This is a genomic window from Janthinobacterium sp. PAMC25594 (assembly GCF_019443505.1).
Taxonomy (GTDB): Bacteria; Pseudomonadota; Gammaproteobacteria; order Burkholderiales; family Burkholderiaceae_D; genus Janthinobacterium.
The window spans coordinates 229,171-342,762 of the sequence record NZ_CP080377.1 but is presented as its reverse complement, the minus strand read 5'-3'; the positions used below and the strand labels follow the sequence as shown (position 1 = coordinate 342,762).

The following is a 113,592-nucleotide window of genomic DNA, read 5'->3' as shown; positions in this document are numbered from 1 at the left end:
TTGCGCGCTTGCGCCTGTGCGCGGCGGCGCTCGACAAAGAAACGCTTGAGGAAGGCGCCGCACTCGTCGGCCAGCACGCCGCCAACGATCGCCGTCTGGTGATTCAGCGCCGGCTGCTCGAACAGATTCAGCACGGAACCGCAGGCGCCCGTCTTCGGATCGCCCGCGCCATACACCACGCGCGCCAGCCGTGCATGCAGCATGGCGCCCGAGCACATCACGCACGGCTCCAGGGTCACATATAGTTCGCAGCCGGGCAGCCGATAGTTGCCCAGCTTCTCGGCGGCGGCGCGCAAGGCCATCACTTCCGCGTGGGCCGTGGGGTCATGGCGGCCGATGGGCTGGTTATAGCCCACGGCGATGACTTCGCCATCCTTGACGACGACAGCGCCCACGGGCACTTCGCCCAGGTCCCACGCGTACTGGGCCTGTTCCAGGGCCAGCTGCATGTAGCGCGCGTCCTGCGCGCCAGCGTGCGTTTCAGTCATCGGTCACTTCTGCCCAGCAATTCGGCGTTTCATGCAGCACCAGTTTATGCAGGTGCAAGCCGGTGCCGAAATGGTCGGTAAATGCCGCCTTCAGGATCTCGAAGGCGATGCGCGCCAGGTTTTCCACCGTCGGGATGCGGTCGATGACGACGGTTTTATGGTCGGGCAGGCTGGCCAGGAAGTCGCGCACGGCCGTGTCTTTTTCATACACGAGGAAGGCGTGGTCCCACACGTCGACCAGGTGCTGCTTGGCCAGGGTTTTCACGTCGGAAAAGTCCATGATCATGCCGTTGTCGGAATTGCCTTCCGCTTCGATGACCTTGCCGACCAGCGTGATTTCCACCGTGTAGCGGTGGCCGTGCAGGTTGCGGCACTGGCTTTTGTGATCGGGAATGCGGTGGCCCGCGTCGAATTCGAGCTTGCGTGTGATAGTCAGCATATTGTTTTGTTAAGGTATTTGCAGGAGTTTATGGGTTTGCAGGCTCAGCTTCCACTTCGGGTTGCTTTTGCACGTCTCGATGGCCAGCTGCAGGTTGTACGCGGCCAGGGGGCCGTCCATCGCCTGCACGAAGAAGTTCTCGAAGTCCAGTTGTTCGTAGGCGGCCAGGTCTTGCTGGAACTGGGGAATGACCACCTTGATTTCATTGCCTTTGTGTACGACCAGCGTCGAACCCATCTTCGGGCTGACGCAGATCCAGTCCACACCGGGCGGCACGGGCAAGGTGCCGTTGGTTTCGATGGCGATGGTAAAGCCCACCGCGTGCATGGCGTCGATCAGGGCCGTGTCCAGTTGCAGCAGCGGTTCGCCGCCCGTAAACACCACGTATTTGCTCGGTGCGTAGCTGGCCGGCCACAGGCTGTCGATCAGCGCGGCCAGTTCCTGCGGCGTCTTGAACTTGCCGCCCCGTTCGCCATCGGTGCCGACGAAATCCGTGTCGCAGAACTGGCACACGGCCGTGGCGCGGTCGCTTTCGCGGCCCGTCCACAGATTGCAGCCGGAAAAGCGGCAAAACACGGCCGGACGGCCCGCGTGCGCACCTTCGCCCTGCAGGGTATAAAAAATCTCTTTGATGCTATAAGTCACTGTATTTCCTAAGAGCTGGCTGGCGTCCTCGCGCAGGGCGACCGCCGCGATGCCCGCGCACAGCGCCGGAACCGCAAATGCCGATTGACAACCCTCTATTATATGTCGCCGCGACACTTCCCGTGCAAATGCCGTGCCCGCCACCTGGCGCCAAGGTGTCAACGGGCAAGAAAGCCACAGCGGCAGGCATAACTGCGTAGCTTTTGCGTTTAGACAATATAAATAACCCAAAGTTAATATATTTTCTGTAAGAACATTGCTTGTTGGAAAACATTTAGGGAGCAAGGACATGCTGCAACGCTGGATACGCCTGCCGTATCGCCTGAGCATTCTGGCCTGCCTGACGGCCGGCGCACTCGCATCCCTGTATGCCGGCCATGCCGCCGGGTCACTGGCGCAAGCCAGCCTGCCCTGGCCCCTGATGGCGGCCTGCGCCCTCGTGCCAGGCGCGCTGGCGCTGCTGCTGTGGCGCCAGCACCGGCTGCTCCAGCGCCAGCGGGCGCAGGAGCAGCTGCGCGCCGACGCCGAGCAGACGCGCCTGGCCAGCGGGCAACGCAAGGCGCGCGAACAGGAACGCCTGCGCATCGGGCGCGACATCCACGACGACCTGGGCCAGCATTTGCTGACCCTGAAAATCGACCTGTCCATGCTGCAGGCCAGCACGCAGGGCGCGACGCCCCAGCTGGCGCGGCAACTGGCCGTGATGGCGCGCAATGTCGACCTCAGCATCGCGGCGCTGCGCCGCGTCATCCACGACCTGCGCCCGCCCGCCCTCGATGCCGGCCTGCAAGCGGCGTGCGATGGCTTGCTGGCGGACTTCCAGCGCAGCACGGGCATCGATTGCAGCTGCGATTACCGGCTCGACGCCGCCGCCGGCAGCGCGCACGGCCCCCTGCTATACCACGCGCTGCAGGAAGCGCTGGCCAATATCGCCCGCCATGCGCGTGCCACGCATGTCCAGCTGTGCCTGCAACAGGCGGGCGACATCCTCGCCTGCCGCATCAGCGACGACGGCGTCGGACTGACCGGTTCGCCGCCGCGCCTCGGTTGCGGCCTGTCCGGCATGCATGAGCGCGTGGCCGCCGCCGGCGGCAGCCTGCACATCGCCAGCCACAGCGGCGCCGGCACCACCTTGCACCTGTCGCTGCCCCTGCCAGACTGCCGCCATGAAGAAGCGATGGTCCATCGCTGAAAATATTGCTCTATATCAACACCATCGCTACTCCACGCTGCATCATGGCCAAGGAGCCAGCTCCCCCCATTCACGCCCAGGAAGGATGCATTCATGCCGGATAGTCACGCACATGCCAGCGCATCGCCGTATGGCGAAGCCCAGAGTTTCGCCGTCAAGATGATGGAATTGCTGGTGGTGCCCACCTTTGTCCTCGATGTGCATGGGCGGGTGATGATCTGGAACCGCGCCTGCGAGCAGCTGACGGGCGTGCCGGCCAGCGAAGTACTGGGCACGTGCGAGCCGGGCCGCTGTTTTTACAATGACGAGCGCCCCACTCTGGCCGACCTGCTGCTGGCCGGACGCGGCGGCGACATGCGCGCACTGCACGCACAGCAGCAATACCGCAACAGCACCGGCAACAATCTGTGTGCGGAAAATTGGTGCGACATGCCGCGCACGGGACGGCGCCGCTACCTGGCCGTCGATGCCAGCCCCATCTACGGCAATGGCGACGAACTGATCGCCGTGGTCGAAACCCTGCGCGACATGACCGATGAAAAGCGCGCGCAGGTGGAACTGGAACGCCTGGCCACGCGCGACGGCCTGACGGGCCTGGCAAACCGACGCTGCTTCGACGACACCATCCTGGCCGAGTGGCAGCGCGCCCAGCGGCAGGGCCAGCCCCTGTCGCTGCTGATGGTCGATGTCGACAATTTCAAGGAGTACAACGACAGCCACGGCCACCAGGGCGGCGACCTGTGCCTGCGCAAGGTGGCCGGCGCCGTGGCCAGCGAAATGCGCACGAACGACCTGGTGGCCCGCTATGGCGGCGAGGAATTTGCCGTCATCCTGCCGAACCAGTCGCTCAAGGGCGCGGCCATCGTGGCCGAACGCATCCGCCAGCGCGTGGAGCGGCTGCAACTGCCGCGCAAGCGCTCCGGCGGTGCCTGCGTCACTGTCAGCATCGGCGCCGCCACGGCCCTGCCCGGCCCCGGCACGGAACTGGGACAATTGATCCACACGGCCGACTGCGCCCTGTACCGCGCCAAGCACCTGGGCCGCAACCGCATCAGCCTGCCAGAAACCACGCTGACGTAAGCGGCAAGTGCCAGCATCAGGAGACACGACCAAATTTGGTGTATATTTAGTCCTGTCACAGTTTTACGCATTCGGAGCCGCCATGAACCTCAAGGAACGCATCAAGCCGATCTCCTACCTCAAGGCCAATACGACCGAGATCGTCAACAGCTTTGACGCGGGCCAGGACGAGCCCATCATCATCACGCAAAATGGCGAAGCGAAGATGGTCGTGCTGTCCATGCACGCCTACCAGGAAGGCAAGCGGCAGGCGCAGCAGATGCAGGAACAGCACGCGTTCATGAAACTGATCGCCATGGGCAACCAGGACATCGCGCGCGGCGACGTGGTGTCCGAAGAAGACTTCCTGTCCAGCCTCGACCAGGCTTGAGATGACGCGCATCGTCGTGCTGAACAGCGCAGCAGCCGATTTCAGGGAATTGCGCAGCGACTTCCAGGCGCGCCATGCGGCGGCGGCCTGCGAGCAGTTCACTGCGGACTTTCGGCAACTTTTGGCCGATCTCAAGACCTTTCCCGACAGCGGCGCACCCATCGAAGAAGCCCGCGACCTCGGCCTGGACGTGCGGCAGCGCCTGTGCCACGACATCCGCGTCGTGTACCAGCATGAGCGCGCACACGGCATCGTGTATATCCGCATGTTCCTGCCGACCCGGCGCGACTTCCTCAGCCATCTGACGGCACGCATCCTGCGGCCCGACTTTTAATCTCGCCCCTATGCACGGCGGCACGAATATTCTATGCTGCGGCGTTGCACTTTCATAACGTCCAAAAAGAAGGAGCCCCCGTGTCAAGAATCATGCCCGCTTTATTACCCGCTTTCGCCCTGGCCCTGTCGGCCATGGCCGCGTCGAACCTGGGCGCCGCGCCCGTCCAACCGGCCGCCGCCCACAGCGCCACCGCCGTCAAGGCGGATTTGCTGCCGTTCAAGGCCACGGAAAAGACCCTGGCCAATGGATTAAAGATCATCATCGTGCCGACCGGCTTCCCCAACCTGGTTTCCTTGCAGATTCCCGTGCAGACGGGCTCGCGCAATGAAGTCGAGCCGGGCAAGTCCGGCTTTGCCCACTTCTTCGAACACATGATGTTCCGCGGCACCAAGGCTTATCCGCCTGAGAAATACCAGGAAGTCATCACCCGCGCCGGCGCGCGCCAGAACGCCTACACGAGCGACGACCTGACCAATTACCACACGACGTTCGCCAAGCAAGACCTGGAAACCGTGCTGAAGGTGGAAGCGGACCGCTTCCAGCACCTCGACTACGCGGAAGACGCGTTCAAGACGGAATCGCGGGCCGTGCTGGGCGAATACAACAAGAACAGCGCCAATCCCGTCTCGAAACTGTTCGAAGTGATGCGCGACAGCGCCTATACGACGCATACCTACAAGCACACGACGATGGGCTTTATCCAGGACATCGAAGACATGCCGAACCAGTACGCGTATTCGAAGCTCTTCTTCGACCGCTGGTACCGTCCCGAGCGCACCACCATCATCATCGCCGGCGACGTGGAGCCGCAGCAAGCCATCGCGCTGGTGGAAAAATACTGGAGCGCCTGGCAGCGCGGCAAACAGCAGGCGGCCGTACCCGTGGAACCCGCGCCGCATGGCCCCGTCTACAAGCACGTGACCTGGCCCACGCCGACCCTGCCATGGGTGGCCGTCGGTTTCCACGCGCCCGCGTTTTCCGTGAAGGACAAGGACCAGGCGGCGCTGGCGACCTTGCTGTCGCTGTCGTTCGGCCGCACCTCGCCCCTGTATAAACGCCTGGTGCAAAACGAGCAAAAGGTCGACCAGCTGTTCGAGATGACGCCGGACCGCGTCGACCCGACCCTGGCCGTGCTGGGCGCGCGCGTGAAAAACATCGATGACGCCGTCTACGTGCGCGATGCCATATTGACCACCGTGGCGCGACTGCGCGACACGCCAGTGAGCGAAAAAGACCTGGCGGACGCCAAGTCGGCCGAAAAATACGGCTTGATCCGCTCGCTCGACAACACGGAGCAGATCGCCGGCACCCTGGCGTCCTTCGTGCATTTCGACCGTTCCTACGCCACCATCAACCAGTACTACCGCCTGATCGATACGCTCACGCCGGCCGACCTGCAGGCGGCCGCGCGCAAATACCTGACGGACGACGGCCTGGTGGTGACCACCCTGTCAAATCAGCCGATGGCCGCCGCCATCGCCACCACGCCGAAGCTGGCCAGCCTGCTGCCGGCCGCCTCGAACGCGAAATTCGACGTGCTGGTGCAAAAATCGGCGCTGCCGCAAATCCGCTACAAGCTGCTGTTTACGGCCGGTTCCGCGCAAGACCCGCAGGGCAAGGAAGGCCTGGCCGCGCTGACGGCCGCCATGGTGGCGTCCGGCGGGTCGTCCGAACGCAAGATCGACGAAGTCAACCAGGCCCTGTTCCCGCTGGCCGGCAGTTTCAGCCAGCAGACGGACAAGGAAATGACGACGTTTACGGGCTCCATCCACAGGGATAACTGGACCCAGTTCAACGCCATCGCCCTGCCGCTGCTGCTGTCGCCCGGTTTCCGCGAAGACGACTTCCGCCGCCTGAAGGATGCGCAAAAGAACGCGCTGCTGCTGGACCTGAAGGACAATAACGAAGAGGAATTCGCCAAGGAACGGCTGCAAACGAATGTGTATGCGGGCACGCCATATGGCCACCCGGTGCTGGGCACGCTCGCCGGCATCGACGCCATCACCCTGGACGACGTGAAACAGTTCTGGAAGAGCGCGTATGCGCAAGGCGCCGTCAAGGTGGGCATTTCCGGCGACGTGTCCGACGCCATGACGGCCTCGCTGACGCAGGCACTGGCAAGCTTGCCGGCCGGCCCAGGCTTGCCGGCCACCGTGAAACCCGCAGGCCGCAAGGCGCAAGGGCTGGAAGTGGAAATCATCGAGAAAAACACGCGCGCCACGGCGATTTCCTTCGGCCTGCCTCTGGAGGTGACGCGCACGCACCCGGACTTCCCCGCCCTGTGGCTGGCGAAGACGTGGTTGGGCGAACACCGCGCCTCGAACTCCTACCTGTACCAGCGCATCCGTGAACTGCGCGGCATGAACTATGGCGATTACGCGTACATCGAAGCGTTCCCGCGCGGCATGTACCAGTTCTTCCCGAACCCGAACCTGGGCCGCAAGGCGCAGCTGTTCGAGATCTGGATCCGCCCCGTGGCGCCGGAAAACGCCCACTTCGCCCTGCGCGTGGCCCTGACGGAACTGGGCAAGCTCGTCGACAACGGCCTGACGCAGGACGATTTCGCCACCACGCGCGACTACCTGATGAAGAACGTCTTCGTCATGACCTCGACGCAAGACCAGCAACTCGGTTACGCGCTCGATTCGCAATGGTATGGCACGCCCGAGTTCACCAAGCTGATGCGTGATGGCTTGTCGAAACTGACGGTACAAGATGTCAACCGCGCCATCAAACAGCATCTGTCGGCAAAGAACCTGTCCGTGGTGATCGTCGCCAAGGATGCGGCCGGCTTGAAGGAAAAGCTCGTCAGCGATGCGTTTTCCCCCATCAAGTACGACGGCAACAAGCCGCAGGCCTTGCTCGATGAAGACAAGGTCATCGGCGCGATGCAGCTGCACATCAAACCAGCAGCCGTCACCGTGACGCCGGCCGCGCAGGCATTCGCGAAGTAAGAGCTAGTGCTGGATCAACCTCATCTGACGAAGCATCTCGGATGAGGTTGCCTCCGAGGATGACCTGGCATGAACATCTCAACGACCTTACGGTGAAGGATCTGAATGCCACGCTGCCACATTGACCATATCGCCATCACGGCGCCAACGCTGGAAGCGGGTGCGGAGCTGGTGCGGCTGGCGCTGGGGGTGGAACCTCAAGCTGGCGGAGCGCATGCCCGCATGGGGACGCACAACCTTCTGTTGCGACTTGGCGATGCTGTCTATCTGGAGGTGATCGCGCCCGCCCCCAGGGCGCCGCTACCGTCGAGGCCCCGCTGGTTCGCGCTCGACACCCTGGCCGCCGATGCGGCGCCGGCACTCGCCACCTGGATAGCCCGCACCACCGATATCCAGGCGAGCGTTGCGGCTTGTTCGGAGCCGCTTGGAAATATCGAAGCCATGAGCAGGGGTGCCCTGAATTGGCTGATCACCATTCCCGATGATGGCGCGTTGCCCTTGAACGGCGTCGCCCCGGCACTCATCGAGTGGCAGGCGGAGGCGCACCCCGCGGCCAGGCTGCAGGATCATGGGCTGTCCCTCATCAAGCTAGAACTGTTTCATCCCGAACCCGAACGCATTGCTCGCTTGCTGCTCTCGCTGGGCCTGGATAGCCAGCTGACGGTGCACCTATCGACAGGGGAACGCGGCGCCGGCCTGGTGGCCCACATCGATACGCCGCAGGGGCCGCGCCAATTGTAAGCGCGGGGGACGATCAACCGCCCCCGCGCTTGCCAACTCACTCGAAGGGATTGGCCACCGACGTCACCTCGGGCGGCGGCAACTGGTCCGGCAATTGCTGCTTTTCCAGCTGGGCCACCACGTCGGCCAGCAGCTTTTGCAGCTGTTTCGCCAGCGCCAGGCCCGGCTTGTCCAGGGTCAGGTCGATGTCGCCGCTGAGGCTGATGCGGTCGACCCGGTTTTCGATGCTCAGATTGCCGATTTCCAGCACATCGCTTTCATTGGCATACGGGACGAATTTTTTTGCGCACATGGGATTTCCTTTTCGACGGTCTGGTTATTTCTTGGATTTGCTATTGATCTTGGGCAAACTCAGCATGCGCAGCTTCTGCTGCCGCGTCAGCGACGGTAACAGATCGATGCCTATATTGTCTTCCAGCTGTGCAATGCTCAGCACTTCATACGCCTTGGTATCGACGTTTTCGATGAAGTAGGCGGCGCCGGCGCGCTGGCGCGGGCTGTACACGGCCTTGTACAGGTGGCTGGGCACGATGACTCTGCCCACCTTGCGCAGGTTGCCGCCAATGAAGGCCGGCCCCGTGATCACGTACAAATCGCCCTCCTTCTTCGCCATCTTGCGCACGGCGCCCTCGATGCCGGCCCATACATAGCGGTTGTTGCGCGCATCCTGCGGCACCATGTTCGCCAGGGTAAAGCTGTCGCGCTGGCTCTGGCGGTCCGGCATGTCGCCGTTCGGCGCCATGTGGCCACGGTCGAAGCCGCTGCGCGCATAGTCGGCCAATTCCGCGCGCTGGGCGGCGGGCAGCTTGCGTTCAGCGTGGAAGGAGTTTTCGCGCGACAAGTCCTGCGCCGCTTCCAGATTATTCACCGTCAAGTGCTCGGCCGACCACAGGGGCGTGCGGGTGATCCCCGAATGCATCACGCCAAACACGTTGTAGCACAGCTCTTTGGTCGCCACGTCCAGCTTGGGGTTGGTGATTTCCGGCTTGCGGCCATCGACGTAATGGGCGGGACAGGCATCGGCATGCGCCAGGTTCGCGGCAAAGGCGCAAGCCAGCAAGCCGCACGCCAGGGTCAGCCTGGCGATCGATCGTTGAATCATATTTCCCTCTGAAATCTTTGCAGGCCAGCATTCTAGCGGACGCGCGCTCCCGCCACAAACCTGGCGTGCGCACCTGTGCGCGACGGCGAACTGGCGTGCAGGCAGCCCTGCACAGAGCTGGCGCAAATAAAGGCCAGGCGGTCGCGCACAGCCATTCATATCTGCTAAGATTGCCTTGATTCGTTCGCATCGACCATTCAAGATCTGGAGAGCATATGATCAAAAAAACCCTGCTGCTGATCGTTGTCATCGTCGCCGCCATCCTCGGCTATGCCACCACCAAGCCCGACACCTTCAGTGTCCAGCGCGAAATCACCATCAAGGCCCCGCCCGAAAAAATCGCCGCCCTGATCACGGACTTCCATTACTGGACCGCCTGGTCGCCGTGGGAAAAGCTCGATCCCGCCATGCGCCGCACCTTTGCGGGCCCGGCCAATGGCCTGGGCGCGCAATATGCGTGGCAAGGCAATGACAAGGTGGGCGCCGGCCGCATGGAAATCACGGAAGCGGCCCAGCCCGAGCGCACCGTCATCAAGCTGGACTTCCTGAAACCGTTCGAAAGCCATAACACCACCACATTTACCATGACACCCGAGGGTGACGGCACCAAGGTAAACTGGACCATGACGGGTCCCAGCCCTTACGTCAGCAAAGTGATGACAGTGTTTGTCAGCATGGACCGGATGATCGGCAAGGATTTTGAAAAGGGCTTGAACAACCTGAAGGCGGCGTCGGAACGCTAAGCCTGCCGGCGGCAAGCAGAAACAGGGCCCGCGCGGCCCTGTTTTATTTTGCGCTGCCCCTTGCGGGCAAGCCTGCTCAGAACTGCTCGATCCAGGCCGCCAGGTGGTCGGGCGTGAGCGCCGGTTCAGCCTGCACCACCTTGCCCTGCAAGCCGTGCTCCGTCTTGCTCAGCTGCAGGGACCAGCCGCGCCGCGCCAGCCACAGCAGGCTGGCCAGCCAGAATGCGTGGATGGACGAGACGGGCGTGGTGGTCGGCGTTTCCAGGAATTCCGTCAGCAGGCGGCCATCGAGGAACAGGGCCGTGCCGCCCTGGTTTTGCAGCGCCGCGCCAAACACGGGCAACAGCATGTCGATCGCCTGCTCCACGCCACGTCCCGGATGCTCGCGCTCGAGCGTGTCGAGCTGCTGGCGCACGGCGGCGGCAAAGGCGGTGCCGCGGAAGGCTTCCGAACTGACCAGGTCGGCATAATCCATCAGCAGCCAGTCCGGCTCGGGCGGCGTGACGCCGGCCGTCAGGGCCGCCGACAGATACGCTTCCACGGGCAGCTGCTGTTCCGGACCGGCCAGGCTGGCGCACAAGGCGTACAGGGTGCCGATGCGGTTGGCGACGGCTTGCCGCTGCCGCACCATCAGCTTTTCGCGCAGCAGCTGGGCGTGTTCATTGCGCAGCCGCGCCAGTTCCAACGCCTGCTTGAGTTCCATGCGCAGCGCCGCGATATCCCACGGCTTCTGGATGTAGCGGTGGATCTGCCCCTGGTTGACGGCTTCCACCGTGTGCTCCAGTTCGGAATACGCGGTGGTCAAAATGCGCACGATGTGCGGATGGCGGTCCCAGCAATACGAAAGCAGCTCGTTGCCGTAGGCACCCGGCATGCGCTGGTCCGACACCAGCACGGCGATGCGGTCGGCCTGCTCGTCGAGGATGCGCTTGCCCTCCTCGACCGAGGTGGCCGTCAGCACGTCGGCCAGCGGCGCGATGGCGCGCTGGAAATATTTGAGGGCGTTGGCCTCGTCATCGACATAGAGTATCGTCGGCAAGCCTTGCGCCGGCTCAAGCTGAGCCGGTAAACGCAGATTGGCGTCAATCATGCTCGTTCCTTATATGTACTGGAAAATTCAGGGTGACCGTGGTGGCACTGCCAAATTCGGTGGCGATATCGAGGTTGCCGCCGAACGATTGCATCATGCGGTGGCAAAACACCATGCCCCAGCCCTTGCCTTCGTCACCGCTGGCACTCACGGGGTCGAGCAACAACTGGGCCACAATCTCGGGGGCGATGCCGGCGCCATTATCGCGCACCGTGATGCGGCCCGCATCGATGCGGATGCCGATCGCCGGATGATCTTGCTCACCGGCCGAGCGCAAGGCGTTCGCCAGCACGGACGATACAATCAGCGCAACGCAGTTGGGCGACTCGGCAATGGAGAAATCCTCGCCCACTTCGACCGAGATGGCGGCGCGCTGGGGCGTGCTCAAGGGGTAACTGTCGAGCAAGGCGGCCAGCAGCTGGCGCGCGCTGCCGGCGCTGCGTCCGCCCTGCATGCCCGGCCCGGCGCTGGCCAGGCGCACCGTGTCGACAAAGCTGGCCAGCACGGACAAACAATAGCGCGCATTGTCGTGCATCAAGGCGGCCGCTTCGCCGATCTCGGCCTGCGGTGCGGAATCCGCCTGCGCGCGCCGCGCGATGCCGCGCGCAAAATTGGCGATGGCCGCCAGCGGCGTGTTCAATTCGTGCGCCAGGAAGGCCAGCGACTCCTCCATCGCCACCAGACCCTGGCGGCGCGCGGCGCGCTCGCGTCCCGTCTGCACGGCCAGCTGCAGCGCCGTTTGCATGGCGGCCAGGTCGAGCGGCTTTTCCAGCAGGCGGAACAGCGAGCCGCCGTTGATCAGCTCCAGCAGCACGTCCTTGTCCGCATAGGCGGTGACCAGCATGCAGACGATGTGCGGATAGCGCTGCGCCACTTCCTGCAGCAGCTCGCTGCCCAGGCGGTCCGGCATGCGGTAATCGGTGACGAGCACGTCAATCTGGGCGGCCTCGTCTTTCAGCAAGGCCAGCGCCGCATCGACGCTGTGCGCCGTCAGCACGCGGTAGCGCGCACCGACGGCGCGCTCGAAATACTTGCAGGCGAGCGCTTCGTCGTCCACGTACAGCACGCTGGCGCGGCTATCGTTGTCCATTAACGGCCCTCCCAGTCGGAGCGCTGCAAGTCGAAATTCATGCTGGCCCATACACCCAGCTCGCTTTCGGCGGAGAGGGTGCCGCCGTGGCGCTCGATCACGCCATAGCTGATGCTCAGGCCCAGGCCCAGCCCCTGCCCCACTTCGCGCGTGGTGAAGAACGGTTCGAACACGCGCGCCAGGTTTTCCGGGGCGATGCCGGGGCCGTTGTCGCGCACGCTGATGCGCAGGCGGTTCTCGTCCCAGTGGGCCGTGATGCGGATCTCGAACGGCGGCGCATTGCCCTTGCGCATGGACAGCACGGCATTGCCCAGCAAGTTGATCAGCACGCCCACGATGGCCGCCTCGTCGCCGCGCACCAGAGTGTCGACCGGCAAGTCGTGGCTGATGCTGACATTCTTCGTTTCGTGCCCCACCAGGCGAATGGCCGCGTCGAGCGCGCTGCGGAACTGGAAGTGCCCCGTTTCCAGCTGGTTGCCGCTCTTGCGGTAGGCAAAGGTTTTTAAATCGGACACGATGTGCTGCACGCGCAGCATGCCCTGCTTGGCGTCGGCCAGACATTCGCTCACCAGCGCGCTTTGCCTGGCGGCCGGGTCTTCGATGGCCACCTCGATGGCCATCATGCAGAAATTCACGGGATTGTTGACTTCATGCAGCATGCCGGCGGCCAGGGTGCCGATGGCGGCCATTTTCTCCTGCTGCAGCATCTGCCCCTTGATATCGGCCAGGCTTTTATTCGTTTCTTCCAGCTGCGTGTTCTTTTGCGCCACTTCCGCCTTCAGCTGGAACAGCATGAAGCGGGCGCGCTCATTGAAATAGGTAAACACGGCGCTGATGCTGGCCGACATGATGAGGAACAGGCAGTTGACGACAAACGTGGCCGGCAAGTCGAAGCCGCCCGCATGCCAGGCGCAGGCGGCCACGTACAGCAGGCAGGAAATGGCGCCGAAAACCATGTTTTGCCACAGGCCGAAGGCCAGCACGATGCCCGAGGAATAAATGGCCAGGGTCATGCCCACGTAATAGATCGAGGTGGCGCCTTCCGTGACGGCGATCATCCAGGCGATCATGATCTGCGGCAGGATCAGCCACACAAAAGTCAGTCCCTGGATGCGGTCTTGCGCCCAGCGCGTGCGCATGGCCAGCACGACGCAAAAGATCAGCACGGACACGACGATGCGCGCGCTGGTAAATGCCGACTGTTTATCAGGATACAGGGCCGAATCGAGGCCCATGCCCAGCAGGATCAGCACGATGCCCGTGTAAGCCCCGCCGCGGCTGAATTCCAGGCGGAAGTCGCGCAAAACGGCCGTGTAGCCGGCGTGCAGGCCTGGGGTATCCATCAAGGAATGCTCACTTCCGCGAACACATTCACGCCCGTGACGTCGACATAGATTTTCGGCGCCGTCGCATGTTCGGGCAGCAAGGCCGACAAGCCCGCTTCATTGCGATAGATCAAATGCCACTCCAGCAAATGCTCCATGCCAAACTTGCCCGGATTGTCGGCGTGCACATTCGTCACCAGCAGGCGCCCGCCCGGCCCCACGCGCGAGGCGAAGTGCAGCAGCAGGCGCGCACACACCTTGTCGGACAGGTAGTCGAACAGGCCGGCGCAATACACGGCGTCGAAACTGCCTGGCAAGCCCGTGGCACCCGAGCCGTGGCGGCGCTTGAGCAGGTTGTGCACGGAGTCGTGCACATAATCGATTTCCACCACTCTTCCCGTGCGCTGCATGATGGTGGTCAGGCGCGCGCGCGTCCAGTCCAGGGTCTCGCCGCTGAAGTCGACCAGTTCGAAGGCCAGCCATTGCGCATCGGAGCACGTTTCCAGGAAACGCTGCACCTCGATGGCGGGGCCGCAGCCCACGTTGAGCACTTTATACACGCGCCCTGCCGCGCGCGCCTCGGCCGCCTTGTGCGCCAAAAATTCCGTCAGGATATCTATGCGGTTGCGATGCGCCGTCGCCACGGCGGCCTGCAAGAATGCCGCATTGACGATCTGGAAATACGTGCTCGGGCCCTGGCGCGGGTCGTCGAGCAGTTGGTTGACCATCTGGTAATCGCCCGCGTAGCCGAGCGGTTTGGTAAACGTGCGGAAGACGAACGGCGCGCGCAGGATCAGCGGGTGCAAGGCCGCCTGGGCGAACGCGCGGTGGGCCGGCGCCCGTTCTTCCTCGACGAGGGAAGCTTCCACCTCGAGCTGGCGCAAGTACAGCTGGGTTTGCTCCATCAGCGGCAAGGCCAGCTCGTCGAAGATGTCGGCGCGCAGGCGGCCGTTTTCCTTCGGCAGCGAATCGGACAAGTCGACCTGCTCGACCCAGCGCGCCACTTCCGACAAAAAGGCGCGCATTTCGTTGACGACGATCTGGTAATCGCGGCGGATGCGGAAGCGCTCGCCCCAGCCCGCGACAAAGGCGCTGGACTCTTTCGCCACGGCGCCCTTGACCACCACCACGTCGCTGAGCTCGCGCCACTCGTCGATCAGGGTGACGGAAACGATGGCGGTCAGGCCCGTGTTGACGCTGCTGATGACGACGGCCTTGCCGACATAGGCGTTCTTCGTTCCCATGCGCACCGTCAGGTCGTTGAGCACCTCGCTGACCTGCACAATCGAGTAGGGATTGTAGATTTCCATGACCAGCGAATTGCGCTGCAAGTTGAAAATCGTGCCACGCACCGCCTCACCCTGGGTGTTACGGAAACTGACGACTGGATCGATCTGCGATTGTGAATACACGATTGAGCATTATCAAGTTGCCCGGCTGCCGGCGCACCACGTTGGGCGCGCCAGTTTCCAGGCTGGGTTAAGGCACGGCACACCGGTCGTCGCTGCCATACCGGAGCGCCTCAAAGCGCGTCTGTTCGCTCTCTGATCGAGTGTACTATGGATGTGGCAGAACGGGCAATTGTTCCCTCTGGAACGACCCATCATGGCGCTGGCGCGCAACGCCGCCATTCAACCAGCCACGAACAACGCCAGCGCATGACGCAACAGCTGCGGCGTTTGCCCCGTCCAGCGCTTGAACGAGCGGCGAAAGTTGGTGGCATCATGAAAGCCGAGGTAGGCGGCCACGGCGTCGTTGTCGTAGTCATGCGCCTGGAACAGGTAGATGGCCTTGTGCGCGCGCACCTGGTCCAGCTCGGCCTGAAAATGCGTGCCATGGCGCGCCAGGTGGCGTTTCAGGGTGGCCGCACTGACACCGAATTCCTGCGCCGTGCGTTCCAGCGTGGGCGCGCAGCGGATGTTCGCCAGCAGATAGTCGTACAGCGCTCCGAGCAGGCTCGCAGCCGGCACGGGCGCCAGCGCCGCCGCCCGCAAGGCCAGCGCGGCCGCCGTGGCATTGCCGCGCGGCCAGGGTTTATCGAGCCAGCTGGAATCGATGAGCATGGCGTCGACCTGGCAATCGAAGCGCAGCGCCTGGCCCAGGTGCACTTCATGCTGCTCCACGTGACGGGGCCGCGCGCGGTTGAAGCAGAAGCGCCACGGCAGCGCTTCGCCGGCCAGCCAGCGGCACATGGCCGCCAGCGCCGTCATGTGCATTTCCACCAGAAACGGCAGCTGGCTCGGTGCGCCGAACGCATCTGTCCAGTACAGCACATGCAGCTCGCCCGCCTCGCGCAAGCGCGGTTGCAGCAGCGGACACAGCAAGGTATGAAAAGCGCACAGGATGGTCAAGGCCTGGCGCAGATTCTGCGCCTGCAGCAAGGCATGGCTGGCCGCGCCGTAATGGCCGGGCAGCATTTGCTGGCCCAGCATGAAGCTGGTGTCGGCACTGTCGAGGCCGCGCGCCACATTGGCCAGCAATTGCAGGTATTGCGCGGCGCTGACCTGGCTTTCCGCACATGGCAGCGCACCGCCGTCGAGGCCCGTGCCCTTGAGCAGCGGCGCCACAGCCAGCTCGCGGCTGCGCGCGTAATCGAGCACCAGCGCCGGCTGGTGATGGGCCGCGATGCTGGGATCGCCTTGCTGGTTCAGCGGCATCAGGCAGGCGCGGCGGAACTGATCCCGGCACCGGAGCGCGGCGTTTCCACGGCACGGCTCAGCTCGGCCAACACCACTTCCGGCACGCCATCGGTGAGCGAGCACGCATGTCGCAGGCTCAAGCGGATTTCACGGTTGTCGTTGGCGTGGTGGCGCATCTGCCCCACCATGGCGCACAGGTGGCGCGCCTTCACGGCAGCATCCTCGCGCGACACGCCCGGCATCAGCACGGCAAAGCGGTCGCCCGCATAGCGGCACAGCAAATCGTCATTGCGCAAGTTCAGCAGCAGCATATGACCCACGGCTTGCAGCACGCGGTCGCCTTCGCGGTGGCCGTATTCGCGGTTAATCAGATGAAAGCTGTCGATGTCGAGCAAGACCAGCGCGCAATCGAGGCCGGGCCGGCGTTCCTGCTCCAGGCGCATCTGCGTGCGCAGGTAGCTGGCGTCGGCCAGCTGCGTGATGCGGTCGAAGGCGCGGTGGTCGCGGAACAGGCGTTCGCGCTTTTGCAGGTGCTCGTTCAGGCGGAACTGTTCCTGGCGCCAGTAATACATGCCGATCGTCAGCACCAGCATGCCAAACGGAATCAGGGCTTCCAGCCAGTTGTCCCACACGGCGCTCTTATCGACGGCAAAGAATTCATCCAGGCAATCGGCCCAGGACCCCAGCATGATGGCGCACAGGCCGCCGGCGATCAGGCTCGTCACCCGTCCCCGTGGACGGCTGCTGAGGGTGAACAAAAACCAGATGCCCGCCATGACGGCCGTGCCGCCTTCGCAGACGATATCCATCCACTTCCAGATGGCAAACGGTTTAAGGTGCCCAAGTGTGGCGTACAGGAAAAAGAACAGAGGCAATGCCAGCGCGGCGGCAATCAGACTGTTACGGTGCAACGGCAGCATGTGGGGGACCTTTAAAAGTGGTGCTGCCGCCACGATAGCGCCCGCCCATGACGGCACGATGACATACGCCACGCCCGTGCGGCAGGTGCAAACGGCTCAACATGCGCAACGCAACTGATGCAAATCCGGCAAGCCATTGCCCGTGCGCCCTGCGCCGGCAGGTCATTTCAGCTCACCACGCTTCATTTCCGGCCGGAAAGCGTTCACCCGCCGTTGTTTTCAGGGTGGCAAGCCCGCCCCTGTCACGCAACCGTCATATTTGCTGCCTAGAATCCGCCCGGTTCCTTCCTCCCTAACCGAGCTCTTCATGAAAACCATGCACACTTCGCCCCCCTCTCCGCTGCGCCTGACGGCCCTGGCCCTCGGCATCATGGCCGTCTTCAGCGGTCCAAGCCATGCGCAAGCGCAAGATGCGGATGGCTTGCCGGCCGCCACCGTCGTCGTCAGCGGCCAGCGCGCCAGCCTGCGCAACGCCATCGCCGCACAGGAGAAAGCCGACAACATCATCAGCGTCATCAGCAGCGACGATATCGGCGGCTTGCCGGACAAAAACGCGGCCGAGGCGCTGGCCCGCTTGCCGGGCGTGTCCGTGCAGCGCGACCAGGGCGAAGGCCGCTACATCACGGTGCGCGGCCTGGGGCCGGACTTGAATGCGGTGACCATCAACGGCGCGCTGGTGCCGTCGCCGGAAGCGGGCCGCCGCGCCGTGGCGCTCGATATCCTGCCTGCCGGCCTGATCCGCACTCTGGAAGTCTCGAAAACCTTACTCCCTGAAATGGACGCCAATTCGCTGGGCGCCACCATCGAAGTCAAATCGCTGTCCGCCTTCGACTTGCCGGGCAAGCTGCTGTCGGCCAACGTGGGTGCCAGCCATGATGAAAAGACGGGCAGGACCAGCCCCAGCGGCGGCGCCCTGTGGGCCCAGCGCTTCCTCGACGGCAAGCTGGGCGTGGCCGCCGGCCTGAGCGCGGAAAAACGTTCGTTCGGCTCCGATGACGTGGAAACGGGCGGTTCATGGAGCAAGGGCCGCCTGTCCAGCCTGGAATTGCGCGACTACCTGCCCGTGCGCAAGCGCGGCGCCCTGGCCGTCAACCTCGATTACCGCCCGGAAGCGGGCAACAGCTGGTTCCTGCGCTCGTTCGTCAGCGAATTTTCCGACGATGAAGTGCGCGACCGCCTGACCATCAGCAATATCACGGGCGGCAGCCTGGCCGAAGGCCAGACGGCCGGCGCGCGCGCCGAGCGCCGCATCCGCCAGCGCAAGTACACGCAGCAAGTGCGCTCGCTCGTGCTGGGCACGCAGCAAAAATCGGGCGACTGGACCTTGGACGTGAAAGGCGGCATGAGCCGCGCCACGGAAGACAAGCCCGAGTCCTTGAACGACGGCCGTTTCCGCGGCGTCAGCAACTTTAACGGCATCAGTTTCAATGACACTCAAGAACCTGTCTTGAGCGGCCCCGCCTCGCTGTACGATCCGGCCAGCTATGCGCTCAACGCCATCACCCTGCAAAAGCGCTATTCGAAGGACAATGAACACCACGCGCGCATCGACCTGGCGCGCAAGTTCGACATCGCCACCCTGAAATTCGGCGCGAAGATCAGCCGCCGCGAAAAGACCAATGACACGGATCAATGGGCGTATAACAGCAGCAAGGCCACCAGCGGCAATTACTGGGGCGCCGGCTCGACCTCGATGAGCGCCTTCGTGCAAGGCCACAATCTCGACTACGACCTGGGCAACATCGGCGTGGCGCTGGACCCGGCCCTGATACGCGCCAGGGTCGCGGGCCTGGACCGCGCCAAGGCGCGCCTGGCCACCGAGTCCATCATCAACGATTACCGCATGCATGAAGACATCAACGCCATGTATGTGCAAAACAGCTACGACTTCGACGCCTGGCACATCCTCGGCGGCGTGCGCGCCGAACGCACCAGCTTTGAGGCGGACGGCTCGCAGGTGGACAGCACCGGGGTTGCCAAGGCATTGACGCGCGAACGCTCGTACACCAACTGGCTGCCGAACCTGCAAACCCGTTATGACCTGGATCAAAAGACCAGCGTGCGGGCCGCCTGGACGCAAGCCGTGGTGCGCGCCAACTTCAGCCAGCTGGCGCCGGGCATCAGCCTGGCCAGCAACACGGAAGCCGTGATCGGCAATCCGGACTTGAAGCCCTTGAAAGCAAACAACCTGGACCTCGGCATCGAAAGAGTGCTGGGCAACGACGGTGTGATGTCCGCTTACGGCTTCTACAAGGACATCAAGAATTTTACCTACACGACGAACCTGGCCGGCACGGGACAATGGACGGGCTACACGACGGCCGCCTCGTATGCGAATGGCGACGCGGCCAAGGTGAAAGGCATCGAACTGGCCTACATGCAGCCGCTGCGCATGCTGCCGGCGCCATTCAATAAGTTCCTCGTGGGCGTCAACGGCACCCTGAGCACCTCGAGCGCGCAAATCGGCCGCTACGACAAGGCGAGCAAGCAGCAGCTCACCCGCGATATCCGCCTGCCGGGTCAGTCGAACCAGGTGATGAACTTGATGCTCGGTTATGAAACAGGGCCTGTGAGCGCCCGCCTGGCCCTCAACTACAAGTCGCCTTATCTGCTGGAAATGGGCAACGACATCCTCGATCCAAGCCAGGACCATATCGTCGCCAGCCAGAAACAGCTCGATTTCTCGCTGTCCTACCAGATCAACAAGCAATTCCAGGTGGTCTTTGAAGCGGCGAACCTGAACAACGAGAAATACTATGTCTACCAAGGCACGAAGCAATACAACGTGCAAAACGAACAATACGGCCGCACTTTCAAAGTGAGCCTGAAAGCCAGCGCCTTCTGATGATTATCAATAACATGAAAAAAACCGTACTCTGTAGCGCTTTGCTGGCTTGCCTCGGCGGCATCGCACAAGCCGCGCCCGCCAACGCTTTACCCTCCTTTACGCAGGAGGCGGAAGAACTGGCCCGCCTGCCCGGCGGCGGCTGGTTGACTTTGGATAAACACGGCTTGCGTTTGTTCAATGCGGCCGGCCAGGAACAGGACCGCATCGCCATGCGCGCCAAGCAGCTCGACACGCGCATCGATGGCGGCAAGGTGCTGGCCGTGTTCCTGGAAGCGGACACGCAGCGCCCGCTGCCCGTCACCGTCGACGTGCAAGCCGGCAAGCTGGTGAAACTGGCGCCGTTTCCCGTGCCGACGTTTTCCGTGGAAGCATCGTGTTTGTACCGCGACGCCCAGCAGCTAGCTCATCTGTTCTTGATCGGCAAGGATGGCCAGGCGGAACAGTGGGTCATGCAGGGCGAACAGCGCAGCCTGGTGCGCAAACTCGCTTTGCCGCCCCATGCGAAACATTGCCGTGTCGACGATGGCGCCCGGCGCCTGCTGGTGAGCGAGTCCAACATGGGCGTGTGGGCGTATGACGCCGATTCGGAAGGCATGGGCAAGCGCGAAGTGGTGGCCCTGCGCAAGCCGTACGGCCAGCTGGACGGCGGCGCCGGCGCCTTGGCCGTGCTGCCCGGCGGCGTGGCCGTGCTCAACGGCAAGGCGGACAAGCTGCACCTGGTCACCCATCAAGGCGGACAGTGGACGGCGCAGCCGGCCCAGGCCATCGCCTTGAACGTGCGCAAGGGCGACAGCCAGCTGGCGCTGGACAAGGAGTCGCTACTGCTGCGCGGCAAGAACGGTTGGCAGGCGCGGCCCTTGAAATGGGCGGGCAAGGCGGAAACCCAGCCAGCGTTGGCCATCATCGCCCCGCAAGCGCAAACGGAACCGATGGCGCGCCAGGGCGACGCGGCTGACGACCCGGCCATCTGGCTGGCCAGCGATCCTGCCAATGCGCGCATCCTGGGCACCAACAAGAAACAGGGGCTATTGGTCTACGACCTGCAAGGCAAGCAGACGCAGCTGCTGGAAGTGGGCCGCCTGAACAACGTCGACGTGCGGCAGAACATCCAGTTGGGCGGCAGCAAGGTCGACCTGGCCGTGGCCACCCAGCGCGACGACAACAGCATGATGCTATTTACCATCAATGCCAGCGGCGAGGTGGCGGAAGCGGGCCGTTTTCCGACCGGACTGAAAAGCATCTACGGCATGTGTCTGTACCAGCCGGCCAGCGGCGGCGTGCAAGCATTCATCAACGACAAGGACGGCACCTTCCAGCAGTACAAGATAGAAATGAGCGGCAACAAGTTCAGCGCGACTCTGTTGCGCAGCTTCAAAGTCGCCACGCAACCGGAAGGCTGCGTGGCCGATGACGCCAACGCCCGCCTGTTCCTGGGCGAGGAAACGCGCGGCATCTGGACCACCTCGGCCGACGCCGCCAAGCCCGATGCCCTCACCATGGTCTTGCCCGTCGGCCAGCACCTGACAGCCGACGTGGAAGGCATGGCCATCTACCGCAAGGCCGGCAGCGCGCCCAACACAGGCTACCTGATCGTCTCCAGCCAGGGTGACAGCAGCTACGTGGTGCTCGACGCGCAAGCGCCATATAAAGTACGCGGCCGCTTCAAGGTGGGATTCAACTTGCCCGCCGGCATAGACGGCACCTCGGAAACGGATGGCCTCGACGTCACCTCCTCCAACCTGGGCGGCGCGTATGCGCAAGGCATGCTGGTGATCCAGGACGGCTACAAGCGCCTGCCCGATGGGCCGCAGAACTTCAAGTATGTGGCGTGGGGGGATGTGGCGAAGGCGTTGGGATTGAATTAGCGATCACAAATCCAGTGCGTGCGAAATAGCTGCGACCGAAATGACTGGCTTCAGCGGTTTGCACGCATTGGTATCAACAAAAAACCAAAAACTGTTTGCTCCAAGGCGCAGGTCTAAACTGTGGCAACAACTCTTGCCCTTCCGCCGCCATTCCTATTGATTCGAAAATCCTCATCACAGCCATGAGCAAGTTAAGCTTATGCAAACGCGGCTCCTTTTCATATCAATGAGTTTAATGAACGGACTTCCTAATCATCAAGGAACTTATTCGTAAATCTTATCTGCGATTTTTTAATGTAACTTGCCTTGCCCCTGAATTTTTTTCACAATCATTTTAAGGTTGTGTTGCGCACCAGCGTGCCCTTGCTCTGCTGCCTTTGATAGGTATTCAGCAGCAATGCTGTAGTCTTTTGGCACGCCATTTCCTTGTATGTACATCAAAGCAAGATTAGCTTGAGCATCAGCATATCCTTGCGCTGCTGCCTTCTCATACCAGAATAGAGCCTGCGCGTCGTCTTTTGATGTGCCTAGCTGTCCATATAAAACTCCAAGGTTGTATTGGCATAGCACGTTCCCCTTCTGTGCCAGTATCAGAAACGAAGCCATAGCCCTCGAAGGGTCTTGCAGCACACCCTGACCTTTCAAGTACATCTGCCCAACATTATAGATTGCAACTTCATGCCCTTGTTGAGCGGCTTTGTTTGCCCAAAACGCGGCTTCCCCGTCGTATAGTTCCTCACCAATTCCGTCAAGATACATTAAGGCAAGATGGTGCTGGGCTTCCGCCAGACCTAGTTCTGCTGACTTCTTCGTCCATAGTAATGCTTTTGCATCATCTTGAGGAACACCCCGACCTTCGAAATATCTCATCCCAAGATGACTTTGAGCTTCCGGCATGTCTTGCTCTGCCGCTCGTGTCAGCCATTGAACTGCTTGCGCATCATCTTTTGGCGTTCCATTCCCGAACTCGTGCATTAATCCAACGTCATACTGTGCATTTGCAAGCCCTTGATACGCAGCTTTGGATATCCAGCCAAAGGCACTCTTGTAATTTTTCTCAACACCGTAGCCTTCGCGGTACATTAACCCTAAGTTGTACTGTGGGATTGCCAACTCTTGTTCAGCTGATTTTCTATACCACGCTGCCGCCAAAGCGAGGTCTACAGGCACTCCCTTACCTAAGTGATACCGCAGGCCAAGCTCGTTTTGGGCATATGGGTCGCCTGCTGTTGCTGCTGTTGTGAGCCGTTCAAATTCCATGTTTTCACTATTCCTATATTTAAATCTGCTAAATCAAATTCTTATTTATACGTGAGTTACTCGACCGCTCGACCAGCTATTTCAAAAGATATCCATCTTAGAGGGTGTAGACAAAATCAACAACGAAGTTGTGGCATGCTATCTCGATGTGGGAGGAGCATGCAATGGCAACGACACATCCACTCGACGGCACTGAACCGTCAAGCAGCGTTGGTGGCAGACCGCCAGCGCTGAAGCCTGAGCATATCGCCATTTTGCACGATATCGTGATGGAACGCGCCCAGGCCAGCTTGCAGGAAATCGCCGATGAACTGCATCACCGCTGTGGTCTACGCGTGTGCACAGCAACCATTCGTCGCGCGCTACGCACGCTAGGCTTCGTACGGCTCAAGCCGGTACGCCGGACGTGCGCAGTGCGAGCCGAGGGAGCCAAGCGGTATGGCTACACGGCAGCCCACAGGCGCGAGGCCATCTCGCCGTATAGCACGAACCTGACAGATGTTGAATGGCAGCTGGTTGCTGATTTGTTCAAGCGTATGCTGGGACAGCGAGGCACACCCGTGCGCTACAGTCGCCGCGATCTCGTCAATGCATGTTCTTACGTGCTGCGCACCGGCTGCGCATGGCGGCTGCTACCGGAGACGTTCCCACCCTGGCAGGCGGTCTACAAGGCGTTTTCGCGCTGGGTTGGCGCAGGTGTATTCGAACAAATGCTTAGAGGCAAAAATTGCCGAAAGCGTCTGGCACTACAACTGATGAACATCGCACCCATTTAATATTGCTTCGTTACTTGACAGGAAGGCTCATGCGGTGGACTATCGATGCTATAGGCAAAGGAACTTTCGGCGCTAAAGGAATAGAACCCATAGTATCAACTCAGAGAAATAAATTCCTTGAATTGATAATAAATAATAAAATTCACCACTATATAATGTTAAAATTAATAAATAAGCATTTATTAATTTCTGAAATCAACTCAATAAGTCATTGCCGACATATGAAAATATTCCTATCATTAAACGATAACTTAAATATTTCTTCCGATAAAAGCGGCATCATTGCACTATTGCATCCCGACAGCGATAAGTGGAATGATTTTGATTTGAAGCTATATGCAAAACTCACAATATTTCAGTCTGGAATAAAGGTTTGGTCAAAACCTCTGCGAATGCTTGTTGAGATGGAACCGCGTACTGAAGACTGGTTTAAGAAGAAATTGTCGAATCACTCCAATAGTTACTTATCGTTAGATGATATTGGATTTCTCTTTATAACTGCACAGCTATCCAAAGATAATTACTTTTCTTTAGGGAAAGTTTTCGGAATAGATGCGGCGACTGAAATTCTTCGCTCATTACATGATTTGCCGACTCTGCGAACACAGGCTAAAGATTTACCAGACCTTAGCTTAACGTCGACCAAAGAATATTTTATGGGTTTCGTTAGAAAACGTGATGCCTATCTTATTTCAGAAAGTAATTCGAATCGTCTTTTAATTGGAGCTAGAGAAGATGATGTTTTAAGAGAGGTTCGAGCGTTCTGGTCAAGTTATGAAAGTTTGAGATTTGTAGAAAATCCAACATTAATTTTCGATTGCTCTGAAAGTGCGCTTGGAAAAAACAGGATTGCCGTTTTAATCGGAATAAATGGCATTGGAAAGACCAGCGTACTAGTGGAGTCGGCAAAAATAGTTACGAATACACAAGACCATATATCACTAAATAAAATTACAGAAGGCGTTTGCAACCTGCAAGATGTTGGATTTGAACTTGTCGTATTTGCCACCTCAACAACTCCGCCGTCAAACCTACCTCAAGGCGTAAAGTGTATTAAGATTGGAGCGGGAGGCAATCATCGATTATCCCGAACAGAGGCGGTAGCGAAAATTGGAAGAAATTCAGATGGATTATCATTAGCGTTCTTGCGCAAAATTCTTATAGAGGCAATCGAGAATTTTGATATAGAAGTACCCGTTAAACATGGTGGATATACTCTTTTAAGAACTTTTGGAGGAGAACGAGATCGACTAGATTTTTGCGCAAACGTGGACACTGCCAGAGGCCTACGCTTTGTAGATTCGAATGGCGTTGAGCGCGGCCTTAGCTCTGGAGAAGAATGCCTAATAGATATTGCCTTAAATGTATCAGCACAGGTGATGCCAAATACTTTACTATTATTGGATGAACTTGAAAATAGTATGCATCCAAAATTTATATCGACTGGAATATCTATTTTGCGAGCGATATTAATATCACAAAATTCCTTTTGCATTATGGCGTCACATTCAGCATTGGTTGTTCGAGAAGTTGAGGCTATTTCTGTTCATATATTCCAAAGACAAAATGAAGATACGAAAATACTGAGACCAATGCTTCAAACATTTGGTGAAAGCGTTGGCTTAATAAATGACATAATATTCGATGACCATACAGTAAAAAAATCGTTTGAAACGGTAATTAGCGACGCAGTGGACAACTCAAGTGATGTTGAAAAATTTGATCGGGAAGTGAGAAACTTGCTTGGAGTAGATGGACTTAGTTATTACCGAAAAATCAAAGAAGCAAGCAAATAATATGAATAATATTAAACAAGAGGTTGAGCGAGAACTGATCATGTTGCGAGATTTTTTTCGTGCGTATAAGACCGATGAACGCAAGGAAATTCTCAGCCGTTTTCTCGAGGTAAGACGGCACTATTACAACTATCATAAATTTATCAATAGAAATCACAAAGAATTACGACCATCAAGACATCTTTTACGCAACAAAAAAACTTTTGAAAATGCATATAGGTCTGGTACGGTTTTTCAAGTCAAGTTCGACGATTTGAGATATTCAATAACTCTAGCATGCTTAATTTGCGGCATTCCGAGAAATGGTCAACTTGATCATTTCTTGCCAACTAGTAATTTCCCTCAGTTCGCAGTTTTCCTCCATAATTTAGTCCCAGTATGCGGTGAATGCAATTCATCAAAAGGTAACATTGAAGGACACCTACACCCAGTGTTTAGCAAATGGATGAAAACTAATTTCCTGCAGTTAGAGATAGTCAATTTTTTTGACGGAAAGCCTACATTCACACTCCGTGCCAATAAAAGATTAGACTTTCCATCAAGAAAACGGTTTGGCCAATTTGCTACTGTGGCAGAAATCCGCAGAAAAATTCTAAGATTTTGCGAAAAGTTCTGGTATGAATACACAGAGAAAGAATTAACGACCGGTATCATATTTCAATCGCCTGGCAATTTCAACCTAGTCATGACAATAGAAAATTTGATGCAGCAACTGAAAGAAAAATCAGTTTTTGAATTTAACAACAACGGAACTCATTCAGCTGCGGGAATGTTATATAATGCGTTGGCGAATTGCCCCGATTTACTTGATTACGTGGTAAAACGACGTTTAGCAGCGACATTAGCTTCCAACGCCACAGTTGCCTTTAAGATTTATGGATTTAATATTTAGTATTTCTTACTAGATCGGGCATTATAAATACCGCATGTATTTCAGTTTGGATAGGAGAGGCGTCAGGTGCTACTATAATACAAGAATACGATATTGCGGACTACCTATATGTCCAGTCCCGTTTGATCATAAACGCACTTAACGAATAGTTCCGGCTTCTTTTGCTGCCATTCTTTTAGCGCCTGGATGGATGTTTTAGCACCGATGACCCGTTGTGGAATGTGGTGGTTGTAAAGCTTTAAATAGTTGAGCAAGGTCATCTCCAGATCGGCCCGACTATCGAATCGGGTCTGCTGCAATAGTTCGCTGATACGGCCGTTGAATCGTTCACCATGCCATTCGTTTGCGGATGCCGGGGCGGTGCCAGGCGGTGTTCAATACTCATTGCGGCGCAGACTTTATTGAAGGGGTGCTGGCCACTGGGCTTCCTGTCTTTTGTTGTGAAGCCGTCGGTGAATTGCGAGCCGTTGTCGGTCAGCAGTTTAATGATCCTGATTGGCGAGGCCAGCTTGAGCCAGCTCAAAAAGTCGACACTGCTTTTATCGCTCATATCACCGTAGATGTGCAGGAACAACCAGCGCGTGGCGCGGTCAATTGCCACGAACAGATAGCGGCGCGAGGTTTCGTCTGGCATCTGCGGCAAGTATTTGATGTCGACGTGAACAAAGCCGGGTTCGTAGTCCTTGAAGGTCTGCTTGGCCAAGATCGTTTCTCCCTCAGCCTTGGGAATGACATCTTCCAGCCGGGCCATGCCTTCGCGTTTGAGCAAACCGGCAATGCCCGGGTGGAGACGTCGGGATTGTTGTATTGCCGGGTAATGTACAGCAGGTCATCAATCGGCAGATAGAGCGACTGGCGCAGTGACAGCACGATGGCCTCTTGCGTCGCGCTCAGCGTGGTATGCAGCGTATGGGCCCGGTGCGAACGGTCTTGTACTTCGTCCCGCTTGAGCCACTTGGCGGCCGTGGCACGGTGATATTGAAAACCTTGGCGGCCTCGCGGTCGGACAGGCCGGAGTCCTTGATTTCCTGCCGGATTTTCGGAGTGGTGCGGACTTGGGGGTGAATGCTTGTGCTCATGGGCTGAAGTTTATGCGATGTGCTGCAACCGGTGGGCCGATCTCGGTGGCAAACCGCCGATCAACTCGTCAAGCGCAGCTCTGGCCCGGAACAGGGGCATGCTGCGACGAGGAATATAATCGCACGAAACTAAACACCTATGTAACCAGTTGTCTGCACGTCAATAAAATTAACGGAGGGTCGCATTAGAACGGAGGGGTCGCATTAGTTCTGAAGTCTTTGAGCTCTTAAGGTGGGCCAGAATTTAAGTTCAGCAGAGATAGCCACGTTTTCATTTACCCGATCTGACCGTTAAATTGCTTTTAATTGCAGATCTGCCAGCGACTGGCGGCCTGTTGCGTATTAAAATGGCGCCCCATGACCTCCCCCGCCTCGACTTCCCCCCTCCCCGACAGCATTTTGCTCCCGTCCCTGGCGGTCCTGGGAGGGCAGATTTCCGTCAATCTGGGGGCGGCGATTGCGAAGAATCTGTTTCCTGTCATCGGCGTCGAGGGGATTACGGCGTACCGGGTGGGTTTTTCGGCGCTGATCCTGCTGGCCATCTTCCGGCCCTGGCGTTTCCGGCTGACGCGCAAGGATGTGCTGAACTTGCTGGTCTACGGTTCCGTGCTGGGATTGATGAACTTGCTGATTTACCGGGCGTTTGCGCTGATACCGATCGGTATTGCCGTGGCCATCGAGGTGACGGGGCCGCTGGCCGTGGCCATGCTGTCGTCGCGCCGGCCCCGCGATTTATTCGCCGTCGCCTGCGCCGTGTTCGGCTTGTATTTATTGCTGCCGCTGCAGGGTAGCCCGGGCAGCCTGGACCCGATCGGCGTGGCGTATGCGCTGGGGGCGGCACTGTGCTGGGCGCTGTATATCATCTTCGGCAAGCGCGCCTCGACCTTGCAGGGCGGGCAAGCCGTGGCCTGGGGCATGACGGTGGCGGCCATGGTGACGGTGCCCATCGGCGTCGCGTATTCGGGCACCGCCCTGCTGGCGCCATCGATTGCGCTGATGGGCCTGGCAATCGCCATGCTGTCCAGCGCTCTGCCGTACTCGCTGGAAATCTTTGCCTTGCGCCGTTTGCCGCAAGGGGTGTTCGGCATGTTCAGCAGCGCGGCGCCCGCCGTCAGCGCGCTGGCCGCCATGGCGGTGCTGGGAGAACTGCTGAGCCTGACCCAGTGGCTGGCCATCGCCTGCATCGTGTTTGCGTCGGCCATGGCGGCGCTGGGCGCACAGGGCGGCAAGCGCTAGCGGTAGCGGTACTGCGTCCATCCTGCATCGCTGCCTGCGCCGCTTCCTCGCATCCATGTCCGTGCTGGCGGGCAGGTTTTGATGTGCGCCTGTAAAATGCGTCATCGCTTGCCACCCATTGCCACACATCGCATGCCCGCCTCACCAATGACATCCACCTTTCGCTCGCTCTTCTCTCTTGCCTCCGCGGGTTTGCTGCTGACGCACGCTGCCATCACGCACGCAGCCGCCGTTCCCGCCCCCCTCATGGGCAATGCCGAAGCGGGCAAGGCCGCGTTTCGCAAGTGCGCCTCTTGCCATCAGGTAGGGCCATCGGCGCGCGGCGGCTTCGGCCCCAAGCTGACGGGCGTGATTGGCCGCAAAGCCGCTGCCACCACCGATTACAAGTATTCGGCGGCCATGAAAAACGCGAACATCGTCTGGACCGAGCAAAACCTGGCCGGTTTCCTCAAGGCGCCCAGCGATTTCATTCCCGGCAATAACATGCGCTTTTGGGGCATCGGCAATGCCCAGCAAGTGGCCGATTTGCTGGCTTATCTGCGCACGCAGTAAGCACCTGCATTAGCACAGGCAGCAAAGCATGCATTACCAACGCATGCACCGATGCTTGCGCCGTCCGGCAAGGCGACCACGCACAGGCCTGATCGCCCCCACCTGCACGTACATGCCAGCAGGCACCGCTCCATCAAAACCCTGACAACTGCCAGCGATGGGCGAGTCTGGCGCTGACGCGCCTGGGGCGCCCCCTAGGGCTTGGCCGGCAGCTTGCGCACGCACAGGTAAATGGAATACACCGCCGCCAGCCCCACCAGCACATACACGCCGCGCGACGCCGTCGTCATGGCACCGAGGATGCGGGCCACGATGTCGATGTCGAACAAGCCCACCAGCGCCCAGTTCAAGCCGCCCACGATCAGCAGGATCATGGAGATCCAGTCGACCACGTTCAGGCGCTTTGCCGTCATTTCCTCGTTTGCCGCCCCGTCCGATCCTGCCTGGATATTCGCCATCTCAACCTCCCTTGGATAATAAAAATGACCCGCCGCCGGGTCTGTGCAAGGAACAGTGTAGGCGCGGCACCGGCACGCGCCAGTCGGACGATGCCGGGGATGGGAGTAGGAAGACTCTGTAATAAGACGGGTGATTTTATCTGGCAACAATTTCGACAATGGTTGCCCGTTGTTGCTAAACAAGCAGTGACAAATTCCAATATGGAAATATTTATAGATTACTTAGTATTGCACTGCTACACTCATTTCACCCCAGCAACATCAGGGGCAACAGCGCCACGCCGTGCCGTCCGCATGGGGTGCGGCCACCATGAGACAACAGCTGAGGGGACATGAATATTTCAAACATACGCATCGGTGTACGCCTGACAACGGGTTTTTTGCTGGCATCGCTGTTGCTGGCCGTGGTCGTCGGCATCAGCACGTGGCAGCTGGCCACGGTAAGCGGGGAAATCGACAGCAGCGTGAACCAGCGCTATGCGCGCATCGAGCAATTGCAGGCCACGCGCAATCGCACGCAGGAGCAGCCCGCCCTGCGCGACATCGACCAGCAGATCGCCACGCAATCGGCGCAGATGCGCGCGGCGGCCGAGGCCGCCATGGCCCGCGCGCACGATACGAGCGTGCTGATCATCGCGCTGGGCCTGATCGGCGGTGTGTTGAGCCTGGTCACGGCCTGGTTCATCAGCAGCGGCATCGTGCGGCCCCTGCGGCACGCCGTCAAGGTGGCGCGCAAGGTGGCTGGCGGCGACCTGAGCGGCAATATCCGCGTCGAATCCGGCGATGAGGTGGGCCAGTTGCTGCAGGCGCTGAAAGACATGAATGCCAGTTTGATCCATATCGTGGGCGACGTGCGCGGCGGCACGCAGGACATCGCGGGCGCGTCAGGCGAGATTGCCGCTGGCAACCTGGACTTGTCGCAGCGCACGCAGGCGCAAGCCAGTTCGCTGGAGCAGACAGCCGCCTCGATGGAAGAGCTGACTGGCACCGTCAAGCAAAATGCGGACAATGCGCGGCAAGCCAACCAGCTGGCGCAATCGGCCGCCGACGTGGCCGGCAAAGGGGGCAAGGTGGTGGCAGAAGTGGTTGATACCATGAGCTCGATCAATGCTTCGTCGAAAAAGATCGTCGATATCATCGGCGTGATCGACGCCATCGCCTTCCAGACGAACATCCTGGCCTTGAATGCGGCCGTGGAAGCGGCGCGCGCAGGCGAACAGGGACGCGGCTTTGCCGTCGTGGCCGCCGAAGTACGCACCCTGGCCCAGCGTTCGGCCGGCGCGGCGCGGGAAATCAAGCAACTGATCGGCGACTCCGTCGAGCGGGTCGACGCGGGCGCGCGCCTGGTCGATACGGCGGGCGCCACCATGCGCGAAATCGTGGCCAGCGTGCACCGCGTAACGGACATCATGGGCGAAATCAGCATGGCCAGCGGCGAACAATTGTCCGGCATCGAGCAAGTCAATGCCGCCATCGTGCAGATGGAGCATGTGACGCAACAAAACGCCGCGCTGGTGGAACAGGCGTCGACGGCGGCGGCCAGCATGCAACAGCGCGCCCAGCAGCTATCAGGCACGGTGGGCATCTTCACCTTGGGCAACGAGACAGCGTCCAGGCACGCGGCGCCGGCCATCAGCCTTGTCGCGGTGCAAGACACGACGCATGACAAGGGCACACCTGCCCTGTCACGCTCACGCGCCCCTGCTGTTAGAGCGCGCCTGAAAGCCTGAGTTCCCCGCTATAGCTGCTTGTACATGAGGGTGGTGGCGTCCAGCCGGTCGCCGGCCGGCGCCAGCGCATAGGCGGGGATGCTGCCCGCCACCACGTAACCGAGCGACAAATACAGCGGTTCGGCATGGTCGCCGCTGCGCGTGTCCAGAGTCAGCAGGCTGCGCGGCAAGAGGCGCGCCTGCTCTTCCAGCGCCAGCATCAGCTGGCGCGCGAGGCCGAGGCGGCGATAAGCGGGCGCGACCAGCAGCTTGCGCACTTCGGCCCGGTGCGCCTGGTTGGGGTTGGTATCCCAGTCCAGCTGCACGGCGCCGGCCACCTTGCCTTCCACCTCGGCCACCAGCAGCAGGCGCACGCCACGCGTCAAGGCCGGCAAGACATTCTCCGTCCAGAACGCCTGGCTGGCCGCCACGTCGAACGGCAAGATGAAACCGATGCTGGCGCCGTCGTGCACGCAGTCTTGCAACAAGGCGCCCAGTTCCGGCAGGCGTTCGAGAATATCGGCGGAACTGAAACTACGCAGCGATGCGGGCATGATGACCTCAGACGAGAAAGAGAAAATAGCGGGCGCCACTGTCCGGCGGCGTCGCAAACGCGCTGGCGCCATGCAACTGGTAGCGCAGGCAATCGCCGGCCATTAAATCGTGCGAGCGGCCGTCGACCGTCACGTTCAGCTTGCCGTCCTGCAGCAACAGATGATGTTCCATGCCGGGCCGGGGCGAGGCCGCGTAGGCGATCGTCACACCCGCGCCCAGTTCGCATTCGAGCGCTTCGCCAGCCAAGGCGCACGATGGGGGCGAGACGGAACGGCGGATAAAGCCGGTCTCCGGGTCCGTCCACACACCCTGCTGAGCCCGCCGCAGCAAGGGCGGAAAATCGTCCTCGACCATGCGCAGCAGGCGCGACATGGCCAGGCCATACGCGGCGCACAGCTTGCCCAACACATTGGTAGTCGGGCTGACTTCGCCATTTTCCAGGCGCGACAGGGTGGCGCGGCTGACCTGGCTCAGGTTCGCCAACTGGTCCAGCGACCAGCCCCGCTCCACGCGCAACTGTTTCAGGCGCGCGGCCAGACGTTGTTCCGTATCGTTCTCGGTGAGTATCAAATTTTCCATATAAGAGAATTTATCCCATATATGGAAAAACATCAAGCCATGCGCGAGGCGTGACGGCACAGTTCCAAAAATCCCGTCAAACGGGGCGAGAGGATCTTCTTGGACTGGCGGATCAGATAAAAGTTGCGCTCCAGCGGTGGCAGCATGGTGTCCAGTTCCACCAGTTGCCCGCTGGCCAGCAGATCGGCCACCACCACCCGCGACAGGCAGGCGATGCCGAGACCGGCCGCGGCGCCATATTTGATCGCTTCCGAATTGCTGAATTCGCCCGCGGCGCGCAGATAGTGCAGATACGGCACCAGTGCCTGCTCCACCGCTTCGCGCGTACCCGAGCCCGCTTCGCGCAGCAGCCAGCCCGCCTGGTTCAGCTCCGCAAAGCTGAGCAAATGGTGCAGCTGCGCCAGCGGATGCGTGGGCGCGGCCACGATCAGCATCTGGTCCGTCAGCCACGGCTCCACCAGCAAGCCCGCTTCGTGGCACGGCCCCTCGATCAGGCCGATATCGACACGAAACTCCGCCACGGCGGCCGCGATGTCGGCCGTGTTGGCAATCGTCACCTGCGGGATGCTGCGCCCGTACTGCTGCGCCGCCTGGGCCAGGATCTGCGGCAGCAGATAGATGCCTATCGTTGTGCTGGCACCGATCTGCAGGCTGACGGGCACGGACGGGTCGGCGCCCGCGAACTGGCGCTCGATGCTGGCGGCCGCGTCGCGCATCTGCCGCGCCTGCGGCAACAGCAGGCGGCCATTGTCATTGAGCAGCAATCGCTTGCCCACGCGGTCAAACAGTTGTGCACCGAGCAAGGTTTCCAGTTCATTCAGGGCCGCGCTGGTGGCCGATTGCGACAGTGCAATCTGTTCGCCGGCCGCGCTGGTGCTGCCCGTGTCCGCCACGGCGAGGAAAATCTGCAGTTGCCGCAAGGTCAAAGCCATCTCATTTACCCATTATTCAGGTTAAACATACAAAAACAATCCGTTTTACCATTTAATCACCTAACTGTACAGTCATGCCATACGCATAAAAACATGGAGTACGGCATGTCTTCCTTATCCACCACAACTACAACAAGTTTCAGCGACCGCTACGGCCGCTTGCTGCCGGGCCTGATGCTGAGCGGCGCAATCGCCTGGAGCGCCATCGCGCTGGGCAAGCTGGAATGGATGCAAAGCCACGGCATGAGCGCGCTGACCCTGGCCATCATGCTGGGCATTGTGCTGGGCAACAGCGTGTATGGCCGCCTGGCGCCCGCCTGCGGCGCGGGCGTGGCCTTTTCCAAGCAGACATTATTACGACTCGGCATCATCCTCTACGGCTTCCGTCTGACGTTCCAGGATATCGGGCAAGTGGGCCTGGCCGGCATCGCCATCGACGCGCTGGTGCTGACCTCCACGTTTGGCCTGGCCATGTTCCTCGGCACCAAGGTGTTCAAGCTGGAACGCAACAGCGCCATTCTGATCGGCGCGGGCAGCTCGATTTGCGGGGCGGCGGCCGTGATGGCGACCGAGCCCGTCGTCAAGGGGCGCAGCGAAGACGTTACCGTGGCCGTCTCCACCGTCGTCGTGTTCGGCACCATCGCCATCTTTCTGTATCCGCTGCTGTACCAGTTGAATCAAGGCTGGCAGGTGCTGGGCGCCACGCCCACGGCGTTTGGCGTGTACATCGGCTCGACCGTGCACGAAGTGGCGCAAGTGGTGGCGGCAGGCAAGTCGATCGGGCAGGAAGCGGCGAACGCGGCCGTGATCGCCAAGATGGTGCGCGTGATGATGCTGGCACCGTTTCTCGTCATCCTGTCGGCGGTGCTGGCGCGCGGCACGGCCAAGGCCGGTGGCCACGACAAAGCGGCCAAGCTGGCCATTCCCTGGTTCGCCTTCATTTTTATCGGCGTGGTCGCCTTCAATTCGCTGGGCCTGTTGCCAGCGGCCACGGTAGCCACCATCACCGATATCGACACGGCGCTGCTGGCCATGGCCATGGCGGCCCTGGGCTTGACGACGCATATGTCGGCCATCCGCCGCGCCGGCATCAAGCCCCTGCTGCTGGCCGGTCTGCTGTTCTGCTGGCTGATCGCCGGTGGCGCGGCCATCAACCACGTGGTCGCCAGCCTGTTTGCCTGAAGCCGAACCTGATTCAGGCCGGGGCCGCTGACGCGGGAGTCGAAAACTTCGTACAATAAGCGTGTTTTGACTCTCAATCCGGCTTCGGCCCCACCCAGGAACACCCATGCACCTCTCGAACTGGCTGCTTTTCTGCAGCGTCGCCCTGCTCGTCACGTTTTCTCCCGGCCCGGCCGTCCTGCTGGCCATCTCGAATGCCATCGCCGTCGGCCCGCGCCGCGCGATGATCAGCAGCATGGGCAATGGTTTTGGCTTGTTCATCATTTCCGGCGTGGCCATGGCCGGCATGGGCGTCGTGCTGGCCACCTCGGCCACGGCCTTCATGCTGCTGAAACTGGCTGGCGCCCTGTACCTGGTGTACCTGGGCATCAAGCAATGGCGCAGCAAGACCAGCATCGTGGCCGATGCGCCCGTGGCGCTTGGCGCGGCGAATCCAAATTCGTTCTGGAAACTCTTCCGCCAGGGCTTGACGGTCGCGCTGACCAATCCCAAGGCCATCCTGTTCTTCTCGGCCCTGTTCCCGCAATTCATCACGCCGGGCGAACCGGTGGCCATCCAGTTCACCGTGCTGACGACTTCGTTTGTGGCCTGCGCCATGCTGGCCCACTTGTTCTACGCCAACCTGGCGCGCCTGCTGAAAACCCAGCTGGCGACGCCAGGCCGCGCCAAGCTGTTCAACCGCATTTCGGGCGGCGCCTTCGTGCTGCTGGGCCTGAGCCTGCTGCGCCTGCGCGCCAAGACGGCGTAAGGTCACCCCACTGATAAAAACGCCTCGATGCTGGCCGCCAGGGCCAGTGGCGCTTCATTCATCGGATAGTGTCCCGCATTGCCCAGCACCTCCAGCCGGGCTTGCGGGTACCACGCCAGATAGGTGCGGCGCATCAAGTCCGCATTAAAACGGGGGTCGTGCTCGCCCACCAGCGCCAGCAAGGGCAGCTTCGACGCCGCGCCGATCACTTCGCCGCTGAAATCCGTCCCGCTCCACGCGAGAAAATAGGCGGCGAACGCGGCCTGATCCGCACTTTCCCACGAATACCGCGCCTTCCAGTCCAGCCAGGTAGAGGACAAGCGCCCGCCCGTGCTGCGGGCTATGATGGCGCGCCGCGCCTGCACATCGCCGCTGGCATCGAGAAACAGTTGCTGGGCCGCTCCATCGAACGCCACGCCGCAGCTTGGCACGGGCGCCACGGCCACCAGTTTGCGCAAACGCAAGGGCGCCAGCAAGGCCAGCCGTTCCAGCGCCATGCCGCCCATCGAGTGACCGACCACGCTGAAGGTGGCGAAACCGAGCGCATCGGCCAGCGCCAACGCGTCGCGAGCGACTTCATCCATCGAATACTGTCCCGCCGCGCCGCGCATGCCGCCATAGCCGCGATTATCCATGAAGACATAGCTGAAAGCGGCGCCATCGAGGGCCACTTCCATCGGCGCAAATGCGTGCGCGTCGCCAAACCAGCCGTGCAGGACGATGACGGCATGGGGGCCATGACCCACGCGATGATAGCTATTGTGCATATACTCTCCTGAAAAAGAGTGCATGGTAGGCGCCCAGCAGGCGGCCCGCCTTCGATGTCAGGTCAAATACTGTAGAGTACGGGCCATGGATGATTTTTATACGGAAGTGCCACGCGAACTGATCGCCACGGTGCGCGACCATGCCCCCGGCACAATGTTCCCCAGCCACAGCCATGCGCGCGGGCAATTCGCCTATGCGGCGCGCGGCGTCATCAGCGTGCATACGCCGCAAGGCAACTGGCTGGTGCCGCCGCAACGCGCTTGCTGGGTACCGGCCGGACTCGTCCACGGCATGCGCATGCATGGCGCCGTGAGCATGCACAACGTGTTTATCGCCCCGGACGCCATCGCCAGGATGGGCTTGCCACCCGATTGCCAGGTGCTCGATGCCACGCCGCTGCTGCGCCAGTTGCTGGCCGAGGCCGTGACCGTGGAGGCCCTGTATGCGGAACAGTCGCGCGCCGGGCGATTGATGGCCTTGCTGCTCGATGAAATCGCCGCCATGGCGCCCCTGCCCCTGAACGCGCCCCTGCCGCAGGATGCCAGGCTGGCGCGGCTGTGCATGGAATTGCTCGAACATCCCAGCCTGGACAACAGCCTGGACACGATGGCGGCGCAGGCGGGCATGAGCCGGCGCACCTTTACGCGGCAATTCCGCGCCCAGACGGGCCTGGCCTTTGCCCAATGGCGCCAGCAAGCGTGCCTGCTGGCCGCCATCACGCGGCTGGCCCAGGGGCAAGCCGTCACCCGCGTCGCGCTCGACCTCGGTTATGCCAGTCCCAGCGCCTTCACGGCCGCCTTCCGCCGCGTGCTGGGCCGGGCGCCCAGCGACTATTTAAACTAGGAAATCATCGTGGCAATGCGCCGCGACAGCGCCTGCGCCAGTTTCTGCACATGGTAGCCATCGACAAAGCCGTGATGCGCCTGCGCGGAAAACGGTACCCGCATGCGGCCGTCCGGCTGCGCGGGGCCGAACTTGCCCCAAGTAAAGGTCGGGATGTCCGCGTCGCGGTGGCGGTAAATCGGGTGCTCGATGGCCGCCAGCTCCAGCCATGGCAGGCAGGTGATGTAGATATTGTTGCGCTGCTCGCGCTCGCTCTCTCCCTCGCCCGTGTTGATCAGCGCAGAGCTCGCTTCGGCGAGGCGCTTCGCTTCCAGGCTGCGTGCGATGAACAGGTCAAGCTGGTCCGTCATCGTGAAACGCGTGTAATTGAGGTTCTCGTCGCCGTTGATGACGGTGTAGGAGGCGGGAAAATCGTCGATCCTGATTACCTCGCCCTGGCAGATGCGGTACATGAAGTTGTCGATTTCCTTGACCGTATTGAGCAGGCAAAACAGGAAAAAGTGGAACACGGGGATGTTCCGTTCCTTGCACCAGGGCCGGAAGTCCGGCACATCGAGCTGGAAATTGATGTTGACGAGGGGATTCTCAAACGCGCGGAACAAGTCGTAGCGGTCGCGCCGCTTTGCAAAATTTTTCATGCGGCGAGTGTAGACGATGGGGGGACTGACGGGCAAGAGGCGAACCGGGCTTGGCGACACATGAGGCCGCGCATTCCCGCTTCATGCCCTTGACTTGGCCTTATCGCGCTCTGCAGGCATCAGCGGCGGCAGGGAGTAATACAGATTGCACTCCTCATCGATAACGCCGCCATCCATCTTGTAGATAGCCCAGGCGAGGATGTTTGCCACGCAGGCCGTTCCCGGATCATTGCCATCGCATACTTCATTCAAGCGTGAAAGGCAGCAATCGAGATGCCGGCGAAAACCATCGCGCCCGCCAAAATACGGATAAAATTCCTCCGTGTCGATACCCAGACCCGATACGCCATACGTACCAGCGATACCCGGGGCAATATCATAAACTTCGGAAATATCCTTCCCTTCCAATTTGGCGATATTCACGACGATTTCACAAATTAGATCCTTGGAACCATTCGTGATCCACAGATCCATGCTGCCATCGATAATAATAGGTGCACCCATCAATTATTTCCTTTTAATTCTAAATATAACGGCAGACAGGGGGCTGCGACCAGATGCCGAAGATCCCTGTCTCAGCCGGCTTTACTCCGCTGCACTTTCCACGCCAGCGGCAAGGTCAGCAGCAGTACGGCTGCCAGCACCGTCAGGGCCGTGGGCACGCTGGTATGGTCGCCCAGCGCACCGAACAGCACGGGCGCCAGCGCCCCGCCGCCGATGGTGCCCGTGTAGAACAGGGCGAACGCGTGCTCGCGCTTGCCCGGCTCCGCCAGCTCCGGCACGACGCCGTACAGCACGGACGAAGTGCCGTTCAGCGCCAGCCCCAGCAAGGGCAGCATGGCCATGACGCCGGCCAGCGGCAGCCACAGGGCGGCGACGATCAGCACGGAAGTCATCGATTCCGTCAGCCACACGGTCTTCATCATGCCGATGCGCGCGCCCAGGTAACCGCACAGCAGCTTGCCGAAGGCGCCGCCCACGAACAGCAGGGACAAGGCCACGCCGATGCCGGCCGTGCCCGCTCCCTTGCTTTTCAGCAAAAATGGCAGGAAGGTGAGAAAACCCATGCGCACGGCGCTGTCCAGGGTACCGGTGGCCAGCAGCGCACGGAAGCCCCCTTTCGAGCCGCTGCCAGTGATGGTCTTGCCCGCCTTTTTCGCCCCGGCCTGCGGTTCGCCGGGCTTGGGCAGCAGCCACCACAGCAAACCGGCTGCCGCCAGGCCCAGCAGCCCCAGCAGGGAAACGCCGGTTTGCCAGCTGCACACGAGCAGCAGCAAACCCATCAGGGCAGGAATCAGGGTCTTGCCGATATCGCCGGCGAAATTGTATTGCGACAGCGCCTCCTTCACGCCGCCGCCCGCCTCGTGCGTGTCGGTGACGATGGACGAGGCCAGCGGATGCTGCGTGCTGGCGCCCAGGCCGCCCAGCAGCAAGGCGACCAGCAGCACGGCCAGGCCGCCCGCCTGCCCCGCGACCAAGTAGGCGATGCCGGCCAGCGCCGTGCCGCACACCAGCAGGCGTTCGCGTCCCCAGCGCCTGGCCATGCGGCTGGCCAGCAGCTGGAATCCGGCCATCATGCCCGAGTAGGATCCGCGCAGCAGGCCCACCATGGCGTAGCTGATGGCAAACTGCGCCTGCCAGATGGGCAGCAGCACATAGATGACGTCCGTCAAGCCGTCATGCACGGCATGCGCGCTGCAGGCGGCGAACAGCGAGCGGCGGCGGATCGATTTGTCGGAGGGGTTTGCTTCGGTGGACAGCGCGGCGGCGGACGGTTCGGTCATGACTGTGCATGCAGGAAATCAGGAGGCGATCAGCTTACTACAAATTGCAAATAGCATCTTGCTCGCCTTGCGTCCCCTTACAGGGGCGCCTGCTTGCGCTGCCGCATCAGGCCAAGCAGGGCAAGACCGGCCACCAGCATGGCGTAGCTGGACGGTTCCGGCACTGCCGGTATGTCGATGCTGCGAACAGCGGTACCGTCCACGATATCGAAACCGCCGCCTATGCCGCTGCAGCCCTTGCCGCCGATGCGCGCGCCGTCGCCCGTCGACACATACGAGGTGGCGGAAAAAACCCCGCCGCAAGCACTACCCACGCCCGTCACGCTGGTGCCCGCGCCCACGCTGACGTAATTCTTTGCCAGGACGGTGCCGATGAACTCCCCGCTGGCACCCAGGCTCGTGTAGCCGCCACTGTTCCAGATGACGCTGTTGCTGGCATCGGCATTGATCAGGACAATTTTCATGGCCGCGCCCGTGACCAGGTAATCGTCGATATTGAACACCCAGGATTGATTGGAGCGGTTCTGTCCGTCCAGGGTCAGCGTGATGCCGGCCGTGGTGGACAAATTGGCCGCCGAAAACACGCCCGGATACAGCGTGGTGTCGAGCGTCATGGTCGTGCCCAGGGCGGTCCCCCGCCCCATGTTCTTCAATGCGGCCTGCGCGGCGCCGATCTGCTGCGCATCGCTCTGCACGTTTGTCGGCAGCGCGGAAAGCGTGCCTGCACCATGGGTGGTGCTGCTGGCGGACAAGGTGACCGCGCCCAACGCCGCCACCTTGCCGGCCACGCTGGCATTGGCGCCGACGGTGGCGGCGCCGCCGCTGAGCATATTGCCGCTCACGACGGCATCGGCGCCGATGGTGGACGCGCCCAGGGACAGCAGATTGCCGCTGAGCCGCGACGCGGCGCCCATGGTGGCGACATCGCCCGAGACGATATCGCCCGTGACGGTCGAGTTGGCGCCGGTGGTCGCATAGGTGAGCGCGAACACGGAGGAGTCGGCTAGCGACTGGCCAAACAGGGGCACGCCTTCGGCGCGGACTTGCGCGGCAGTGCAGGCCAGCGCGACGAGCAGCGCCAGTGTCGATGGAGGCAATTTCATGGGTTTCTTTTTGCGCAACTTGCGCATGAATGGAGTTACGTGCAATGGAGTTGCGTGCATATCCCGGGCCATCATGGCCAATTTGAGAATGCATGGTCGTTTCGCGACATGCGGCAGGCAGCAGAGGTGAAACACCTGAAACGATATCGTCGAATGCAGCAAGCCAGTACGACTGCGAGTAAGGGCCGGTAGGCGGGGAAGTACCGCAGGGGATGGGCGGCGGGCGGTCAGCTGTTCCGATGGGCGGGTCACGGTGACAACATGACGCATCGGAACTGGTAAATTGCTTAGTCAAACTAGTACAGCGGCTATCGGCGATTAGCCAGTCAATTATTACTATGATGCAATTTGTATTATTTTCTGTCTCATTTTCCCCTGCCACAACCTTATCCCCTGTTTTGGCGCGCCATAAATATAGCGCCACTGGCGCAGGGCCGTGGTATAACTGCCATGTACACCTTGTACATTTCATCAGGGGCCAGCGCGACCATGACGTCCTCCAGCGACACCCCGGGCCAGGCCGGGAAAAAGGCAGGCTGCAGCCAGTGCCGGGACGCCGGACCACTCGGCTTCGATTTCACTTTTGCCTATCAACCGATCGTCGACCTGTCCACGCGCTCGATCTTTGGCCATGAAGCACTGGTGCGTGGTCCCAACGGCGAGTCGGCTTACTCGGTCTTGTCGCAAGTCAATGACGAAAACCGCTATGTGTTCGACCAGGCCTGCCGCGTGCGCGCCATCGAAGGCGCGGCCCGACTGGGCATCGAGGAATATCTGTCCATCAATTTTCTGCCGAATGCCGTGTACCGCCCCGAAGCGTGCATCCAGGCCACCTTAGCGGCGGCGCGCGAGCACAACTTCCCCATCCGCCGCATTATCTTCGAGGTGACCGAGGGCGAAGAAGTGCGCGACCGGCCCCACCTCGTCAACATTTTTCATGAGTACCGGCGCTTCGGCTTCCAGACGGCCATCGACGATTTCGGCGCCGGCTACGCGGGACTGACCCTGCTGGCGGAATATCAGCCGCACATCATCAAGATCGACATGGAACTGGTGCGCGGCATCGAGGCCAGCGCCCCCAGGCAAGCGATCGTCAAGGGCATCATCGCCATTTGCAAGGAACTCAACATTAAAGTCCTGGCCGAGGGCATCGAAACGGCCGCCGAACGCGATTGCCTGAAGGGGATGGGCATCGACCTGATGCAGGGATATCTATTTTGCAAGCCCGCATTGATGGCCATCGGCGTGATCGATCCGGCAGCGTGGTGACCGGCAGTCGCCACGCCCCGATCTGCTCCGGCCTTACTTGCCCATCGCATCCTTTTTCATCTCGTCCTTCTTCATTTCATCCTTCTTCATGCCGTCTTTCGCCATGGCATCTTTTGCCATGCCATCCTTGGCCATGTGATCCTTCTTCATGTGCTTCTTGGCCATCGGCTTGTGCATGCCGTCCTTGTCCATCGCATCCTTGTGCATGGCGTCGGCCGAGGCGTCCTTGGCCATGGCGTCTTTCTTCATGGCATCCTGAGCGAAAGCGGCGCCCGACATGAGGATGGCGGAAGCGAGGATGGCGGTGATCGTGGTTTTCATGATATGTCCTTGTCTCTGGGTTAAATGGGCAAGTGCCCGGCACTGCAAAATACTGCTGCTTGGTTTTGCTACTGGTGCTGCTAAAAGTGTTCAAGAACCGCCGAACCAGTTGTAGCCCTGATTCTCCCAATACCCTCCCGGATACGTGTTCGTGACAAAAATGGCCTGGATGTGCTTGGGGTTCTTGTAACCGAGCTTGGTCGGCATGCGCAGTTTCATCGGGTAGCCATATTTCGGTGGCAATTCCTGGCCGTCGTAGGTCAAGGCCATGATGGTTTGCGGATGCAGGGCCGTGGCCATGTCGATGCTCGTGAAATAATCGTCGGCGCACTGGAAGCCGATGTATCTGGCTGTCGTGTCGGCGCCAACCCGCTTCAGGAAGTGGGAAAACGGCACGCCGCCCCACTTGCCGATGGCGCTCCAGCCTTCCACGCAGATATGGCGCGTCACCTGCGTTTCTTGCGGCAGGGCGCGCAGCTGCGGCAGGGTCCACGGCTTCTTGTCGGCGATCAAGCCGCTCAATTCCAGGCGCCAGGCGTCGCCGTCGACCTGTTCCACTTCATCCTCGCCGTAATAGGCGTTGAAGGGAAACGGCCGCGTGATCATGGAGTCGGGATAAGTCGGCGCCAGTTTGTTCGGGTCAAACAGCCAGCCCTGCACCCGGTCGTTGAAGCGCGACACGGCCGTCAGCACCTTCTCGATGCTGGACGGGTCGCTGGCGTTGCAGCCCGTCAGCAAGGACAGGCCGCCCAGGGTCAGGCTGCGCTGCAGGAACATCCGGCGCGACGGCTGTTTGATCTGGCGCAAGGCGTCGGCCAGCATGGCCTGGCCCTGCGCTTGCACGAGGATGGTTTTTTTCATGATGGTCTCCTTTAACGTCCGCGCAGCATGGCGACCAGGGTGCGCGGCACCAGCGCCACCATCAGCAGGTGCACGCCGACAAAACCCGTCAGCAGCGCCATGGCGATGAAGTGGACCCTGCGCGCGCTCTCGTAGCCGCCCAGCAGTTCGCGCAAGATGGGAAACTGCACGGATTTCCACAGCACCAGACCGGACAGCACCAGCACGATGCAGTCCAGCATGACGAACAGGTAGGCGGCGCGCTGCACCATGTTGTAGCGGCGCGGGTCCGCATGGGCCAGCTTGCCCTGCAGCGCGGCGATGAAATCGGCCAGCAGCAGGCGTGGCGAGAGGGGAAAGAACTGGCGCCGCAGCCGTCCCGAGACGATATTGATCAGCAGATACAACAGGCCATTGCCCACCAGCAGCCACATGGCGGCGAAATGCCATTGCAGGGCGCCGCCCAGCCAGCCGCCCAGGGTCAGCGCGCGCGGCAACTCGAAGGGGAAGAATGGCGCCGCGTTGTAGATGCGCCAGCCGCTGGCGGCCAGCACCACCACTGCCACGGCGTTGAGCCAGTGCGTCAGACGCAGCCAGGCGGGGTGGATCACGCTCATTTTCCCGTTCATCACATCACTCCCTTCGCGCACGATGCCGTGCTGACGGCTTGCAGGATGACGCTGCTGTCGGCCCGCTGCACGAAGGCGACGATTTGCAAATTTTCCGGGCGCCAACTGGCGGGCAAGTGCACTTCGCGGCGCAGCCGCGCGTGGCCTTGCGCCAGCGCAACCGGCCCCAGCCACAGACGCACGGCCGCGTCGTGCTGCAGGGTGGCGCCCCGGTTTTCGCCGCGCAGCACGGTCGAGACGATGGCGCTTTCGCTGATGGCCACATACAGCTGGCCGCCGGTGCGCGCGTCCGGCGCGCTGGCATCGGCTTCAATCACTAATTTTCCGCCCGGCGCCGGCGTGGCGGACAGGCCGATGGCGACGGGCGCGGTGGTCGCGTTGATGCGGCCTATGGCGGCCGGCAACTGCGTATCCCAGCCGCGCAACTCCGTGCCACCCACGAAAAACTGCGGCGTATAAGCCACGTGGCGCGGCTGGTGGCGCAGCAGTTCGGCCTGGCGCGCGTCGAATTGCGGTTGCGCCAGCGGGTCCGCCCAGCCGATCTGGTCCCAGTAGGTGACGTGCAGGGCCAGCGGCACGACCAGGCTGGCCGCCCCCGCTTCCTTGCGCAAGGCGTTCAGGCGCTGGTCGGCGGGTGGGCAGCTGGAGCAGCCTTCGCTGCTGTACAGTTCCACCAGCGCCGCCGTCTGCGGACCGCTCTGCACGGCGCAGCGCTGGCCGGCCGCCAGCTGCGCCATGGCAGGAGCCGCCACAGCCGTGCTCAGCATGGGTAAAAGCAGTGTTGCAAAGCGGTGCTTGATGTTCATGGTCTTTCACCGGTATATTAAATTAAGAAACGTGCTTGCCTGTCAATTCGCCGCACCATGGGGATTGGTTACACCCGCCAGCAAATAATTCGATATTTATTTTTTTCAACGCCTGTCACCAAAGGCCTGCATGCAACGAATACCTGTAAGCGAGCAGTTGCACGGCACGGAATTGCGGCTGCATGGCTTGATGCTGCGCGGGCTCGATGGCGATGCGGCGGCGTATCGCAGTTTCTTGCAGGCAAGCAGCAGCCATTTGCGCGCGTTTTTCCGGCGCCGCCTGCAGCGCTGGCCGGACGAGGTGGAGGACCTGGTGCAGGAATGTTTATTAGCCATCCACAACCAGCGCCTGACGTATGACACGGGCGTGCCGCTGACGTCGTGGATCCATGCGATCGCGCGCTACAAGATGATCGACTGGCTGCGCCGGCACGGGCGGCGCGAGGCGCAGCACCAGCCGTATGACGAAGAAGATAGCGCGCAGGAACTGTTTTCCAGCGCCGATGCCGAGGCGGCCGAGGCCAGCCGCGACCTGGGCAAGCTGCTGGCCACCTTGCCGGCGCAGCAGCGCGACGCCATCGTGCATACCAAGCTCGACGGCTGGTCCGTGCGCGACACGGCCGCGGCCATGGCCATTTCGGAAGCCAGCGTCAAAGTGGCCGTGCATCGCGGTTTGAAGGCACTGGCTGCAAACTTGAGGATAAGCGCAACATGAAAACCGACGATCTGATCGCCATGCTGGCCAGCGGCCCCGACGTGGCCGCCGCGCCGCCGCCCGGCACCCGCTGGCGCGCCGCTGGCACTTTGGGTGCCGGCCTGCTGGCCAGCGTGGCCTTGATGGCCATGCTGCTGGGCGTGCGGCCCAAGCTGGACCAGCTGGCCCTGCTGCCTGATTTCTGGATCAAGGTGGGCTTTGTCGTGTGCCTGTGCCTGGCGGCCTGGCATGTCAGCCGCCGCCTGTGCGTGCCGGGCGCCAGCACGCGCGCCCTGCCCCTGCTGCTCGCCCTGCCCCTGCTGCTGATGTGGACCCTGGGCGCCATCATCGTGCAGGAAGCGCCACCCGAGCAGCGCGCCGAACTGTTCTGGGGCGCCACCTGGCGCAGCTGCCCCTTGCTGATCGCCATGCTCTCGCTGCCCATCCTGGCCGCCGTGCTGCGCCTGATGCGCCAGCTGGCGCCCACGCGCCTGCGCCTGGCGGGTGCCGCCGCCGGTTTTGCCGCCGGCGCCATGGCGGCCCTCGTGTATTGCCTGCATTGCCCGGAGCTGGCGGCCAGCTTCGTGGGTTTCTGGTACGTGCTGGGCATGCTGGCGCCGACCGCCATCGGCGCGGCCATCGGGCCAAAGGTGCTGGCCTGGTAAAACCCGGTCCGCCCTGGTCAAAGACCTGAATCCGTTTTCTCCCGTCGTGCGTATAAGTCAGGCAGCCTGCTGTTCCCTTGGACTTGCCTGTCAACGCCAACAAAATCGGGAGAATCGAAATGTCTTTATCACTGTCAAAAACCACCCTGGGCGCCGCCCTCCTGGGTAACCTGTTCTTCACCCTGGCCATCGCGCCAGCGGCCTACGCTTCCAGCCACCGCGAAGCGCCGTTCATCACGCAAAACCCCAAAGTCGACGGCACCGACTTTTATATGTTCCGCAGCTATGAGGCGGGCCGCGGCGCCTACACCACGCTGGTGGCCGACTATATTCCCCTGCAAGACGCCTACGGCGGACCCAACTACTTCGCCATGGACCCGAACGCCTTGTACGAAATCCACATCGACAATAATGGCGACGGCAAGGAAGACCTCACCTTCCAGTTCCGCTTTACCAACACCATCAAGGATGGCCAGTTCACCGTGGGCGGCAAGAAAGTCTCGATTCCGCTCGTCATCAATGGCGGCGCCATCGATTCCGTCAACCCGCCGGGCCTGAACGTGCGCGAAACCTACAGCGTGACGGTGGTGCGTGGCGACCGCCGCACGGGCACGCGCAGCGCCGTGACCAACGCCACGGGCGGCGGCACGACCTTCGACAAGCCCGTCGACTACATCGGCACCAAGTCCATCCCCAACTACGCCGCGTATGCCGCGCAGCACGTCTACACGGTCAACATCCCCGGCTGCGCCACGCCGGCGCGCATGTTCGTCGGCCAGCGCAAGGACCCGTTCGTGGTGAACCTGGGCGAAACCTTCGACTTGATCAACATCAAGGCGCCCGCCACGGAGTTTGCCGCGAATGCGGAATCGGCTGCCAGGGATGACCTGGCACGCAAAAACGTCACGGCCATCGAAATGGAAGTGCCGACCGCCTGCCTGACGGCCGGCAACGACCCCGTCATCGGCGGCTGGACCACGGCCAGCCTGCGCCAGGGACGTCTGCTGAACCCGGCACCGGGCAGCACCGCGGCGTCGAAGGAAGGCGGCGCGTGGGTGCAAGTGTCGCGCCTGGGCATGCCGCTGGTGAATGAACTGGTCATCGGCCTGAAGGACAAGGACCGCTTCAACGCCAGCAAGCCGTCCGGCGACGCGCAGTTTGCCGACTACGTCACCAACCCGACGGCGCCGGCGCTGGTGGAAGTACTGTTCGGCTCGGCAGGCGCCAAGGCGCCCACCAACTTCCCCCGCAACGACCTGGTGGCTACCTTCCTCACGGGCATCAAGGGCGTGAACCAGCCAGTGACGGTCGTCGCCTCTGAAATGCTGCGCCTGAATACCTCCATCGCCCCCACCGCCGTGGGATCGCAAAAGCGCCTGGGCGTGATCGATGGCGATAACGCGGGCTTTCCGAACGGCCGCCGCCCCGGCGACGATGTGGTCGACGTGGTGCTGCGCGTGGCCATGGGCAAGCTGTGCACCTTGAACATCGGCTGCGCCCCGGCCGACGCGCCCGCTGGCGCCCTGCACTTCACGGACGGCGCCTTCCTCGATGAAACCTACTTCACGGCGGGTTTCCCTTACCTGAAAACCCCCGTGGCCGGTTCGCCACAGCAGTAACCAGGAGAACGCGATGAAAAAGCTCTATCTGATCGGCGCCCTGGCGCTCGCGGCCCTGCTGGCCGGCTGCGGTGGCGGCAGCCACGACGGCGATAACGGCAACGGCGGCACCACGCCGCCCCCCGTGGTCTTGCTCGATGCGTTTTATGTGGCCGTCAGCAACGTCATTCTGACCACCAGCGATGACAAGGATGGCGTGGCCATCGACGCCATCATGGCGACGTCGCCGGAAGACACGGAACCGGTGCCGCTTTAAGGCCCTTGCGGGCGCCGGGGAGTCCGCTCTCCGGCGCCCACATCAATGACTGTTGATGGCATCCATGATGAAAACACTGATCCCCCTGCTGTGCGCCTGCCTGCCCCTGCTGGCCCTGGCCGCCCCCTACACGCCGAAAGACGGCGGCGCCGTCATCGAACAGCTGCCGCGCCGCGCCGACGCCACGCAGAGCGAGCTGCGCGGCCTGCGCCAGCAATTGAATGCCGCGCCGCAAGACCTGGCGCTGGCAACCGGCCTGGCGCAGCGCTACATCGCCCTGGCGCGCAGCGAAACGGACCCGCGCTACCTGGGCTACGCGCAGGCGGCCTTGGCGCCTTGGTGGCGGCAGGCGGCGCCGCCCCTGCCCGTGCGCCTGCTGCGCGCCACCATATTGCAAAGCACCCACCAGTTCGGTCCAGCCCTGCAAGACCTCGATGCCGTCATCGCGCAGCAGCCGCACAACGCCCAGGCCTGGCTGACGCGCGCCACCGTGCTCACCGTACAGGGCGATTACCCGCAAGCCACGGCGGCCTGCGCCCGGCTGTCGGCGCTCACCACGCAGCTGGTCACCGTCACCTGTATTGCGAATATCGCCAGCGTCACGGGCCGCGCCGCCGCCAGCGAGCGTTTGCTGGACCTGACTTTGCAAAGGAGTGCCGGCACGGCGCCCGAGCTGGAAAGCTGGGCCGCCACCCTGCTGGCGGAAATGGCCACGCGGCGCGGCGAGAGCACGCTGGCCGAAGCGCGCTACAAGACGGCGCTGGCGCGGCAGCCGCGCGACAGCTACCTGCTGGGCGCCTACTCGGATTTCCTGCTCGACCGGCAGCGCCCGCAGGACGTCGTCAAGTTATTGCAAGACCAGCAGCGCATCGACGCCCTGCTGCTGCGCTACGCGCTGGCGCTACAATCGCTGCCCGACCGGCAGACGGCCTTCCAGGCGGCCAAAGCGGAACTGTCGGCCCGTTTTACCGCCGCCATGCAGCGCGGCGACACCGTGCACCAGCGCGAACAAGCGCGTTTCGCCCTGTTCTTGCAACAGGATGCGCCGGCGGCCCTGCGACTGGCGCAGCAGAACTGGGCCATCCAGAAGGAAGTGCCCGACATGCGCATCGTGCTCGAAGCGGCCCTGGCCGCCCGCAATGACGGGGCCGCGCAAGCGGTGCTGGCCTGGATCGCTGCGAATGGCGTGGAAGACGCGGCCCTGCAGCGGCTGGCCAGGCAGCTGGGGCCGCAGGGTGGGCAAAAAGTCGGTTTTATCAAGAAAGCGGGGGTACTGTGATGTGTGCTGTAAAGCGCTGCCTGTTCATCCTGCTGCTGTGCGCCTGGCTGGCCCCCGCGCAAGCCCACAAACCCAGCGACAGTTATCTGAGCTTGACAATTCACGGCCAGCGGATCGAAGGCCAATGGGATATCGCCCTGCGCGACCTCGATTTCGCCATCGGCCTCGATGGCAATGGCGACGGCGCGCTGACCTGGGATGAAATCCGCGCGCGCCACGCGGCCATTGCCGCCTACGCGCTGCGGCGCCTGCAGGTGGCCGGCGACCAGGGCACCTGCCCCTTGCAAGCCGTCGAACAGCTGATCGACCATCACACGGACGGCGCCTACAGCGTGCTGCGCTTCCAGGCCACTTGCCCGGGCGGCACGCTGGCGAATTTACACATCGGCTACACCCTGTTCGCCGACCTCGACCCGCAGCACAAGGGGCTGCTCAAGATTAACAGCGACGGCACCACGCAAACGGCCATCTTCGACCCGGACAGCCCGCGCCAGACCATCTCCCTGGCCGCGCCCGAGCGCCTGGCGCAGTTCGGCGCCTACGTCAAACACGGCATCTGGCATATCTGGATCGGCTACGACCATATCCTGTTTTTGCTGTCGCTGCTGCTGCCGGCCGTGCTGCTGCCCGGCTTGCGCGAGCAGCAGCAGGGTCTGAAGGCGGCCTTCCTTGACGTGCTGAAAGTCGTCACGGCGTTCACGCTCGCCCATTCCATCACCCTGAGCCTGGCCAGCCTGTCCGTGGTGTCGCTGCCCTCGCGCTGGGTGGAGTCGGCCATCGCCGCCTCCGTGATCCTGGCCGCGCTGAACAACCTGCTGCCCCTGTTCCGGGGCAAGCGCCCCGTGGCCGCCTTCGCCTTCGGCCTGATCCACGGTTTCGGCTTTGCCAGCGTGCTGCGCGACCTGGGCTTGCCGCAAGGTTCATTGCTGGCCAGCCTGCTGGGCTTCAACGTCGGCGTGGAAATCGGCCAGCTGGCCATCGTCGCCGCCTTTTTACCCGTCGCCTGGCTGCTGCGCAAGACCTGGCTGTACCGGCAGGTGCTGACCGTGGGATCGCTGGCGATTGCCGTGGTGGCGTGCGTGTGGCTGGTGGAACGGATAGCCGACATCAAGCTGATCAGCACGTGATCGCGCCCGATTCATTAGCGCAGCTAATAAGACCATGCCGATTACAATGGCTTATAAACGGGTGGATGGTGCCTTAGAGTAGCTCCTGTCAGTTACCGAAGGAGCTAGTCATGCACCACGTCACCGTGAACAACGACATCAGCATGCCCGTCGCCGGCTACGGCGTCTTCCAGATCCGCGATCCGGCCGAATGCGAACGCAGCGTGATCGACGCCATCGGCACCGGCTACCGCCTGATCGACACGGCGGCATCCTATTTGAACGAGGCGGCCGTCGGCCAGGGCATCAAGCATGGCGGCGTGGCGCGTGAACAGCTGTTCGTCACCAGCAAGCTGTGGGTGCAGGACACGGGCTACGAGCGCACGCGCGACGCCATCGAGCAATCGCTGCGGCGCTTGCGGCTCGACTATCTGGAGCTGTTACTCATCCAGCAGCCATTCGGCGACGTGCACGGTTCCTGGCACGCCATGCAGGATGCGTATCGCAGCGGCAAGCTGCGCGCCATCGGCGTGAGCAATTTCCAGCCCGACCGGCTGATGGACATCATCGCCTTCAACGACATCGCCCGCCGTCAACCAGATCGAAGTGAACCCTTTCCACCAGCAGGCGGACAGCGTGGCCTTCATGCTCGAGCACGGCGTGCAGCCGCAAGCGTGGGCGCCGTTTGCCGAAGGCCGCAACCAGTTGTTCACGAATGAGTTGCTACTGGGCATCGCTGCCAGACACGGCAAGTCCGTGGGCCAAATCGTCCTGCGCTGGCTGACGCAGCGGGGCGTGGCCGTACTGGCCAAGACCGTGCGCTGCGAACGCATGGCGGAAAACCTGGCCATCTTTGACTTTGAAAGGTTTGATCCATGACAAACGAACACGATACAGCCACGGGCCGCCCCGGTTTCCTGCTGGCGGCGGGCAGCCTGGCAGCCACGCCATTGATCAGTTTGGCGCAGAACCAGGCCGTCGCACCGGCTCCAGCAACGCTGCCGGGCCGCCGCAAGCTGGGCACCCTGGCCGTATCCAGCCTGGGCCTGGGCGTGCAAAACATGAACCGCAGCTTCCAGACGACGATACCCAGCCGTCCCGAAATGCGGCCTACGAACGGGGCGTCACCTTGTTTGACGCGGCCGAGGCCTACGGCACGCACGAGGTGGAACGCATCCTCGGTGAAGGCGTGGCGCCGTTCCGCAACGACATCGTCATGGCCACCAAGTTCGGCTGGAACATCGACCAACAGACGGGCGAGCGCCGCCCCGGCACCAACAGCCGCCCCGATCACATCAAGCTGGTCGTCGACGGCATGCTGAAGCGCCTGCGCACGGACCGCGTGGACCAGCAAGTGCCCATCGAAGACGTGGCCGGCGCCGTGCAGGACCTCATGCGCGAAGGCAAAGTGCTGCACTGGGGCCTGTCCGAGATGGGTTTGAACACCGTGCGGCACGCCCATGCGGCCCTGCCCGTTTCCGCAGTGCAAAGCGAATATTCGATGCTGTGGCGCGGGCCGGAAGACGGCGTGCTGGCCGTGTGCGAAGAGCTGGGCATCGGCTTCGTGCCGTGGAGCCCGCTGGGCGTGGGCTTCCTGGCGGGCTCCATCGACGCGAAAACCCGTTTTGCCGACGGCGACATCCGCCAGGTCGAATCGCGCTTTGCACCGGAAAACCTGCCGCACAACCTGGCGCTGGTGACATTGGCAAAAAACTGGGCGGCGCGCAAGCAGGCGACACCGGCCCGTATCGCCCTGGCCTGGCTGCTGGCCCAGCGGCCATGGATCGTGCCCATTCCCGGCACCACGCAGATGGCGCACCTGGAAGACAACCTGGGCGCGGCTGGCGTGCGTTTTACCCCGGCGGAACTGGCCAAGCTGAATCAGTCCGTGGCGGCCATCCGTGTACAAGGAACAAGACTGCCTGATGCCGTGCTGGCGCATTCTCGGCTGGAGGCGACGGTGAAGCGTTAAACGGCAATACGCCAGCGTGGAAGCAGTCGTTTTTCCGCTATCCATCATGTACAAGCCGTCAAAGAGTGGCAAATCACTGCTACACTGAACACATGCTCAAACGATCTACGCTACTGCTGCTACTGTCAATCGCTTGCTTGGCGGCATGCTCCGAAACCTTGGATGACATCAGCAATGACCGCACGTACAGCAAATACATCGGCTTGCGTTACGAGGTGAGCGATAAACTTGATGCTTATGGCATCAGGAATCATTCCAAGGCCCCGATCAAATACATCACGCTGATGCCACCTCCCGGCATTGGCGGCTTGCAAGTCGCATTTTCCAATGCGATTAGGCCAGGCACCATCATTACAATCAGCAAGGTTTACAAGACAAACCGCCTGTTCGTATCGGACAAAACTTTGTTGGTATCGGTCGGCGACGCTCAACTGCCGGAAAACACACCGATCAGAATCGATCTTTTTCGGGGAAATGAGGGACACGGCAAGCTGCTGCTCAATCCCAAGGTGTACCGCCAACTTCCCTAGCTGTGACGACGTCGGCTGACATCTGCAATGTCAAAGCGGTACTCAGGGAAAACCGATAAACACTTGCGGCACGGCCTGCGTCAGCCACACGCCATTATCCGACACATAAAACACGTGGCCCTGCGCCTGCATGGCGGCCGCAGCCACCGTCAGCACGACGGGCTTGCCGTGGCGCGCGCCCACGGCCACGGCCGTTTCACGGCTGGCAGACAGGTGTACGTGGTTGCGCGCGCCCGGCAGCAGGCCGGCCGCGCGGATCGCCTCGACGAAGCGGCTGGCCGTGCCGTGGTACAGCATGGCGGGCGGCGTGGCCGGCGGCAAAGCGATATCGACAGTGGCCAGCGAGTGCCCCTGGTTGGCGCGGATGCGCAAGCCGTCGTCGCTGATGGCGTAGCGCGTCTTGCTGTCGCGCGCCACCACGTCATCCAATTGTTCACGGGAAAGGCGGCGCCCATGCCGGGCTGCCAGCGCCAGCAGCTGGCCGATATCGGCCCAGCCCTGGGCATCGAGAGCGAGGCCGATTTTTTCCGGAGAGTGGCGCAGGATAAGGGAAAGGAATTTACTGGTTTGTACTAGGTGATCGGTCATGCCCCAGTTTACCGTTGTCAGAACGCATAAGACAAGGTCAAACGCGCGGAACGCGGTTCCACCGGATGAAAATGCCGGTCGCTCACCCCGTCCGCCCCCTCGCCTGGCAAGCGCGACGCATAGTAGTAATCGATATCGCTGGCGCGTTTATTGAACAGGTTGAACACGTCGAGCGACAGCCGCGTCCTGCGGTTGAGCTGGTACGCGAGGCGCGCATATGCCAGCGTGGTCGAGGCGGAGCGCACGCTATTGTCCTCGATCAAGGACCGAGGGCCGAAATAGCGCAGCTGCAAGGCGCCCGACCACGGGCCCCGATCCGTCACCGTCACGCCGAACGAGGCTACCTTGTCAATCGAGCCGGGAATGAAGTTGCCGGCCGGATCATTTTGCGTGTAGCGCGAGCGCGAGGCGGCCAGGTCCAGGTCGAACAGCAGCCACGGCGCGGCAACATAATGGTTGTTCCATTCGATGCCATGGCGGCGGCTGGCGCGGCTGGGCTGCGTTTCGCCCGCGTCGCCGACGAACAGCAGTTCGGACGCGACGTCGAGCCGCCACAGGGCCAGCGAGCTTTGCAGGCCTGGCAGCCATTCCGTGCGCGCGCCCAGTTCCATGCCCCTGGTCGGCACCAGGGGCGTGACGGGAGCCGAAGGCGTGCCATCGGGCAAGCGCGTCTGCGTCGTGCCGCGCGCATCGTTGCTATGGAAACCCTTGCCGTAGTTCACGAAAAACTCCGTCTGACTCCACGGACCGAGGATCAAGGACAGTTTCGGCGACACCACGTGGTCCTGTGCCTTACCGCTGTTGCCGTCGATACTACTTTCCACATTGAAACGGTAGGCGTCGTAGCGCAGGCCCGCCACGGAACGCAGCCACGGCAGCCATTGCGTCGTGTTTTCGCCGTACAGGCCGACGCTGGCCTCGCGCACCCGGTCCTCGCGCACCGTGCTTTGCCGCACTCTGTCCACGGTGTTGTACAGGCCCACGGGCGACAGCCGGTCATAACGGGCCTGCACGCCGAGCTTGTTGCGCAGGGAAAGACCGAACAGCTGCGTATTCCAGCTTTCGCTGGCGTTGACACCGGCCACCGTGCGCCGCTCGCTTTGCTGGAACTGGTCGCCCGTGGCCGGCTTGGCCAGGAAATAGGTGAAATCGCTGTTGAGTTCCAGCTGCGAGCCGATCACGTACGCATCGAACTCGAACAAACGGTTTTCCGTACGCTGGCGCATCGCATACGACAGGCTGGCGCGCGACGTATCGCCGCCGTCGCTGGGCGCCAGACTGCCGAAACGGCCGATCTGGCCGGACTCCACGGCGCGCAGCGGTACCTGGTCGGTGGCGTTCCAGCTGTTCTGGTAGGCCATGGCCGTCACGCTGTATCCATTGTCCGTCGTGCCCTGGCTGTAGCGCAGCACGCCGCTGACCTTGCGCACGCGCTCCGGCACGTCCCACGGGCCGTTGTTGCGGTTCACTTCCAGGCCGTACAGCAAGGTGCCCTGCCCGGCAGCGACCGAATCGGCCACGACGGCGCGCACATAGCCGTGCTGGCCGACAGACACGCTGGCCTGGCCTTGCGGCAATCTGTCGGCCAGGCGGATGCGCGCCGCGCCCGCCGAGGCGAAATCGCCTTCGCCGGCGAAATACGGCCCCTTCTTGTAGTCGATGCGCTGCACCAGTTCGGGAATGAGGAAATTGAGGTCGGCATAGCCTTGCCCGTGCGCGTGCGTGCGCATGTTGACGGGCATGCCGTCCACATAGGTGGCGAAATCCGTGCCATGGTCGAGGTTAAAGCCGCGCAAGAAATACTGGTTGGCCTTGCCGTCGCCGCTGTGCTGGGTGACGATCAGCCCCGGCACGAATTCCAGCAACTCGCCCGTGCGCAAGGCGGGCCGGTTGACAATCAGCTCGTTGGTGATGACGCCCTGGCTGGCCGCGTCCGAAGTGCCGACGGCATTGTCATAATGGCCCGTCACGCGCACGGTGCGCGACGCATCCGTGGACGATGCGGCCTCCGGCGCAGCCGCCTTGCCGGCGCCGGCCAGCAGCAACAAGGCACAAGCTGCCATCTGTTTGCGTTTTATCAATGGCATGGCGTCTCCCCTTTTTATGATGTCAGTACAGGCTCCTACGGGATATATACGCGGCAGGCTGGCTGCCTGGATTCAGTTTTTTTTCAAGGAGCGTCCGTGGACCTGAGCGACAGCGCTGGCAAGGCGAGCAAAACCGTCACGGCGGCCGTGCGCAAGCGCGACGTGCTGCCGTATATCCTGCTGTTCATCCTGCTGGCCGGGATTCTTGCCGTGCTGGCGGGCGCCCTGCTGCCGCCGTACTATCATGCCGTACCGGCCCTGCTGTGGAGCCTGGGCTTTTGCGTCAGCGGCATGCTGCTGGGCTTTCTGTTCGGCATACCGCGCAGCCTGCCATCGGGCACCGTCAACGCCGCGCCGCCCGACGAGCGTGCCAATGGCAAGGGCCGCCCCACGGACGAACCGCCCGCAGCCGGAGCCGAGGCGGCGGCCGGCAACCCCAGCAATACATTGTTCCTGGGCACGCCGACGCCCATGGAAATCAATTCCAACCTGGTGGAAGTGTCGGACTGGCTGACGAAAATCATCGTGGGCGTGGGTTTGATCGAGCTCAAAAGCCTGCCCGGCAGCGCGCGCAGCATGGCCGCCTTCATCGCACCCAGCCTGGCCACGGACACGCCCACGGCGATGGCGATGGTGGGCGGCATCATGCTGTTCTTTTCCGTGCATGGTTTCCTGATCGGCTACCTGCTCACGCGCATTTACCTGTCCATCATGATCAAGCGCGCCGACAGCCTCGTCAAAAATGAGTCGGTGCGCCTGGAAAGCGGCAAGGAAATCGAAGTGACGGAGCTGAGCCGTCTGCAACAAAAGTCGCTCGACGACATGCAGGAAGCCATCACGCAGCTGTTGCTTGCCCATCCGCCCGATGGCGGCGCCGCCGCCACGACCCTGGCCGGCGTGCCGACGGCGCAAAAGCCGTCCAGCCTGGTGCTGTGGCTGGACGACCATCCGCGCAACAATACTTTGCTGGTGGAACAGCTGGAACGGGAAAACATCAAGGTGGACCAGGCCGTGTCGACGCGCCAGGCGCTGACCATGCTGCAACAGAAACACTACGCGCTGTTCATCACGGACATGGCCAGGGTGGAAAACGGCCGCAGGATCAAGGATGCGGGCGTGCGCACGGTGCGCGAGGTTCGGCAAGTGCAGCCGGAGCTGCCCATCATCGTGTATTGCAGCAAGGATACGATCGCCAGCTACAGCACGGAAGCGCAGGCGGCCGGTGCCCGCGTCATTACCACCTCGGGCACCAGCCTGCTGGCCAACGTCAACAAGCTCATACAAGAGCAACGCGGAAATGAGGCTCAGCCGCCGTCGCAGGCGTAGCTGCCCACGTAATGGAGCGAACTGCGCTGCGGGTGCGCCAGCTGATTCGGCGCAAACACGCACACGCAAGTATCGGCCAGCAATTTCTTCCCATCCGCGTCCGCGCACGCCAGCGCCAGCCAGCTGTCGCCATACGACACGCCGTCGAGCAACTGCGCCAGCGGCGCGGGCGACGGCAACAGCGCACTCTCGACGCAAGCTGGCTCGTACTGCGTGAGGCCCGTTTCCAGGAAGAATGGCGACGGCAGTTCATCGCCATCTTCCGTGTACGTGGGCGCCAGATAGGCCTGCAGCGCTTCCCAACTGGCGAAGCGGCCGCTGCAGGTGAAGACGTGGACCATGGGCACGCTGTCGGACACGCTTACAGTTTCTCCATCTTTTGCCGCACGGCCGGCGCCGTCGAGGCCGTCGGCGCCAGTTCCAGATAGGTTTTGTACGCGGCCTTGGCCTTGGCGGCATCGCCGGCCTTGGCATACGCGTCGCCCAGATTCAGGTAGGCGATGGCGCGCGACGGGTCCATCCTGACCGTGTTTTCAAACCAGCGGGCCGCTTCGCGGTATTTTTCCTGCTTGTAGAAGACAAAGCCCAGGTTGTTGGCCGCCAGCGCGAAGTCGGGACGCAATTTCAGCGCTTCCGTAAATTGCGCTTCCGCCGCCGCATACTGTTTCTCCTTGTACAGCTGCAAGCCGCGGTCGTTGGCGCGCTGCGCCAGCTGGCGCGTGGAGGTCGGTACGGCGCCTGGCGTGACGATCTTCTGTTCGCCGCCCTGCAAATCCTTCACCGTCACGCTGGCCGTCGCCGGCTTGGCGTCGAGCTTGCTGTTCAGGGCGATGGCTTCCGTCGACAGCTGCGTCGTGTTCGGGCTGAGGAATTCCGTCTCGCCCGGCAATTCGAAGACGAAATCGCCCCCTTCCGATCCCGGCAAGCTGCCGAACGCGGGCGTCTGGTTCGAGACGCTGGACACGGCCGGCGCCACGTAGGCGGCCAGTTCCGTGGCCGTGATCAGGCCGTCGCCGTTCAGGTCGCCCTTGCCCGCCAGGCCTTGCAGCAGGGTCCACGTAAACACGGAGTGGCCGTTCGGTCCGCCGTCGGCCACCAGCTGGTCGCCGCCGCCGGCCGTCAGCATTTGCCGGCCGATCCGCTTGGCATTGTCGCGCAGGAAAGAGCTGGAACCGGCGCCGCGGGTCAGGCCCAGGCCGCTGTAGCAGGCATCCATGACGAAGAACGCGTGCTTGGCCGTCAGACTTTCCGCGATATTCTGGATTTCCGTCATCGGAATCGCATCCGTGGCAAATTGCGCCGGATCGGAATCGACGGGCACGATGTAGCCGAGGTCGCGCCCGGAGCTGAGCTTGCGCGTGGCACCGTGACCGGCGAAGAAGACGAAGATGCGGTCATTCTTTTGCACGCCGCCGTGGGCCAGCTTGTCGTGGAAGGCGGCCAGGATATTGTTACGCGTCGCTTCGCCATTCTTCAGGGTCACGACGCGCTCGGGCGCAAACGCGAATTTTTCGATCAGCGTTTCGCGGATGCCTTGCGCATCGCGCACCGCATATTGCAGTTTCGGCCACTTGGCGTAGTCGTCGATGCCGATCACCACGGCCCAGGAATTGGCGTAGCCCGTGGTGACGGGCACTTTTTCCGGCGCGGGCGCCGTGCTTTTTGCCACCTGGAAGCTGGTGCCATCCCAGCCTGCGAATTGATAGCCTTCGGCGATCAGCTTATCCAGCACGGCCGGCAAGGCTTTCACCGTGCGCTCGTGGATGTCGTGGAACAGGACGATGCCGCGCCCCGCCTTGTCGACGGAGGCCAGCACGCGGTTCGTGATCGAGCTGGGCACAGGGTCGGCCCAGTCCAGCGAATCGATATTCCACATCACGGATTTCAAATGCGCATCGGCCAGCGCGGCCATGCCTTCGCTGTTGCGCGCGCCATACGGAAAGCGGAACAACGCGGCCCGCTCGGGGCTGATGGCTTTGAGTAAAGTGTCGGTGCCAAGGATTTCGCCTTTCAGCTTGTCGCCCGTCTGTTTCGACAATTGTGCGTGGCTGAAACTGTGGTTGCCCACGGCATAGCCTTCCTTCATCAGCTTGCGGCTCACTTCCGCGCCCGCACCCAGCTTGGCGTGGCCTTCCGCATCGAGCGAACCCAGGTTGCGGCCCACGTTGAAGAACACGGCCGGCACGCCATACTGTTTCAGGATGGCACTGATCTCTTCCGTGTAGCGGCGGTGCGGGCCGTCGTCGAAGGTCAGCACGATGGTTTTCTTCGGCAAGCCCAGGCCGAAGATTTCCGCCTCGTCCTTCTTCGGCGCCGGCTTGGCCTCTGGTACGGAACCGGCCGGAGGAACAGCATACGGCACGACGATGCCGTTTTCCTTCAGAATCTGTTCGCGGCTGTACAGCTTTTTCAGCTGCGCCACGTAATCGTCCCAGCGCTCGCGCTTGAGTTCGATGGAACGCTGGCCCAGGTTACCGAAGATTTGCCGGATTTCTTTCTCGTAATTGCGCTCGATCTCGCCCAGCGCATCGAGGTCTTCGGAAATGCGCTTGTGCAGCTTGATCGCAGGCAGGGACGAATCCTTGGCCACGTCGGCCAGCATGCTTTGCAGCAGTTCGCGGAAAGCCAGGCGGTCCGCGTCGTACAGGCCGGGGTCCGATTCGATATACGTGAGCAGGCTGTCGAGCGCCTCGAAGCGGCCCGGATTCGTGGGTGCCGTCAATTGATCGAGCGCAAGATCGAGCTTGGCGATGCGTTCCTGGTTTTCATGGAACAGGGCCTGCCCCACCTTACGGGCTTCGTCGCGCGCGCCTTCGGGCAAGCTTTGCTCGTCGGCCAGCAGCACGATGATCTTGCGGAAATTGCCCAGCAAATCGCGGAACTGGCTGGCCACGGCGGCCGTATCGACAGCGGATTGGGGCGCGGCGGCCGGGCTGCCCGAAGCCGGGGCGCCCGGCGTGGCGGTGGCGGCCGGACGAGTGTAAGTGTAAATGCCGGCCCCAGCGGCGAGAGCCACGACGACGGTGGCGGCGATCTTGATCGGCTTGGAAGTCACAGGCTTATTTTTCCCTTCAACTACGGAGTAAGGCGGCGCACGTGCGCCGACAGTTTCTTATTCCGTAATTGTAGAGCACGCCTGGCAATATGGGCCGTACGATTATTGCCAGGCAGCCAAGGGATCACAGCGGGTTCGGATCGAAATGCTTGCGCAAGCCTTGCCAGCACTCGAAATAGTCGCTCTGCAGCAAGCCACCGTCCAGCGCGAACGGCGTGGGCTTGAGGATGGTGCGCGTCTCGAACATGAAGGCCATGGTGTCGGCCACCTTCGCGGGCGCGGACGTGTCGCTGTGCGATGCCTTCTCGAACGTTTGCGCATCGGGGCCGTGGCCGGACATGCAGTTGTGCAGGCTGGCGCCGCCCGGCACGAAGCCGGCCGCCTTGGCGTCGTACACGCCGTGGATCAGCCCCATGAATTCGCTGGCCACGTTGCGGTGGAACCACGGCGGCCGGAACGTGTGCTCGGCGGCCAGCCAGCGCGGCGGGAAGATGGCGAAGTCGATGGCGCCGAACAGGGGATTTTCGCTCGGTGCCTGCAGCACCAGGAAGATCGACGGGTCGGGATGGTCGTAGCTGATCGAGCCGATGACATTGAAGCGGCGCAAGTCGTATTTATACGGCGCGTAATTGCCATGCCAGGCCACCACGTCCAGCGGTGAATGGTCGAGCGTCGTGCGCCACAGGTGGCCGCCGAACTTGGCCAGCAGTTCGCACTCGCCGTCGATATCCTCGTAGGCCGCGTGCGGCGTGAGGAAGTCGCGGCTGTTGGCCAGGCCATTCGAGCCGATGGGCCCCATGTCGGGCAAACGGAACGCCGTGCCGAAGTTTTCGCACACATAGCCGCGCGCCGCGCCATCGGGCAAGGTCACGCGGAAGCGCACGCCGCGCGGGATCACGGCGATCTCCTGCGGTTCCAGCTCGATCAAGCCCAGTTCCGTGGCGATCGCCAGCCGGCCTTCCTGCGGCACGACCAGCAATTCGCCGTCGGCCGAGTAAAAGAAGCGCTGCATGGAGCGGTTGGCCGCATACACGTGGATGGCGCAGCCGCTCATCGCTTCGGCGCTGCCGTTACCTGCCATCGTTTGCCAGCCGTCGATGAAGTCGACCGGCGTACTGCTGTCGGGCAGCGGCAGCGGGTCCCAGCGCAACTGGTTCGGCGGCGTGGGGGGCATGGCGTGAAAATCGCTGACGATGCGGGTATTTTGCAGCAAGGTAAACGGCGGATGCTGGCTGGCGGGACGGATGCGGTACAGCCACGAGCGCCGGTTCTGCGCGCGCGGCGCCGTGAAGGCCGTGCCAGATAGTTGTTCCGAATACAGGCCCAGGGGCGCTTGCTGCGGCGAATTCTGCCCCTGCGGCAAGGCGCCGGCGATGGCTTCCGTGGCAAATTCGTTGCCGAAGCCGCTTTGGTAGCCGGCGCCCGTCATGCGTTCTCCGCCAGGCCGTCTGCCGCGTCGCGCAGCAAGCCCTGCACCACGTCGGCCTGGCCGATGGCGCCCATGGCCAGCAAGGCGAAGCGGGCCAGGAACAGCGGCGAGCGCTGTTCCCCCAAGCCGCCCATGGTGTGGCACAGCTCCGTATATAGATTATCGAGTTCGATGTCGGTCATGTTGTCTCCTTAATAACTTTTAATGACCCGCTGCGCAAAGTACTGGGGGCAGACCCGCCGGGTCTGACCCCGGCTTTTGCCAGCGCTTCAAGCACCTGCCCCACCCTCACCTCGCGCCAGCGCCCCAGCACGTGCCCATCCGGGCGCACGAGGTAAAACGTGCCGGGCTGCGCGTCAAACAGCGAGAATACCTGCGCCGTGTGGTCCCTGGCGCACTCTTGTGCCCCGCTGCGGCTGATCGCCACGGTGCTCAACGGCAAGCTGTCGCCCAGCGCCAGCAGTCCGGCAGGCACGCAGCCATCTTCGCTGAAATACAGGCCCGTGAAATGGCCGTCGTCGCGCTTCACCAGATCGGTAATATACCCCGCTTTTTGCCCGCCGTTGTGCGGCAGCGCCAGCGGGCATTCGGGCAAGACCGTGCCCGGCGCGGGGCCGGCGGAAAACCCGTCCGTGTCCGGCGCATTCAGGGGCGACTGCGCATACGCGATGGCGCTGGTCTGGCGCGGGTTGATCAGCGAGCGCACGTGCGCATGCTTGCCCGCCAGCCCCAGCACGGCCGTGCGCATCAGCTCGAAGGCGAACGTGGGCGGCGCCATGAATTCCGTGCTTTTGGTGCCGTGGCGCAGGTTTTCACGGGCGGCGTACACGCGCTCGTCCGAATAGCTGTCCAGCAAGGCCTGCGGTGCCTGGCCCTTGACCACATACGCGAGTTTCCAGGCCAGATTGTCCGCGTCGTCGATGCCGGAATTGGCGCCGCGCACGCCGAAGATGGGCACCAGGTGGGCCGCATCGCCCGCGAACAGCACGGCGCCGTGCCGGTATTTTTCCAGTGTCAAGGCGTTGGCCTTGTAGATGGTGATCCACACGGGATGCCATGGCGCTGTTTCTCCCATCATGGCCAGCAGGCTGTCCACGCGGGGCGCCACGTTTTCCAGCAGCACGGCCGCCTGCGCATCCTCGTCGTCGCGCAATTGATAGTCGATGCGCCAGATATCGTCGGGCTGCTTGTGCACCAGCACGGTCGAGCCGGGATTCGATGGCGGGTCGAAATACGCGAGGCGCTCCGTGGGGCGCTCGCTTTTCAGGTGGATATCGACGATCACATAGCGCCCTTCATAGCTGGTGCCTTGCAATTTGAGGCCCAGCGCCTCGCGCACGGCGCTGCGCCCGCCATCGGCCGCCACCAGCCAGTCCGTGTCGATCTGGTAGGTTGCATCGGGCGTGGCCACGGTGACCGTGGCGCCGTCGGCGCGCTGCTGCACGCCGGTCACCCGCGTTTGCCAGCGGATATCGATCAGCTCGCTCTGGCATTCGGCCGCATCGAGCAGGAATTGCTCGATATGGTATTGCGCCAGGTTGACCATCGGTGGCAATTTCTGCTGCGCGTCTTGCGGCATCGTAAAGTGCAGCACTTCCTCGGCGCGGTAAAAGCTGCGGCCGCCCGCCCACGGCAAGCCTTTGCTGATAAAGCCGTCGAGCGCACCCAGGCGGTCGATGATTTCCAGGCTGCGCCGCGAGATGCAGATGGCGCGACTGCCCGTGCAGACGCCGTCGTCCGCCTCGATCAGCACCGAGCGCACGCCGTGGCGCGCCAGGCCCAGGGCCGTGGCCAGCCCCACGGGGCCGCCGCCGACGATCAGCACGGGGACGTGCTCGATGCCCGCACCGGCCGGTTTTCCGGGCGGATACACCTTCGGCACATGGGGATAAGGATGGAATGTATCGCTCATGATGGGTTCCTCTTCAAGAATGTGTTTTACCGCCGCGCGCGATGGGCAGGGTCAGCACGATGGCCGCACCCGCCACCAGCAGCACGCTGGCGTACAGCAAGCCCGTGGCAAAGCTGTGCGTGAAATCCTTCAGCCAGCCCACCACGACGGGGTTCAGGGCCGAGCCGATATTGCCCGTGGCATTGATGACGGCGATGCCGATGGCGCGCGCGCCCAGGCTCAGGGCCCGGTCCGGCGTGGTCCAGAAGACGGACATGGCGGTATACGCGCCCGTCGAGGCCATGCACACGCCCAGCAACTGCAGGACGGGATTGCCAGAATAGGCCGTGAAGAGCCAGCCAGCGGCCGACAGCAGCATGGGCCAGACGATATGCCAGCGGCGCTCCTGCAGCCGGTCCGAGCGACGGCCCCACAGGACCATGCCGATCACGGTGCACACTTGCGGAATAGCCGCCAGCAGACCGATTTGCGTATTGCTGGCGCCGCTATTGAAACTTTTCACGATCAAGGGCGTCCACACGGCCACCATCGCCAGGGTGTTGACCAGGCAAAAATAGGCGAGACCGAATTTCAGCACGGTGGGCGAGCACATTTCCGCCAGCACCGAGACTTTTTGCCGGGGCGCATCAGGCTTGTGCTCGGCCGCCAGCATGCGCGCCAGCACCTGCTGTTCCAGCTTGCCCAGCCAGTTCGCCTTGGCGGGCGAATCGTCGAGGTAGCCGTACACGGCCAGGCCCAGCAGCACGGAAGGCATGCCTTCGAGCAAGAACAGCCATTGCCAGCCCTTCAAACCCCAGTGGCCGTCCAGCCCCAGGATCAGGCCGGACAGGGCCGAACCGATGGCGGCCGTGACGGGCATGGCGATCATGAACAGGGCATTGGCGCGTGCCCGGTAGGCGCTGGGAAACCAGTAGGTCAGGTACAGCAGCATGCCGGGCAGGAAGCCCGCCTCCGTCACGCCCACTAAAAAGCGCAACGCATACAGGCTGGCCGGGCCGCTGGCGAACAGGGTCGCCGTCGAGGCCAGGCCCCAGGCGATCATCATGCTGCCTATCCATTTACGGGCGCCGATGCGCGCCAGCACGATGTTGCTGGGGATGCTGCAGGCGATGTAGGCGATGTAAAACAGCGTGGTGGCAAAGCCGAACTGGGTACCGGACAGGCCCAGGTCTTGCATCATGGTCAGGCCGGCGAAGCCGATGTTGATGCGGTCAAGAAAGGAAAACACGAACAGCAGAAACAAAAATCCCAGCAAATGGCGCGATACCTTGCGCATCACCTGCTGTTCCAGTTGATGGGCGGCCGCGTCGAGAACGGGTGCCGGGGTAGCGGGGGTGGCCGCATTGGCGATGGTCATGCTTGTCTCCATAAGGTGTCACTCTCCCCTTGTTGATTTTGTTGGGTGAGAGTTGCCGGATGCTCCGGCTTGCAACACAGTATGCAGACGACTACGCCGATGGCTGTCCCCATTTTGGGGACAGCCATCGGCCAAAAGAACTAGCCGCGTTTCTTGATAGGCACGTTATCGACCTTCTGGTTGCCATAGCTGAAGGAACCGTGGCCGCTCCAGTTATTGTCCGTCACAAAGGTCGCTTCAAACTTGGCCAGGTAGCTGCCGATGGCCGGTGGCGGCACGGACACCAGGTATTCGCCGCTCAGACTGAAGACGCGTGTGGCATTGCCCAGGCCCAGGCCATGCACGGGACCGCTGACGGGACGGATCACCACGCGGCCATGCGGTGGCGCGATCGACTGCGTGATCAGGGCTTCGCCGCTGACGCTGCCGTCGTCGGGATTGTAAAACAGGGCCAGATTCAGGATCGGTGCGCCGGGCAGGCCGAGATTGCCGGCGATCAGATAGACGTGTTCTACTGCATTCAATTCAGTTGAGGACACAATGGACTCCTTTGGGGAATGATTCCTGAGCCATGAAAAGGGAGATCGCGCGCGGCGACAGGCACTGGCTATCAGCCTTGCTGATGGCGGTTCAGCGCATCAACACTCTGCCGCCAGCATAGCCCTTAATTTCGTATCAATATGCTCACATTATTGCCTTGAATTCCAGCAATTTTATGCTGTGCCCGGTATGGCGGATTTGCTAGCACTCAAGCCGCTTGCGGCCCTAGACATAGCGCAAACAATTGACGCTGGCTGGCAATACCCAGGCGTTTATACGCGCGCTTTTGATACGTGATGACACTCGATGGCTGCACACCCATGGTCTCCGCTATTTCGACGGCAGTCAGCCCTTCCAGCACGCCGCGCAGCACGTCGAGTTCGCGCTTGCTCAATTGCGGTCCATGCTGGCACAGCCGGGCCAGCATCATGGGCGAGACGCCTTGCGCGGGCTGGCCATTGACGCTGTAGTGGTGTTTGGCCGCATACGCGAACAGCGGCGAGAGGGTTTCGATGGCGGCGATTTCACCGGGCTGGAACTGGCCCTGGCTGCTGTCGCGGTAAAAATTGACGGACAGCCAGATGTCGCCGGCCGGCTGTACCAGCAGCGACAGCCGGTCCGAGACATTCGGCTTTTGATAGCAGGTGGCGCGATAGCCGGGATGGACGATCTCGTCGCTCGCCTGCTGGTGCAGCACGATGGCGGGGTCCAGCTTCGGCTGACGGGCAGGTGCGATGACGCTCTGATTGCCGTCGAGCGCATAGTAATGGCGCGCGTAGCTGTCCGCGATATCCTGCAAAAAACGCCCGCCGCGCCGGTCGGCCACGGGCACCGTGCGGGGCCGGTTGCCGAATTCATAGGCAAAGATCGTGCACTGGGCGATGGAGGCGGCCGTGCCGGCCGTTTTCAGGATGGCGCCCGCCATGGCATTGACATCCGCATGGCCGATGGCGGCCAGCAGATCGAGGGCGCGCCCCAGATCCAGCTGCCCTTCCGCCTGCCGCCGCTCGACGCGCCAGTAACGCATGCCCGTGTCCTCTACTGCGCGCGCTGCGGCAAGACCCAGTCCGGCCGGATGTAGTGGCAGGTATAGCCGTGCGGCAAGCGCTGCAGATAATCCTGGTGCTCCGCTTCCGCTTCCCAGAACGGGCCGGCCGGTGCCACTTGCGTCACCACCTTGCCGGGCCACAGGCCGGAGGCGTCGACGTCGCGGATGGTGTCTTCAGCCACCTTTTTTTGCTCGTCGCTGGTGTAAAAGATGGCCGAACGGTAGCTCGTGCCGCGGTCGTTGCCCTGGCGGTCCGGCGTGCTGGGATCGTGGATCTGGAAGAACAATTCCAGGATCTTGCGGTAGCTGATGGTGTTCGGGTCGAAGATGATCTCGATCGCTTCCGCATGCGTGCCATGGTTGCGGTAGGTGGCGTTGGCCACGTCACCGCCGCTGTAGCCCACGCGCGTGGCAAGCACGCCCGGATAGCGGCGCAGCAAGTCTTGCACGCCCCAGAAGCAGCCGCCGGCCAGGATCGCGGTCTCGTTGTCTTGTGCCATGGTGTCGCTCCTCTTCATTCAGAAGCAGCTATCTTACCGCGTCGCGCCATTTCCTTCAGGCCGCGCCAAAAGGCGCTTCAGCTGCGCCGCCTGGTAGGCGCCGATGGCGTCGTTGAACAGGCAGCGGATCAAGGGGTCGTCGACGATGTCGGCCTCTTCCAGTTCGGCCCGCGTGGCCGCGTCGAAAGGGCCATCATTGATGCGCATGTACATCGAGGTCAGCGATTCACCGAGCACCAGCGCCGCATGGCATTTCACCAGCGGCACTTCCGTCGTCCAGCTGGGCGCCTCGCCGGTGGCGGGCACCAGGTCGATCAAGTCGCCGTGCGTGCGGTAATGCAGGACGGTGGCGGCGCCGTCGTGGCCGTACAGGGCCAGGCGCCACAGGCGCGGACTTTGGAAGTAACTGTCCTCGGACAGTTCCATGTCGCGGTAGCGTTCAAGTAAACCGTTCTGGCAAAAATCGCGCACCAGCGCCGCATCGGCATCGTTCAAGGGCGCGAAACGCCGGGCGATGTCCGCCGTGGCGGGCGCAAGCGCATCGGGGCGGTAGTCGAAATCCACGTCCTGCGGGCCGACGGGAATGACCCAGGGCAGCGGCGCGGCCGGCGCCAGGCCGTGCGCGTCGAGCAGCATGGCCGTCGACGGGTCGAGGCGGAAGATGTGCGCATCGGGCAGCGCGGCGCCGATTTCATCGGCAAAGCGGCGGTAGGTGATCGGGAACATCGCGTGGTTATACCAGGACCAGTCTTCCTGCACGAACTGGCAGGAGCTGGGCACGATGTAACGGGGCGCCAGCGCGCGCATCTGGGGAATCCAGTCGTCGGGAAGTTCGACCGGGCCAGGCTGCGCCTGCGACGGCGCGATGACGGCGATCTCGCGCATGGTCTGGAACGGCCACAGCACCAGGTCCCACGGCGCGAAGGCGGCCAGCTGCGCCAGGGTTTCGGGGCCGATCCAGGAATCGACGACGTTAAGCACATTCAGGCCGGCGGCGCGCACCTGGAACAGCGAGTCGACATCGTCATCGAGCGCGCGGCGCGGGATCACCTCGATGGCGCCCACGCGCACGGGCACGTCGACGTGCAGGCGCTCGACGGACGTAAAACCCAGCGCGCGCAGCATCGCGAACAGTTCGTCGAAGACGCAGTACAAATAGATGGGCGTGGCGCGGTCGAGCGCATCGAGGCTGTCGAGCGAGCAGTGGTCGTCGTGGAAGTGCGAGATGAAGACGGCATCCCAGCGCAGCCGGCGCACGGCGTCGAGGTCGAAGCGCACGGACGGAAACGCGTGGCAGTTGCGGCTGAACGGATTTTCAACGATGGGATCGAAGGCGATGGCCGTGTCTTCGCATTCGAAGACATAGCCGGCGTGCAGGATGCGGGAGATTTTCAGGGGCATGGGAAGCTAAGAATACCCAACGGCGTGAATGCTGGGGTCAGACCCGGCGGGTCCGACCCCGGAACTTGCTTTTGGGGGTGAAGATAATTGACGGGGGAATGCTCAATACGGATTATTCAGCACATCCATCGCGAAATACGTAAAAATCATGTCCGCGCCCGCGCGCTTGATGGCGCCCAGGGTTTCCTGCACCACGCGGCGCTCGTCGATGGCGCCCGCCTGGGCGGCGAACTTGATCATCGCGTATTCGCCGCTGACCTGGTAGGCGCCGATCGGCAGGCGCGTCACTTCGCGCAGGTCGCGGATGATGTCCAGGTAGGCACCGGCCGGCTTGACCATCAGCGCGTCGGCGCCTTCGGCTTCGTCGATCAGCGATTCGCGGATCGCTTCGCGGCGGTTCATCGGGTCCATCTGGTACGTTTTGCGGTCACCTTTGAGGGTGCTGCCGGCAGCGTCGCGGAACGGGCCGTACAGGCCGGAAGCGAACTTGGTCGAATACGCCATCACGGGCGTGTCGTGGAAACCGGCCGCGTCGAGCGCCGCGCGGATCGCCGCCACCTGGCCATCCATGGCCGCCGATGGCGCGATGATGTCGGCGCCCGCCTGGGCCGCGATGACGGCCTGCTTGCCCAGGTTCAGCACGGTGCTGTCATTGTCGACCGTATCGCCATGCAGGATGCCGCAATGGCCGTGGTCCGTGTATTCGCAGAAGCAGGTGTCGGACATGACCACCATTTCCGGCACGGCGTCCTTGATGATGCGCGACATGCGCGCCACCAGGCCGTCCGGGTTCAGGGTGTCCGTGCCGTGACTGTCCTTGTGGTGCGAAATGCCGAAGGTCATGACGGAGCGCAAACCGGCGCGCGCATAGCGTTCGACTTCCTGCGCCAGCTTCGCTTCGGGAATACGGCGCACGCCAGGCATGGACTTGATATCGATGAAATCGCTGGAACCTTCGTCGACGAAGATCGGCAGGACCAGGTCGCGCGGATTGATCTCGGTCTCGCGGAACAGCTCGCGCAGTTGCGGGGTCGCGCGCAGGCGGCGCATGCGCGAAGTTGGGTAGTGTGCTGGCATGGGGTGACTGGCTTCGGGTTAACAACGCCAACAAGTATACGCCGATCGCGCCGCTTGCGCCGGGCCGCCCGGCAAAAAAGCCGCGCAGGTCAAGAAACACCGCCCCGCGTCTTCATTGCGCGTGCAACAGGGCGGCCACTTGCCAGCGCATGTCCGCCGCCAGCTGCAGCAGCATGGCGCCGCGGCGACGCGCGTCCGCCCGCTTTTTCGACGGCACCAGTTCGATGTCCGGCATCCGGCAAGGGCCGCATGGCAGGAGGTAATTGCCGTCGCTGGTGGGCAGCGCATGCAGTTCCTGCCACGCCAGGTCGTAGTCGCACGAGATGTGGCGGCGCCGGCGCCAGTTCAGCGCGATGCGGTTGGCGTTGCTGACCAGGTGCAGATGGCCGCAGCCGAAGAAGTCGCCCAGGTCGCGCAAGGCGGCCACCATCAGGTTTTTCGGCCGGCAGCCATGCAGCGCCCGCGTGGCTTCTTTCACCGCCTGCGCGCCGGCGGGCGAGCGCAAGCCCTGCAAGGCGCCCAGCTGGATGGCGGCGCCGCCGGGCTGGGGCCGGAACAGGAAACTGGCCAGGTACAGCGACACGCCGTCGCGCGTCAGGCGCAGGCACAGCTCCCCTTCGCGGTGGCTGTCGTGAATGGCTGTCAGCTGCAAGCGGTAGGTGGCGCCATCCTTGCCCTCGATGGTGGCGAGCACCAGCGCGCGGCGCGCCGCGTATTCCACCAGCGGCCGCGCGCCCGCCTGCCACAGGAAGCGGTAATGCCCGTGCAACAGCTCCACCCTCGCCGCGCAAGCAAACTGGCGGCTGGCGTAGGGCCGGTAGATTTTGTACACCAGACTGGGATGGGCTTGCGCCAGCGCCGCCAGGCCCGGCGTGCCGGCTATGAAGGCTTGCCAGCGCGCGCGCTGCACGGGAAAGACCAGCGCGCCAAGGGCGGCCTTGAGGCGGTGGCCATGCTGGCGCAGTACTGGCTGCTGCGGCGCGGCGTTGTCGCCAATGGCGGTAAAAGTATGCATGCGAACGGCTCTACGACGGGTCTGGATAAACGGGACGCGGCGACGGCCGCAAGCAGCCCGGCGCAAAGCGGCTGCGCGTGCGCAGCCACTCTATGCCGGGTAGAGCGGATGATAGGGGGAGGTGAAAACGAAGGGGGTTACAAGTTGGTAATGTGCAGTTTAGCCACGCTAGCGCAGCAGCCGCAGGCGCAGGCGCAGGCCCGGCACCGCATCCTCGATATCCAGGCTGCCCCCATGCAGGGCCGCGATGGCCGCCACGATGGACAGGCCCAGGCCATTGCCGGGCAAATGCCGGCTCTTGTCGAGCCGGTAAAAACGCTGCGTCAGCTTCGGCAATTCTTCCCTGGGCACGCCGGGGCCGTTGTCGCGCACGGCCAGCCAGCTGCCCTGCGCATCGCTGCCGGCCGACACTTCCACCGTGGCGCCCGGACCCGCATACTTGATGGCGTTGTCGACCAGGCTGGCCAGCGCGCTGCCCAGCAGGTTGCGGTCGCCGCGCGCCGGCACGCTGTCGCCATACATCTGCACCAGCAGCACACCCTGCTCGTCGGCCGTGGCCTCATACATTTCCACGATGTCGGCGCCGATCAGCTGCAGGTCGATGTCGTCGAAATTCTCGGGACGCATGCCCGATTCGGCCGCCGCGATCTGCAGCAGCTTGTCGAACACGCGCGTCAGGTCGTCGATGTCGTCGATGGCCGCCTGCGCCGCGCTCGCGTAGCCGGCCACGCCCTGCTGCTGGCGCAAGGCGCCATCGAGCTTGTTGCGGATGCGGCCCAGCGGCGTGCGCAGGTCGTGCGCAATGGCGTTCGAGACGTGGCGCACGCCTTCCATCAGGTGTTCGATGCGGTCGAGCATGCGGTTGATGTCGCGGCTCAGCAAGCCGAATTCATCCTCGCTGGAGACGGGAATGCGCCGGCTCAGGTCGCCTGCCTCGATTTCCCCCGCCGTGCGGCGGATTTGCCCGATGCGCGCCTCGAGCTGGCGCCGGAACAGCCACGCGCCCGCCACCACCAGCAAGATGGCCACCCCGCCGCCATAGGCCAGCGAGCGCAGCACCAGGGTGCTGATGGACTTGCCCTCTTCCATGTCGCGCCCCACAAACAGGCGCGCGCCGCCCGCCAGGTCGCGGATCAACATGCGCGCGGGCACCCTGCGTCCTTCGCGCGTGACGTCGCGGTGCAGCAGGCGGCCCACAGGACTGGCCGTGTCGGGCCAGGACGACAGATTGCCCGCCACGCGGCGGCCATCGGCATCCACCAGCAAGAAGATCTCCGTGTCGCTGTCGGTGCGGTCGGTGAGCAGATGGGCGATTTCCGCCGTCGTGCGGCTGCTGCCGCCCTGCTGGTACAGTGCGGCGAGGCGCTCCGAGAGCAGGGTCAGCTTGCGGTCCACGCTGCGATCGAGTACGCCGATGGTGCCGAAATAGAATACGGCGCAGACGATGCTGATCGAGACGACCACCAGCACGCCATAGCCGAGCGCCAGGCGGGCCGCAATGGAGCGGTGCAAGTTACGCACTATCGAGCACGCCCAGGGTGTAGCCGACGCCGCGCACCGTGTGGATCAACGGCGGCGAAAACTCCTTGTCCACCTTGGTGCGCAAGCGGCTCACCTGCACATCGATGACGTTCGTCTGCGGGTCGAAATGGTAGTCCCACACGGCTTCGAGCAGCATGGCGCGCGTGACGGACTGGCCCTGGTGGCGCATCAGGTATTCCAGCAGGCGAAATTCGCGCGGCTGCAGGGCGATTTGCCGGTTGGCGCGCGTCACGCGCATGGTGCGCATGTCGAGCACCAGATCGGCCACCTGCAGCTGCGTCGATTCGGGCACGGGCGCGGCGCGCCGCAGCAGCGCTTCGATGCGCGCCAGCAGTTCGGCGATGGCGAACGGTTTCGACAGGTAGTCGTCGCCGCCGCTGCGCAAGCCGCGCACGCGCTCGTCGACGCTGGACAGGGCCGACAGCACCAGCACGGGCGTGTTGCGGCCCATGCCGCGCAGGCGCGCGACGATGGCCAGGCCGTCGATTTCGCCGGGCAGCAGGCGGTCGAGCACCAGCGCATCCCAGTCCTCGCCGCAGGCCAGGCGCATGCCGTCGATGCCATTGTCGCAGGCGGTGACGTCGTGGCCCGCCTCGCGCAGGCCGGCACAGATATAGCGGGAAGTTTCGGCTTCGTCTTCGATGACCAGGCAGCGCACGGGAGATTCCTTGTAAAGATCAGGCAGCAAATAGGCGCAGCATACGCCAGACGCGCGCCACTTGCCAGTCCCGTCGCGTGCGGCAAACGATGGCGGGGTCGGGTACAATACGGCCTCGACAATGTTTGGCCGCGCCCGCACGCGCGCACGTACGCATGTTTTTATCGGCGCCGCCCCGATTGCCGCGGCCTGCATCGCCACCACCGCCACTAACGAACAGCAGGCACGCCCGGCGCGCGCCATAGACAAATATAGCCATGAAATCGACCCACTCTCTCGCACTGGCGCTGGCCATGGCCATCACCTGCGGCAGCGCCGCCGCCGCAGACGTAAAACAAACCATGCTGTTCGATGAAATTCCCATCGGCAGCTGGAGCACCTCCGCCGAACTGGGCGCCATCACCACCTCGGGCAATACGGTCGGCACCTCGGTGACGGGCAAGATCGACGCGCGCCAGGAACTCGACGACTGGAGCAACCAGTACATCTTCAGCGGCTACTTCAAGGAAGACGAAACGACCAACGACGATGGCAAGAAAGTGCGCGAACGCTCGGCCGAGCGCTTTTCCGCTTCCGCCAAGGCCGCCTACAAACTGATGGCCGACCATGAAAAACTGTTCGTGCTGGCCTCGCACGTGAATGACAAATTCGGCGCCTACACCAAGTACTCGACCCTGGCCGTCGGTCATGGCTCGCGCTGGTACCAGTCGAGCGACAAGAGCGTCGACGTGGAATTCGGTCCTGGCTATTTCAGCGGCACCAACGACACGGGCGAATCGGAGCACGGCCTGACGGTGCGCGGCGCGGCCGCCATGAAGTGGAAGATCAGCCAGTCGGCGATGTTTTCACAGACGCTCAGCGTCGAACGGGGTACCTCGAACACCCACTCGATCGCCGAAACGTCCCTCAGCACGAAAATCAACGGCACCATGCAGATGAAGGCCGCCTTCAGCGCCCGCAACGACACGCGCGTACCGGACGACAAGAAGAACACGGATACGCAGACGTCGCTGACCCTGGTCTATTCGTTCTGAGATGCCGGCCACGCTGATGCGGCGACTGCGCCTGGGCGCCCTGCTGTGCGCGGCGGCGCTGCTGAGCGGCTGCGCCGCCGTCACCGTCAGCGCGATCTCGCCGGCCGACTACCTGCAGCAACGGCGCGGCGATATCCTCACCACGGGCAAACTCAGCGCTTCGGCCAGCGAAGTGCTGCGCATCATCGGCAGCGACATCGCCGCCTGCGAAGCCAATACGGGCAGCTGCCGCGCCGACCTGGCCCGCTCCGAGCTGCTCAGCGACGAGCAGCGCCTGGCCACGCTGTCCGAATTGTGGCTGGAAAGCGCGCTGGCGGAAGAAAAACAGGGTGACCACCCCAGCGCCGAATTGCTGGCCGCCTGGCTGGAATCGGCCCGCTACGCCTACGCCTACCTGTTCTACACGACGCGCACGCCGGGCCAGCGCGCCTTCGAGGAACGGCAGACGCAGATCCGCGACTACTATAACTATGCCGTGCAAAAGGCCGTCGGCAACCTGTTCCGCCACCGTGGCGAATACCGCCCGGACGGCCATGTGATCCGCGTCGCCGGCTGGGAAATCGACAGCGAATTGTCGGCCCTGCGCCTGCCCGAAGACGGCACCCTTCCCGAAGAACTGCTGCCGGCCACCTCGCTGTCGTTTTCCGGCCTGCGCAATGTGTACCGGCGCGACGGCTTCGGCGCCGACCTGGTGGCCGTCATGCCCAAGCCAGGCGCGGCGACAGGCGAGTATGTGCCGTACCAGGAAACCCGCTTCCCCGTCGTCACGGCGCTGATCCGCTTCGACGGCAACAGCCTGCAAGAGGTATTGGCCACGCAGCAGTTGATGGTGATGCTGGTCGATCCGACGCGCAGCGAATCGACGCGCATGGCGGGCCAGGAATTGCCCGTGGCGGCCAATTTCACGGCCGGCTATGGCCTGTGGCTGGCCCGTTCCGGCTTCGGCGTGCAGGCGCTGCGCACCCTGTTCGGGCGCGCCGACGGCATTTCGCGCCCGCAGGTGCACCTGATGCAGCCCTACGACCCGAACAAGCGCACCATCGTCATGCTGCATGGCCTGGCCAGCAGTCCGGAAGCGTGGATCAATGTGGCGAATGAACTGATGGGCGACGAGCAGCTGCGCCGGCGCTACCAGATCTGGCAGGTGTACTACCCCAGCAATGCGCCGCTGGCGGCCAACAACGTGGCCATCCGCCAGGCGCTTGCCGCCACCCTGGCGCATTTCGACCCGTCAGCCAGGGCGGACGCGGCGAACGACATGGTCTTGATCGGCCACAGCATGGGTGGCGTGCTGGCGCGCCTGATGGTCTCCGACGCCAGCAACACCCTGCTCGACGCCATCACGGAAGAATACCATTTGAAGGGCAAGAAGGCGGAAAAGGTGCGCGCCGGACTGGCGCCCTACCTGAATTTCACGGCCATGCCGCAGGTCAACCGCGCCATCTTCATCGCCGCGCCGCACCGCGGCACCTCGTTCGCCAACCACAAGGTGGCGCGCTGGATCGCCAACCTCGTCACCTTGCCCATCACCATGCTCGACCAGCTGTCGGACGCGGCCGGCAGCCTGGCGCAGCTCGACACGGGCAGCAGCGAGCCGCTGCGCATCCCCAACAGCATCGATAACCTCAGCGACAAGGACCCGTTCGTGCGCCTGGTGGCGGACCTGCCCATCAGCCCGAAAGTGCGCTACTACTCGATCATGGGCAACGACACGCCGCAGCTGCCGCTGGCGGAATCGAGCGACGGCGTGGTGCCCTACACCAGCGCCCACCTCGACGGCGCGCTGTCGGAAAAAGTCATACCCTCGTGGCACAGCGTGCAGGAAAGCCCGCAGGCGATTCTGGAGATACGGCGGATTTTGCGGCTGCCGGACAGCCTGCCTTAGGCACCGTCATGCGCGCAAGGCGCCCAGCGCCATAGCGGCCACGGCCAGCGCTGTCTCCGGCGGCGTGCCATCTTCCAGGTGCCAGGCCGCCGACAGGCCGGCCCACGCGACGATCCACGCCAGCAGGCGCGCGGGATCGAGCCGCGCCGCATGGGCTATCAGCCCCACCTGCCGCTCCAGCCGGCCCGGCGAAGTGGCCAGCGCGGCATCCGGGTTGCACAGGATATTGGCGAAGTCAAAGGCCCGCTCGCCCATATAGCCTTTCGGGTCGATGGCCAGCCAGCCACGCCCGCCGCCATCGAGCACGTTGCCGTGATGCAGGTCGCCATGCAGCACGACGCTGTCCTGCGGCGCGGCCAGCAAATCCCGCGCCACGGCGTGGCATGCGGAAAAAACGCCGCCGTGCTTCGCCGCGACGTCCAGCGCGGCGAAGCAGTCGGACAAGGAAGGAAGGGGCGGCGCCATGGGCCGCGGCGCATGCAGGCGTGCCGCCACGGCGCACAGGATACGGGTGGCCGCCGCGTCGCCCTCCTCGCCCGTGTGCGCCAGCGTGGCCAGCGAACGGGAACCCATCGCCCGTTCGAGCAGCAGCACATCGCCATCCGTGGAGGCGGCCAGCACGCGCACGGCGCCTTCACCATCCCACCAGCGCAGCACGGCGCCAGCGCGCCGTTCGTCGCCGCCCGTCGACAGTTTCAGCATGGCCGACTGGCCGCTCCGCAGCACGGGCAGCAGGCAGGCCGCGTGCGTGTGCAAGGGCGTGCCATCGGTGCGCAGTGACCATTGCCCAAGATACTCGGCAAGGCGATCCTGGTAATCCATGGGCAATCCCCTGATGAAGGTCAAGGCGCCACTATACGGGATAGGGCAACGTGCAGCCAGTTCACGCCGGCTCGCGCCACTTGTCCTTGATCTCCAGCATGGCCGGCAGCTGTTCGATGAACAGCGCCAGCAGGGTCGGATCGAAGTGCGTGCCGCTGTCGCGCTGCATGGTGGCGATGGCCTCTTCGACCGTCCAGGCGCGCTTGTAGGGGCGTTCGCTGGTGAGCGCGTCGAAGACGTCGGCGATGGCGACGATGCGGCCTTCGTGGGGAATTTCCTCGCCTTGCAAGCCTTGCGGATAACCGCTGCCATCCCATTTCTCGTGGTGCGTCAGGGCGATGATGCGCGCCATTTTCAACAGGCCACCCGCGTGCTCGCCGATGATGGCCGCGCCGATTTCCGCATGGCGGCGCATGACGTTCCATTCGTCCGCATCGAGCTTGCCCGGCTTTTGCAGGATGGCGTCGGGGATGCCGATCTTGCCCACGTCGTGCATGGGGGCCGCATTCAACAAATCTTCCGCCCTGGCCGCGCTGTAGCCGGCCGCCAGCGCCAGCTGGCGCGCGTAATAGCTCATGCGGATGACGTGCATGCCCGTCTCGTTATCCTTGTATTCGGCCGCCTGGCCCAGGGTCTGGATCACCTGCAGGCGCGAGCGGCGCAATTCCTCGGCATCGACCAGCGACAAATGCGTGCGCACGCGGGCGCGCACGATGGATGGGCTGACGGGCTTGGTGATGTAGTCGACGGCGCCGGCGTCAAAGCCGTCCGCCTCGTCCTTCACGTCGCACAGGGCCGTCACAAAAATGACGGGGATGGACGCGGTGGCCGGCATGGCCTTGAGCTGGCGACACACCTCGTAGCCCGTCATGGCGGGCATCATGATATCGAGCAGGATCAGTTCGACGGGATTGTTCTGCGCCAGTTCCAGCGCCTTGTCGCCATCCTTGGCATACAGCAGGCGGTAATCATCCTGCAAGATCTGGCGCAGCACCTGCAGGTTCGTCGCTTCGTCGTCCACCAGCAGCAGGATCGGTTTGTCTTCGTGTAAAGTCATCGTTGGCCCAATATCAGGAAAGGTCGGCCGGCGCGGGAGCCTCCAGCCACGCCAGCAGCTGGCGCAGCACGTCCGCGGCGCGCGCAAATTCAAAGTCGTCGATGGCGCTGGCCAGCGCCTGCAGGCGCTGTTGCTGGCCGTGCGGCGCCAGCATGGCGGCGATCCGCGCCATCAGGGCGTCGTCCAGCTGTCCGCCTTCCAGGCTGGCGATGGCTTGCCGCAGCAAGGTACCAGCGGCCGGCGCATCGAGCGGCGCGGCGGCATCAGGCCTTGCGTTGACCGGCACCAAAGGCGCCCCTTCGTCCATCTCCAGCTCGCCGGCGAGCGCCATGAAGGCGGCCGCCAGCTGCACCAGCAATTCGGTGGCCGGCAACTGGCGCGCGATCGCTTGCTCGATGCGTCCCAGCAGGCTTTCGACCTGCACCAGGCACAGGTTGCCCGCCGCGCCCTTGATACGGTGCAGCAGGTGGCCCGCCACGCTGCCATCGCCACGTTCCAGTTCCGCCGCCAGCATGGCGGCGCAATCGCCATTGGCCTGCACGAAACGCGCGATGGCCCGCCGCAGGGTCTCGCGGCCGCCCCACAGGGCGCTGCCGCGCTGCCAGTCCACCTGGCCTGCGGCCGCACGCGCCGCCGAGCCGGCCGCCGGCGGCGGCATGGCCACGGCGATATCGAGCAGGCGGGCGATTTCCGCCGTCAGCTTGTGCATTTCCAGCGGTTTCGAGGCAAAACCGTTCATGCCCGCCGTCTGCGCGGCGCGCCGGTCCTGTTCCAGCACGCTGGCCGTCAGAGCGATGATGGGCGTCGCCTTCAAGCCCTGTTCGCGCTCGTACACGCGGATCAGGCGTGTCGCTTCCAGGCCATCCATGCGCGGCATCTGCACGTCCATCAGGACGATGTCGAAGCTGCCACGGCTGAACTCGCGCACGGCGCTCTCGCCATCGCTGGCGGCGATCACCTGGTGGCCGGCCGCGCCAAGGCTGATCAGCAGCAGCTCCACGTTCTGCGGCACGTCATCGGCCACCAGGATGCGCAGCGGCGGCAAGGCCACCACGGGCTGTTCGCTGCGGCGCGCCACGGCCTTGCCCGGCGCCAGCGGCAGCAGCACGTGAAACACGCTGCCCACGCCCAGGGTGCTTTCCACCGTGATGGTGCCCCCCATCAGTTCGACCAGCTGCAGCGAAATCGTCGTGCCCAGGCCCGTGCCGCCAAAGCGGCGGCTCATCGAAGAATCGGCTTGCGTGAATGGCGCGAAGATCTTGTCCAGGCGGTCGGCGGGGATGCCGATGCCCGTGTCGTGCACGGCGATATGCACCTGCTCGCCCTGCATGGCGACGGCCACGCGCACATGGCCCACTTCCGTGAACTTGACGGCGTTGCCGATCAAATTCGTCAGCACCTGCTGCAGCCGGCGCGCGTCGCCCAGGAAGAACTGACCCATGCCCGGATCGACGTCCACATGCAGCACCAGGTCGCGCGCCTGCGCCGTGACGCGCAGGGAGGCGGCCACGTGGTCGACCAGGTCCGGCAGCGAAAAGTCCACCAGTTCCAGCTCGGTGGCGCCTTTTTCCAGCTTGGCCGTGTCGAGGATGTCGTTGAGCAGCTCCAGCAAGGAGCGCGCGGACTGGCGCACCGTGCCCAGGTGGCGGCGCTGCAGGCTGTCCAGGGCGGTCCCCAGCAGCACTTCCGTAAAGCCGATGATGGCATTCATCGGCGTGCGGATTTCATGGCTCATGTTGGCCAGGAAGCTGGTTTTCGATTCGGCGGCCAGCTCGGCGCGGTCTTTCGCCGCGCGCAGGTTTTCCTGCATGGCGCGCCGCTCGCTGACGTCGGTGGCCAGCTTGACCACCTTGAACGGCTTGCCGTCCGCGTTGAAGATCGGGTTGTACGAGGCCTGTATCCACACTTCCCGGCCCTGCTTGTCGATGCGCTTGTACTCGCCCGTATTGAATTCGCCCTGCGCCAGCTGCTGCCAGAACGCGATGTAGTCGGGCGAAGTCACATAAGCCGGTTCGCAGAAGATGCTGTGATGCAGACCCAGCACGTCATCGAGCCGGTAGCCGACCAGGTCGAGGAAATTCTGGTTGGCCGCCAGGATGCGCCCCTGCAGGTCGAACTCGATGACGGCCGTCGCGCGCGAGATGGCCGTCACCTTGCCTTCGTATTCGGCGTTGCGCAATTCGCTTTCCGTGATGTCGAGGATGACGCCGTCGATCCAGCGCACCACGCCGTCGTTGTCGAGCACGGGGCCGCTGCTTTCGCGCACCCAGCGTTCGCGCCCGTCGCGGTGGATCAGGCGGTAGACGTTCTCGAAATCGCGCTTCTCGCCGGCCGCCTGCACGCAGGTGTCGTTGACGCGCTGGCGGTCGTCCGGATGCACGAGCTCGAACAGCCTGACCCGCCCTTCGATGAAGTCCTGCGGCATCCAGCCCGTCAGGTTGAAGACGGCGTCGCTGATGAAAATCATCTTCCATTCGGGCGCGAAGCTGCAGTGGAAGGACACGCCGGGGATGTTTCGGATCAGAGTGCGGTACTGGCGCTCGCTGTCCTTCAGCGCCTGCTCCATGCTGCGCGACGAGCGCATGTCCGTGACAAACGCCACGAACAGGGGCTGGCCCGGCGTGTCGATCTTGCCGATCGCCACGCGCATGGGCAGCACGGCGCCATCCTTGTGGCGGCCATCGAGTTCGCGTCCGCTGTCGAGGATGCGCGCGGCGCCCGTTTCCAGGTAGTCGCGCAAATAGCCCTCGTACGCGGCCGCATCGGCCGCTTGCAGCAGCACGCTGGCGTCGCGCCCCACGATCTGCGCTTCGGACCAGCCAAACAGGCTTTCCGCGGCGGGATTGAAGGACCGCACCTTGCCCTGGCCATCGATGGTGATCAGGCCATCGGCCGCCGTATCGACGATGGCGCGCAGGCGCGACTCGCTGGCGCTGGCATGGCGCAGCAGCTGGCGGTAGCGCAACAAGCCGTTCGCGGCGACCGCGAAGACGGTCAGGGTGACGGTGATCAGGGCCACGGCCAGCGCCACGAACGAGGCTTGCACGGTAATCGTGTTCTCGCCCGCCGTGGGCGTGCCGGAAAAGCGCGCCGCCAGCATGCCCGTGTAATGCATGCCGGAAATAGCCAGGCCCATCACGACACTGCTCACCAGCAGCGCCGTCAGCGCACTGAGACGCTGGCGCATGGCGCTCAGGCCGAAGCGTACCCACAGCGCCAGCATGGCCATGGTGACGGCCACCAGCAGCGACAATGCAAACAGCCACGGCTGGTAGTGCAAGGTCAGCGAAGTTTGCATGGCGGCCATGCCGCTGTAATGCATGGAGCCGATGCCCAGCCCCACCAGCACGCCGCCCACCACCAGCTGGCGCCAGCTGATGCGCGGGCGCGCCAGCAGGTTCAGCGCCACCCACGACGCGGCCACGCCGGGCAGCATCGACAACAGGGTCAGAGCGGGTTCGAACGACACGCGCGTGCAGATATCGAAAGCCAGCATGCCGATGAAGTGCATCGACCAGATGCCGCCGCCGAGCGCGATGGCGCCCGTGATGATGGCCGTCTGGCGCTGGAAGCCGCGCTCGCTGCTGCGCGCCATGCCGGCGATCTGCAGGGCCATGAACGAGGCAAAGATGGCGATACCGATGGAAAACAGCACCAGCCAGGCATCGTGCGTGCCGTAGATGTACGGCACGGTATCGGTCGAAAAGGCAAAGATGGAACTCAGCATACTGTCGTGAACTACATAGAGTGAAACGTGACGTCGCAAAACATGACAGCGCACCGCGCGCCGGTGCCAGGCTTTTGAGTAAAGCGGCAATACAGCGAAAATGACAACGGCAGCAATCGACCAGGGCAAGGCTCGGTCATCACGCCCACGCCTGCCGCGCGGGGGAAAGGTGCCCGTTCAGAGAGAACAGGCGGAATACGTACGAACTCTGGCGCGGATAGCTGGCCGCCAGCGTGACGATGATTTTTTTAAAGAGCTATAAGTATAGTTGCTTTGCGAAAATATTCATAGGACTTCAGCAATATCATAGCAATAAAGATAATATTCTGCAGCCCTGATGCGACAAGGCCCCGCCGCTCAGGCGGGCGGCCACTGCGCGCGTATCGCGGAAGATGACTGATAGGAGGGACCGGCCCGCACGGCCACGGGGATGCCGGCCAGCGTACAACGGCGGCTCAGCTCGTCCTTGATCTGCCGCAACGACCAGCGCTGCGGCACGGGCAAATCCATGCCCACCACGCGGATCAGCGGGCAGTCCTTGAGGGTCGTGTGCAGCAGCAGCTCCAGGCGCGCCATCGGCGGCCCGCCGCGGTAGACATCGACCGGGCCCGCATAGCTGACCACCTCGAGCGCGCGTATCTGCCGCGGCGCCAGCTGCAGCGTCTTCTCATGGCCGGGCAGACGCCGCGCCACCCGGCGCAGCAACAGGCCGGCGTCGTTGAGCTCGACATGAAAAGACAGATTGCGATCCGGCAGCAGGACCAGGCCGACGATCCAGGCGACCAGCGCCGGCAGGAGCAACAGCACCACCTCGCCCGCGTACGACACGTCGCGCCAGACGGCTTGCAGGACAAAGGCGAGGATCAGGGCGCAGCCGCCCAGCAGCACGCTGCGCCACAGCACGGGACGCAGATTGACCATCATCGCCGCATGCGAGCTGGCATCGTCGGCCGGTGAAAAGCGGATCCATTCGGCGCGCGCCGGCTTGCAAGGCGCGGCGGGAATGCCGCTCAAGCGGCTGGTGCCAGCATGCGGCGGAACCACGCCAGTTGCTCGCGCGTCAGGTAGTTGGCGCCATCGCCATGCAGGATAACGATCTCGATCTCGGGCGGAATCGACGCGATCAGCTGCGCGCCCGTGACGGGAATCTTGGGAAACGCGATGCCGTCCAGGAAGGCCGGGTCTTCCGCCACCGTCACGCACTGGCGCTCCGGGTTCGGCGACGGCACGAGAAACAGGTCGATCTGCTCGCTCTGCCCGCCGATGACGACGTGCAATTGCGCGGCCAGCAGTTCGGGCAGGATCAGCTCGATGTTATTCTCGGTGCGCGATTGCTGGAAAGCGCTTTTCAGGGGCGTCAGGACTGGCGTGGCGGACATGGGAGCAGTGTGAAAGTGAAGACGGCGGCAGTGTAGCAGAGGCGCCCGCCCGGACGCGCTCCGCTGGCGCAGCCGCTACAGCTTGTAATTCAGGGACAGCAGCACGCTGCGCGGCGCGCCGTAGCGTTCCAGCCCGCCCGACCAGGCATAGCCGAGGCCCTGGTAGTAGCGGCGATCGAGCACGTTGTCGACACTCACGCGCAGTTGCAGCTGCTCGCTGAGGCGGTAGCCGGCCGTCAGGCCGACGATGGCGTAGCCGCCCTGCTGCGTCAGGTAAGCCGTGTCGCTCCGGTAAATCTTGTCCTGCGCGGTCACGGAGGCGCCCAGATTCCAGCGCGCCAGGCTGCCGCCCAGCTGCACCGTCGTGTACAGCTTGAACAATTGCTTCGGCTCATCCGTGGCGATGCGCTGGCCGATATTCGCCGCCACGCTGTCTTTCGTGTACTTGGCCAGCACATAGGTGTAGCCGCCCGCGATCTGCCAGCCCGGCAGAGGCGAGCCCGACAACTGCAAGTCGACGCCTTCACTTTTTACCTGCCCGACCGCGCGGGCGCAGTAGATGGCGCCGCCCGTGGGACAATTGACTTCATCGGCCATGGCACGGTTATTCTGCTTGATGCGGAACAGGGCGCCGCTGGCATTGAGCCTGCCGCCAAAATACTCTCCCTTGACGCCCACTTCCAGGTTGGTGCCGCTCAACGGCGGCAAGGTATTGCCCTTGACATCGAGCACGCTTTGCGGCTGGAAGATCTGCGTGCCGCTCGCATACACGGAATGGTGCGCGTCCAGGTCGTAGACCAGACCCGCGTACGGCGTAAACTTCGCGTTTTCCGTCAGGTCGCGGCGCCACGTCGGATTGGTGGAATACCAGCCCGTGACATCCTGCGCATACCAGCCGAAGCGCCCGCCCAGCACCAGGCGCAGCGGATCGGCCAGGCTGAAGTTGCCGGCCGCATAAATGCCCTTCTCGTCCGTCTTGCGGCCCCAGTTGTAGGGCTCGAACGGCGCGCCGCGCATCGGGTAGGCGCGGGGATTCCACTGGCGCAGATCGAACACGCGCTTTCCCGCACCGTCCCAGCTCTGGCCCGCGTCCGAATCGTCATGGCGGTAGCTGGCGCCGACGATGACGTCATGCTGGCGGCCGAACCAGGTGACGGGGCCGCTCAAGCGCCAGTCGGCCACCACTTGTTGCGTGTTGTACTTCCAGCCCGTTTCAGACTGTTCCAGCAGATACGTTTCGCCATCGACACGGCTGTTGGTGGTATTGCGCGTCGAGGATGAGGCATCGATGCGCGTGATGGCGAAGCGGCTGCGCCAGCCCTTCTCCAGCTGCGTTTCCAGGTCGGCGAAGACGACGTTGTTGTCGCGTTTCTGGAACGAGTCGGCATTGTTCAGGAAAGTCGAGCGGGGCAAGTCCGTGTGGCGGCCGTCGGGCAAGGTCGGCAAGCCGACGAACACGCCGTCGGTGCGGCTGTGCTGGCGCGAAAAACCGATGCCGGCCGTGGTCGACGGCGTCAGGTCCGCCTCCAAAATCGCATACACGGTGCCATTGGTATGGTTGACCACGTCGACAAAGCTGTCGCTGTCGCGCCAGCTGGCCGCCACTCTGCCGCGCAGGCTGCCCGAGTCATTCAGGGCATTGCTGGCATCGACCGTCAATTGCCGGTCCTTCCAGCTGCCCAGGTGGGCGGACGCGTTCAACAGGGGCGTGGCCGCGGGGCGCTTGCGTATCATGTTGATGCTGCCCGACGGCGCGCCCGCCCCTTCCATCAACCCGGTGGCGCCGCGCACCACTTCCACGCGGTCGTACATCAGCATGTCGGCCGAAACGTTGCGCTCATTGAAACCCGTCACATCGAGCGGCAAGCCATCGACATTCACGTGGCTCAAGGCAAAACCGCGCGCAAAATACGTGGTTTCCTGGTCGGATACGCCCTGCGTCTTGCCATACAGGCCGGGCGTGGCGCGCGCCACATCCTGCAAGGTGGTCAGATCGAAATCTTCCATTTGCTGGCGCGACATCACGCTGACCGTTTGCGGCGTGTGGCGCTGCGACAGATTCAGCCCCGTGGCCGTCGACAGACTCCTCGACGTGTATAGCCCCGTGCCTTCCGTGGCGCGGTCCGCCTCGGCACTGACGATCACGGCGGGCATGCTGTCGAGGCCGCCATCGGCCGTACTGATATTGATTTTACGCAACAAGTAATTGCCATTGCCGTTTTCAAGCACTTCGAGGCCGCTGCCCTGCAGCAGTTTTTGCAAACCGGCCGCGACGCCATGGCGGCCCTGCAAGCCCGGCGTCGCCAGGCCGTCCAGCGCCACGCCCTGCGTGGACAGGTTGACGCCGGCGGCGATGGCAAACGAGGCCAGCGCATCGCGCAGGCTGCCGGCGGGAATACTGTAATCGCGCAAGTTGGCGGCCGGGCGGGACTCGGCCGCCAGCGCCATGTGCGGCAAACCGGCGCCGGCCGCGCCCACGGCGAGGAACAGGACCAGCGCGGCGCGCACGGCGCCGGTGGTGGGATGGAGCGTCATGCGTGCTGTTGTCAAGCTGCGGTACTGCAAAGCCATGTGGACCCTTTCGATGGTTCGGATTGTTCGTTCTCTACCTTGTATGACGAAGCAATCCGAAAAAAGGGACAGGCAAGAAGTAAATTGGAGCACGTCGGCTTACGCCCTGCGGGCTAAGCCGACCTACCATACCCGACAGGCGTAGGTCGGCTTAGCGTGGCAAGGCCATGCGTAAGCCGACAATCTCAAGCCGCCTCGACACTGATCCAGTAGCGCGTGCGGTGCGCCAGCCGGATCGGCAAGGAATGTTGCAGCAAGAGCAGGATGTTGTCCGGGTCGTTCAGCTGGAAAATGCCGTCCACGGGCATGGCTGCGAGCGCCGGATCGCAGCGCAGCACGCCGTAGCGATAGCGCGCCACCTGGGCCAGCACCTCGCCCAGCGGCATGCGCTCGGCGATCAGCACACCCTGCAGCCAGCCGGCAGCATGCGGCGTCAGCGGCGACAAGGAGGAAACGGCACGATCATCGAAACTGCCCTGCCGGCCCGCATTGACCCGGCGCAAGGCGTCGGGCGCTTGCGCCGGCAGGATCTCGACGGCCCCCTCGCTCACACTGACCTGCGTGCGCGGCGCCAGCACGCTGCCGCCCTGGCGCACGCTGAAGCGCGTACCCAGCGCGCGCACGCTGCCATTGCTGCTGCGCACGAGGAAAGGGCGTGCGGGCACGGCCCCGTCGTGCGCCGTGGCGACGTGGAGCTCGCCCGCATGCAAGACCACCAGCCGCGCCGCGCCGTCAAAGCGCACGTCGATGGCCGTGTCCGTATTGAGCACCAGTTGCGTGCCATCCGGCAATGTCATGTGGCGGATTTCGCCCCTGGCCGTGCGGATAGTGGCGCGCCATGCTTGCCAGGGCGCCGACTGGCTGGCCAGCCACAGCGCCGGCCCGGCCGCGATCAGCCCCGCCAGGCCGTAGAGCACGGCACGCCGCTGCGGCGACTTCGGCGCCGCCTCCGCCGTCTGGCGCAGCGCGGACGGCACGCTGGCCAGGGTGCCGCACACCAGCTCGGCCCGCTGCCAGGCCGCTGCATGCGCGGGATCGCTGGCGCGCCAGGCCTGGAACGCTTGCTGCTCATCTGGAGTCAAGGCGCCGCCGTGCAGGCGCACCAGCCATTGCGCCGCCGCGCGGGCGGCGCGTGGGTCGATCGCGGCGTTCACAGGATCAGGAGGATGCAGCGCTCGAACGCCTGCACCATGTAGCGCTTGATGCTGCGCTCGCTCACGGCCAGGCGCCGGGCGATTTCCCCGTACGCAAGGCCGTCCACGTGGGCCAGCAAAAAAGCGCTGCGCACCAGCGGCGGCAAACCGTCGAGCATGGCATCGATGCGCTGCAAGGCCTCCAGTACCAGCAAGCGCTCTTCAGGAGACTGCATCAGCAGATCGGGCTGCTGCGCCAGGGTTTCCAGCCACGCCTGCTCCAGCGACAGGCGCCGGTAATGGTCGATCAGCAGGCGCTGCGCCACGGTGGTGAGATAGGCGCGCGGTTCGCGCAGGCTCTGCCGGCCCTCGGGCGGCGCCGTCAGCAGGCGCACGAAGGTGTCCTGCGCCAAATCGGCCGCATGGTCGGCGCACCGCAGCTTGGCGCGCAGCCAGCGCATCAGCCAGCCGTGGTGGCTGCTGTAGATGCCTGCTATCGACTCGCTGGACTGCGCAGTATTCACTAGGGGACTCCGATGCGCGCAAGGCAAGGCGCGACTAATTGATAATAATTCTCACTATCACAAATCCTTGCCTCCGGCGTCAATGCCGGTGCCTGCCTATCGCTGGAAACCGTTGTTTCAGCGCGGTTGCCAGCGCTTATCGGTTGATATACAAGCTCTTCATCACCATGCCGCCACGCATTTTCTTCGCGCCCGGCGCCAGCCCTGCCGGGCAAGCACCGAGGAATACGCCCGCCAATTCCGTGCGCTGCACCTCGGTCTTGCCGTTCAGTTCGATGGTGGTGTCGGCGGTCAGGGTGTACGCCTTGGCCAGGTCGCCCTTGAAACTGCCGGCCAGCCTGGCGCCTGGACAGCTGGACTGGAAAGTGTAGCTGTCGCCCTGGCGGCTTTGCGACGCGATCTGGCATTCGTGTTCGAAATCGCTCCACAAGTCGTCGTCGATCAGACGGTCGCGTTGCTGATCAACGCAGATTTCCCAGGAAAACGGCGAGGTGGCGGGCGTCACTTTCCACAGCCCCGTGGCGCGCTGCAAACGCTGCACCGGTTCCGCGGCCGAGACGGACGCGGCGGCGCAAAAAATACTCATCAGGAACAAGGTCGCGCTGCGTTTCATGGGCATTCCTTTTAGCTAAAAGTTTAAATATAGCAAAGAAGAACGCGCGCAGGCCGCACGCTTAGCCGTGTATCCCGGGCCTGGCGGCCAGCACGAAGGGAATGGCTAACGGCCCCAGGAGCACCACCATGATGGCCCTGACAGACGTTGTTTTCAAGGAGCGGCGTTTGGCAATGAAGAGGCAGGCGAAAGCCGACAGCGACCAGATCAAGGCAGGCAGGTATTCGGTCATCATGCACTCCAGATGCGCCTTGGCAGGCAGGAAAACCATGCTGACACGGAAATGCGGCCACCGCAATGGCAGATTGGGCGTCTGCCATTGCGCCTGGCGGCCAGCAATACGGTCAGTGCTGGCCGATCTTCATGATTTTCAGCGCATTCGTGCCGCCCACCTTGCCCATCGGCTCGCCCCAGGTCAGTACGACCGTGTCGCCCTTGGTCACGACCTTATGTTCCAGCAGCAAATCTTCCGCCTGCTGCAAGACCTTGTCGCGGTCCGTGCCGGACGTCAATTCCAGGGTGCTGACGTTGCGGTACAGGGCCAGCTTGCGGCGCGTGCCTACGCTCGGCGTCAGCGCGACGATGGGGATGTCGATGTTGCAACGGCTCATCCACAGGGCCGTGGAACCCGATTCCGTCAGGGTGGCGATGGCTTTCACGCGCAGGTGGTGGGCCGTAAACAGGGCGCCGTAGGCGATCGACTGGTCGATGCGCGAGAACGTGGCGTTGAGGAAATCGGCGTCCAGCTTGCAGGTATCCCATTTTTCCGCGTCCAGGCAGATGGCGGCCATCGCTTCCACCGTCTCGATCGGGTAGCGGCCCGAGGCCGTTTCCGCCGACGTCATGACGGCGTCCGTGCCATCGAGCACGGCATTGGCAACGTCGGACACTTCCGCGCGCGTCGGCACGGCGTTGACGATCATCGATTCCATCATCTGCGTGGCCGTGATCGCCAGCTTGTTCGACGCGCGCGCCATCTTGATCATGCGCTTTTGCAAGGCCGGCACGGCCGCATTGCCCACCTCGACCGCCAGGTCGCCGCGCGCCACCATGATGCCGTCGGAGGCGTCGAGAATCTCTTGCAGCGCCGGAATGGCTTCCGCCCGCTCGATCTTGGCGATCATCATCGGCTTGTGATCCCACGCTTCGCCGGCGATATTGGCCAGCTGGCGCGCCATCACCATGTCCGTGGCGTTTTTCGGGAACGACACGGCCACGTAATCGGCCTGGAAACTCATCGCCGTCTTGACGTCTTCCATGTCTTTCGCCGTCAGGGCCGGCGCGGACAGGCCGCCGCCCTGGCGGTTGATGCCCTTGTTGTTCGACAACTCGCCGCCGATTTTCACGGTCGTGTGGATTTCGCTGCCGACGACCTTGTCGACCGTCAGCACGATCAGGCCATCGTTCAGCAACAACACGTCAGCCGTGCGCAAGTCGCGCGGCAATTCCTTGTAGTCGAGGCCGCAGCGTTCCAGGTTGCCCAGCTCGCCCTTTTCGCCCCATTTCGCGTCGAGGATGAACTTCATGCCGTTTTCCAGGAAAATCTTGCCTTCTTCAAACTTGCCGACGCGAATCTTCGGGCCTTGCAAGTCGGCCATGATGGCCACTTCGCGGCCGCACAGGGCTGCCGCTTCGCGCACCATGCGGGCGCGGTCGATATGGTCTTGCGCCTTGCCATGCGAAAAGTTCAGGCGCACGACGTCGACGCCGGCCTTGAACATGCGGACCAGGGTATCGATATCGTTCGAAGCGGGGCCGATGGTGGAAACGATCTTGGTGGCGCGTTGCTGTACTTGCATGGTCATGGTGTGCTGCTTTCTATAATGAGTTGCTACAAGAGCCAGCCTTGTGGGCCGGCCGTCCTGGTGCGCTGGATCAGCGGTGGTTCTTGTTACTTGGCCGCCATCAGGGCGACCGTCGTGTCGAGCATGCGGTTCGAGAAGCCCCACTCGTTGTCGTACCACGACGACACCTTCACGAGGCGACCCGAGACCTTGGTCAGGGTCGAATCGAAGTTCGACGACGCGGGGTTGTGATTGAAGTCGATGGAAACGAGCGGTTCCGTCTGGTACGTCAAAATGCCCTTCAGCGCCCCTTCCGACGCCGCTTTCAGCAGAGCATTGACTTCATCGACCGTCGTGTCGCGCTTGGCGATGAAGGACAGGTCAACCAGCGAGACGTTAATCGTCGGCACGCGGATGGCGAAACCGTCCAGCTTGCCGTTCAATTCAGGCAAGACCAGGCCGACGGCGGCCGCCGCACCCGTCTTGGTGGGGATCATCGAATGCGTGGCCGAGCGGGCGCGGCGCAAGTCTTCGTGCATCACGTCGGACAGTACCTGGTCGTTCGTGTAGGCGTGCACGGTGGTCATCAGGCCTGATTCGATGCCGATGGCGTCGTTGAGCGGTTTGACCAGTGGCGCGAGGCAATTCGTCGTGCACGAGGCATTCGAGATGACCGTGTCCGAAGCTTTCAGCACGTGCTGGTTGACGCCGAACACGATGGTGGCGTCCACGTCCTTGCCGCCCGGCGCGGAAATGATGACTTTTTTCGCGCCGCCCTTCAGGTGGGCCGAGGCTTTTTCCTTGGTGGTGAAGAAACCCGTGCATTCGAGCACCACGTCGACACCGAGTTCGCCCCACGGAATCAGGGCCGGGTCGCGCTGCGCGAAGACGCGGATGCGGTCTCCATTGACGAGCATGTTCTCGCCATCGATAGTGACGACGCCGGGAAACTTGCCGTGCACCGTGTCGTAGCGCGTCAAATGCGCATTCGACTTCGCGTCGCCCAGGTCATTGATGGCGACGATCTCGATATCTTGCTGCTTGCCGCCTTCATAAAACGCGCGCAAGACATTGCGGCCGATGCGGCCATAGCCATTGATGGCAACTTTGATGGTCATGCTGTCTCCTTGTTGTTTTGCTTAGAACCAACCCAGGTGCAAAATCCGGGGTCAGACCTTAAGGTCCGATCCCAGCATTTGCCGTTGGGTTAAAAAGAATCAACCACTATTCCTCAAACCTGCCGCGATGCCATTGATCGACAAATGAATGCCCGTGCGCGCCGCCGCATCCTGCTTGCCTTCGCGGAAACGTTTCAACAGCTCCACCTGCACGTGGTTGAGCGGGTCGATATACGGGAAACGGTTGCGTATCGAGCGCTGCATCAGCGGATTGGCTTGCTGCAACTCTTCCTGGCCCGTGATCAGTTTCAAGGCGTCCAAGGTGGCCGCGTATTCGGCGCGGATGCGTGTAAAGATGGCCTCGCGCAAGGCCTTGTCCTTGACCAGTTCCGCATACTTGCCGGCGATGGCGATGTCGCTCTTGGCCAGCACCATATCCATGTTCGACAGCAAGGACGTGAAGAAGGGCCAATCCGTGTACATGCCGCGCAGCACGTCGGCGCCATCGGCCGGATGGGCGGCCAGGTAGGCTTGCACGGCGGAACCGAAACCGAACCAGCCCGGCAGCATCAAGCGGCATTGGGCCCAGCTCAAGACCCAGGGAATGGCGCGCAAATCCTCGATCGAGGTCGATTTCTTGCGCGAGGCGGGACGGCTGCCGATGTTCAGCGCGGCAATTTCCGCGATCACCGTCGATTCCCAGAAATACTGTTCGAAGCCGTCCGTGCCGTACACCAGGTCGCGGTAGGCGTTCAGGGCCGTGCCGGACAGCTCTTCCATGGCGGCCAGGTGGCCCGCGCCGGCCGAGGCCTTCGGCTGCAGCTGCGCCTGCGGCAGCAGGGTCGACTGGATGGTGGCGGCCACCAGCACTTCCAGGTTGCGGCGCCCTACTTCCGGGTTCGCATACTTGGCCGTGATGACTTCGCCCTGCTCCGTCAGGCGGATCTGTCCCTGCACGGCGCCAGCCGGCTGGGCCAGGATGGCTTCATAGCTGGGGCCGCCACCACGTCCCACGGAACCGCCGCGGCCGTGGAACAAGCGCAGCTTGATCTGATATTCCTTAAACACCGTCACCAGCTCGATCTCGGCCTTGTAGAGTTCCCAGCCGGAGGTCAAGAAGCCACCGTCCTTGTTGCTGTCCGAATAGCCGAGCATGACTTCCTGCTGGTCCGCGCGCGACGCCAGCAAACCCCGGTAGAACGGCAAGCCGAAGGCGCGCGCCATGATGGCGGGGCCGGCGCGCAAGTCGTCGATCGTTTCGAACAGGGGAATGATGTTGACATCCACTTCGCGGCTGTCCTGGCGCAGCAAGCCCACTTCTTTCAGCAGCAGCGCCACTTCCAGCAAGTCCGAGACGCTGGCCGCCTTCGAGATGATGCAGTTCGGCACCGATTCACGGCCATATTTGACGTGGGCCTCGCGCACGGCGCGGAAGATGTCGAGTTCGGACGTCGTTTCCTCGGAGTACTGCGCATACGGCGACGCCAGCAGGCGTGGCGATTCCAGTTCGGCCAGCAGCAAGCTGATGCGCTGCTCTTCATCGAGGTCCAGGTAGGCCAGGCCCGGCTGGGCGCCCGCGAACAGTTCGCCCACGACGCGCTCGTGCACGTCGGAGTTCTGGCGCAAGTCCAGCGGCGCCAGCGAAAAGCCGAAGACCTTGACGGCGCGGCGCAGCTGGCGCAGCCGGCCCCGCGCCAGCGCGCGCAAGCCATTGCTGACGAGCGAATGCTGGACCACGTCCAGGTCGGCCAGCAGCTCAAACGCCGCCGCGTAGGGCTGTACGCCGTCCGCTTGCTTACCCTTGCCAGATAGCACCACGCGCGTGGCCTCCAGGCGCGCATGGATGCCGTGCAGGGCGCGGCGGTACGGTTCATCGACGCGGTGCGGCGACGCATCGGCCGAGCGTTCGGCCAGCGCGCGCAGCGGCTCGCTGCAGGCGTTCAGGATTTGCGCCAAGGACAGTTGCGAAGCGAGCTTGCGCAATTCACCGAGGTAGAAATCGAGCACCTTGTCGGCCTGCGTTTGCAGGGTGCTGCGCAGGATGTCGGCCGTGACAAACGGGTTGCCGTCGCGGTCGCCGCCTATCCAGCTGCCGACCTTCATGAAATTGGGCAATTCCGCATCTTCCCAGCGGGCATCGCGCTGGGCCAGCATGGTTTCCAGCGAGGAATACAATTTCGGCAATTCGCGCAAGATCGTGTGGTCGTAGAACGACAGGCCATTGGCCACTTCATCCATGACGGACAGCTTGCTGGTGCGCAACAAACGCGTCTGCCACAGGGTGACGATGCCACGTCCCAGCGCTTCTTCGTTTTGCTCCGCCTCTTCCGGCGTCATTTGCACGCGGTCGCGCTCGCTCAACAGGCGGGCGATGGCCATCTGGCAATTCTGAATGCTCTTGCGCTGCACTTCCGTCGGATGCGCCGTGAACACGGGGCTGACGAAGGCATCTTCAAAGAAGGTTTCCAGCGCATCGGCCTTGCCCGCGTCAAACACGTTGCCGACGGCATGGCTGAGGCTACCCTGGCGCGGCGGCGAACCGGCGATCAGATGGGCACGCGTGCGGCGGATGTGGTGTTGATCTTCCGCAATGTTGGCCAGCAGCGAGAAATAGCTGAAAGCGCGCGTCAATTGCGTGGTTTCTTCCTGCGACAGCGCTTGCAGCGCGTCCGACAGCTGCGCGCGCGCCGCTTCGTCATTGTCGCGGCGGAAACGGATGGCCAGCTGGCGCACATGCTCGATGCGCTCGAAGGCGGGGTCGCCCAGGTGGTTGCGGATGGCGTCGCCCAGCAGACGGCCCAGCTGGCGGATATCGCTGCTCAGCAGCTCGTCTTTCACTTCATTCATTTGCATGGTATTCATTTCCTGGGGCGGCCACGGCGGCACCGCACAGATTGCGTAGTACGCGCTTCCCGACCCGGGAAACGCCCATCATCCATTTTGTAGTAAATTTACCTTACTGTCTCACCATCCTCTTGATTTTCATCAATAAAATCCACGTCAAAAGGGCCATTAAGGGCTTGCGCGCTGTTTAGCAGGGCAACAATATGAAAATTTACTACGCATTTAAGCGAAAGGCAACCAAATTTGTCTTTCCAGGCTGAAAAGTGACGGCGCAAGTCACATGGCTGTGGCGATGGCCAGGCACTCTCCTGTATGCTGGCGGCTTGAAACAAGGATGTAATCCACATCTTTATAAGTGAACCCCATGCGACTGACTGCCTATACCGACTACACCCTGCGCACCCTGATGTATCTGGGCGTGCACCGCGACCGGCTCGTGACCATCCAGGACATCGCCGACCTGCATGCGATTTCCAAGAATCACCTGATGAAGGTGGTGCACCAGCTGGGCCTGTCAGGCATCGTGGAAACGGTGCGTGGGAGGAATGGCGGCCTGCGTCTGGCGCGCGACCCGGCCGAGATCAATATCGGCACGGTGGTGCGCGAGACGGAAAACGATTTTTTCATGGCGGAATGTTTTAACAAGGAAAACAATACCTGCCCGCTGACGCCCGATTGCCTGCTGAAAGCCAAGCTGGGCCAGGCCACGGCCGCCTTCCTGGCCGTGCTCGACACGGTGACCCTGACATCGATACTCGAAGCGACGCCGGGCGCGCCGGCGCTGGCGGCGGGCGTGATTCCGCTGCGCGTGGCGAAGTAAGCGCGCGCCAAAAACAACAATGCCCGGCAAGCCGGGCATTGTTTCCTTCAGTAACTAACTACACCATCAATGCGCGCTGGCACCGGAGGCGCCGATGCCTGTCTCCGAACGCATTTGCTGCGCTTCGTAGCCGGCGCGGTCGATGCGTGCGCGGGGGCTCTTGTCGAGCACCGAGAACAGCCAGATGCCGACAAAGCCTGCCGTCATCGAGAACAGCGCCGGCGAGGCATACGGGAACAGCGCCGCCGGATGACCGAGCACGTCGACCCACACGGACTTCGACACCACCGTCAGCGCGACGGCCGTGGTCAAGCCCAGGAAGCCGCCGATGGTGGCGCCCCGCGTGGTGCAGTCTTTCCACAGCACCGACATGAACAGCACGGGGAAGTTGGCAGAAGCGGCAATCGCGAAAGCCAGCGAGACCATGAAAGCGATGTTCTGCTTTTCAAACGCGATGCCCAGCACCACGGCGATGATGCCCAGGATGATGGTGGTCACGCGCGACACTTTCAATTCGTTCGCGCCCGTGGCCTTGCCCTTCTTGATGACGGTGGCATACAGATCGTGCGACACGGCCGACGCGCCCGACAGGGTCAAACCGGCCACGACGGCCAGGATGGTGGCAAACGCGACCGCCGACATGAAGCCGAGGAAGACATTGCCGCCCACAGCCTTGGCCAGATGCACGGCCGCCATGTTGTTACCGCCCAGCAGCTTGCCGGCAGCATCCTTGAACTCGGGATTGGTGCTCACCAGCACGATGGCGCCAAAACCGATGATGAAGGTCAGGATGTAGAAGTAGGCGATCCAGGTGGTGGCCCAGAACACGGATTTGCGCGCTTCCTTGGCGCTCGGCACCGTGAAGAAACGCATCAGGATGTGCGGCAAGCCGGCCGTACCGAACATCAGCGCCATGCCGAAGGAGATGGCCGAGATCGGGTCCTTGATGAAGGAACCGGGGCCCATGATGGCTTCCTTGGCGGCGTGCACGTCCACCGACTTGGCGAACAGCGCTTCCGGGCTGAAGTTAAATTGCGCCAGCACGGCAACGGCCATGAAGGTGGCGCCGCCCAGCAGCATGACGGCCTTGATGATCTGCACCCAGGTGGTGGCCGTCATGCCGCCAAACAGCACGTAAATCATCATCAATGTGCCAACCAGGACGACGGCGATCCAGTACTCCAGGCCGAACAGCAGCTTGATCAGCTGGCCCGCGCCCACCATCTGCGCGATCAGGTAAAAGGCCACCACGACGAGGGTGCCGGAAGCCGAGAAAATGCGGATCGGCGCCTGCTTGAAGCGGTAGGCGGCCACATCGGCAAAGGTGTAGCGGCCCAGGTTGCGCAAGCGCTCGGCCATCAGGAAGGTGATGATGGGCCAGCCGACGAGAAAACCGATGGCATAGATCAGGCCGTCATAGCCGTTGAGGAAGACGGCGGCGGAAATGCCGAGGAAAGATGCCGCCGACATATAGTCGCCCGCGATGGCCAGGCCATTCTGGAAGCCCGTGATGCCGCCGCCGGCCGTGTAGAAATCGGAGGCCGACTTGGTCTTCTTGGCCGCCCATTTGGTGACGAACAGGGTGAAGATGACGAAGACGGCGAACATGGTGATCGCCGTCCAGTTGGTGGGTTGCTTGACTGCCTGGCCCAGGTCGGCGCCGGCCGCCAGCACGCTGTTGCTGGCGCTCGCCAGCAAGGTCAGGGCTGCCAGGCAGGAAAATGTGCGTTGCATCGATGGGGCGCGGTTCATGCTTGCACCCGTGCCTGGATGGCGCTGGTCAGGTCGTCGAATTGCTTGTTGGCGCGGCGCACATAAATGCCGGTGATCACCACGGTAAACACGATGACGAACAGGCCGATCGGCATGCCCCAGGTCATCACGCCGGTGCCCGTTTTAGTGGCAAGGAATTCCTTGTCGAAGGCGATCAGCAGGATGTAGCCGTAATACACCAGCATCATCAGGCCCGTCAGCGCCCAGCCGAAGCGCGAACGCACCCTGACCAGCCGATGATAATTGGGATCACTCTTGAGTTTTTGTACCAGATCGTCATGCATGGTGTTGCCTCCTGTTATGTAAAAGCCTGCTCTTTTGTGCGAGCTTGGATTCACAGTACAGCGCGAGGCTTACCCGCCCCTTACGGCAACGGTTTTTTCTCGCAGAAGCAACACAAGTCAGACAAGGTCAGTTCAGCGCGGCGGCCGGTCCGAAGAATTCATGGTGCGTCTGCCGTTCCGGCACGCCCAGTTCGCGCAGGTATTGCTTGACGGCCCGCATGAATGGCTGCGGCCCCAGGAAGTAGGCGTCGACGTCGCGCGAGGCTGGCAGCCAGTCATTGAGCTGCTCTTTATTCAGCAGGCCGACGGCGTCCGGCGCATCTTGCGCGCCGCCATGTTCCGCGTAGCAGTAATAGCGTTTCAATTGTGGGTGCCGCGCGGCCAGTTCATCGATCTGCGCGCGGAACGCATGCACGCCCTGGTTGCGCGCCGCGTGGATGAAATGCACGGGACGCTTGCCGCGCAGGGCCGCCGTCAGCATGGCCAGGGTCGGCGTGATGCCCACACCGCCGCTGATCAGCACCAGCGGCTTGTCGCCCTCCGTCAGCACGAAGTCGCCCGATGGCGGCGTCAGCTGCACGGTGTCGCCCGCCTGCACGTGGTCGTGGAAGAAATTCGACACCTTGCCGCCCTCTTCGCGCTTGACGCTGATGCGGTAGGTCTGGCCATTGCTGGCGGCCGACAACGAGTACTGGCGGCGCATGGGCACGCCATCGACCGTGGCCAGCACGCCGATATACTGGCCTGGCGCAAAGTCGAGCACGGGCTGGCCATCGGCGGGCGCCATCAGGAAGGAGGTGATCTCGCCGCTTTCCACGACCTTGCTTTGCACCAGAAAATCGCGCGCGCCGCTCCAGCCGCCCGGTGCGGCCGCCTGCGCCTTGTAGATGCGCCCTTCTTCGCCGGCCAGGATGTCGGCCAGCTGGCCGTAGGCCGCGCCCCAGGCATCGATGACGGCGTCGCTGGCGACTTCTTCGCCCAGCACTTCGCGGATCGCTTGCAGCAGGCTGGCGCCCACCAGCGGATAGTGCTCGGCGCGGATCTGCAAGGCCACGTGCTTGTTGACGATGGTGGCCACCAGGTCGCCCAGCGCTGCCAGCTGATCGATGTGCTTGGCGTACATCAGCACGCCATTCGCCAACGCGCGCTGCTGGTCGCCGCTGTGCTGGTGCGCCTGGTTAAAGTACGGCAGCACTTCGGGATGGTCGCGGAACAGATTTTTGTAGAAGTGGCGCGTCAGCGCTTCGCCGCCCTGTTCGAGGATGGGGACGGTGGCCGTGATGATGGCGCGTTGTTCTTGGGTCAGCATGTAAAACTCCTGTGTGTATTAGTAAGCGGTCTCAAGCCAGCGTTTCAACGGCTGGATACAGCTCGTGGTCTTCGCGCCGCATGCGCTGGAACAGCGCGTGCAGCACGGTATTGGCTTCGCTGCGGAAGGCATCCGGCTCGGCCGCCAGGCGCACGGGCGTATTCCAGCGGCCGGCAAAATCGAGGTAGGCGCCGGCGATGCCGTGCATCTCGTTTTCGTACTGGCGGCCCAGCTGGGCCACCTTGGCCACGCCGCACGCCTGCGCGGCCGGATACAGGTAGCGCTGCTCGACGGCCAGGTGCAGCTTGATCAAGCCGCTCATGGCGATGATCTGTTCGGCAATGGCCTGCGCCTGCGCGGCGACACCGCCGCGCGCCAGCCGGCGCAAGTCATCGATGGAGGCCAGGATGGCCAGGTGCTGCTGTTTGAATTTGTCGATATTCATGGCGTGTTTCTCTTGTTGAGTGCTGCCAGTGTAGCGGAATCCGCTTAAACATGCAAATTACATGCATCTTTAATGGTGCCAGTGTTTCCCATAGAAATGTATATCGACATGCGCCACTATGTGCGGCACAGAACACAGGCTAAAGCCACGTCTGCCTATAATTTATTCATCACAGCGCGTGCCCGTTTGCGGCCGTGCCGCACCCTCCACTCCAGCCAAGGATGAGCATGAATATCAAGACGGACACGGGCCAGGCGCAGCAACTGGCGGCCATTATCAACGAGCACCACACGGAACTGCTGGACGGCTGGATGGCCGGCCTGATCGCCCGCCTGGTGCGGCGCGACAAGATCGCCGAAAACGAGCTGCGCCAGCAGGCAGCGCAATTGCTGCCGCTGCTGGCGGGCGCGCTGGCAAGCGGCGACTCGTTCGACATCGAAGGCGGCGCCTGGGACGATACGCGCCAGCTGATCGCTGAAATATCACAGACGCGCGTGCGCCAGGGCTATTCGCCGATCGACACGGCCAGCTTCATGTTTTCCCTCAAGGAGCCCCTGTTCGCCTACCTGCGCAAGCAAATCACGGCGCAGCCGGAGCAGTTGGGCGACGCCATCGTCAGCACCAGCAAATTGTTCGACGAACTGGGCCTGCTGACCATCGCCATCTACCAGAAGGCGCGCGAACAGGTGATCTTGCGCCAGCAGCAGGAATTGCTGGAACTGTCCACGCCCGTGGTGCAGCTGTGGCAAAACGTGCTGGCCCTGCCCCTGATCGGCACCCTCGACAGCGCCCGCACGCAGGTGGTGATGGAAAGCCTGCTGCAAAAGATCGTCGACACGGGCGCCCTGATCGCCATCATCGACATCACGGGCGTGCCCACCGTCGACACGCTGGTGGCGCAGCACCTGCTGAAAACCATCGCCGCCGCGCGCCTGATGGGCGCCGACTGCATCATCAGCGGCATCCGCCCGCAGATCGCGCAAACCATCGTGCACCTGGGCGTCAACCTGGAAGACGTGATGACCAAGGCCACCCTGGCCGACGCCTTCGTCGTGGCCCTGAAACGCACGGGTTCCAGCATCACCTGCCAGCAGCAACAACACTGAGGCGCCTATGGAAAGAATCCCCATTTTACGCATGGGCCGGCTGTTGCTGGTGACGATCCAGGTGGACATGCACGACCGCCTGGCGATGACCCTGCAGGACGACCTGAGCACGCGCATCGTGACGGACCGCGCCACCGGCGTGCTGATCGACATTTCCGCGCTCGACATCGTCGATTCCTTCATCGGCCGCATGATCAGCAACACGGCGGCGATGGCGAAAATCCTCGACGCACGCACGGTGGTCGTCGGCATGCAGCCGGCCGTCGCCATCACCCTGGTGGAACTGGGGCTGACCCTGGAAGGCGTGAGCACGGCGCTCAACGTGGAACGGGGCATCAAGCTGCTCGAATGGGGCGGCGCATGACGGGGGCGCCGTGCTAGGCGCGCAGGCACAGGAGCGGGCGCAGGCCGCCGTGCGGCAAATGCAGCAGATCCTGCCCCTGCACAGCGACGAAGACGTCGTGCGGCTGCGCAAGCAGGTGCGCGACAGCATGGTCGCCATGGGGTTTGGCCTGATCGAACAGACCAAGATCATCACGGCGGCCAGCGAACTGGCGCGCAACACGCTGCGCTACGGCGGTGGCGGCGCAGCGCGCATCGCGCGCGTCAGCGATGGCGCGCGCCAGGGCCTGGAACTGCGCTTTGTCGACGCGGGACCGGGCATCGACGATATTGCCCTGGCGCTGACCGATGGCTATACCAGCGGCGGCGGGCTGGGACTGGGGCTGGGCGGCGCCAAGCGCCTGGCCGACGCCTTTCACATCGACACGGCGCCCGGCGCGGGCACCACCGTCACCATCGCGAAATGGAAGCTGTTTTGAACCACCAGGAACCACAGCCTGACATGCTCAGGCAAAGAAGTTTTTCCATCGGCGAACCGAGCGAGATCGCCGCGGCCCGCCGCGCCGGCAACGAACTGGCACGCCGCATCGGTTTCGACGACGTGCGCACGGGCCAGCTGGCCATCATCATCAGCGAAGCGGCCACCAATATCGTCAAGCACGCGCAGCGCGGCGAAATCCTGCTGCGCAAGGTGCTGCGCGGCGGCACCAGCGGCATCGAAGTGCTGGCCATCGACAACGGTCCCGGCATGGCGAATGTGCGCCAGCACATGCAGGACGGCCATTCCACCACCGGCACCTACGGCGTGGGACTGGGCGCGATACGCCGTCTGAGCCAGGAATTCGACCTGTACACGGCGCCCGGCAAGGGCACGCTGCTGATGGCGGTGCTGTGGGGGCCGAACGCCAGCAGCGCCATTCCCGCCCATCCGAACTGGCGCATCGGCGCCGTGTGCCTGCCGCTGGCGTCGGAGCAGGTGTGCGGCGACGCCTGGAACGTCGTGTGCGAAGGCCATGAACTGAGCTTGCTGGTGGCCGATGGCCTGGGCCACGGCCCGCTGGCGGCCCGGGCGTCGGAAACGGCCAGCGCGCTGCTGGAACACGATACGCCCGGCTTGCCGCCCCTGCCCGCCCCCTTCATCGAACTGGCCCACGGCGCCCTGCGCGCCACGCGCGGCGCGGCCCTGGCGGTGGCGCATATCGACAGCGCGCGCCGCGAACTGCGTTATGCGGGCGTGGGCAATATCGCCGCCTGCGCCTTCGACGCGCAGCAGCGCCGGCATCTGCTGTCGCATAACGGCATCGTCGGCAGCAATCTGCGCAAGGTGCAGGAATTCTGCTATCCGTGGCAGCCGGGTACGACCTTGATCATGCATAGCGACGGCCTGCACACGCGCTGGGACCTGGAACGGTATCCGGGCCTGGCGCAATGCCACCCCAGCCTCGTCGCCGCCGTGCTGTACCGCGATTTTGCGCGCGGGCGCGACGACGTCACGGTAGTGGTGCTGCGCGAACATGAGGAGCACCGGCATGCCGGTGCGGAAAGGAACGACACGCCATGACACAACGCATATTGACGGCGCATATCGGCAGCGAACTCGATGTGGTGGGCGCACGCCAGCGCGCGCGGCAGATCGCCGCCCTGTGCGGCTTCGGCGTGCAGGACCAGGTGCGCATCGCCACGGCCGTGTCTGAACTGGCGCGCAACGTCTACAACTACGCGGGCAGCGGCAAGATCCACTTCGCCATCGATGGCCAGACGGCGCCGCAGGTGCTCAGCATCCGCATCGAGGACCAGGGCCCCGGCATCGCGCAGCTCGACCAGATACTGGCCGGCACCTACCGCTCGCCCACGGGCATGGGCCTGGGCATCCTGGGCGCGCAGCGCCTGATGGACCGCTGCCACATCCACAGCACGCCCGGCGCCGGCACGCACATCACGCTGCAAAAACTGTTCCCGCGCGACGCACCCCTGCTCGACGGCAGCATGATCGGCGCGCTGTCCGGCAGCCTGCAGGCGCTGCCATCGGATATCACGCTGTCCGAAGTGCAGCAGCAGAACCGCGAGCTGCTCGCCACCCTGGCCGAACTGAAGACGCGCCAGGACGATTTATTGCAGCTGACGCGCGAACTGGAAGACACCAACCGGGGCGTGGTGGCGCTGTTCGCGGAACTCGATGAAAAAGCCGACCACCTGCGCCGCGCCGACCAGATGAAGTCGCGCTTCCTGTCGAACATGAGCCATGAATTCCGCACGCCGCTCAGTTCCATCCGCGCCCTGTCCAAGCTGCTGCTCGACCGCATCGACGGCGAGCTGTCCGAGGAGCAGGAAAAGCAGGTGCTGTTCATCCTGCAAAGCGCCGTCAGCCTGAGCGACCTGGTGAACGACTTGCTGGACCTGGCCAAGATCGAGGCGGGCAAGGTCGACGTGCACGCCAACAGTTTCCAGGTGGCCGACCTGTTCAGCGCCCTGCGCGGCATGCTGCGCCCGCTGCTGGTGTCCGAGTCGCTCACCTTGACCTTCATAGCCCCCGATCCGGCGCTGCAGATACACACGGATGAAGGCAAGCTGTCGCAAATCCTGCGCAATTTCATCTCCAACGCCCTCAAGTTTACGGAAGCGGGCGCCATCGTCGTCAGCGCCACGCCCTTGCCGGAGCAGGACGCCATCCGCTTTTCCGTCTCCGACACGGGCCTGGGCATCGATGCCGAAGACGTGCAGCTGATCTTCGAGGAATTCAGCCAGGTGGAAAACCACCTGCAGCGCAAGGTCAAGGGCACGGGCCTGGGCCTGCCCCTGTGCCGCAACCTGGCCACCCTGCTCAACGGCACGGTGGCTGTGGAAAGCACGCCGGGCCAGGGGTCGCTGTTTTCCGTCGTCCTGCCCGCCAGCTACCATGCGCCCGAAGGCAGCCTGCCGCCGAGCGCGCCGGCCAACGACAATGGCAAGGACCAGCGCATCGGCGTGCTGGTGGTGGAAGACAATCCGCCCATCCGCCTGCTGTATGAAAAATTTTTGGCCGGCAGCGAATTTCGCGTGGTTCCCGCGCGCAGCGTGCGCGAGGCGCAGGAGCGCTGGGTACAGCAGCGCCCCGCCGCCGTCATCCTCGACATCCTGCTGCACGGCGAAACGGCCTGGCACTGGCTGGCCGAGCTGAAAAACGATCCGCTGCGACGCCAGGTGCCCGTCATCGTCGCCACCGAGATCGACGATGTGCGCAAGGGCCTGGCGCTGGGCGCCGACGCCTACTACGTCAAGCCGCTGTCGCGCCAGCAATTGCTGGCGACCCTGCGCGCACTGATCGGCAACCAACATCACCGGCAAGAGCCGGTTCCGCCGCAAGGCACAACCACCTGGGACAATGCGCATGCTACCGGATAACAACAGCGATGCTCTGATCCTCAACGTCGATGACAGCGACGGCGCCCGCTACGCCAAGTCGCGCATCCTCCAACGCGCCGGCTTCAAGGTCATCGAAGCGTCGAATGGCGGCGACGCGCTGCTGCGCGCCCGCCAGGACCGCCCGAATCTGATACTCCTCGACGTCAAGCTGCCCGACATCAACGGCCTGGAAGTGTGCCGCCAGTTGAAGGGCGGCGCCGAAACGAACACCATCCTGGTGCTGCAGACGTCGGCCTCGTGCATCGGCACGGCCGACAAGATCCGCGCCCTCGATGGCGGCGCCGACAATTACCTGGTCGAGCCGATCGAGGCCGATGAACTGATCGCCAACGTCAAGGCGCTGCTGCGCCTGGGCCGGGTTGAGCGCGCGCTGCGCGACGTGGACCGCCGCAAGGATGAATTCCTGGCTACCCTGGCGCACGAACTGCGCAACCCGCTGGGTCCCATCCGCACGGCGCTGGCCCTGCTGTGCAAAATCGACCCCGTCGTGCCGGCCGTGCAGGACAATGCGCGCCGCACCATCGCCCGCCACACGGACCACCTGGTGCGCCTGGTGGACGACCTGCTCGACGTGTCGCGCATTTCACAAGGCAAAATCTCGCTGCAATGGAAAAGCGTGAGCCTGGCCAGCGTCATCCGCAGCGCGCAGGAAACGAGCTCGCACAGCATCGAGGCGCGCGGCCACGCGCTCGACGTGCATCTGTCCAAGGAAGAATTGTGGGTCTGCGGCGACGCCGTGTGTCTGTCGCAGATCGTCGCCAACCTGCTGCTCAACGCGGCCAAGTTCACGGCGCCGGGCGGGCGCATCGCCATTACCGCCGCGCGCGAAGGCGACAACGTACGCATCCGCCTGAGCGACAACGGCATCGGCATCGCCGCCGCCAACATCGACAGCATCTTCGGCCTGTTCGAGCAAAGCGGCCATTCGCCGGACCGGGTGCAGGACGGCCTGGGTATCGGCCTGTCGCTGGTGCGCAACCTGGTGACCTTGCACGGCGGCCAGGTCAGCGTGAGCAGCCCCGGCGTAGGGCTGGGCAGCACCTTCGAGCTCATCCTGCCGCTCGACGCCAACGTGCCCGTGGCCGCCGCGCCAGCGCCGCAGGCGACTGTCGGCGCCAGCCAGCGCATCCTCGTCGTCGACGACAACTGCGACGCGGCCGACACCCTGGCCGAACTGCTGGAAATGTACGGCCACACGGTGCGCACGGCCTACACGGGCGCGCAAGCGACCGAGCGCACGCTGGAATTCAAGCCCTACATTGTCTTTCTCGACATCGGACTGCCCGACATAAGCGGCTACGAGGTGGCCGTCAAACTGCGCCAGTTACCGATCCCGCAGCAATTCCTGCTCGTCGCGCTGACCGGCTATGGCCAGGAACACGACCGCCAGGCGGCCCTGCAGGCCGGGTTCAACGAGCACTTCGCCAAGCCCGTCGATTTCGGCAAGCTGGCCATGCTGGGTCTGCATATCGGCTGATGAGCGGGGTGGCGGCTGCCGGTTGACCAGGCGTCGGCTATAATCGGCGGCCGCCTCACCTCTGGAACCATGACATGACAACTCGCGCGCCGCTGCTGCGCATCACCATGATACTGGGCGCCCTGCACGCCCTGCTGGGCTGGCTGCTGCTGCCTGCGCTCCCCGTCGGCCTGGCCGGCTGGCTGCCGGGCGGCCTGGTCTTGCTGGCGTCGACCATGCTCATGCCGATGACCATCTTTGCGCGCGCCGTCACCAACGATGCGCGCCTGGCCGACCGATTGAGCTGGGCCGGTTCGCTGTGCATGGGCTTTTTTTCCTCGCTGTTCGTGCTCACCATGCTGCGCGAACTGCTGCTGCTGATCCCCGCCACCCGCCCGCATGCCCAGGCCTCGGCCGTGGCCGTGCTGGTTCTGGCGCTGCTGGCCACCGTCGTCGGCTTCATCAACGCCCGCAGGGTGGCGCGCGTGCGCGAAGTCGACGTGCCCATCACCGGCCTGCCGGCCGCCCTGCAGGGCTACACCATCGTGCAACTGAGCGACATCCACGTGGGCGCCACCATCAAGCGCGCCTACGTGGAAGCCATCGTGGCGCGCGCCAACGGCCTGCAGGCGGACCTCATCGCCATCACGGGCGACGTGGTCGACGGCACGGTGGCACAACTGGGCAGCCATACGGCGCCGCTGGGCGAGCTGCGCGCGCGCCATGGCGTATTCCTTGTGACGGGCAACCACGAATACTATTCGGGCGCGACGCCCTGGGTGGTGGAATTTCGCCGCCTGGGCTTGCGCGTGCTGATGAACGAACATGCGGTCCTTGAACACGACGGCGCGCGCCTGGCGCTGGCCGGCGTCACCGATTTCAACGCGGCCGCCTTCGATCCGGCCCAGAAAAGCGACCCGCAAGCGGCCATCGCCGGCGCACCGGCCGATATCCCCCGCATCCTGCTGGCGCACCAGCCGCGCAGCGCGCCCGAGGCCGAAGCGGCCGGCTACGACCTGCAATTGTCGGGCCACACGCACGGCGGCCAGTTCTGGCCCTGGAATCTGTTCGTGCCGCTGCAGCAGCCCTACGTGGCGGGCTTGCACCGGCGCGGCCGCCTGTGGATTTATGTCAGCCGCGGCACCGGGTACTGGGGTCCGCCGAAACGCATCGGCGCGCCGGCGGAGATTACGCGGTTAAGGCTGGTGGCGGCATAGACTTTAGTCGGCCCAGCTGGCCATCCATGCCACGAAACGCGCCACCACGGCCGGTGGATTCAAGCGCGCCATCGCGCCTTCCACTGGCTCGCTGTCGCTGACCTCAAACAGCAGCACGGACTCCTCGCGCTGCGCGTCCGCCCCGAACACGCCTTCGGCGTCGAGCTGCGCCAGCGCCGCGATGCAGGCGTCGAATACGCCGCTGCGGAAGGTGTCGAAATCGACGTCGAACGGCAAGTCGCGGTGCGCTTGCAGCAGCAAGCGGTAGGCGCTGTCGAAATACGCGCCGCCCTCGTCAAACGCCCACTCGGCCGGATTCCACAGCATTTCTTCGCCGTATTCCGACGCGGCCAGCGCTTCGCGGCTATTCGCCATGCAGCCGATGGTCATCGCGCTGTCGTCGCTCACCAGCGCGAAAGCGTCGATATGCTGGTCCGGATGCGCACGGCGCACGCAGTCAACAGCCAGGCGCGCGGCGTGCGCCACCAGGGTTTGCAGCAGCGCGAAATCAAACACGGCCGGATCGATGACGCTCTGGCGCGCCAAGGTATGGCCATCGGCCAGGGCGGCGCGGCAATGGGCAAGGTAGGCGGCGTGCGCTTCGGCTTCGCTGGCGTAATCGTTGCGCGTCTCCTCGCCCCAGGTCATGGCCGCGCCGGCGGCCGTCCACACGGTGCGGCCAAAGACGCGCGCTTCCCGGAAGCGGGCCGCTTGATCGCCGTCAAAGGTGTAAAACAGGCTGTAGTTACTATGCATGGGAATTTTCCATTGCTTAATCGGGCCGTATCTGCGCGGCGAAATCGCGCTGGCGGAACTGCTCCAGCAAAAAATCGACGAAGGCGCGCGTCTTCGCGGGCAGCAGCTTCTTGCTCGCATAGTACACGGACAGGGGGCCGGAATCGGCATGCCAGCCGGGCAGCAAGCGAATCAAGGCGCCGCTGCGCAGGTGGGCCAGCGCGTGCGGCATGGGCAGCAGCGCCACGCCGACGCCCATGACGGCCGCCTGCGCCATCGCATCCGGGTCGTCGAAGATGGCGCGCGGGCGGCATTCGGCCACGCCTTCGCCGCCCTGCCCGTCGCGCAGTATCCAGCTGCGCAATCTGCCGCTGCCGGCCGAGCGGCGCGCCACGCCGTCGAAGTGCGCCAGGTCCGAAGGATGCACGGGCATGCGTTTCCCCTGCATGAAGGCGGGCGACGCCGTGGCGACGACGAGGGCGTGGCCCAGTTCGCGCGCCACCACGCCGGGCGTCAGCTCGATGCCGCCGCCGATGGCGACATCAAACCCTTCGCCGATCAAGTCCACTTGCCGGTTGTCGAAATGGCAGTCGGGGACCACGCCCGGGTAGCGCGTGATGAACTCGCCCAGCAGCGGCACCACGTAGCTGCGCCCGAACGACGGCGCCATGCTGATCTTTAATATGCCGGCTGGCTGGCCACCCTCTTCCGCCACGCCGGCGATCGCCTCGCGCAGGGTGGACAGGGCGCCGCCTATCTGCTGCAGGAAGCGCTCGCCCCCTTCCGTCAGGGTCAGGCGGCGCGTGCTGCGCTGGAACAGCCGCAATCCCAGGCTCGTTTCCAGCCGCGCCACGTTCTTGCTGACGGCGGCCGGCGTCAGCCCCAGGCGGCGCGCGGCCGCGGAAAAACTGCCCAGTTCGGCAGAAAGCACAAACGATTGCAAGTGATTGAGGGCGTCCATGCGCCTATTCTACCCGCTCATTCGATACTTATGGTTGAAAGTGATTGTAGCGATTCATGGCTAGCGCGCTGGCAATACATGACTGATACTGGCTGCATCTTCTCCACCACACAGAAAGCCCATCATGCAAACCCAAGCCACCACCACCTCCCAGCCACTGCTGAACAAGATCGCGTTTGTGACGGGCGGCTCGCGCGGCATCGGCGCGGCCATCGTGCGCCGCCTGGCCAGCCAGGGCGCCACCGTCGTCTTCAGCTATCAAAGCTCGGCCGCCGAAGCGCAGGCGCTGGCGGCCAAGGTGGAGACGGCCGGCGGCAAGGCGCTGGGCGTGCAGGCCGATGCGGCCGACGCCAGCGCCCTGACGGCGGCGATCGACAAGGTGGCGGCGCAGTTTGGCCGCATCGACATCCTCGTCAACAATGCGGGCGTCTTCCTGCCCGGCGCCATCGACGATTTTTCGCTGGCAGACTTCGACAAGACGATTGCCGTCAACGTGCGCGCCGTGTTCGTCGCCATCAAGGCGACCGTGGCGCACATGCAGGCGGGCGGGCGCATCATCAACATCGGCAGCACGAATGCGCACCGCATGCCGTTCGGTGGCGCGGCCGCCTACGCCATGAGCAAATCGGCGCTGATCGGCCTGACGCAAGGCCTGTCGCGCGACCTGGGACCGCGCGGCATCACCATCAACAATGTGGAACCTGGCCCCGTCGCCACCGACATGAACCCGCCGACGGGCGACTTCGCCGACCTGATGCACGGCCTGATGGCCCTGCCCCGCCACGGCACGGCCGATGAAATCGCCGGCATGGTGGCTTACCTGGCCAGCGCGGAAGCGGCGTTCATCACGGGCGCCGGGCTGAAGATCGATGGCGGCTTCGCGGCATAAAAAAAGGGGTCAGACCCTTTGGGTCTGACCCCAGCCTTTGCTTCAGGGTGTGTTGGTAACCTGCCTATGCGCCCTTGCGCCGCCGTCCCCGCCACCACAGCAGCAATGCCAGCAGCACCAGCACGCCGACGATGATGCCCGCGCGGGCCAGGCCGATCAGGTTCGATGGCGCACCGCCGTTGCGCAAGGTCGTCACCTGTTCCGCCGTCACCTTGATGGCGGGATTGCCGTACATCTTCTGCACGTAATTGCCGAGGGTGACGATCTGCTCGTCCGACAGGGTCTGGCGGAAGGCGGGCATCAGATGTCCCGCAGTATGATTACCCTTGCCGTCCTGCCGTTCCACCCCATCGAGGATCGCCATCACCAGGTTATTGCTGTTGCTGCGGCCCGTCACCGAGTTGTGGAACAGGGGCGGCAAGCTGCCGTCGAAACTGCCCTCGCCCCTGGCCTGGTGGCAGCTGGCGCACTGCGCATCGTACAGCTGCGCGCCCGACATCTTGTTCAGGTTTTGCGGCAGCGGCACGCCGCGGATGGCACTCAACTCGTCGCCCGCCTGGCCCCATTGCGTCACCGGTTTCGTGTCCGCCTTGTCGCGGATGGCGGGTACGCTCTTGATGTAGTGCGCGATGGCGTTCAGGTCCGCGTCGCTCAGGTGCTTCAGGCTATGGTCGATGGCTTCGGCCATCGGTCCGGCAGCCTGCCCCCGGTGCGCGGCGCGGCCCGTGCGCAGGTAGCCGACCAGGTCTTGCTGGCTCCAGCTGCCGATGCCGCTGTTGACGTCCGAGGTGATGTTCGGCGCAAACCAGGTACCCAGGTCGGCGCCGCCCAGCTCTTTCGACAACTGCTCGGCCATCAGCGCATTGCGTGGCGTGTGGCAGGTGGTGCAATGGGCCAGTCCTTGCGCCAGGTAGGCGCCGCGGTTCCACTCCATGCTCTTGGCCGCATCGGCCACGAACGGCTTCTTGTCGAGGAAGAGCATATTCCAGCCCGCCATCGACAGGCGGATGTTGAACGGGAACGGCAAGTCCGTCTGTGTTGCCGGCGCCGTGTCCACCGCCGCCACGCCATGCATGAAGTAGGCGTACAGGGCGGCCGTGTCGTCATCCGTCACCTTGGCGTAGGCCGTGTAGGGCATGGCCGGGTACAGGTTGGCGCCGTCGGCCCGCACGCCGTGGCGCACGGCGTCGGAAAACTGCTTGAGCGTGTAGTTGCCGATGCCGTGCGTTGTCGATGGCGTGATGTTGGTGGCGACAATGGCCCCCAACGGCGTGGCCAGGGACAGTCCGCCCGCCATCGGCTTGCCGCCAGGCACGCTATGACAGGCGATGCAGTCGCCCGCCGTCGCCAGGTAGCGGCCACGCTCGATCGCCTGCACGTCGGCGCCGGGGGCGTCCGCCGCCAGCACGGGCAAGGCCAGGGCCAGCAAGGCCGCGCCGGCAGCCATTCTGAAGGTCCCCATCATGATTTTGCTCCCTGTTCGTCGAGGATATGTTTAACGGTGCGCAAGGCCACGGCCAGGCCGTTTTCCGTCGAATTGCAGGTGCCGGACGTGGGCAGCACGCCCGTGCTGCACAGGAACAGGTTGGCGTGGTCAAACGTGCGGCCCCACTGGTCGCACACGGCCTTGGCCGGGTCGGAACCCATCGACAGGGTGCCGCAGATGTGCTGGTTGTTGGCGAACACGCCTTCCTTGCTGTGGCGCAGATTGGTGCCGCCCATCAGCCTGGCGATGTTCTCGAAATCCTGCTTCGAGCGCTCGTGGCCCCGCTTGGTGTACTCGTCGATCGCATAATGCGCCTGCGGCTTGGGGATGCCCATGGCATCCTTCTCGCTGCTGAGGGCAATGCGGTTTTCCGGGTTCGGCAGCACTTCCAGCACGTTTTTCAGGCTCATCTCGCGCGCCGAGCGGAAACGCAACTGCTGTTCGAATTCCGCGCCAAACACGCCCTTGCCGATCAATTCCCTGGTCGCGCCATCGACGCGCGAGATGTTCGTGAAATCCAGGCGGTACGGCGAATGCTGGCTGCGGAAATCGCCGTCGCGCATGGTGTTGATGGAATTGGGGCTTTGCGGGCCCCGGCCCAGCCACAGGTCTTCATCGGCATCGAAGGTGATCGAGGTGCTCGGGTGGTCCATCAGATTGCGGCCCACCATGTCGCTGCTGTTGGCCAGGCCGTTCGGGTATTTGTCCGAAGCGGAAACGAGCAGCAAACGGGGGCTTTCGATGCCGTTGGCGGCCAGGATGAAGGTCTTGGCCGTGACCCGGTGGCTGTTCTTGTCGACGTCGTAGTACAGGGCGGCCGTGATGCGGCCCTGCGCGTCGTGTTCCAGCTTGTAGACGTTGGCATTGCAGACGATCCTGACGCCCGCGTCTTCCGCCTGCTGCGCGGCGATGCCGCCGTGGTATTGCGCATCGATGGGGCAGATCGGCTGGCAGCTGTTGTTGCCGCAGCAGGCCGGGCGGCCATCGTAGCTGACGCTGTTGCGCGCCACCGTATTGCCGACTACCTTGAACGACGGGTCGAGGCGCTCGCGGATGCGGCGCATGGCGTACGGCTCCGTCACGGGGGCCATCGGAAAGGCCTGCTTGCGCGGCGAACCCGTGTTATCGGCACCGGAGACGCCCATGATCTCTTCCGCTTCCTGGTAGAACGGTTCCAGGTCTTCGTAGCTGATGGGCCAGTCGACGCCCACGCCATACAGGGTATGGATGCGGAAGTCGTTCGGCACATTGCGCCAGGCCTGCGCGGCCCAGTGCCACGACGTGCCGCCGAACTGGCGGATGTATTCGGCCGGATACGGATACGGGCCGGCCTGCACCAGGTAGCCGTTATCCTTCGGCTGGTAGATCGGGTGCGGCGCCGTGGCCACCGATGGATACGGCGACATCCAGTCGCTGCGGCGCGTCGTGTTGCGGAAACGGGCGACGATTTCGCCGCGCGACACGCGCGGGCCCGCTTCCAGGATCAGCACCGAGGCGCCGGCCAGCGCCAGCTTGCGCGCGGCCAGCGAGCCGATGATGCCGGAGCCGATCACGAGGTAATCGGCGGAGAGTTCTTCAGCCATGATGGCTCCTTAAATTGGTTTTCTGGCCCAGCTGCCGTAGGCGCCGTAGGAATACGTGGGAGGTTTCAGCACATCGGCCACGACGGCCGCGTTCAACGCCTGCTCGTAGGCGACGCAGACAGCCGCCTCGCCCGTGCCGACGATGCCCAGATACCAGGCGCTGGCGATCTGGCGCGGCAGGGCCGCCAGCGGCGACTGGGCGGGAGCCAGCGCATCGAGCGCTTCCTGCAGCCCGGCCGCCTGCAAGCCCTGCGCATTGATCAGGGCCAGCAACGCGCGCACATTCGCTGGGAAGGCGGCGTCCTGCGCCACCAGCGCGTCATACAGGCGCCTGGCCAGCACGGGGTCGAGCACCTGGCGCCCGACCAGCATGGCCGACACGCCCAGGAAGGCGCCCTGCTCCGCACTGGCGACCGGTTCGGCCAGCGCCCAGGGAATCAGCGCCGCGGCCGAAGCCGACAGCAAGCCGGCCAGCACCATGCGGCGGCCGGGATTCAGAGGGCCGCGGCCCTCCTTATTGTATGTAGTGTCCAATTGAAGCTCCCGTGAGTTCAGCAACCGTTCAGAAAGAATGTTTGAGACCGACCATCACCACCGTCTGGCCGCCGTTCGACGATGGCGTGCCGTTTTGCGAATCGCCGACCGAAGCGACGGCATCGACGATGGCGCCGCCCTGACCCAGGGTCTGGCCGCGCGCCAGCTGGCGCGCTTCGATCAGGTAGATCGCCGTGCGCTTGGACAACGCATAATTCTGTTCGAACGACAGCTGGCGGTAGCGCGCGCGGTCCGACACGCCGTTGGCGCGGCTGGCGAAGGTGTCGCTGTAGCCGGCGGACAGGAACCACTGCGGCGTCCACTGGTAGCTGGCAATCAGGCCGGCCGTGTTGAAGATGGCCGTGTCGCGGAACGTGGAATGGCTGCCCGCCTGGTATTGCACGTTGCTGGCGTTGGCGCCCACCATCCACTTGCCCATGGTGTAGCGCGCGCTGGCGGCGATGAATTCGATGCTGTCGGCCGAGGCGTAGCCCTGGTTGATGGCGGAAATGCCGAAGCTGGCCGAGGCCTTGTCGCTCCAGCCGGCGCCATTCTGTCCATTTTTCAGTTTCAGGTAACCGAGCGCGAATTCCGCCGGCGCCGTGCTGTACTTGACGGCGGCGCTGAAGCTGCTGCCCACGGCATTGCCGTCGGCCGCTTCGCCGAAGCCGTATTGCGCGCTGGCCTGCAAGCCGCGCCACGCTGGCATGCTGTAGCTGACGGAATTGCTGATGCGCACGGTCGTATCGAGGCCGTCGATATCGCCCGGATGGGCGCCGGTGGCGCCCGTCAAGACGTTGCTCGACGCCAGCGAGCCCACCAGCAGGTAGTACGGCGTGTACTGGCGGCCCGCCGTCACGCTGCCGTAGGCGTGCGATTGCAGGCCCACATAGGCCTGGCGGTTGAACAGGGAACCGGCGGAACTCTGCGCACCCGTGTCGCTTTCAAAGCCGTTTTCCAGCAGGAACAGCGCCTTCAGGTCGCCGCCCAGGTCTTCCACGCCCTGGAAACCGATCTTGCTGGCAGACAAATTGCCGCTGCGCATGTACGTGTTCGACTTGCCGCCCTGGTTGCTCGCGTACGCGGTGGCCGCGTCGACCACGCCATAGATGGTGACATTGCTTTGGGCGCAAACGTTTGCGCCGATGAGCGTGGAGACGGCCAGCGCCGCAGCGCGCATGCATGTATGGTTCATTTTTTTCCTGACTTTCCTGTTTTATTGTACGCCCGGCAGGTATCGCCGCCACGATGGCGGGTACAGGCTGTGACGCCGCGTTGCCGCCCCATCAACGAGTGAGGCGTCCGCTGTTCTTCTTGATCTGGATCAATTGAGGCAAATTATACGCTTATTTACTCACATGTAAGTGATTGACTGTAAGGCGTAGTCTTATAGCAAAACTTTCTTGTGTCTTATAGCAAAACCGGCAGGCGCGCGGACGCATGCCCGGCAGGCTGCGACAATGCGCGGAATGGGCATGGCAAAAGCAGCGGCGGCGCGTGTCGAAAAACACGCGCCCGATGGATGCTCAGGCAAGGAGAAGTTTGGGGTTCAGCGCAGGATGGCGGGCGCCACCGGCAGGGTTTCGAGAGCGATAAAAGCTTCCAGGGTGCGGCGCATGTCTTCGAACACCTGCTTGCCGTACGCCGCTTCCAGGTGTTCATATTGCAAGTCGATCAGCTTGCCCATCTGCAGCAGCAGGCTGGCGCCCGCTTCCGACAGGTGCACCTTGCGGCGGCGCTGGTCGCCTTCGAACTTGCTGCGCCCGATCAGGCCGATCTCTTCCATGCGCGCCAGGATGCCGCTCATGCTGGGACTGGAAATCTGGCAAATCTCGCACAATTCGCGCGGTTCCAGCGTGGGGCTTTCGTTCAGCGCGCGCATGATGCGCCACTGCTGCTCCGTCACGCCGAAGTGATTGAGAATGGGGCGAAAATGCTGCAGCAGGCTGTCGCGCGCCTTCAGCAGCAGTTGCGGCATGTTCGGATAACGGATCGGTAACTGCAAGCGGAACTCCTGGGATGACCGGCAAATGAGCGTCATTATACGGCCGGCCCAGGGCAAACGGCGGGCTGGCAACGATGTATTTTTCGCTACGTCCGCCCTGCCCCGTCCTCCTGCGCGTGCCGCTGCACGGACCACAGCACGCCCGCCGTCAGCAAGAGCATCGCCGCCCATTCCAGGGCGCGCGGCATGCGCTGCGCGTAAACGAAGCCGTACAGCAGCGCGAACAGGGTCTCCGACAAAATCAGCTGGCCCGACAAGGTCACCGGCACCAGGCGCGACGCCAGGTTCCACAGGTAGTTGCCGATCACGGAAGCGCCCAGCGCCAGCAGCAGGCACACGAGCCAGTAGCGGGGCCAGTCGCGCGCAGGACCGCCATCGACGCCACCCGCCGGCTGCAGCGCCAGCATCACGGCGCCAACGATCAGCGCGATGACGCCGCTGGCCAGGCCATACAGCATGGCCCATTCCACCGAAC

Annotated in this window: 106 protein-coding genes and 2 pseudogenes (2 of these 108 cut by a window edge); 40 read left to right on the top strand and 68 right to left on the bottom strand. The window is 63.3% G+C overall.

The genetic code is table 11. The features are described 5' to 3' along the window. The 3 genes in view from tadA to queE are tightly spaced (at most 9 nt apart) and all read right to left on the bottom strand, a layout consistent with a single transcriptional unit that may run on beyond the window. Nucleotides 1-488, bottom strand: partial view of a tRNA adenosine(34) deaminase TadA gene (gene tadA, locus KY494_RS01500; RefSeq protein WP_219889602.1) — the 5' portion only. The gene continues 22 nt to the left of window position 1, outside the view; only the first 488 of its 510 coding nucleotides appear in the window; it begins with the start codon at nt 486-488; the stop codon falls past the left edge of the window. Next, on the bottom strand, nt 481-927 hold the full coding sequence (gene queD / locus KY494_RS01495; protein ID WP_035819191.1) for a 6-carboxytetrahydropterin synthase QueD: 447 nt from the start codon (nt 925-927) through the stop codon (nt 481-483). Before queD ends, tadA begins: the two co-directional genes overlap by 8 nt. A 9-nt stretch (nt 928-936) precedes the next feature. Further along, on the bottom strand, nt 937-1,572 hold the full coding sequence (gene queE / locus KY494_RS01490; protein WP_219889601.1) for a 7-carboxy-7-deazaguanine synthase: 636 nt from the start codon (nt 1,570-1,572) through the stop codon (nt 937-939). A gap of 289 nt (nt 1,573-1,861) precedes the next feature. Here queE and KY494_RS01485 point away from each other — a divergent pair, with 289 nt between their 5' ends. The 6 genes from KY494_RS01485 (at nt 1,862) to KY494_RS01460 (ending at nt 8,246) form a co-directional block, all read left to right on the top strand. Continuing rightward, a complete protein-coding gene (locus KY494_RS01485) occupies nt 1,862-2,764 on the top strand; it encodes a sensor histidine kinase (RefSeq protein ID WP_219889600.1) in 903 nt (300 codons plus the stop codon). A 93-nt stretch (nt 2,765-2,857) separates the two neighbouring features. Beyond that, complete coding sequence (locus KY494_RS01480) at nt 2,858-3,844, top strand: diguanylate cyclase (RefSeq protein ID WP_257572087.1); 987 nt, start codon at nt 2,858-2,860, stop codon at nt 3,842-3,844. Nucleotides 3,845-3,926: 82 nt separating this feature from the next. Beyond that, a complete protein-coding gene (locus tag KY494_RS01475; RefSeq protein ID WP_100873192.1) occupies nt 3,927-4,214 on the top strand; it encodes a type II toxin-antitoxin system Phd/YefM family antitoxin in 288 nt (95 codons plus the stop codon). Nucleotide 4,215: 1 nt separating this feature from the next. Continuing rightward, nucleotides 4,216-4,548 carry a type II toxin-antitoxin system RelE/ParE family toxin gene (locus KY494_RS01470; protein WP_219134317.1) on the top strand — a complete coding sequence of 111 codons (333 nt, stop codon included), beginning with the start codon at nt 4,216-4,218 and terminating at the stop codon, nt 4,546-4,548. Nucleotides 4,549-4,628: 80 nt separating this feature from the next. Beyond that, complete coding sequence (locus tag KY494_RS01465; protein WP_219889599.1) at nt 4,629-7,505, top strand: pitrilysin family protein; 2,877 nt, start codon at nt 4,629-4,631, stop codon at nt 7,503-7,505. Nucleotides 7,506-7,610: 105 nt separating this feature from the next. Beyond that, the gene (locus KY494_RS01460; protein WP_219889598.1) at nt 7,611-8,246 is read left to right on the top strand and encodes a VOC family protein; all 636 of its coding nucleotides are present in this window, start codon (nt 7,611-7,613) and stop codon (nt 8,244-8,246) included. Nucleotides 8,247-8,283: 37 nt separating this feature from the next. Here KY494_RS01460 and KY494_RS01455 read toward each other — a convergent pair whose 3' ends face one another. Together KY494_RS01455 and KY494_RS01450 are read right to left on the bottom strand one after the other, a co-directional pair. Further along, nucleotides 8,284-8,538 (bottom strand): hypothetical protein, encoded by a 255-nt coding sequence (locus KY494_RS01455; protein ID WP_219889597.1) that lies wholly within the window; start codon nt 8,536-8,538, stop codon nt 8,284-8,286. Nucleotides 8,539-8,562: 24 nt separating this feature from the next. Next, entirely contained in the window at nt 8,563-9,348 is a 786-nt protein-coding gene (locus KY494_RS01450; RefSeq protein ID WP_219889596.1) for a DNA/RNA non-specific endonuclease, read from the bottom strand. A gap of 215 nt (nt 9,349-9,563) precedes the next feature. On the opposite strand from KY494_RS01450, the gene KY494_RS01445 reads away from it, so the two are divergent. Continuing rightward, nucleotides 9,564-10,091 (top strand): SRPBCC family protein, encoded by a 528-nt coding sequence (locus KY494_RS01445; protein ID WP_219889595.1) that lies wholly within the window; start codon nt 9,564-9,566, stop codon nt 10,089-10,091. Nucleotides 10,092-10,167: 76 nt separating this feature from the next. On the opposite strand, the gene KY494_RS01440 is transcribed toward KY494_RS01445, so the two are convergent. The 6 genes from KY494_RS01440 to KY494_RS01415 all read right to left on the bottom strand — a co-directional run bounded on the left by KY494_RS01440 (nt 10,168) and on the right by KY494_RS01415 (nt 17,155). Next, complete coding sequence (locus KY494_RS01440; RefSeq protein ID WP_219889594.1) at nt 10,168-11,181, bottom strand: response regulator; 1,014 nt, start codon at nt 11,179-11,181, stop codon at nt 10,168-10,170. Then, the gene (locus tag KY494_RS01435) at nt 11,174-12,271 is read right to left on the bottom strand and encodes a hybrid sensor histidine kinase/response regulator (RefSeq protein WP_219889593.1); all 1,098 of its coding nucleotides are present in this window, start codon (nt 12,269-12,271) and stop codon (nt 11,174-11,176) included. The genes KY494_RS01440 and KY494_RS01435 overlap by 8 nt, the downstream gene beginning before the upstream one ends. Next, on the bottom strand, nt 12,271-13,614 hold the full coding sequence (locus tag KY494_RS01430; protein ID WP_219889592.1) for a sensor histidine kinase: 1,344 nt from the start codon (nt 13,612-13,614) through the stop codon (nt 12,271-12,273). The genes KY494_RS01435 and KY494_RS01430 overlap by 1 nt, the downstream gene beginning before the upstream one ends. Beyond that, nucleotides 13,614-15,008: a class I SAM-dependent methyltransferase gene (locus KY494_RS01425; protein ID WP_219889591.1), complete on the bottom strand. Its 1,395-nt coding sequence runs from the start codon at nt 15,006-15,008 to the stop codon at nt 13,614-13,616. The genes KY494_RS01430 and KY494_RS01425 overlap by 1 nt, the downstream gene beginning before the upstream one ends. Before the next feature lie 219 nt (nt 15,009-15,227). Then, nucleotides 15,228-16,253 (bottom strand): AraC family transcriptional regulator, encoded by a 1,026-nt coding sequence (locus tag KY494_RS01420; protein WP_258194589.1) that lies wholly within the window; start codon nt 16,251-16,253, stop codon nt 15,228-15,230. Beyond that, nucleotides 16,253-17,155, bottom strand: coding sequence for a GGDEF domain-containing protein (locus tag KY494_RS01415; RefSeq protein WP_141169429.1), 903 nt, complete (start codon nt 17,153-17,155; stop codon nt 16,253-16,255). The genes KY494_RS01420 and KY494_RS01415 overlap by 1 nt, the downstream gene beginning before the upstream one ends. Before the next feature lie 316 nt (nt 17,156-17,471). Between KY494_RS01415 and KY494_RS01410 the strand changes: the two genes are divergently transcribed. Beyond that, complete coding sequence (locus tag KY494_RS01410; RefSeq protein WP_258194588.1) at nt 17,472-20,000, top strand: TonB-dependent receptor; 2,529 nt, start codon at nt 17,472-17,474, stop codon at nt 19,998-20,000. Between the two features lie 14 nt (nt 20,001-20,014). Then, entirely contained in the window at nt 20,015-21,868 is a 1,854-nt protein-coding gene (locus tag KY494_RS01405; protein ID WP_219889589.1) for a phytase, read from the top strand. A 291-nt stretch (nt 21,869-22,159) separates the two neighbouring features. Here the strand turns inward: KY494_RS01405 and KY494_RS01400 are convergent, their stop codons facing one another. Continuing rightward, complete coding sequence (locus KY494_RS01400; protein ID WP_219889588.1) at nt 22,160-23,128, bottom strand: tetratricopeptide repeat protein; 969 nt, start codon at nt 23,126-23,128, stop codon at nt 22,160-22,162. Between the two features lie 164 nt (nt 23,129-23,292). Here KY494_RS01400 and KY494_RS01395 point away from each other — a divergent pair, with 164 nt between their 5' ends. From KY494_RS01395 to KY494_RS01385, 3 genes are read left to right on the top strand one after another with little or no spacing between them, the layout of a single operon-like run. Then, nucleotides 23,293-23,904: a transposase gene (locus KY494_RS01395; RefSeq protein WP_219889587.1), complete on the top strand. Its 612-nt coding sequence runs from the start codon at nt 23,293-23,295 to the stop codon at nt 23,902-23,904. 29 nt (nt 23,905-23,933) lie between these two features. Next, nucleotides 23,934-25,700 carry an ATP-binding protein gene (locus KY494_RS01390; protein ID WP_219889586.1) on the top strand — a complete coding sequence of 589 codons (1,767 nt, stop codon included), beginning with the start codon at nt 23,934-23,936 and terminating at the stop codon, nt 25,698-25,700. After that, nucleotides 25,657-26,592: a hypothetical protein gene (locus KY494_RS01385; protein WP_219889585.1), complete on the top strand. Its 936-nt coding sequence runs from the start codon at nt 25,657-25,659 to the stop codon at nt 26,590-26,592. Before KY494_RS01390 ends, KY494_RS01385 begins: the two co-directional genes overlap by 44 nt. A gap of 104 nt (nt 26,593-26,696) precedes the next feature. Here the strand turns inward: KY494_RS01385 and KY494_RS01380 are convergent. Next, a pseudogene (locus KY494_RS01380) lies at nt 26,697-27,671 on the bottom strand (integrase core domain-containing protein). A 357-nt stretch (nt 27,672-28,028) separates the two neighbouring features. Here KY494_RS01380 and KY494_RS01375 point away from each other — a divergent pair. Together KY494_RS01375 and KY494_RS01370 are read left to right on the top strand one after the other, a co-directional pair. Next, on the top strand, nt 28,029-28,907 hold the full coding sequence (locus tag KY494_RS01375) for an EamA family transporter (RefSeq protein WP_219889584.1): 879 nt from the start codon (nt 28,029-28,031) through the stop codon (nt 28,905-28,907). Nucleotides 28,908-29,054: 147 nt separating this feature from the next. Then, nucleotides 29,055-29,459 (top strand): cytochrome c family protein, encoded by a 405-nt coding sequence (locus KY494_RS01370; RefSeq protein WP_219889583.1) that lies wholly within the window; start codon nt 29,055-29,057, stop codon nt 29,457-29,459. 194 nt (nt 29,460-29,653) lie between these two features. Here KY494_RS01370 and KY494_RS01365 read toward each other — a convergent pair whose 3' ends face one another. Then, nucleotides 29,654-29,917: a DUF378 domain-containing protein gene (locus KY494_RS01365; RefSeq protein ID WP_198521246.1), complete on the bottom strand. Its 264-nt coding sequence runs from the start codon at nt 29,915-29,917 to the stop codon at nt 29,654-29,656. Between the two features lie 332 nt (nt 29,918-30,249). Between KY494_RS01365 and KY494_RS01360 the strand changes: the two genes are divergently transcribed. Next, on the top strand, nt 30,250-31,647 hold the full coding sequence (locus tag KY494_RS01360; RefSeq protein WP_219889582.1) for a methyl-accepting chemotaxis protein: 1,398 nt from the start codon (nt 30,250-30,252) through the stop codon (nt 31,645-31,647). An 8-nt stretch (nt 31,648-31,655) separates the two neighbouring features. Here KY494_RS01360 and KY494_RS01355 read toward each other — a convergent pair whose 3' ends face one another. From KY494_RS01355 to KY494_RS01345, 3 genes are read right to left on the bottom strand one after another with little or no spacing between them, the layout of a single operon-like run. After that, on the bottom strand, nt 31,656-32,180 hold the full coding sequence (locus KY494_RS01355) for a GNAT family N-acetyltransferase (RefSeq protein WP_219889581.1): 525 nt from the start codon (nt 32,178-32,180) through the stop codon (nt 31,656-31,658). Nucleotides 32,181-32,187: 7 nt separating this feature from the next. After that, nucleotides 32,188-32,760 (bottom strand): helix-turn-helix domain-containing protein, encoded by a 573-nt coding sequence (locus tag KY494_RS01350; protein WP_219889580.1) that lies wholly within the window; start codon nt 32,758-32,760, stop codon nt 32,188-32,190. A gap of 32 nt (nt 32,761-32,792) precedes the next feature. Further along, nucleotides 32,793-33,692: a LysR family transcriptional regulator gene (locus tag KY494_RS01345; RefSeq protein ID WP_219889579.1), complete on the bottom strand. Its 900-nt coding sequence runs from the start codon at nt 33,690-33,692 to the stop codon at nt 32,793-32,795. A gap of 105 nt (nt 33,693-33,797) precedes the next feature. On the opposite strand from KY494_RS01345, the gene KY494_RS01340 reads away from it, so the two are divergent. After that, the gene (locus tag KY494_RS01340; RefSeq protein ID WP_258194586.1) at nt 33,798-34,874 is read left to right on the top strand and encodes a YeiH family protein; all 1,077 of its coding nucleotides are present in this window, start codon (nt 33,798-33,800) and stop codon (nt 34,872-34,874) included. A 106-nt stretch (nt 34,875-34,980) separates the two neighbouring features. Continuing rightward, a complete protein-coding gene (locus KY494_RS01335) occupies nt 34,981-35,622 on the top strand; it encodes a LysE family translocator (RefSeq protein ID WP_096235620.1) in 642 nt (213 codons plus the stop codon). Between the two features lie 2 nt (nt 35,623-35,624). On the opposite strand, the gene KY494_RS01330 is transcribed toward KY494_RS01335, so the two are convergent. Beyond that, nucleotides 35,625-36,389 (bottom strand): alpha/beta fold hydrolase, encoded by a 765-nt coding sequence (locus KY494_RS01330; RefSeq protein WP_219889577.1) that lies wholly within the window; start codon nt 36,387-36,389, stop codon nt 35,625-35,627. 85 nt (nt 36,390-36,474) lie between these two features. Here KY494_RS01330 and KY494_RS01325 point away from each other — a divergent pair, with 85 nt between their 5' ends. After that, nucleotides 36,475-37,233: a helix-turn-helix domain-containing protein gene (locus KY494_RS01325; protein WP_219889576.1), complete on the top strand. Its 759-nt coding sequence runs from the start codon at nt 36,475-36,477 to the stop codon at nt 37,231-37,233. On the opposite strand, the gene KY494_RS01320 is transcribed toward KY494_RS01325, so the two are convergent. From KY494_RS01320 to KY494_RS01305, 4 genes are all read right to left on the bottom strand, one after another. Next, nucleotides 37,230-37,871: a CatA-like O-acetyltransferase gene (locus KY494_RS01320; RefSeq protein ID WP_219889575.1), complete on the bottom strand. Its 642-nt coding sequence runs from the start codon at nt 37,869-37,871 to the stop codon at nt 37,230-37,232. The two genes, KY494_RS01325 and KY494_RS01320, sit on opposite strands and share 4 nt — an antisense overlap. 81 nt (nt 37,872-37,952) lie before the next feature. Next, complete coding sequence (locus KY494_RS01315) at nt 37,953-38,375, bottom strand: hypothetical protein (RefSeq protein ID WP_219889574.1); 423 nt, start codon at nt 38,373-38,375, stop codon at nt 37,953-37,955. A gap of 71 nt (nt 38,376-38,446) precedes the next feature. Beyond that, nucleotides 38,447-39,655 carry an MFS transporter gene (locus tag KY494_RS01310; RefSeq protein WP_219889573.1) on the bottom strand — a complete coding sequence of 403 codons (1,209 nt, stop codon included), beginning with the start codon at nt 39,653-39,655 and terminating at the stop codon, nt 38,447-38,449. Nucleotides 39,656-39,732: 77 nt separating this feature from the next. Next, nucleotides 39,733-40,758: an ice-binding family protein gene (locus KY494_RS01305; protein WP_219889572.1), complete on the bottom strand. Its 1,026-nt coding sequence runs from the start codon at nt 40,756-40,758 to the stop codon at nt 39,733-39,735. Nucleotides 40,759-41,247: 489 nt separating this feature from the next. On the opposite strand from KY494_RS01305, the gene KY494_RS01300 reads away from it, so the two are divergent. Then, on the top strand, nt 41,248-42,027 hold the full coding sequence (locus KY494_RS01300) for an EAL domain-containing protein (protein WP_219889571.1): 780 nt from the start codon (nt 41,248-41,250) through the stop codon (nt 42,025-42,027). Nucleotides 42,028-42,060: 33 nt separating this feature from the next. On the opposite strand, the gene KY494_RS01295 is transcribed toward KY494_RS01300, so the two are convergent. The 4 genes from KY494_RS01295 to KY494_RS01280 form a co-directional block, all read right to left on the bottom strand. Beyond that, nucleotides 42,061-42,348, bottom strand: coding sequence for a pentapeptide MXKDX repeat protein (locus KY494_RS01295; protein WP_219889570.1), 288 nt, complete (start codon nt 42,346-42,348; stop codon nt 42,061-42,063). Between the two features lie 90 nt (nt 42,349-42,438). Continuing rightward, nucleotides 42,439-43,170 (bottom strand): molybdopterin-dependent oxidoreductase, encoded by a 732-nt coding sequence (locus KY494_RS01290; protein WP_375143498.1) that lies wholly within the window; start codon nt 43,168-43,170, stop codon nt 42,439-42,441. Nucleotides 43,171-43,220: 50 nt separating this feature from the next. Beyond that, nucleotides 43,221-43,817, bottom strand: a complete 597-nt coding sequence (locus KY494_RS01285) for a cytochrome b/b6 domain-containing protein (protein WP_219889568.1) — start codon at nt 43,815-43,817, stop codon at nt 43,221-43,223. Then, a complete protein-coding gene (locus tag KY494_RS01280; protein WP_258194585.1) occupies nt 43,817-44,623 on the bottom strand; it encodes a DUF1223 domain-containing protein in 807 nt (268 codons plus the stop codon). Before KY494_RS01280 ends, KY494_RS01285 begins: the two co-directional genes overlap by 1 nt. 130 nt (nt 44,624-44,753) lie before the next feature. Here KY494_RS01280 and KY494_RS01275 point away from each other — a divergent pair, with 130 nt between their 5' ends. The 9 genes and pseudogenes from KY494_RS01275 (at nt 44,754) to KY494_RS01235 (ending at nt 52,744) form a co-directional block, all read left to right on the top strand. Further along, nucleotides 44,754-45,338, top strand: coding sequence for a sigma-70 family RNA polymerase sigma factor (locus tag KY494_RS01275; RefSeq protein WP_219889567.1), 585 nt, complete (start codon nt 44,754-44,756; stop codon nt 45,336-45,338). Continuing rightward, nucleotides 45,335-45,982 carry an NrsF family protein gene (locus KY494_RS01270; RefSeq protein WP_219889566.1) on the top strand — a complete coding sequence of 216 codons (648 nt, stop codon included), beginning with the start codon at nt 45,335-45,337 and terminating at the stop codon, nt 45,980-45,982. The genes KY494_RS01275 and KY494_RS01270 overlap by 4 nt, the downstream gene beginning before the upstream one ends. Nucleotides 45,983-46,101: 119 nt before the next feature. Continuing rightward, nucleotides 46,102-47,601: a DUF4331 domain-containing protein gene (locus KY494_RS01265; protein WP_219889565.1), complete on the top strand. Its 1,500-nt coding sequence runs from the start codon at nt 46,102-46,104 to the stop codon at nt 47,599-47,601. Nucleotides 47,602-47,614: 13 nt separating this feature from the next. Next, entirely contained in the window at nt 47,615-47,857 is a 243-nt protein-coding gene (locus KY494_RS01260) for a hypothetical protein (protein WP_219889564.1), read from the top strand. Nucleotides 47,858-47,921: 64 nt separating this feature from the next. After that, on the top strand, nt 47,922-49,136 hold the full coding sequence (locus KY494_RS01255; protein ID WP_219889563.1) for a hypothetical protein: 1,215 nt from the start codon (nt 47,922-47,924) through the stop codon (nt 49,134-49,136). After that, nucleotides 49,136-50,263 carry a HupE/UreJ family protein gene (locus tag KY494_RS01250; protein WP_219889562.1) on the top strand — a complete coding sequence of 376 codons (1,128 nt, stop codon included), beginning with the start codon at nt 49,136-49,138 and terminating at the stop codon, nt 50,261-50,263. The genes KY494_RS01255 and KY494_RS01250 overlap by 1 nt, the downstream gene beginning before the upstream one ends. A gap of 110 nt (nt 50,264-50,373) precedes the next feature. Then, nucleotides 50,374-51,115: pseudogene (locus KY494_RS01245) on the top strand (aldo/keto reductase); the annotation flags it as partial. 256 nt (nt 51,116-51,371) lie between these two features. Next, nucleotides 51,372-52,214 (top strand): aldo/keto reductase, encoded by an 843-nt coding sequence (locus tag KY494_RS01240; RefSeq protein WP_258194582.1) that lies wholly within the window; start codon nt 51,372-51,374, stop codon nt 52,212-52,214. 158 nt (nt 52,215-52,372) lie between these two features. Next, nucleotides 52,373-52,744 (top strand): hypothetical protein, encoded by a 372-nt coding sequence (locus KY494_RS01235; RefSeq protein WP_219889560.1) that lies wholly within the window; start codon nt 52,373-52,375, stop codon nt 52,742-52,744. Between the two features lie 42 nt (nt 52,745-52,786). On the opposite strand, the gene KY494_RS01230 is transcribed toward KY494_RS01235, so the two are convergent. After that, nucleotides 52,787-53,332: an RNA 2'-phosphotransferase gene (locus KY494_RS01230; RefSeq protein ID WP_219889559.1), complete on the bottom strand. Its 546-nt coding sequence runs from the start codon at nt 53,330-53,332 to the stop codon at nt 52,787-52,789. Between the two features lie 17 nt (nt 53,333-53,349). Further along, nucleotides 53,350-55,419: a TonB-dependent receptor gene (locus KY494_RS01225; RefSeq protein ID WP_219889558.1), complete on the bottom strand. Its 2,070-nt coding sequence runs from the start codon at nt 55,417-55,419 to the stop codon at nt 53,350-53,352. 96 nt (nt 55,420-55,515) lie between these two features. On the opposite strand from KY494_RS01225, the gene KY494_RS01220 reads away from it, so the two are divergent. After that, nucleotides 55,516-56,745: a response regulator gene (locus KY494_RS01220; RefSeq protein ID WP_219889557.1), complete on the top strand. Its 1,230-nt coding sequence runs from the start codon at nt 55,516-55,518 to the stop codon at nt 56,743-56,745. On the opposite strand, the gene KY494_RS01215 is transcribed toward KY494_RS01220, so the two are convergent. The 14 genes from KY494_RS01215 to KY494_RS01150 all read right to left on the bottom strand — a co-directional run bounded on the left by KY494_RS01215 (nt 56,724) and on the right by KY494_RS01150 (nt 72,279). Beyond that, entirely contained in the window at nt 56,724-57,104 is a 381-nt protein-coding gene (locus KY494_RS01215) for an immunity 22 family protein (protein WP_219889556.1), read from the bottom strand. The genes KY494_RS01220 and KY494_RS01215 overlap by 22 nt on opposite strands. 2 nt (nt 57,105-57,106) lie before the next feature. Next, complete coding sequence (locus tag KY494_RS01210; RefSeq protein WP_219889555.1) at nt 57,107-59,800, bottom strand: polysaccharide deacetylase family protein; 2,694 nt, start codon at nt 59,798-59,800, stop codon at nt 57,107-57,109. A gap of 124 nt (nt 59,801-59,924) precedes the next feature. Then, nucleotides 59,925-61,229, bottom strand: coding sequence for a homogentisate 1,2-dioxygenase (gene hmgA / locus KY494_RS01205; protein WP_219889554.1), 1,305 nt, complete (start codon nt 61,227-61,229; stop codon nt 59,925-59,927). Next, nucleotides 61,226-61,411, bottom strand: a complete 186-nt coding sequence (locus tag KY494_RS01200; RefSeq protein ID WP_219134274.1) for a hypothetical protein — start codon at nt 61,409-61,411, stop codon at nt 61,226-61,228. The genes hmgA and KY494_RS01200 overlap by 4 nt, the downstream gene beginning before the upstream one ends. Beyond that, nucleotides 61,408-63,141 (bottom strand): FAD-dependent oxidoreductase, encoded by a 1,734-nt coding sequence (locus tag KY494_RS01195; protein ID WP_219889553.1) that lies wholly within the window; start codon nt 63,139-63,141, stop codon nt 61,408-61,410. Before KY494_RS01195 ends, KY494_RS01200 begins: the two co-directional genes overlap by 4 nt. 13 nt (nt 63,142-63,154) lie before the next feature. Then, a complete protein-coding gene (locus KY494_RS01190; RefSeq protein ID WP_258194580.1) occupies nt 63,155-64,498 on the bottom strand; it encodes an MFS transporter in 1,344 nt (447 codons plus the stop codon). Nucleotides 64,499-64,638: 140 nt separating this feature from the next. Then, complete coding sequence (locus KY494_RS01185) at nt 64,639-65,037, bottom strand: DUF1842 domain-containing protein (protein ID WP_219889551.1); 399 nt, start codon at nt 65,035-65,037, stop codon at nt 64,639-64,641. A gap of 209 nt (nt 65,038-65,246) precedes the next feature. Continuing rightward, nucleotides 65,247-66,065, bottom strand: a complete 819-nt coding sequence (locus KY494_RS01180) for a helix-turn-helix transcriptional regulator (RefSeq protein WP_219889550.1) — start codon at nt 66,063-66,065, stop codon at nt 65,247-65,249. Between the two features lie 11 nt (nt 66,066-66,076). Beyond that, the gene (msrA, locus tag KY494_RS01175) at nt 66,077-66,586 is read right to left on the bottom strand and encodes a peptide-methionine (S)-S-oxide reductase MsrA (RefSeq protein ID WP_219134270.1); all 510 of its coding nucleotides are present in this window, start codon (nt 66,584-66,586) and stop codon (nt 66,077-66,079) included. A gap of 33 nt (nt 66,587-66,619) precedes the next feature. Continuing rightward, on the bottom strand, nt 66,620-67,987 hold the full coding sequence (locus KY494_RS01170; protein WP_219889549.1) for an MBL fold metallo-hydrolase: 1,368 nt from the start codon (nt 67,985-67,987) through the stop codon (nt 66,620-66,622). A gap of 102 nt (nt 67,988-68,089) precedes the next feature. Further along, nucleotides 68,090-69,064 carry a porphobilinogen synthase gene (gene hemB / locus KY494_RS01165; protein ID WP_219134268.1) on the bottom strand — a complete coding sequence of 325 codons (975 nt, stop codon included), beginning with the start codon at nt 69,062-69,064 and terminating at the stop codon, nt 68,090-68,092. Between the two features lie 112 nt (nt 69,065-69,176). Then, nucleotides 69,177-70,079 (bottom strand): DUF535 family protein, encoded by a 903-nt coding sequence (locus tag KY494_RS01160; RefSeq protein ID WP_219889548.1) that lies wholly within the window; start codon nt 70,077-70,079, stop codon nt 69,177-69,179. A 168-nt stretch (nt 70,080-70,247) separates the two neighbouring features. Further along, nucleotides 70,248-71,600 carry a cell wall metabolism sensor histidine kinase WalK gene (locus tag KY494_RS01155; protein ID WP_219134266.1) on the bottom strand — a complete coding sequence of 451 codons (1,353 nt, stop codon included), beginning with the start codon at nt 71,598-71,600 and terminating at the stop codon, nt 70,248-70,250. Next, the gene (locus KY494_RS01150) at nt 71,593-72,279 is read right to left on the bottom strand and encodes a winged helix-turn-helix domain-containing protein (protein ID WP_070218452.1); all 687 of its coding nucleotides are present in this window, start codon (nt 72,277-72,279) and stop codon (nt 71,593-71,595) included. The genes KY494_RS01155 and KY494_RS01150 overlap by 8 nt, the downstream gene beginning before the upstream one ends. A gap of 257 nt (nt 72,280-72,536) precedes the next feature. On the opposite strand from KY494_RS01150, the gene KY494_RS01145 reads away from it, so the two are divergent. Both KY494_RS01145 and KY494_RS01140 read left to right on the top strand, forming a co-directional pair. Then, nucleotides 72,537-73,313 (top strand): YdiY family protein, encoded by a 777-nt coding sequence (locus KY494_RS01145; protein WP_219889547.1) that lies wholly within the window; start codon nt 72,537-72,539, stop codon nt 73,311-73,313. Between the two features lie 16 nt (nt 73,314-73,329). Beyond that, the gene (locus KY494_RS01140) at nt 73,330-75,198 is read left to right on the top strand and encodes a triacylglycerol lipase (protein ID WP_219889546.1); all 1,869 of its coding nucleotides are present in this window, start codon (nt 73,330-73,332) and stop codon (nt 75,196-75,198) included. Nucleotides 75,199-75,204: 6 nt separating this feature from the next. Here KY494_RS01140 and KY494_RS01135 read toward each other — a convergent pair whose 3' ends face one another. The 14 genes from KY494_RS01135 to KY494_RS01070 form a co-directional block, all read right to left on the bottom strand. Continuing rightward, the gene (locus KY494_RS01135; RefSeq protein WP_219889545.1) at nt 75,205-76,020 is read right to left on the bottom strand and encodes an aminoglycoside phosphotransferase family protein; all 816 of its coding nucleotides are present in this window, start codon (nt 76,018-76,020) and stop codon (nt 75,205-75,207) included. 61 nt (nt 76,021-76,081) lie between these two features. Then, a complete protein-coding gene (locus tag KY494_RS01130; protein WP_219889544.1) occupies nt 76,082-77,077 on the bottom strand; it encodes an HD domain-containing phosphohydrolase in 996 nt (331 codons plus the stop codon). A gap of 13 nt (nt 77,078-77,090) precedes the next feature. After that, nucleotides 77,091-80,804: a PAS domain S-box protein gene (locus KY494_RS01125; RefSeq protein ID WP_219889543.1), complete on the bottom strand. Its 3,714-nt coding sequence runs from the start codon at nt 80,802-80,804 to the stop codon at nt 77,091-77,093. Nucleotides 80,805-81,161: 357 nt separating this feature from the next. Beyond that, complete coding sequence (locus KY494_RS01120) at nt 81,162-81,848, bottom strand: hypothetical protein (RefSeq protein ID WP_219889542.1); 687 nt, start codon at nt 81,846-81,848, stop codon at nt 81,162-81,164. Continuing rightward, complete coding sequence (locus tag KY494_RS01115) at nt 81,815-82,183, bottom strand: hypothetical protein (RefSeq protein WP_219134258.1); 369 nt, start codon at nt 82,181-82,183, stop codon at nt 81,815-81,817. Before KY494_RS01115 ends, KY494_RS01120 begins: the two co-directional genes overlap by 34 nt. Before the next feature lie 75 nt (nt 82,184-82,258). After that, nucleotides 82,259-84,718: a TonB-dependent siderophore receptor gene (locus tag KY494_RS01110; RefSeq protein WP_258194579.1), complete on the bottom strand. Its 2,460-nt coding sequence runs from the start codon at nt 84,716-84,718 to the stop codon at nt 82,259-82,261. A 221-nt stretch (nt 84,719-84,939) separates the two neighbouring features. Continuing rightward, nucleotides 84,940-85,908 (bottom strand): FecR domain-containing protein, encoded by a 969-nt coding sequence (locus tag KY494_RS01105; RefSeq protein ID WP_219889541.1) that lies wholly within the window; start codon nt 85,906-85,908, stop codon nt 84,940-84,942. After that, entirely contained in the window at nt 85,905-86,411 is a 507-nt protein-coding gene (locus tag KY494_RS01100) for a sigma-70 family RNA polymerase sigma factor (RefSeq protein WP_219889540.1), read from the bottom strand. Before KY494_RS01100 ends, KY494_RS01105 begins: the two co-directional genes overlap by 4 nt. A 136-nt stretch (nt 86,412-86,547) precedes the next feature. Next, nucleotides 86,548-87,024, bottom strand: coding sequence for a DUF3617 family protein (locus KY494_RS01095; protein ID WP_219889539.1), 477 nt, complete (start codon nt 87,022-87,024; stop codon nt 86,548-86,550). Between the two features lie 61 nt (nt 87,025-87,085). Then, on the bottom strand, nt 87,086-87,259 hold the full coding sequence (locus KY494_RS01090; protein WP_219889538.1) for a hypothetical protein: 174 nt from the start codon (nt 87,257-87,259) through the stop codon (nt 87,086-87,088). A gap of 109 nt (nt 87,260-87,368) precedes the next feature. After that, nucleotides 87,369-88,829 (bottom strand): pyruvate kinase, encoded by a 1,461-nt coding sequence (gene pyk, locus KY494_RS01085; protein WP_219889537.1) that lies wholly within the window; start codon nt 88,827-88,829, stop codon nt 87,369-87,371. An 86-nt stretch (nt 88,830-88,915) separates the two neighbouring features. Further along, on the bottom strand, nt 88,916-89,926 hold the full coding sequence (gene gap / locus KY494_RS01080) for a type I glyceraldehyde-3-phosphate dehydrogenase (RefSeq protein ID WP_219889536.1): 1,011 nt from the start codon (nt 89,924-89,926) through the stop codon (nt 88,916-88,918). Between the two features lie 99 nt (nt 89,927-90,025). Beyond that, complete coding sequence (gene ppc / locus KY494_RS01075) at nt 90,026-92,779, bottom strand: phosphoenolpyruvate carboxylase (RefSeq protein WP_219889535.1); 2,754 nt, start codon at nt 92,777-92,779, stop codon at nt 90,026-90,028. A gap of 98 nt (nt 92,780-92,877) precedes the next feature. After that, nucleotides 92,878-93,102: a hypothetical protein gene (locus tag KY494_RS01070; protein ID WP_219889534.1), complete on the bottom strand. Its 225-nt coding sequence runs from the start codon at nt 93,100-93,102 to the stop codon at nt 92,878-92,880. A 32-nt stretch (nt 93,103-93,134) separates the two neighbouring features. On the opposite strand from KY494_RS01070, the gene KY494_RS01065 reads away from it, so the two are divergent. Then, nucleotides 93,135-93,590, top strand: a complete 456-nt coding sequence (locus KY494_RS01065; RefSeq protein WP_219889533.1) for an Rrf2 family transcriptional regulator — start codon at nt 93,135-93,137, stop codon at nt 93,588-93,590. Nucleotides 93,591-93,656: 66 nt separating this feature from the next. Here KY494_RS01065 and KY494_RS01060 read toward each other — a convergent pair whose 3' ends face one another. The 4 genes from KY494_RS01060 to KY494_RS01045 all read right to left on the bottom strand — a co-directional run bounded on the left by KY494_RS01060 (nt 93,657) and on the right by KY494_RS01045 (nt 97,401). Then, nucleotides 93,657-95,324, bottom strand: a complete 1,668-nt coding sequence (locus KY494_RS01060) for a cation acetate symporter (RefSeq protein ID WP_219891424.1) — start codon at nt 95,322-95,324, stop codon at nt 93,657-93,659. A 14-nt stretch (nt 95,325-95,338) separates the two neighbouring features. Beyond that, on the bottom strand, nt 95,339-95,647 hold the full coding sequence (locus KY494_RS01055; RefSeq protein ID WP_219134250.1) for a DUF485 domain-containing protein: 309 nt from the start codon (nt 95,645-95,647) through the stop codon (nt 95,339-95,341). 127 nt (nt 95,648-95,774) lie between these two features. Continuing rightward, nucleotides 95,775-96,956, bottom strand: a complete 1,182-nt coding sequence (gene hmpA / locus KY494_RS01050; RefSeq protein ID WP_219889532.1) for an NO-inducible flavohemoprotein — start codon at nt 96,954-96,956, stop codon at nt 95,775-95,777. A 31-nt stretch (nt 96,957-96,987) separates the two neighbouring features. After that, nucleotides 96,988-97,401: a hemerythrin domain-containing protein gene (locus tag KY494_RS01045; RefSeq protein ID WP_219889531.1), complete on the bottom strand. Its 414-nt coding sequence runs from the start codon at nt 97,399-97,401 to the stop codon at nt 96,988-96,990. A 227-nt stretch (nt 97,402-97,628) separates the two neighbouring features. Between KY494_RS01045 and KY494_RS01040 the strand changes: the two genes are divergently transcribed. The 7 genes from KY494_RS01040 (at nt 97,629) to KY494_RS01010 (ending at nt 104,924) form a co-directional block, all read left to right on the top strand. Continuing rightward, nucleotides 97,629-98,507, top strand: coding sequence for an STAS domain-containing protein (locus KY494_RS01040; protein WP_375143451.1), 879 nt, complete (start codon nt 97,629-97,631; stop codon nt 98,505-98,507). Nucleotides 98,508-98,514: 7 nt separating this feature from the next. Then, nucleotides 98,515-98,871 carry an STAS domain-containing protein gene (locus KY494_RS01035; protein ID WP_219889529.1) on the top strand — a complete coding sequence of 119 codons (357 nt, stop codon included), beginning with the start codon at nt 98,515-98,517 and terminating at the stop codon, nt 98,869-98,871. A gap of 58 nt (nt 98,872-98,929) precedes the next feature. Continuing rightward, nucleotides 98,930-99,328: an ATP-binding protein gene (locus tag KY494_RS01030; RefSeq protein ID WP_219891423.1), complete on the top strand. Its 399-nt coding sequence runs from the start codon at nt 98,930-98,932 to the stop codon at nt 99,326-99,328. A gap of 23 nt (nt 99,329-99,351) precedes the next feature. Beyond that, a complete protein-coding gene (locus KY494_RS01025) occupies nt 99,352-100,410 on the top strand; it encodes an ATP-binding SpoIIE family protein phosphatase (protein WP_258194578.1) in 1,059 nt (352 codons plus the stop codon). Further along, the gene (locus tag KY494_RS01020) at nt 100,407-102,230 is read left to right on the top strand and encodes an ATP-binding protein (protein ID WP_219889527.1); all 1,824 of its coding nucleotides are present in this window, start codon (nt 100,407-100,409) and stop codon (nt 102,228-102,230) included. Before KY494_RS01025 ends, KY494_RS01020 begins: the two co-directional genes overlap by 4 nt. Next, nucleotides 102,217-103,728: a response regulator gene (locus tag KY494_RS01015; RefSeq protein ID WP_219889526.1), complete on the top strand. Its 1,512-nt coding sequence runs from the start codon at nt 102,217-102,219 to the stop codon at nt 103,726-103,728. The genes KY494_RS01020 and KY494_RS01015 overlap by 14 nt, the downstream gene beginning before the upstream one ends. A 74-nt stretch (nt 103,729-103,802) precedes the next feature. Then, complete coding sequence (locus tag KY494_RS01010) at nt 103,803-104,924, top strand: metallophosphoesterase (RefSeq protein ID WP_219889525.1); 1,122 nt, start codon at nt 103,803-103,805, stop codon at nt 104,922-104,924. A 3-nt stretch (nt 104,925-104,927) separates the two neighbouring features. On the opposite strand, the gene KY494_RS01005 is transcribed toward KY494_RS01010, so the two are convergent. Together KY494_RS01005 and KY494_RS01000 are read right to left on the bottom strand one after the other, a co-directional pair. After that, nucleotides 104,928-105,680: a DUF4303 domain-containing protein gene (locus KY494_RS01005; protein ID WP_219889524.1), complete on the bottom strand. Its 753-nt coding sequence runs from the start codon at nt 105,678-105,680 to the stop codon at nt 104,928-104,930. 16 nt (nt 105,681-105,696) lie between these two features. After that, nucleotides 105,697-106,620, bottom strand: coding sequence for a LysR family transcriptional regulator (locus tag KY494_RS01000; RefSeq protein ID WP_219889523.1), 924 nt, complete (start codon nt 106,618-106,620; stop codon nt 105,697-105,699). Between the two features lie 124 nt (nt 106,621-106,744). On the opposite strand from KY494_RS01000, the gene KY494_RS00995 reads away from it, so the two are divergent. Continuing rightward, nucleotides 106,745-107,509, top strand: a complete 765-nt coding sequence (locus KY494_RS00995; RefSeq protein WP_219889522.1) for an SDR family oxidoreductase — start codon at nt 106,745-106,747, stop codon at nt 107,507-107,509. 64 nt (nt 107,510-107,573) lie between these two features. Here the strand turns inward: KY494_RS00995 and KY494_RS00990 are convergent, their stop codons facing one another. The 6 genes from KY494_RS00990 to KY494_RS00965 form a co-directional block, all read right to left on the bottom strand. After that, nucleotides 107,574-108,974: a cytochrome c gene (locus KY494_RS00990; RefSeq protein ID WP_219889521.1), complete on the bottom strand. Its 1,401-nt coding sequence runs from the start codon at nt 108,972-108,974 to the stop codon at nt 107,574-107,576. Further along, nucleotides 108,971-110,578 (bottom strand): GMC family oxidoreductase, encoded by a 1,608-nt coding sequence (locus KY494_RS00985; RefSeq protein ID WP_219889520.1) that lies wholly within the window; start codon nt 110,576-110,578, stop codon nt 108,971-108,973. The genes KY494_RS00990 and KY494_RS00985 overlap by 4 nt, the downstream gene beginning before the upstream one ends. Nucleotides 110,579-110,587: 9 nt before the next feature. Then, complete coding sequence (locus tag KY494_RS00980; protein WP_258194576.1) at nt 110,588-111,112, bottom strand: sorbitol dehydrogenase family protein; 525 nt, start codon at nt 111,110-111,112, stop codon at nt 110,588-110,590. Nucleotides 111,113-111,140: 28 nt separating this feature from the next. Continuing rightward, nucleotides 111,141-112,307, bottom strand: coding sequence for a porin (locus KY494_RS00975; RefSeq protein WP_257572362.1), 1,167 nt, complete (start codon nt 112,305-112,307; stop codon nt 111,141-111,143). A 354-nt stretch (nt 112,308-112,661) separates the two neighbouring features. Beyond that, on the bottom strand, nt 112,662-113,117 hold the full coding sequence (gene hpaR / locus KY494_RS00970) for a homoprotocatechuate degradation operon regulator HpaR (protein WP_251348489.1): 456 nt from the start codon (nt 113,115-113,117) through the stop codon (nt 112,662-112,664). A gap of 86 nt (nt 113,118-113,203) precedes the next feature. Next, on the bottom strand, nt 113,204-113,592 hold the final stretch of the coding sequence (locus KY494_RS00965; RefSeq protein ID WP_219889519.1) for a DMT family transporter. Its footprint extends 553 nt past the window's final position; only the last 389 of its 942 coding nucleotides appear in the window; the start codon falls outside the window, past its right edge; it ends in the stop codon at nt 113,204-113,206.

What these genes read in the sequence shown, in the direction of transcription:
- queD (WP_035819191.1), bottom strand. Translation starts at nt 927, where the DNA reads ATGCTGACTATCACACGCAAGCTCGAATTCGACGCGGGCCACCGCATT.
- KY494_RS01485 (WP_219889600.1), top strand. Translation starts at nt 1,862, where the DNA reads ATGCTGCAACGCTGGATACGCCTGCCGTATCGCCTGAGCATTCTGGCC.
- KY494_RS01480 (WP_257572087.1), top strand. Translation starts at nt 2,858, where the DNA reads ATGCCGGATAGTCACGCACATGCCAGCGCATCGCCGTATGGCGAAGCC.
- KY494_RS01475 (WP_100873192.1), top strand. Translation starts at nt 3,927, where the DNA reads ATGAACCTCAAGGAACGCATCAAGCCGATCTCCTACCTCAAGGCCAAT.
- KY494_RS01470 (WP_219134317.1), top strand. Translation starts at nt 4,216, where the DNA reads ATGACGCGCATCGTCGTGCTGAACAGCGCAGCAGCCGATTTCAGGGAA.
- KY494_RS01460 (WP_219889598.1), top strand. Translation starts at nt 7,611, where the DNA reads ATGCCACGCTGCCACATTGACCATATCGCCATCACGGCGCCAACGCTG.
- KY494_RS01455 (WP_219889597.1), bottom strand. Translation starts at nt 8,538, where the DNA reads ATGTGCGCAAAAAAATTCGTCCCGTATGCCAATGAAAGCGATGTGCTG.
- KY494_RS01450 (WP_219889596.1), bottom strand. Translation starts at nt 9,348, where the DNA reads ATGATTCAACGATCGATCGCCAGGCTGACCCTGGCGTGCGGCTTGCTG.
- KY494_RS01445 (WP_219889595.1), top strand. Translation starts at nt 9,564, where the DNA reads ATGATCAAAAAAACCCTGCTGCTGATCGTTGTCATCGTCGCCGCCATC.
- KY494_RS01440 (WP_219889594.1), bottom strand. Translation starts at nt 11,181, where the DNA reads ATGATTGACGCCAATCTGCGTTTACCGGCTCAGCTTGAGCCGGCGCAA.
- KY494_RS01435 (WP_219889593.1), bottom strand. Translation starts at nt 12,271, where the DNA reads ATGGACAACGATAGCCGCGCCAGCGTGCTGTACGTGGACGACGAAGCG.
- KY494_RS01430 (WP_219889592.1), bottom strand. Translation starts at nt 13,614, where the DNA reads ATGGATACCCCAGGCCTGCACGCCGGCTACACGGCCGTTTTGCGCGAC.
- KY494_RS01420 (WP_258194589.1), bottom strand. Translation starts at nt 16,253, where the DNA reads ATGCCGCTGAACCAGCAAGGCGATCCCAGCATCGCGGCCCATCACCAG.
- KY494_RS01415 (WP_141169429.1), bottom strand. Translation starts at nt 17,155, where the DNA reads ATGCTGCCGTTGCACCGTAACAGTCTGATTGCCGCCGCGCTGGCATTG.
- KY494_RS01410 (WP_258194588.1), top strand. Translation starts at nt 17,472, where the DNA reads ATGCACACTTCGCCCCCCTCTCCGCTGCGCCTGACGGCCCTGGCCCTC.
- KY494_RS01405 (WP_219889589.1), top strand. Translation starts at nt 20,015, where the DNA reads ATGAAAAAAACCGTACTCTGTAGCGCTTTGCTGGCTTGCCTCGGCGGC.
- KY494_RS01400 (WP_219889588.1), bottom strand. Translation starts at nt 23,128, where the DNA reads ATGGAATTTGAACGGCTCACAACAGCAGCAACAGCAGGCGACCCATAT.
- KY494_RS01395 (WP_219889587.1), top strand. Translation starts at nt 23,293, where the DNA reads ATGGCAACGACACATCCACTCGACGGCACTGAACCGTCAAGCAGCGTT.
- KY494_RS01390 (WP_219889586.1), top strand. Translation starts at nt 23,934, where the DNA reads ATGCGGTGGACTATCGATGCTATAGGCAAAGGAACTTTCGGCGCTAAA.
- KY494_RS01385 (WP_219889585.1), top strand. Translation starts at nt 25,657, where the DNA reads ATGGACTTAGTTATTACCGAAAAATCAAAGAAGCAAGCAAATAATATG.
- KY494_RS01375 (WP_219889584.1), top strand. Translation starts at nt 28,029, where the DNA reads ATGACCTCCCCCGCCTCGACTTCCCCCCTCCCCGACAGCATTTTGCTC.
- KY494_RS01370 (WP_219889583.1), top strand. Translation starts at nt 29,055, where the DNA reads ATGACATCCACCTTTCGCTCGCTCTTCTCTCTTGCCTCCGCGGGTTTG.
- KY494_RS01365 (WP_198521246.1), bottom strand. Translation starts at nt 29,917, where the DNA reads ATGGCGAATATCCAGGCAGGATCGGACGGGGCGGCAAACGAGGAAATG.
- KY494_RS01360 (WP_219889582.1), top strand. Translation starts at nt 30,250, where the DNA reads ATGAATATTTCAAACATACGCATCGGTGTACGCCTGACAACGGGTTTT.
- KY494_RS01355 (WP_219889581.1), bottom strand. Translation starts at nt 32,180, where the DNA reads ATGCCCGCATCGCTGCGTAGTTTCAGTTCCGCCGATATTCTCGAACGC.
- KY494_RS01350 (WP_219889580.1), bottom strand. Translation starts at nt 32,760, where the DNA reads ATGGAAAATTTGATACTCACCGAGAACGATACGGAACAACGTCTGGCC.
- KY494_RS01345 (WP_219889579.1), bottom strand. Translation starts at nt 33,692, where the DNA reads ATGGCTTTGACCTTGCGGCAACTGCAGATTTTCCTCGCCGTGGCGGAC.
- KY494_RS01340 (WP_258194586.1), top strand. Translation starts at nt 33,798, where the DNA reads ATGTCTTCCTTATCCACCACAACTACAACAAGTTTCAGCGACCGCTAC.
- KY494_RS01335 (WP_096235620.1), top strand. Translation starts at nt 34,981, where the DNA reads ATGCACCTCTCGAACTGGCTGCTTTTCTGCAGCGTCGCCCTGCTCGTC.
- KY494_RS01330 (WP_219889577.1), bottom strand. Translation starts at nt 36,389, where the DNA reads ATGCACAATAGCTATCATCGCGTGGGTCATGGCCCCCATGCCGTCATC.
- KY494_RS01325 (WP_219889576.1), top strand. Translation starts at nt 36,475, where the DNA reads ATGGATGATTTTTATACGGAAGTGCCACGCGAACTGATCGCCACGGTG.
- KY494_RS01320 (WP_219889575.1), bottom strand. Translation starts at nt 37,871, where the DNA reads ATGAAAAATTTTGCAAAGCGGCGCGACCGCTACGACTTGTTCCGCGCG.
- KY494_RS01315 (WP_219889574.1), bottom strand. Translation starts at nt 38,375, where the DNA reads ATGGGTGCACCTATTATTATCGATGGCAGCATGGATCTGTGGATCACG.
- KY494_RS01310 (WP_219889573.1), bottom strand. Translation starts at nt 39,655, where the DNA reads ATGACCGAACCGTCCGCCGCCGCGCTGTCCACCGAAGCAAACCCCTCC.
- KY494_RS01305 (WP_219889572.1), bottom strand. Translation starts at nt 40,758, where the DNA reads ATGAAATTGCCTCCATCGACACTGGCGCTGCTCGTCGCGCTGGCCTGC.
- KY494_RS01300 (WP_219889571.1), top strand. Translation starts at nt 41,248, where the DNA reads ATGACGTCCTCCAGCGACACCCCGGGCCAGGCCGGGAAAAAGGCAGGC.
- KY494_RS01295 (WP_219889570.1), bottom strand. Translation starts at nt 42,348, where the DNA reads ATGAAAACCACGATCACCGCCATCCTCGCTTCCGCCATCCTCATGTCG.
- KY494_RS01290 (WP_375143498.1), bottom strand. Translation starts at nt 43,170, where the DNA reads ATGCTGGCCGACGCCTTGCGCCAGATCAAACAGCCGTCGCGCCGGATG.
- KY494_RS01285 (WP_219889568.1), bottom strand. Translation starts at nt 43,817, where the DNA reads ATGAACGGGAAAATGAGCGTGATCCACCCCGCCTGGCTGCGTCTGACG.
- KY494_RS01280 (WP_258194585.1), bottom strand. Translation starts at nt 44,623, where the DNA reads ATGAACATCAAGCACCGCTTTGCAACACTGCTTTTACCCATGCTGAGC.
- KY494_RS01275 (WP_219889567.1), top strand. Translation starts at nt 44,754, where the DNA reads ATGCAACGAATACCTGTAAGCGAGCAGTTGCACGGCACGGAATTGCGG.
- KY494_RS01270 (WP_219889566.1), top strand. Translation starts at nt 45,335, where the DNA reads ATGAAAACCGACGATCTGATCGCCATGCTGGCCAGCGGCCCCGACGTG.
- KY494_RS01265 (WP_219889565.1), top strand. Translation starts at nt 46,102, where the DNA reads ATGTCTTTATCACTGTCAAAAACCACCCTGGGCGCCGCCCTCCTGGGT.
- KY494_RS01260 (WP_219889564.1), top strand. Translation starts at nt 47,615, where the DNA reads ATGAAAAAGCTCTATCTGATCGGCGCCCTGGCGCTCGCGGCCCTGCTG.
- KY494_RS01255 (WP_219889563.1), top strand. Translation starts at nt 47,922, where the DNA reads ATGATGAAAACACTGATCCCCCTGCTGTGCGCCTGCCTGCCCCTGCTG.
- KY494_RS01250 (WP_219889562.1), top strand. Translation starts at nt 49,136, where the DNA reads ATGTGTGCTGTAAAGCGCTGCCTGTTCATCCTGCTGCTGTGCGCCTGG.
- KY494_RS01230 (WP_219889559.1), bottom strand. Translation starts at nt 53,332, where the DNA reads ATGACCGATCACCTAGTACAAACCAGTAAATTCCTTTCCCTTATCCTG.
- KY494_RS01225 (WP_219889558.1), bottom strand. Translation starts at nt 55,419, where the DNA reads ATGCCATTGATAAAACGCAAACAGATGGCAGCTTGTGCCTTGTTGCTG.
- hmgA (WP_219889554.1), bottom strand. Translation starts at nt 61,229, where the DNA reads ATGACGGGCGCCGGCTACCAAAGCGGCTTCGGCAACGAATTTGCCACG.
- KY494_RS01200 (WP_219134274.1), bottom strand. Translation starts at nt 61,411, where the DNA reads ATGACCGACATCGAACTCGATAATCTATATACGGAGCTGTGCCACACC.
- KY494_RS01195 (WP_219889553.1), bottom strand. Translation starts at nt 63,141, where the DNA reads ATGAGCGATACATTCCATCCTTATCCCCATGTGCCGAAGGTGTATCCG.
- KY494_RS01190 (WP_258194580.1), bottom strand. Translation starts at nt 64,498, where the DNA reads ATGACCATCGCCAATGCGGCCACCCCCGCTACCCCGGCACCCGTTCTC.
- KY494_RS01180 (WP_219889550.1), bottom strand. Translation starts at nt 66,065, where the DNA reads ATGCGTTACTGGCGCGTCGAGCGGCGGCAGGCGGAAGGGCAGCTGGAT.
- msrA (WP_219134270.1), bottom strand. Translation starts at nt 66,586, where the DNA reads ATGGCACAAGACAACGAGACCGCGATCCTGGCCGGCGGCTGCTTCTGG.
- KY494_RS01170 (WP_219889549.1), bottom strand. Translation starts at nt 67,987, where the DNA reads ATGCCCCTGAAAATCTCCCGCATCCTGCACGCCGGCTATGTCTTCGAA.
- hemB (WP_219134268.1), bottom strand. Translation starts at nt 69,064, where the DNA reads ATGCCAGCACACTACCCAACTTCGCGCATGCGCCGCCTGCGCGCGACC.
- KY494_RS01160 (WP_219889548.1), bottom strand. Translation starts at nt 70,079, where the DNA reads ATGCATACTTTTACCGCCATTGGCGACAACGCCGCGCCGCAGCAGCCA.
- KY494_RS01145 (WP_219889547.1), top strand. Translation starts at nt 72,537, where the DNA reads ATGAAATCGACCCACTCTCTCGCACTGGCGCTGGCCATGGCCATCACC.
- KY494_RS01140 (WP_219889546.1), top strand. Translation starts at nt 73,330, where the DNA reads ATGCGGCGACTGCGCCTGGGCGCCCTGCTGTGCGCGGCGGCGCTGCTG.
- KY494_RS01135 (WP_219889545.1), bottom strand. Translation starts at nt 76,020, where the DNA reads ATGGATTACCAGGATCGCCTTGCCGAGTATCTTGGGCAATGGTCACTG.
- KY494_RS01130 (WP_219889544.1), bottom strand. Translation starts at nt 77,077, where the DNA reads ATGACTTTACACGAAGACAAACCGATCCTGCTGCTGGTGGACGACGAA.
- KY494_RS01125 (WP_219889543.1), bottom strand. Translation starts at nt 80,804, where the DNA reads ATGCTGAGTTCCATCTTTGCCTTTTCGACCGATACCGTGCCGTACATC.
- KY494_RS01115 (WP_219134258.1), bottom strand. Translation starts at nt 82,183, where the DNA reads ATGTCCGCCACGCCAGTCCTGACGCCCCTGAAAAGCGCTTTCCAGCAA.
- KY494_RS01110 (WP_258194579.1), bottom strand. Translation starts at nt 84,718, where the DNA reads ATGACGCTCCATCCCACCACCGGCGCCGTGCGCGCCGCGCTGGTCCTG.
- KY494_RS01095 (WP_219889539.1), bottom strand. Translation starts at nt 87,024, where the DNA reads ATGAAACGCAGCGCGACCTTGTTCCTGATGAGTATTTTTTGCGCCGCC.
- KY494_RS01090 (WP_219889538.1), bottom strand. Translation starts at nt 87,259, where the DNA reads ATGATGACCGAATACCTGCCTGCCTTGATCTGGTCGCTGTCGGCTTTC.
- pyk (WP_219889537.1), bottom strand. Translation starts at nt 88,829, where the DNA reads ATGACCATGCAAGTACAGCAACGCGCCACCAAGATCGTTTCCACCATC.
- gap (WP_219889536.1), bottom strand. Translation starts at nt 89,926, where the DNA reads ATGACCATCAAAGTTGCCATCAATGGCTATGGCCGCATCGGCCGCAAT.
- ppc (WP_219889535.1), bottom strand. Translation starts at nt 92,779, where the DNA reads ATGCAAATGAATGAAGTGAAAGACGAGCTGCTGAGCAGCGATATCCGC.
- KY494_RS01065 (WP_219889533.1), top strand. Translation starts at nt 93,135, where the DNA reads ATGCGACTGACTGCCTATACCGACTACACCCTGCGCACCCTGATGTAT.
- KY494_RS01060 (WP_219891424.1), bottom strand. Translation starts at nt 95,324, where the DNA reads ATGCAACGCACATTTTCCTGCCTGGCAGCCCTGACCTTGCTGGCGAGC.
- KY494_RS01055 (WP_219134250.1), bottom strand. Translation starts at nt 95,647, where the DNA reads ATGCATGACGATCTGGTACAAAAACTCAAGAGTGATCCCAATTATCAT.
- hmpA (WP_219889532.1), bottom strand. Translation starts at nt 96,956, where the DNA reads ATGCTGACCCAAGAACAACGCGCCATCATCACGGCCACCGTCCCCATC.
- KY494_RS01045 (WP_219889531.1), bottom strand. Translation starts at nt 97,401, where the DNA reads ATGAATATCGACAAATTCAAACAGCAGCACCTGGCCATCCTGGCCTCC.
- KY494_RS01040 (WP_375143451.1), top strand. Translation starts at nt 97,629, where the DNA reads ATGAATATCAAGACGGACACGGGCCAGGCGCAGCAACTGGCGGCCATT.
- KY494_RS01035 (WP_219889529.1), top strand. Translation starts at nt 98,515, where the DNA reads ATGGAAAGAATCCCCATTTTACGCATGGGCCGGCTGTTGCTGGTGACG.
- KY494_RS01030 (WP_219891423.1), top strand. Translation starts at nt 98,930, where the DNA reads ATGCAGCAGATCCTGCCCCTGCACAGCGACGAAGACGTCGTGCGGCTG.
- KY494_RS01025 (WP_258194578.1), top strand. Translation starts at nt 99,352, where the DNA reads ATGCTCAGGCAAAGAAGTTTTTCCATCGGCGAACCGAGCGAGATCGCC.
- KY494_RS01020 (WP_219889527.1), top strand. Translation starts at nt 100,407, where the DNA reads ATGACACAACGCATATTGACGGCGCATATCGGCAGCGAACTCGATGTG.
- KY494_RS01015 (WP_219889526.1), top strand. Translation starts at nt 102,217, where the DNA reads ATGCTACCGGATAACAACAGCGATGCTCTGATCCTCAACGTCGATGAC.
- KY494_RS01010 (WP_219889525.1), top strand. Translation starts at nt 103,803, where the DNA reads ATGACAACTCGCGCGCCGCTGCTGCGCATCACCATGATACTGGGCGCC.
- KY494_RS01005 (WP_219889524.1), bottom strand. Translation starts at nt 105,680, where the DNA reads ATGCATAGTAACTACAGCCTGTTTTACACCTTTGACGGCGATCAAGCG.
- KY494_RS01000 (WP_219889523.1), bottom strand. Translation starts at nt 106,620, where the DNA reads ATGGACGCCCTCAATCACTTGCAATCGTTTGTGCTTTCTGCCGAACTG.
- KY494_RS00995 (WP_219889522.1), top strand. Translation starts at nt 106,745, where the DNA reads ATGCAAACCCAAGCCACCACCACCTCCCAGCCACTGCTGAACAAGATC.
- KY494_RS00990 (WP_219889521.1), bottom strand. Translation starts at nt 108,974, where the DNA reads ATGATGGGGACCTTCAGAATGGCTGCCGGCGCGGCCTTGCTGGCCCTG.
- KY494_RS00985 (WP_219889520.1), bottom strand. Translation starts at nt 110,578, where the DNA reads ATGGCTGAAGAACTCTCCGCCGATTACCTCGTGATCGGCTCCGGCATC.
- KY494_RS00975 (WP_257572362.1), bottom strand. Translation starts at nt 112,307, where the DNA reads ATGAACCATACATGCATGCGCGCTGCGGCGCTGGCCGTCTCCACGCTC.